The sequence below is a fragment of the Novosphingobium sp. BL-S-32 genome (genome assembly GCF_056857055.1).
In genome coordinates this window covers 555,001-670,022 of record NZ_CM166477.1, presented here as the reverse complement: position 1 = coordinate 670,022, position 115,022 = coordinate 555,001, and the positions used below count along the sequence as shown (strand labels likewise).

Sequence of the window (115,022 nt, the reverse complement as noted above, 5' to 3'; positions counted from 1 at the left end):
CTTCTCCGTGCGGTGGCAGTTCCGCCGAGACGATCGGGCTGTCTGCATGGACTTCAGCACGCGCATGACTGGCGACCAGACGGATGATGCGCTCGACCTGTTCGGCCCCGATCCGGACATCGGTATCCACCCTGCCCTCGCCGAGCACATCGACACGGAGCGTGCCGTCGGGATTGACCATGATTTCTACGACGCGCGGATCGCTGAGCGCCGCCTCGATTGCCGGGCCCATGGCAGTGCGCAGCATCGCGCGGCGACGGGCAGCGGTTTCTTCGCCGCTCATCGCCCGCCCTCGTGATCGAGCGTGCGCTTGCCCCGCCCTACTTCCCGGGCAACCTGGGACAGGAATGCATCAAAGCGCAGCGATGCCGCCGCGCGGCCTGCAGCGTCGTTTTCCGCGAGCGGCGGATTGATCGCCAGCTCATAGCGGATGAAGAGCGCCAGCGTTTCAAGCTCGATGTGACTGTCGCGCAGGAGGCGCTCGAGCAGTTCGGCGATGCGATCAAGCCGCCGAGCGAAGCGATCGTCGAGTTCCTTCGTCACCCGCCTGTCGAGCCAGACCGTCAGTGCGTGGGCCAGGATAGCCGACTTGGTGACACCTGGCCGGTTTGCTTCCTCGACGAGACGGGCACTGAGCGGCTCGGGTAGGAACAGTTGATAGCGGACCTTGGTCGTCATGCTCAGAGCTCCAAATCGAACTGATCGGCCCGCTCGGCGGAGCCCAGGGCATATGTGACGCGAACGAGCCGCTGTTGGGCCGCCTGATCGAGGACACGCTTGTCCAATGCCGGATCGTCGTCATCGACAGTGAGCCCCAGCGGATCGCTGGCGACTTGCGGCACCTGAGGAGGTCCGCCGATTTCCGGGCCGGCTTCAACGGCGGGCGCCTGGTCAATGGTCCCATTGACCGCCTTCTTGCCTTGCGGCTCTTCTTCCGCGAACTCGCTGGCGGGCGGCGCCAATCGCTCATCGATATCGCGAACCTGCCCGGACCAGTCGTCCTTCCGCGCAGGCGGGGTATCGGCATAGCCCTTGGTGCTGAGCTGCGGCGGCGAGATGACCCGCTGCGCAAGAGCGGGCTCCTCGAAATAGCGCAACTTGCTGGCCCGGATCGGCGGCGTGCCGGAGGCTAGCACGAGTTCTTCGCGCGGATCGAGTTGCATGACCTCGCCCGGCGTCAGCAGTGCCCGCGCCGTCTCCTGGAGGCTGACCATAACGTGCGAGAGCCATGGCGCGAGGCGGTGGCCAGCGTAGTTGCGCATGGCGCGCTGCTCGGTCGCGGTCCCGAGGGCATCGGACAAGCGCTTGGCGGTACGTTCGTCATTGGTCGCAAACGCGACGCGCACATGGCAGTTGTCGAGGATCGAGTTGTGCTCGCCGTAAGCCTTCTCGATCTGGTTGAGGCTCTGCGCGATCAGGAATGCGCGGACACCATAGCCAGCGAGGAACGCCAGGCTGGTTTCGAAGAAGTCGAGGCGGCCGAGCGCGGGAAACTCGTCAAGCATCATCAGCAGCCGGTGCCGGCGGCCGCCGTTGCTGTCCGTACCGTGCTCGAAACGCAGTTCCTCGGTGAGCCGCCGACCGATCTGATTGAGGATCAGTCGGATCAGCGGCTTGGTGCGGCTGATGTCGGAAGGCGGAACGACCAGATAGAGCGAGGCCGGGTATTTCCCATCGACGAGGTCGGCGATGCGCCAGTCGGAAGCTGCCGTCACTGCCGAGACCGTAGGGTCGCGATACAAACCCAGGAAGGACATGGCCGTCGAGAGCACGCCCGAGCGTTCGTTTACCGACTTGTTGAGCACTTCACGTGCCGCCGACGCCACGACCGGATGGACCTGCGGTGCCCTCTCGGTACCGAGATGGTTCGTCGACATCATCGTGTGAAGTGTGTTGGCAAAACTGCGTGCAGGATCGGACAGGAAGGTGGCGACGCGTGCGAGCGTCTTCTCATCTTCCGCGTAAAGAACGTGGAGGATCGCGCCGACTAGGAGGGAATGGCTGGTCTTCTCCCAGTGGCCCCGTCGCTCGACTGCTCCTTCGGGATCGACGAGGATATCGGCGATGTTCTGGACATCGCGGACTTCGTGGATGCCGCGGCGCACTTCCAGCAATGGATTGTAGCGCGCTGAACGCGCATCGGTGGGATTGAACAGCAGGCAATGGGAAAAGCGCGCGCGCCAGCCGGCAGTCAGTTGCCAGTTCTCGCCCTTGATGTCGTGGATAACGGCAGAACCCGACCAGCCTAGCAGGGTCGGAATGACAAGGCCGATTCCCTTGCCCGAACGCGTCGGCGCAAAGGCCATCACATGTTCGGGCCCATCGTGGCGCAAATAGTCGGCGCCGACCCGCCCGAGGAACACGCCCTCGTCGGCCAGAAGCCCCGCCTTTTGGATATCCTTGCGGCTCGCCCAGCGCGCCGATCCGTACGTGGTGACATTTCTGCGCTGGCGCGCGCGCCAGACCGAACCGACGATGGCCGCCGCGCAGCCGACGAGCCCGCTCGATGCCGCAATGCCGCCAGCCTCGTCAAACACGACCGGCGCGTAGGCATCGAACTCGAACCACCAGGGGAAGATCGCCCAGGGCGCATAAATCCTACGGTCCAGCAGCACGAACCAAGGGCTGCCCAGTTCGGGCTGGTAGGCAAGCTGCGCCGCTGCCCACTGGGTTGCCAGCCAGACACCGGCAAGGACGATCGCGAACACGACCATCATCTGTCCGATGAGGAGTTTCGTCGGTGTCATGAAAGCCTCCGCGCGCCGCGGATCACATCCGCTGGCGTCAGGCAGAGAGTCCCGCAAATCGGCGACCGGTCACAGTGCCTGTCTGGTGCACCGAACGGCCTTTCCGCTGCATTTCAGATTGCGGAACACGGCTTTTGGTTATGAGAGCCATGCAAAAGACAGATGAGAACGATCAAATTCAAACCACGTCGGACGGTCCGAAAATCCGCTGATTGATTACTCGATTTAAATCATGACAATGCCGACCTCAGAAGGCATGCGGCACGTCATGACGAGTGATACTCAGAAGCTTACGAAGTACTGGCGCAATTCGCTGGCCATCGGCGCCCTCTTCCGAACTGCCGGCTGAACAGAGCCCTTACGCAGCCAAGGTCCGAGAATATTTGAGGCGGCCTTTCCGAATTTTCTTGGGCAAAACATCCGGTGTTTTTTTGGGCTGCCATGTTCGGATGGCTTCTCATCACGGCGGTCATGACACGGGCCTCAATCAGGGGAACTAAGCGCTTCCTTTGGCTCATTCGGCATCGCTGATCGTTTCGTTTTCCGATGGCTGCACTGTCGGCGTGTCCGGAGTGGCCGGTTTCGGATTAACACTCTAAAAATCCGCCATTCCGCTTTGTTGGGGTTTGCGGGCAACTAAGGGCGAAGCTCCAAATATGCGACGGCCCCCGATACCCTTCGACCTTCCTCGAACATTTGAGCCGTCTTCAACAAGGTCGCTTTGAGAGAGACCGGCAGATTGCTGGCGCCATGGACGACAATGCGGAACGGCGGATCCACTTTGTTGATGTCGCCCGCGAAAATGCTGTCCTCCAAGGCGTCAAGGTTATGTCCATGCCAATCGGGCGCCCCCAGAACGGGCAGCAGCGCCTGATAAAAATCATCCGAGGACTTCCAGGCAGCGGCGTGAAGCTCAAACTCGATCATCGCATCAGGTTAACTCGATCTGGCGTGCTGACAATCACTGCAATGTCGGCGGGTCCGGAACATCGGGTTTCCGGTTAAAACTCTGAAAATCCGCAATTCCGCTTTGGGGCAAGCGGGCGTTGATGATCACCCATCCCGGTGGCAGTCTGTATCGATGGATCAAAAGACCTTTGTCGATGGACTGAGTGCGGTTGTGCTCGACGGCCTTTCAGCTGAACTTGCTAGTAGCTGGCACAATCCGCCTGGACGGATGCGCTCCGAAACGCGGTCGCGACGCTCCGATTGGCTCAAGGCCATGAGCGCGAATGACCGCGAATTGCTCGAAGCGTTCGGCTCCGAAGCAGCGCGATCTGCGCTATTTGGATTGCTTGCTGTCCTTGACGGCTCTCGCAAGATTGAAGAACCAAACGAGGGTCATTTGGAGCTACTTCACATCCGCGACGGCAACTCGGAAATACTGGCATGCAGTGCACCGGATTCGAACGCTTTACCGTTGCACGAGCTACTGCCTTAGGCCTCCGCCTTGTCGGCGTGTCGGGAACGGCAGGTACCAGATTAAAATCCTGAAAATCGGCCATTCCGCTTTGCCTGGGCGAGCGGACATCGCTGAACTTGCGTTCGGTAATTCAATTTGGGACGACAACACATGCCAATCGCACAGACCGCATGGAGTATGGGCCTGCTCGCTCTGCCGCTGGCAGTGCTATTTGTCTTCATGCGAAAGCGGAGACGCACAATGGATTTTGCCGAAAGCAGAGCTTTCAAAAGCAATCTCCCTTGGTGGGTAAAAAATATTGAAACTCTAATGATGATGTTGTTTGGGTACTTGTGGACGATAGCAGTTCTGAAGCTTTTCGCTCAGCTCACAGGAGGCAATTCCAAAATAATATCGTCCTCGGTCGGGGCGACAGCAGTTTACACTGTCGTTGGATTTGGAGCTATCGTGCTTCCACTTGCCATGCTGTCGGCAAACGTAACAAGCTGGATTGTTCCCTTTCTCCGAAAGGCCAACAATGACGCGTTTCTGGGAACACAAGCTTCTTTCCGATCGATGAACGCAGGGCTCATTAGATTCGCCTCGATATCAGTGCCTTTCGGCATAATGGTAATCTTGATCGCAGCCTTCGAACCGTGGAGCCGCTGATCCCCGCATTGTCGGCGTGTCCGGAACAGCCGGTTTCCGACTAAAACCCTGAAATCCTGCCATTCTGCTTGGTTGGGGGAAGCGGACAAAGCCAGCGCCCCTACAACTCGAGCTATCCGGTGGCGGGCGCAGTCAGCTATTGTTCGGGTTGTCCGAATTTGAAGCGCGCCGTTGCCATAGGCCGTGCGCAAACCCAGCTAAATTTATCAATCCAAGCAATCCGCCCACTGGGACTACCCATGACGGAAGCTCCACGCTCTTGGCGAGGCCAAACATCCACCATCCGAAGAGGACCCAAAAGCCAGCCTGCATGACGAGAATGACTGAGTTCTTCGCGTCTGCACTCACTGATCACACTCCCCCAACGCCGCGACATTTGCGCCGAGGATGACGGTCTTGGGGAATGTGCGCAATGTCGGCGTAGTCAGACACCGAGTCACCATGCCTTGCGGTAGTTACGAATTCTCCACATTCGGAAGCGTTAAGGAGGATCGTCGGCGTGAACGTCGAAACCTGCCTTCCGGGAAGCCCTTCTGCAGTGCCTCAAATTCCTGGAGGCAGAGGACGCTCGGCTCTTATCCGGCCGCCGCCCCCATTCCACGTTGTTTGCCCTGGTCCTCACCGAACACGCCGCGCCCGGGGCGCGGATGCGTTCAGCCTCCCTCGCCGAGGCGAATCGCCTGGTCGGAAGGTACAAGGCGACTTGCAACATAAGAGCATCAAGGCGACAGTACCCAAGGTGTTGTTGCAAAGGGGGCGGTAATGGAGGGGAGGTGGCTCCGGCGACCTAGCGGTAGCGGTTGCTCGGTAATATTTTTACACGGTATCCTGTCGAGCGGGGCTGCATGCTGGCAGCACGAGAATGGGACGTATTGGCCCGATCTCCTCGTCCAAGATACCCAGTCGGATCCTCCTGGCGTCTATGTTTTTACATACAAGACTGGCCTTTTTTCAGGAACCTACCGGCTTGGCGATGTCGTCGACGCCCTCAAGGAATTGCTGCGGCTTGATGGTGTCGTGGGCGAGAGCCGTCTCGTCTTCGTCTGCCACAGCATGGGTGGAATCGTCGCTCGGAAGTACATCGTGGAGCATGCATCGGAACTTATACAGCGACGGACATCGATTTCCTTGTTCTCAATCGCATCGCCGTCGCTGGGGTCGGACTATGCCAACTGGCTTGCGCCCATCGCTAAGCTCTTTGGCCATACACAGGCTGACGCCTTGCGGTTCTCGCAGACCAACGGCTGGCTCCTGGACCTAGACAAGGAGTTTCGCAACCTGAAGGAAAGTGGCTGCCTGGACTTAAGCGGCAAGGAGTTAGTGGAAGACCAGTTCATCGTGCTGAAGTCCTTCCTTCGCAAGCAGGTCGTGGAGCCATTTTCCGGTGTCAGGTATTTTGGCGAGCCCTTCAAGGTTCCTAACTCTGACCATTTCTCAATCGCGAAAGTCGACAGTAACGGCGCCATCCAGCATCGCCTCCTATTGCAGTTCCTCCGGAATGTATCCTCCAGGAACCGGCCTAGTGAACAGGGAGGACATCCATCGCAGACTACCCAGCCTGCGGAGGAGAAGGTAGTATCGCTCGGGCGCTTCAATGCGAGGATCCGGCTCGAGAAGATGGGGAATTTGCTCAAGTACAGGATACATAGCGACCGTTCTCTGAGTTTCTCCGAAGTGCTGGACCTGTTAGAGAACGACGAGGATTTCATGGATTTCTTCATATTCCTGATGAAGAATAACGGGCTGCAGGGGTATGTCTGGGAGATGCCCCCCGTGACGACCGGCAACGCTAGGCAAGCCTTTGAATTCGTGACGCATGGGTTGCCGCGTGCGTCGGGCCACCCCGACATGCAGACCTATGCGAGCTACTTCGACATGGACCCGGCCACTGACGGGGTGGTTGATTTTCCAAACCTTGGCGGCGACGCGCTCCTGGTCGTGCCATCGCCCCGGGGCGAGGCGCCCAACTACAGCGGGATGGCCGAGTTCCTGCAGAGTTCGCCGCCAAGCCAGCAACGTAGCCTATGGCGGGAGGTTGCGCGACAAACCAAGGCACGCCTTTCCGAGCACCCGACATGGCTGTCAATCGCCGGTGGCGGGATAGCATGGCTCCATGTAAGGCTGGACAGCTATCCAAAGTACTATCGCCACGAGCCCTACAGGCAGTGCCTTGGCTAGCTTGCCGCGTGGAGTGCTTGCCTCGCGAATGAAGTTGCTCCCTGGAATGTCCAACCCTGATATTTCGCCTAGCGCGGCCCCGGCGCGGCGACTGGGCTGCCTGCCAGGCACGAAGGATGTCCGCTATCAGCGATTGCTTTTGATCAGTTTAGCGACCGCTTAGTTGGCGTTTCGGATTGGAAGCGCAGGGCGGAAGCTTTGGCTGCTAGGCGCCCAATCTGGCCGCTCAGCAGTCGTTTGTCGATCCTGAATGCCGACGATCAGCTTTTCGGGCTAAGGTCCAGCAATTGGCTGGATTTGGCAAACTGGCTCACCAACTCGAGCCGCTCGGATTGTGGGAATAGAGACAATCTGATTTCAGGTTGGACGTCGCTGAAATGGACATTCGATTCAGTTGATGTGGCACTTCAGGTGAGTATAATTCCAAATTCAACGCATCCCCTGCTCGCCCAGCCACGATCACTCTTTTCGAACATGCATGAAATGGCGATCGCTTCGAAGAAGCGCCCATGAGTATAGTAAGATTTCATAAAATCCATCCAAGCTACGTTGCCGGTTGGAGAGAGATGAATGGCAGAATCTTTATTAAAGCGTCCTGGAATATTTGAGCATTTACCGAATTCTGTTTTCATTGTTTTTCCAATAAATCTCACCGACAAAAGCGGCCAGTCTTTCATTGCGCCTGCTGACGCGACGACCTCGTTTGGAATGGGTTTTGCGTTATTTTTGCCAGTCGGATCATCGATAACGCCGATAGTCTGTTCTGGGTGTATGGGCCGCAACGCAGCGATTGAGCAGAGATCGCTCATCGTCCACGGCGGGGGCAAAACCCCAAGAGGAGGAATCGCGCCGCCCGCGAGGGCAATCGAGGTGAGCAAGACGAACATGGCGCAAGTATACTCGCGACTGTTCCTAACGTCAGGTTACGGATTGGTCCGCGATCCTGTCGAATGTCGGTAACGGCGGTAGATGTGGCCCGGCAAGTTTCAGATTAAAATTGTGAAATTTCGCCGGTCCGGTTTCGGGAACCGCCTCGGGTACCCTCTATGACCTGGGTCGGGGGAAGCGGACCGGCCATCTTTATAAGGCAATTGTGACATGCAACCTCCTCGTCAAAGATGACGAACAATTGGGCACGGAGATTGTGATGGCAGGATCAAAGCCGCGCTTTATCCTACTATGTGTTGCGCAAGTTGCTATGTTACTGGCGGGATGTCGGCAATCCCCTGAAAAGCAGAATGAAAGGGCCACTGAACACCACCTTCAGCATAGAGCGGCGTCATTGGCCGGTGACATGCGCTGCATGGCTAACTTGCCGCAGGAAAACCCCGAACAAGCAGCGATGGCGGCCGTCCGCCGTGAAGATACCCGCCTGTTTCGGTATGGCCAGAACGGTTATTCCTATCAAGAACTCGTGGCAGGGTATGAAGAGTGTCGTGGCGACGGTTTGGAAGTGCCCGGTCATTCTCCAACTCGGAATCCTGGCGCGCCATGGTCGGATGAAGACTTTAAACAGGACTCGATTTATCTCAGTGATATTCGCGATAAAACTCACCACCTTAATTGCATGGATTGTGACTATCCTCTGAGCAAATGCGGTACGCAAAAAGTTGCTTATGCAAGGCGCTATAATCGTGAATTGTTCCGCCTAATGGCAAGAAGACCTCGTCCATACTGTCCCCTTGAGGATCGAACAATTACACGTTCGTCCAAGAGCACGATGCCGCCGTCCTCGTCGCAATGAGGGGACGTCTGGTTTGTTGGCGTGTCCGGAATGGCAAGTTTCGGATTAAAATCGCGCAACCCTGCCGTTCCGGTTTCGGGGCGCCCGTGCCGACAGCCGCTACTTTACGACCAATTCCACCAGAACGATCAGTGCCGCTGCAATAGAGCCCCACAGCCTTATTCGCTTCCAAGTAATGAATTCTGGGCTGTTCTGCACGCTCACCTCCAAATGGCGCGGTCAAAATGCCCGAGGGCATTGAAGTCCGCAATGTTGGCGTGTCCGGAAAGGCGGCTTTCGGATTAAAATCCTGAAAATGTGCCATTCCGCTTTCGGAAGCGCTGCGCGGTATCGCGGATGACTGGAAGGTCAGGGGAAGCGGACGTTAGGGGCGGCTAGGCGGAAGCACTGCTCGCGGATCCGCCCCTTCCATACAATTTCGTGAATGGGCGCATCCTAGCCGCTGTCGCATCATGCTGCGCACGAGTTCAATGCTACTGCACGGGGCTCTATCATCCCACTCAAATTGGGTCAGGGGGTGGTAACCGGAGTTGCGAACTTGCTTTAATAAATAATCCAGCTCATCAATATTAAGGGGGTAATGGTTCCAGGTAATTTCCCCTGACTTCAGGACATAAATCCGGTTCTTCACCGGATTTTCCACGTCCGCTGGTATGCCGCTCCAGTATTGTTCACCACTCAAAAAATCGGACGGCCGGGCATGGCAGTCAATCGTAGCACTTGGTGCAAGGGCTGCGAGTGATACCGCAACGGCGATAGGCAACAGATACATGGAAACACCTTACACTGTGCGCGGAGTTTGACGAGCATTGACGCCCGCAGAGTATTTGCAATGTCGGCGTGTCCGGAATGGCAGATTTCCGATTAAAACGCTGAAAGCCTGCCATTCGGCTTTGCTGGGGGGAGCGGACATTGCTGACAGGATTGCACCATGGCACAATGTGCCCAAAGGAAAGTCGAATGTCTGGAAAGTTTCTCAAGCGCAATGCGATCATCGATACTATTAAGAGCCAAGAGAAGACCAACAGCGTTCAGTCTCGAAAGGGTGAACGGCGGTATCACGTCGATACTGTTCCGTGTGGTTGCCCCGACGACAACTGCGGCGCTTTCCATGTCGTGCAAACTGATCGCCCGCTACCTTACCCAAGCGAAGCCGATGCAATACTTTTAGCCCGCCGTCGCGGAAAGCGCCGACATAGCCTCTGATTTTAAAGCGAAGCGCTGGCCACTACGCTGGCTTCGTTGATGACTGCTAAGTCGGCGTGTCCGGAACGGCAGGTATCAGATTAAAACTCTGAAAATCCGCCATTCCGCTTTGTCGGGGAAATCCGCCGTTCCGTGGCCGCTACTTAACTTTGCGCTTCGGCTTCGAAAACTGGTGCTCGTCAAATATCTCTACCGTCGCCCAAGCCGGTCCTTCATTCCAGATCGAAACCCAGTTGTTAGGGTGAATGTCGATGGAGTGCGGATGCCCGTCTTCAAGGACCACAACGGCTTCGCCTCCAGCCGGAACCTCATATTGATCGCAAACCGGCTCAATGAAGATAGTCAGCGGAGTTGCGAGATAGTTGCGGATTGGCAGTCGCAATGGTGGGCTCCATCTTTTTGAGGGGGTTAATGCTGGCTGACCAAGCGACTGACGGCAACGTTAGCGCATCCGGAAGGGCAAGTTTCGGATTAAAATCGTGAAATTCGGTCGTTCCGGTTTCGGGAACGCCAGCGCGCCGCCCGAATGACCATAATGTTGGGGATGACGGCCTTTACCACGTGGGCTACGATATCGCCATGGAAGATGAGAACTTGAGAAGCGTCTATATGATCGGCCGCCGCCACATGATCTGGATGGCTGTGGCTATGTTCGCGATCATGTGGGCAGTGCCATTGATGCTCAGCGCATTCGGGGCATCGTCGCAAGTGATGTTTGTGGTAGTGGTTCCACTTGCACTGGCATGGGTCGTGATAGGCGGTGCCCGCTTCTTTCTGATTGCTTGCCCAACCTGCGGGAAATCTCTCTTCATGCGAGGCTTTATCGGCGTGCCATGGCCCGCAAAGCGGTGTAGCGGATGCGGCAATGATCTGACCAAAGCCTCGCGCTAACGGGCCTAGGCGAATGGCCGGTTATGGCGAATTGGCTCGCCTGACCGAGCGGCTCAGATGTCGGGGGAGCAGACGTTGACGGTCGGCCTCAGGGGGCTACGAATGCAGCATGCCGAAAGCTCGTCATTTCGTTTGTGCTTTAACAATAGCCATCACAGGCGCTCTTGCTGGCTGCGCCCAATTCGACGAGCCTGATGCACAAGATCCATTGTCAATTCTCGGTTGCTATGAAGCCCATGATGCCCCCTCACTTTCTATTGGCGCTAAGGGTGTGCGAATTGAGGGAAGTTCGGTCATAATCCCCTTCCGATATGAATTTCGGAGCAGCAGCGCGGTTTTGAACGTCCGGATCGATGCGAAGCAAACGAACGACCGTTTCCATTTGTCGCCATCAGACGACCAACACTTTTACCGAGTCTCGCACACCGACGAGGGGCCAGTGATTACAATAGCATTTGCCCCCGACGGCACCGTTCTCAATTATCACCGTCGGTCTGTCTCAGAATGTGAATTTTAGGGGGCCGTTCTATCGGCGTCAAATGACTCGGCACTTCTTGAAAAAGAAACCTTTGTCGGCCTTTGCTTTTTTCAAGGCTCTGCGAAGCTGGTCGCTGACGAAAAATGCGTCACCAACGTTAGTGTCTACCCAGATGTCGGGACCTTCAAGAGCAACTGAAGAAACTGCGAACTGGTTATCCTTTAGCGACCATCCAGGAAGCCATCCCTTTTCACCCTTGCGGATGTAGCCTTCACTGGCATTCTCCGATTCATCTAACAAGAAAGCGGCCTTCTTGTTACCGAAATTGAGGCAGGCCCATTCTCCTCCGACCGGTGTGCGCTGATCTTTCTTGAGCACTCTAACCGGGTAAAGACCTCCTTCACCCAAATCGAACTGCCGGAAGACATCGGCAGTTGTCTCCCTGACAACCCAAGGTCCGCCTAGCCTGCAAACATCCGGGAGATTATAATTGCCTTCCCGTGCCTTTGCCATGCCCCATATTTCGGTAGGGAAGGAATCCGCCGGTAGTGCCTCGCCATTACGGTTCTGATCGATGTCGTCGACGGCAATACTGCTCACAAAGGGACGCATATTACTAACATGGCCTGGCGCGATGCTAATCCAAACCTTGTCGCTCATCCCTGATCCTTCATCACAAATTGTTTGCGCTGTGATGAGGCGATAGTTGGACTTGGTTAATATCAGTCCCCTTTGGTGATGAGATCGTCCGGAATCCCTTAATTGCGGTCATGTCCGCTTTGTTAGCGTGTCCGGAATGGCCGGTTTCGGATTTAAACTCTGAAAATCCGCCATTCCGCTTTGTCAGGGTTAGCCGCCGTACCGAAGCTCGAATTTTGCAGTGAACTGCCGGCCGCGAAGGGGGCAATCGCGGCTAACAGAAGAGACGACTCTCCAGCGGGTTACGTAAGCAACGAGGGCAGCTCCCCTTTTGTCGGCAAGGTCTGACTTGCAGCCGGCCAAACGGCCGCCCACTGCAATTTTGCAAGTTACCAGTGCGTCAGTGTCGGGAAAAGGATCACGGTCTCGGTCCGGCAGTTCCGGCATGGTTGGCCGTAACAACTTGACGTCAGTCGGGGTCAAGACAGGTGGACAGTCGGTCGCCGCTGCAATGGACGGCAACAGAATGAGTGGCAGAAAAGCAGCTAACCCGCGCATGGAAGAAGGCTAAGCTCAAGAATGAACGACGGCAATGTTGACGTGTCCGGAACGGCGCCTTCCGGGTTAAAATATTGAAAAATTGCCGTTCGCCTGCGGGTGGGCTGGGCAGACGGGAGCCGCCGTTCTTGGCTCCAAGCCAACTGTTGCAAAGCGGCCGTAGGTTCATTGTCGCGATGCCTGCGAAAGACGCCATATGGCGAGTTTTCTTGCCCGCCTGCACGACCTTGATGTCGGAGAAACCGGACAGTCTGCTTTGGGTAAACCGTACGAATTTTGCGCGTATTCAAAAGCCCCAACAAGTACTGCCTATGAAATTCTTCGAGGTGTCATAATCGAGACTATATTGCTCAGCATCACTTATGTTGAATGATCCAAGATTGTTTTCGCAAACCCAGAAGTCACGTTTAGCCTCACGCCCGATCGAGATCGAGCAGAGGCCGCCAGTTGCAGTTGCCCCATCCGCTACTCCGCGAGAAATCTGGCTGACAAACTGGCATGAATGGACGGTGGCCTTGATACCTATATGAGCCAGTCGGCTTTGATAAACTTGCTCTTCTTGTTTAATCTCGGCTTTGCCGAGAACCTTTTGCCAAGAACCAAGATCGCCATACGGCTGCAAATCCCTCGGGTTATCGAAAGCTTGCGCAGCAGAGTCGGTTGACGGGAAAGTGAGGGCGAGAACAAAAGTTGCTAACGTGGCCTTCATAGTGGAATTTCCCTCATTCCGTCTCGAAATCGCGTGCGACTCAATCCTTCAACCCTTAAATAACTTGCAAAAATGAACGGCTTGTTTCCGAGTAGGCAAGGCAAGATCTAGTGGCCGCTACGTCGGCGTGTCCGGACAGGCGACTTTCGGGTTAAAATCGCGCAATCCGGTCGTTCCCGATTGGGGGCACCCATGATGCCATCTCGATGACCGGCTCGGGCGGCTTGGCTACAGTCTGCTATATGCTCATAAGGTCGCGAAGCAGGACACAACCAGAAGAGTTCGATGGATCAACGATTGCACGATTTAGCGGCCCAGCTTCGCAAAATGCCGTCGTCTGAAGCTGTTGATTGGCTCCTAACCCACTATCCACTAGAAGTAGAAAATTGGGGTGAGGCACTTACTCTGATTTGCCACGCGTCCTTTCCGGCCGGGGATGCACGACGCCTTGCCGCTTATTATCTAAGCCGAGCACCGTACGCATCTGACCGGCCCTACAAAGTTTTTGCGAAATTGCTTGGCCTCCGTGGGCTCCTCCGCGTTTTGAGCGAAGTCGTCCCTGCAAGTCATCCGCATCGTGATCTTCTTCTTTATCACTTACTGCCGCTATTTAACGCAGCCGTAAGCGAAAAGGACCGCGCCGCCGCGTCTGGTTTTGCGTCCGCCTCAACGCGGGTAGAATGACCGCAACGTCGGCGTGTCCGGAACGTCAAGTTTCAGATTAAAATGCTGAAAATCCGCCATTCCGCATTGCCGAGGGGTGTGGTCGTTCGCCGCTATCGACCGACGGCGTAAAGTTTCTGCAACATCGAGGCGACGTCGCGATCTCGATCCGGCTGACTGGGAAGCTCAATCCGCTCGCGGACTACCCTCGTCAGATAAGTAGCGATCTCGTCTGTTGGCGCGTCGGCTTCGAGCAATTTCAGCACTTGAGGTGCATACATGTCGTATTCGTCGGCGGCTGCCTCGATACCACGCACGCCGATCGGATCCCAAGCCCAATGCAGCACGATTTGGATCATGTGAAGGTCAGGGTTGCTGCTCATTGGGCAGTTCTGCGCCACGTATCGAACGACCGCAATGTTGGCGGGTCCGGAAAGGCGGCTTTCGGGTTAGAATCCTGAAAATCGGCCATTCCACTATGTCGGAGTAAGCGGACGGTCAGCTCTTACGCTGCTGGCTCATAATGTGATGGGCAACGGGGATATAGGACTGATCGCGGAGTAATCCCGTAGAACTACCGATCACAGTAACTTCTCCGCAACGAGGACACCTTCCGCTCCATCGGCGGACCCGATTCTGAGTTTCCGGTGAATTCCACTCATCTCGCCAAGTGATTACCTCTTTAGCATTAAATACGGAAACACACGACACGCACCCAGCGTATTCGCTCGCCTCAATTTCACGGCGATTGCCCACCGAATGCCGCCGGATTTCAGCGAGTATTTCAGCTTCTGTTTTCTGCATCATGTCGCGAAGATTGTCCAACCGCTCAGTGTTTGCAATGTCGGCGGCTCCGGGATGGCAGCTTTCCGGTTAAAATGCTGAAAATCTGCCATTCCGCTTTGTTGGACTACGAGTCCGTTTGAAAAATGCCCGCAGCGGCATTTTTGAGGCGGCACCGGCCCTCTCCTCCACCCTACCGCCCGCAGGATACTACCGATGGGTGGTAGCCCCCCCCTCAGCGAAAAGGTCCCCCGGACCTTTTCGTGTTCTTCGGAACGGGAGAGGGCCGGTGCCGCAAAATTCGCATTTCGCGAATTTTCAAACGGTCTCTCAGCAGGCCGCCTTCGCCGGCTTGGGCGGCAATGTCAGCCTGGCCGGATGGTCGTAGAACGCGTCCGCCGCAATCCGGTGGCTGGGCGAATAGACTTCCGCCAACACGGCATAGAGCAGCGGATCATAGTCCTGCAGGTCGGCCGACGCGACGATGACCCTGCCGTCGGTGCGATAGGCCTTGTTGGAATTGAACCAGAACTGCGTTCCTTCGGCCCAGTATTCCTGCACCGTGACGGAGGCGTAGTCGTCCTTCCACAAGCCATGGTCCAGCGCATGGCGATAGGCAGCCTCAACCCGCGCATAGAGCGGCGGATCGACGTGCTCGATCGCGGAAAGTATGTTGTGCGAGAACTCGTGAACCAGGATGTTCTCGCCGAAATAGCGCGTTCCCGGCACCGCCAGCAGGTTCTCGGCCGCGCCGGTGGTATAAAGCCCGCCCATTCCGCGTGCCCGGCTATTCCAGTATTCGGCGTCCGTCATGGCGGCGATCCGGGCGTAGTTCTGTCGCTCGCAGGGGGTAAGCCGTTCGTCGTCGATGGCCGGCTTCTTCCAGTCCCGCTGCTCGGGCAGGTCCATCGTGCCTTCGTCGATCGCCATCACGCCGACGCGCGCGCCGCTGCGGACCAGTTCGCGGCGGATGTCCGGACGTTCGTTGGTTTCGGCCAGCACGATGTCGCGCGCGATCAGCAAGGCCTTGTCAGGCACTTTCGCGGAGGAGACGACCGGGATGCCCCCGGCGTCGACAAACTTGCGATAGAACGGATCGAGCCCCAGCGAAGCCGGAACCGGGCCGACCGCTTCGCCGCGAACCGCGTCGCCGGTTTCGGCCGGAGCGGCGGCTGTGCACAGAACCCAGATGGAAAGCGCCAGGGCAAGCTGCCGCACGGGCTTGACGGTCATGAGGGGAACTCTCGATGAAAGCAGAGCCCCGGACCCGACAAGGCGGATCCGGGGCTAGATCGATGCTTCCGACCGCGATCAGCGGTGGAAGCGCAGGCTGAGGAAGAAGGTGCGCCCGATCACGTCGTAAACGCCGGACTGATAGCTCAGCTCGAAGTTCGCGCCGCCGGCTTCCGCGCCCGGAATGCGCGGCGGCTTGCGGTCGAACGCGTTGTTGAGGCCGCCCGACAGTTCCAGGAAGTCGGTCAGCGGGACGGAGGCCGAGAAGTCGTTGTAGAAGACGTTCGGCGTCCAGACCTTGCTGTACTTGTCGGCGGTGATCGAAGTGCTGGCCTTCATCGGCGAGAAGTGGCGCAGCGTCCACGTGAAGTTGAACCCTTCACGCGAATAGTTCGTGCGGACCACGCCCTTCCACTTGGGCGAGCCGAACACGCCGGCATATTCGGTGATCGAGTTCGGATCGGTGGGATCCAGCGTGTAGCGGCGGTTGAGCAGGCGCGTGTAGTTCGCGTCGATGGACAGCGTGCCCGCATTGGCGCCAAGGCCGATGCGTTCCAGCGGCAACGCGTAGCCCAGGCCGAAGTCGATGCCGCGCGTCAGGTATTGCGCCAGGTTCAGCTTCTGCGTGTTCACCGATTCCAGATTGCCATTGGCATCGCGCTGGATCAGCGGGCAGAAGATGTTGTCCAGCGTCGGCTGGTCCACGCACTTCTCGATCAACGTCTGCGCGCCGAAGGCGTCGATCGCGTTGCGCAGGTCGATATTGTAGTAGTCGACCGTGAACGAGAAGCCCGGGATGAAGCGTGGCTGCAGCACCGCGCCCACCGTCAGCGTCTTGGCGGTTTCCGGCTTCAGGTCGAGGTTGCCGCTCGAAATGATGTCGCGATAGAGCCAGTAGCTGGCGGTATCGGCCGGGTTGATCGCCGCGCAGTTGGCGGCCGTGTACTGGGTGCGCGTCGCGCGGTTCGCCAGATTGTAGGCGTTGCACGGGTCGGTGATCCACAGGCCCGAGATGCTGTTGGCGGTATAAAGCTCGCCGATGTTCGGTGCGCGCACCGCCTGGCCATATGTGGCGCGGAAGCGGATGTCGCGAATGGGGGCCCATTCGCCGCCGAACTTCCAGGTCGTGGTCGATCCGGCCGTGCTGTAGTCCGACAGACGCAGCGCGCCGTCGACCGACAGCGTTTCGAAGAACGGCACGGCCTTCAGGATCGGCACGTGGAGTTCGCCGTAGACTTCCTTGACCGAGTACTTGCCCACCAGCGTGCCGGCGGTGGTGCCGATCGAGGGATCGTAGAGCGGGCTGTCGGGATTGTATTCGGGGATCGCGCCGATGTCGTTGCGTTCCTTGCGGTATTCCGCGCCCAGCACCATCTGCACCGCGCCGCCCGGCAGATCGAACAGCCCGCCCGAGACGTAGCCCGAAAGCACCTGCTGGGTCAGCGTCGATTTCGACCAGTGCGAGGTATAGGTCACGTAGTCGATCATTTCCGGGGTCAGCGTGACCAGCGGATTGATCGGCACGCAGCCGTTGCCCGGATCGTCCAGCGTGCTGCGGCAGATCGCATTGCCGTTGGCGTCGGTCGTGCTGTCCAGCCCCATGTACCAGCGGTCGTAGGCGGTGGAATTCACGTCGCGCACGCGCTGCGTGGTCTTGCCATAAGAGTAGTAGGTCGAATAGTTCCACGGCTTGTTGAACAGCGTGAAATCGCCGTCGGCGCCGGCCACGGCCTGGAACAGCGTGCGGTCGTAATCGGTGCGCGGCGCCGGCAGTTCCATGAAACGGCGGGCGAACTGGACGCCGCCGTCGGGCACGGTGCCGCCGCTGGCCGCGCGGATCGCGTCGGTGATGTAGGGGCTGTCCGCCGGCACGACATCGGTGCCGAAGGCGGTCATCTGCAGGAAGCCCGCCTGCGACGTGTTGTGCGCGTACGTCGCGTTGGCATAGAGCTTGAGCGCGTCGCTCACCTCGAAACTGGCCGAGGCGCGGGTGTTGATGCGCTGCGAGGGGACGGAGAGGAACCAGCCGTCGTAGCGGCCATTGTACTCGCCGCCGTCGGTCAGCAAGGTGCCGAGCGGATCGGTGGCGGTATTGAGATTGGTGGGCACGGCGTTGACGAAGCCGCCGGGGCCAAGGATCGGATCGCGCAGCGCGCCGGTGGTGCGATCGACCGAGTAGAGCTTGCCGCCCAGCACCAGCTGCGCCGAGTCCGACGAGTTGATGTTGCGGACGTGGTCCTGAATGAAATAGGGCGTCGAACTGCTGGTGCGCGCATAGATCGGATAGCCGTCCGCCGTCCACGGGCGGTCCGAACCGCTGACGGTGCCGGGCGTGTTCTCGAAGAAGCCGTAGACGGTCACATTGCCGCGATTGTCCGCGAAATTGGCGCCGGCGAGAAGGTCGAAGCCGTACGTATCCATGTCGCCGCGCGTCGATGCGCTGTAGCGGGTATTCGCCTCGATCCCCGAAAAGTCTTTCTTGAGGATGAAGTTGGCGACGCCGGCCACGGCATCCGCGCCGTAAAGCGCCGAAGCGCCGCCGGTGATCACTTCCACCCGCTTGACGAGGCTGGAGGGAATGTTGCTGAGGTCAACCGCCGATGTGCCCGGAATGGCCGCGACCTGGCGGCGACCGTCGACGAGGACCAGCGTCCGCTGCGTGCCCATGCCGCGCAAGTCGAGTGCGTTGACGCCGGCATTGCCGGCCAGGTTGCTGGTCTGGTTGGTCTGGGTGATGGAAAGCGCGGGCAGCTGGTTGACGACGTCCGCGATGTTCTGCGTGCCGGCGGCCTTGATCTGACCGGCATCGACCACGGCGATCGGCGCGGGGCTGTCAGTGGCGGCGCGGCGGATGCGCGAACCGGTGACGACGATGTCGTCGGCCTTCGCTGCAGCGGGGGTTTCGTCCGCATCGGCGGGACGTGTCTGGGCGAATGCTGCCGAACTGATGCCGAAACTGCCCAGCATCAGCAGAGTCCGCAGCCGCGCTGCGGAGGACCTCTGATAAGCCATTGATAATGCTCCCTGTTCCACGCGCCTCTCCGCGTAGTACACGGTATACGATATCTTAAATCACAATGTGTCAAGCATGTTTCGCGCTTGCAGCGATCGTGTCGATGTTGTGCAAAGGATTGCAATCTTGTTGCGCGGGTATGGGGTCGCCTTGGCGGGGGCGTAAGAGTCTGTTTGGAAAATCAGGGGTGAGCGTTTCGGCGTAGGAGATTCCCGCCCATGGCGACGAGGATCATGGCCTGCGAGACGTCGATGCGCTTCTCGTAATCACGGACCAATCGGCGCCATCGGATCATCCAGCCAAAGGTCCGCTCAACGACCCATCGCCGGGGCAGGACCTTGAAGCCCCGCTGCTGATCGCTGCGCCGGATTACCTCGACGACGAAATCCAGATAGCTGGCCTTGTCCATGAGTTTCAGGCGGTCATAGGCGCCATCGGCGAAGAGATGTTTGATCCAGGGCCAGCGTTTGCGGATTCCATCCAGGATAGTCTGGGCACCCGCGCTGTCCGAGATGTCTGCAGTGGTCAGGTTGACCATTAGCAACCGTCCATCGGTATCGACGGCTATGTGTCGTTTGCGTCCGACAACCTTCTTGCCTGCGTCGAACCCACGCTTTTCTGCCGATGGTGCTTTGACCGACTGGCTGTCGATCACTGCTGCGCTCGGGCTGGCCTCCCGCCCCTGGCGCTCGCGATCGAGCATCAGTTCGATGTCGTGGATTGTCTGGAACAGGAACCTGCGAGCCAATTCCCGGAACCAGCCATAGACAGTCTGCCATGCCCCGAAGTGGATCGGCAGCATTCGCCAGCCACAGCCCGAACGAACAAGGTAGCGCACGGCGTTGATCACCGTACGCATCCGATAGCCGCCGCGAGGTTGTCGCGTTGACGCAGGTTCAGGCGACGAGTTCCTCTGCGGCCTGCTGCTGAGCGGCCTTCCAGTGCCACGGGAGGAGTTCATGAAGGCGGTTCTGTGGAATGTCAGCGATCCGGTCGAGGACGTCGGTGAACCAGGCGAGCGGATCGACTTCGTTGAGCCGAGCCGTGCCGAAGAGGCTGAACATCATCGCCGCGCGCTGGCCGCCGCCGTCCGAGCCCACGAACAACCAGGCTTTTCTTCCTCGAGCAACGCTGCGCAGCTGACGCTCCGCGGCGTTGTTTGAGAGACATATCCGGCCATCGTCGAGGAAGGTGGTGAAGCCCGCCCAGTCGTTCTGAAGGTAGGCGATGGCCTTGGCCACGGCATCGTGACGAGAGAGCTTGCTGCGGGTCTCGTGCATCCAGGTTTCCAACTCGGCCACGATCGGAGCGGACCGCTCCTGACGAACGGCGAGGCGCTCGGCAGCAGGCTTGCCGTTGATGTCGCGCTCGATGGCAAAGAGCCGATCGATGATCTCAAGCGCCTCGGTCGCCAGCGGCGAGATGAGTGGCGTGGCGCCCTTCTTCTTACGCTTGAGCTGCTGCCTGAGGTCGACGAGCTTGAAGAATTCCCGGCGCCCATGAGCCCAGCAATTAGCGCGCGTCATGGGCTTATCCGCCCAGCCTTCCTCGAACAGGGCATTGAAGCCGGCATACCTGTCGACCTGGAGAATACCCGTATAGCCGGCCAGGTGGGCGCGAGGATGCTCGCCCCTGCGATCGCTCGAGTAGTAGCACAGCGCCACTGGCGGCGCCGGCCCGCCGAACGGGCGATCGTCGCGCACATAGTCCCAGATCCGCGCCACTTCGGTCTTCCGTTTTGCTAAAAGCGGAACGGTGGTGTCGTCGGCATGCAGGCGGTCAGCGGCGAGCCCATGGGCCTCCAGCAGCAAGAACAGGGGTTTCACCGCCACGCAGATCGCGCCGATCTGATCCGCGAGCGTCGAGAGGCTCAAGGGGATGCCTTCGGCCTCGAGCCGATCGCGCTGGCTGTTAAGGGGCTGGTGCAGACCGTACTTCTGGAAGGCCAGGTTCGCCAGGAAGTGCGGCCCGAACATTCCGCGCGGCGTGACGTGGAAGGGCGCCGGGGGCTGGCTGATCTTCTCGCACTTACGGCAGGAGACTTTCTCCCGGACCGTCTGGATCACCTTATGGCGAGCGGGCACTCTCTCCAGCGTCTCGGTGATCACCGCGGGGAGATGGCTCAGATCGTCCGAGCCGCAGCACGGGCACAGCTCTGGCGCCGGGATAACGATCTTCTCGCGCGGCACGTCGGCCGGGAAGTCGCGGCGAGTGGATCGCTTGCGGGTAAACGCTGCAACCGTAGTGGTCTTGGCGGCCGCAATTTGCCCAAGCAGTTCGGCTTCGCTCGCGTTGGCCGCGAGTTCCTCGAAGGTCAGTTCGAGCTGATTGAGCAGATGCCGGCTGCGCTCGGAGCTCGCGCCGTATTTATCGCGGCGCATCTTCTCGTTCATCAGCTCGAGGTGCGCGTTGCGAGCCAGCAGGTCGGCATTGATAGCCCAAACTTTGGCGACCTGCGCCTCGGCCACGAGTGCTTTGACCTGGGCTTGTTCTGCCTGTTCACGAACGACGGCGAGCTCGGCGCGTAGCTGGAGAAGCTCGTCGGATGCGTCGCTCGAGGCCATGCCCACTTATAGCATCAGAAGCCCACAAACCCCAGACTTTTAGCCACTTTTCCGCAGATTTTGCCCTCGATCCGGTGCTCGACCAGGCGCGAGTTTCGTCTCACCCTGATTGACGCTGGCCATCAGCCAACCTGCGTCGGGCGCCAGGTCTCCTGGGGGTTGCGCCAGTCTATACCCTCGAGCAGACAGGCCATTGCCGAAGCCGAGATCGCGACCGTCCCGTCCTTTGCGGCGGGCCACACAAAACGTCCCTTTTCCAAACGTTTTGCATATAACGACATCCCGAGGCCGTCATGCCACAATATCTTGCACAGCGATCCGCTCCGGCCCCGGAAGACGTACAGGTCGCCGGCGTGGACGTCCTTTTTCAAGGCCTCCTGAACTTGCAAGGCGAGCGACCGCATTCCGCGGCGCATGTCAGTATGACCTAACGCGAGCCAGACCTTGCTTCCGTTCGGGACAGGGATCATCGGATCAGCGCCTTCAGAACCGCCGCGGCCACGCCCGGCGGTGCCGATGCGTAGATGTTCACGCGCCGCCCGCCAGGCAGATCCACCACAACAGCGGGCGGCGACGCTAACTGTTTGCTACATCCGTCATCCAGCACGACGGCTTCGACGAAGCCGACCTCCACCGCCGCTGAAGAGCCTGCCGCGCCAGCCCCAAAGCAAGCCTTGCGGCGCCAAGTGTAAATCAGCCCCGTCGACACGTCATACTGGCGAGCTACACGCGCCACACAGGCACCCGGAGAAAAGGCCTCGGCCAAAATCTTCGCGCGCTCGTCCTCACGCCAACGCCGCCGACGCTCAGGCCCGCCGAAAACCGTGATTTGACCCACAACAACCGCTCCTACGACCGCTCTCAAGAGCGTCCTTAAGAGCGATCCATCACCCTCCCAGCAAGGCGACCTTCAACGGATGCGTACTGATCACCTCGCGAAAATCCACTTCGCGTGGACGTCCCCGGCGGCCCGGCCTGGGCATCAGGGGCGCTAGGCGATCCCATTTCCTCATCGGTCAGATCACTGGGATAATGCTTCGTCTTCTTGGCAATCTGGGCCATTCGCCCTCGGCTATGCTGGGTCCACATGCGCAGCCTGAATCAGACACAGATCCACTCGGCAACCCCTGTCACCGATTTTCCAAACAGCCACTAAGGTCGAAGCTCCAAATATGCGTCAGCCCCCGATACCCTTCGACCTTCCTCGAATATTTGAGCCGTCTTCAACAAGGTCGCTTTGAGAGAGACCGGCAGATTGCTGGCGCCATCGACGACAATGCGGAACGGCGGATCCACTTTGTTGATCTCGCCCGCGAAAATGCTGTCCTCTAAGGCGTCGAGGTTATGTCCATGCCAATCGGGCGCTCCCAGAACGGGCAGCAGCGCCTGATAAAAATCATCCGAGGACTTCCAGGCAGCGGCGTGAAGCTCAAACTCGATCATCGCATCAGGTTAGCTCGATCTGGCGCGCTGACAATGACTGCAATGTTGGCGTGTCCGGTCAGGCAGGTTTCGGGTTAAAACCCTGCAACTTTGCCATTCCGGCTTGTTGGGGGGAAGCGGCGTGACCGCTTTTCGCGAATGGCTTAGTGCGCGCAGTTTGGGCATCGCGATGCGTCAGCCCAAGCTTTTCACTTTTCGCTAAGGTGAATCTGAGATGCCCTTTTTCTGATCGGGAAAGAACGAGGGAATCCATGCTCACCTTGATGCGCCGAGTTATGGGCCTTGTCATGACACTGGTATCGTTAGCGTGCCTGGCATCACTCCCGCCCTTGGGCGTGGTATTGCTGTGCATGGGACCCACAGCCACTCATGTCGATCCGATTTCCCTGATTCCTAAGCTTATAATTTTGGCCATTATGGGATTAATTGTGGTCCTTAGCGCGTGGGCGGCGCTGGCGCTGCTCGGCAGACCAATCCGAAGGGAGGCTTTGGAGCGAACACCTTCACCCGCCCGTCCGGCCAATCCTACTTTCTACACGAAAGAGAACACTCAATCGATAAAGGCCACCGCATCATGGCTTGATGACTGGCGGGTTCGATGGTTGGCCGCACCCCTCGCCATGGGAATATTCACGGCGCTGGCGTTGAACTCGACGCAAAAGCAAGAATTTTACAAAGCGGCACAGGCTGCTCCTACCCAAAGCTTTTCTGGTAGTATGTCTTACGTCGGAATTGGCCGAATTCAGCCATCGATTTTGACTAAAAAAGGCGCCGTCACCATCAGCTGCGATATAGGTAAAGACCGGAGTTGGTGCCTACCTGCCCTCGATGCACAAAAGAGACTCAATGGAACGGTAAATACCTTTTCCTACAAAGGACGATATTACATTAAATCCGTTAAACTAAATGATGGCTCAGAAGTTTTGTCTTGGCAAAATCAAAACCGGAGGCTCTATAAAAAAGCCCAATTTGAACACGATCACGGCTTCTGGACCCACTTTATTCTGGGCGCACTCTTCGCACTTGGACTGGTCGCATTACACAGCCCATTACGCAATTTTATCGAGAGAATTATGAGTGTACCTCCACAGGCCATCTCATAAGTCGCGCCACAAGATACGTTGAAATCGGCAGCGGTGTTGGCGAATCCGGAACGACGCCTTCCAGATTAAAATGTTGAAATGCTGCCGTTCGCTCGCGGTCAAGCTGGGCTGACGGGATACGCTGACATAGCTGCCCGCCGTGGCGCCTTGCCGTCACCCGCCGATCGTAAAATGCAGGCGTACCGGCTCCTCGAGACATTCGCGGAGCCGGTACGCAGCTCAGATTTCGGTACGCTCGGATAAAGTGAGAGCATCGTCGATATCCACGCCGAGATAACGCACGGTGTTCTCGATGTTATTGTGGCCGAGAAGGATCTGCACCGCTCGTAGATTTCCGGTCGCCTTGTAAATGAGCGAGACCTTTGTACGTCGCATCGACGTGCGTGCCATATTCCCGCTTGTCCAGGCCAATCGTAGTAACCCATTCATCGATAAGGCGTGCGTACTGTCGCGTGCTAAGGTGACCCAGATAATCGACACGGCTCGGGAAAACAAAGTTGTCTACGTTCCAACCTCGCCTGTCGAGCCATGCCGTCAAGCTCTTTCGCGCCTCAGTCATGATCTCGAACTGGACGGGCCTTCCGGTCTTTTGCTGGATGACGGTTGAGCGGTTGCGGATGCTCCCGCGACTGACAACATCACCGATCTTAATTTTCACGAGGTCGCATCCGCGCAGCTTGCTGTCGATGGCAAGGTCAAATAGCGCTCGGTCGCGTAGTCGCCTGTGCTCGTCCAGATAAAACCGGATAGCCCAGATATCGCGTAGTTTCAGGGGGCGTTTTGGCCCCACATTCTGGCCTGCATTCCAAGGGCGCCGGTCATGCACGGCGGGGTCTAAGTCTGAATGTCCCATGACGTTTCTCCGTTGGCCTCAAGGGCCAACCGGAGCTTACTCCGCTGAAACGCCGCTCACGGGCAAAAGCATTTATGCGTCATTGACGCATACGTCGTTGACGTATACACGTATCACCATGGCTAACTTGCAGACCGTGGTGGAGCTGCCCGAATTTCTGCGGCGAGCCAAGGCGATCATGTCCAATGAAGATCGCATTGCCCTGGTGAATTATATCGCCGCCACGCCGGAAGCCGGTATCTCGCTGGGGGGTGGCCTTCGCAAGATACGTATCGCCCGCGAGGGCAGCGGCAAAAGCGGCGGTTACCGTACCATCTATGTGTTCGGAGGCGCGCACATCCCGATCTTCCTCGTGACAGTGTTCGCCAAGAACGAAAAGGATAACCTGACCAAGGCCGAGCAGGCGGAACTGATCGCTCTGAGCAAAGCTTTGATCGCACGTTATGGAGACCGAACATGAGCGCCTATGACAGCATCAGGCAAGGTTTGAACGAAGCGCTTGCATTTGCGGAAGGCAACGAAGCCGGAGCGCGCATTCATAAGGTCGACGTGCCCACCGTCGATGTCGCCGCGATCCGGGCCAGCACTGGCCTCTCGCAAGGCGCTTTCGCACGCAGTATAGGCGTTGCCAAGGGCACTCTGCTCAATTGGGAGCATGGCCGCCGCCGTCCCACCGGACCAGCCCAAGTGCTACTTGCGATGATCGCCAAGAAGCCTTCATTGGTGAGTGAATTGCTGCGCTAGCGCCGACATGGACGAACCCGCTTTCGCGGGAGGGGTGCGTGGTGAGAGGCAGGGGTATATCGTGAGGTTTTGGTCGGGGTGAGGTTTCCGTCCCAGAGTGAAGTTCCCTTGAACGAGAGGAACTCACGATGGCTACGATCTCCACTTCTGCCCCGATCAGCCCGCTGCGCCAGCGCATGCAGCACGACATGATGATGCGAGGCCTGCTGCCGCGCACACAAGACCAGTACATTCGGCACGTCCGGCGCTTCGCCGCCTACCTGGGCCGACCACCCGATACGGCAACCGCAGAGGATCTGCGCAATTTCCAGATCCACCAGCACGAGAGCGGAGCCAGCGCGGGCACCATAAACGGCGCGGTGTCGGCGTTGCGCTTCCTCTACACCGTCACGCTCCGGCGTCGGGACTTGGCACGCGCACTGGTCGCGACACGCCGCCCGGACAAGATGCGCGAAGTCCTCAGTGTCGAGGAGGCCACCCGTTTGCTCGAGGCGGCACCCGGCATCAAGTACAAAGCCGCGCTTGGCGTTGCCTATGGTGCAGGCCTGCGCGTTTCTGAGGTCGCGCATCTCAAGGTTGACGATATCGACAGCGAGCGCATGCTGATCCGGGTTGAACAGGGCAAGGGCGCGCGCGACCGCAACGCCATGCTGTCGCCGCATCTGCTTCAACTGCTCCGTCTGTGGTGGCGCGAGGGCAAGCGGCGCGGGGTGATGTTCCCGCATGGCTGGCTGTTCCCCGGGCGCAGCTACACCGATCCAATCTCATCGCGGCAACTCCACCGCGCCGTCCAGGAAGCCGCCGAGGTCGCGGGCATCCGCAAGCGCATCAGCCCGCACACCCTGCGCCACAGCTTCGCCACCCACCTGCTTGAACAGGACGTCGATATCCGCGTCATCCAGGTCCTGCTCGGACACGCCAAGATCGATACCACTGCGGTCTACACCAAGGTCTCGACCCGCACGATCCAGGCTGTCGCCAGTCCGCTCGACAGGGTTGTGGCCCTGATGGAGGGCAAGGCCCCTCCCGGCTGAGACCGTGCGCACCTCACTCGAGGTCGCCGATATCTTCCGCAGCGCCGGGCCCGGTTACAGGGCGGCCCATGCCGGACACCTGAGCCTCGCTCAGCTCAAGGTCATGACCGCGATCGAGAACTGCCGCACCGCAGCCCTCGGCGGCCACATCGAAGCGTGCCAGGACTGCGGGCATTGGCGTCTCGCCTACAACTCGTGCCGCAACCGGCATTGCCCCAAGTGTCAGGGCGCGGCCGCGCGCACCTGGTTGGCCGAGCGTGAGGCCGATCTCTTGCCGGTGGGCTACTTCCACGTGGTCTTTACCGTGCCCGCCGAGATCGCCTCCATCGCGCTACAGAACAAGGCCCTGGTCTACGACCTGCTGTTCAAGACGGCATCGGAGACGATGCTGACCATCGCTGCCGATCCCAAACACCTCGGCGCCCGCATTGGCATCACCGCTGTCCTGCATACGTGGGGATCGGCGATGACCCACCACCCGCACATCCACATGATCGTGCCGGGCGGCGGCATCGCACACGATGGCAAACGCTGGATCACTTCCCGGCCCGCATTCCTTCTACCCGTGCGTGTACTCGGCAAACTGTTCCGGCGCCTGTTCCTCGCCCGCCTGGCCGAACTCCATCGCGCCAGGCGGCTTGGCTTCTTCGGATCTCTGGCCGGTCTCGCCGATCCGCCCGCCTTCCAGCGCCACCTCGCCCCTGTCCGCAAGAAACCCTGGGTCGTCTACGCCAAGCCGCCCTTCGCCGGTCCCGAAGCGGTGCTCGCCTATCTCGCGCGCTATACCCACCGCGTCGCCATCTCGAACCGCCGCCTCATCGCCTTCGACGAGAATGGAGTGACGTTCCGCGTCAAGGATTACCGCCGCGACGGCGCCGATCGTCAGCGCGTCATGACGCTTGAGACCTACGAATTTATCCGCCGGTTCCTGACCCACGTCCTGCCCCGGGGCTTCCATCGCATCCGCCACTACGGCCTGCTTGCCGGCTCCGCGCGCAAGACGTCGCTTGCCTTGGCCCGTCACCTTCTCGATGTTGTCGCGCCGAGCGAGCCGCAGCCCGACCAGGCTGAAGACTATCGCCCACCGTGCCCGTGCTGCGGCGGCCACATGGTCATCATTGAGGCCTTCGTCCGCTGGCGGCAGCCACGTGCGCCGCCGCCGCCCACATTCGCCCGGATGCTTGCGCCATGACCCGGCATGGCTTGCGCCTCTCCAGGTTCGGCAGATCGGCACGCCGGGCAACCGCCCCGCACGCGCCTCATCTTATGACCACCTGGCTCGGCTCCCAACGAACGCCCTGGAAGCCCCTCTCCACACTTCCGAAACATCCCGGCACCGTCGGCGCTAGCCCGCGTCGCACCGTGCGCGGTGGCCCCAACCAGACCACCCCAAAGCACAAATCCCCATAGACCAGCCTATGCGGCCCGCGGGTTCCTCCATGTTAGAATTTCGTACGCAAGCGCCCGAAATCCTTCGACAAAGCGGACGTTCTGCGACCAAAGTAGCCTCCTTAGAACGAGACCTCCGTTAAGCAGACATTTGGGCAGGTGTTGCCCCGACAGCGTTCGGATTGAATCCTTGCTTGGCATTCTCATTCGATCCCAAGGGCATCTGGAAGGTCATAGTCCTTCAGGTAGATGGACTCCGCTTGGGATGCGAATGGTCGTCGTGAACATTCGCAGCTTGGAATCGGGGACGGGGCTGGTGATCGTCATAAGGTTCATCAGGTAGGGATTTCCTTTGCTATCCCGCCTGAAAAATGCACGACGTTCTATAGCGCCACGCGTTGCGGTCATGCTGGGGATCGGCTTCCAGTCGGTCCGCGAAAGCTGCCAAGAGACGGCATCGGTGATGTTCACTGCGGGCTCAGACAGCAAGATCACACGACAACCGGGCTGGCGACCACCAACTGCCAAAACGACGTCGCCTTGATCGAATGACTTTGACCCCATCGTTGCTTGCGAAATGAGTGTAAGGCCGGGTCTACCCAGTCCCTTCATCATGCTGTCGTTCACACCGTAGTTCAGCCCTATATGCTCCATGGCTTTCACCGATTTATCGACTGTATCGGGGGCAACGTCGGTAGGCATCGCGATCGTACCGGCAGCAATACCGTAACAACTCTGCCCGCTTAAATCAGCGATCGAACGAGCCAAGCTCTCATCGGATGACTGTGCAGCCAGAATAGGTCCACTGCCGACCACGGCGATAAGCGAGAGGCAAAACGCGAGGCGCATACGAACTCCTAATTCTTACCTTGCTTGCTTGACTTGCCTACGATCAAATTCTTTCCGAAAACCGAAGGATACGCATGCACCTGTCCGCCAAACAGGTGTTCCGTCCGCTTCGGAAAGCGTCAAAACTCTAGCGAAGCGACCCCTATGGCAGCGTCCGCCCTCTGACTCTGGATTAAACCTTTGAAAGGCGATCGGTCCGCTTACCTCAGCCAAGGCCGCCGACGAAGCGGTCGTTCAAAAGCCAACGCGGCCTCTTAAAACGAGACCTTCGTTCAGCAGACATTCCAGGCGTCACGTCTCCGATGAATCCGGCGCGATTTAATGCAGAAGCACCGCTCGAGGCCCATTTCGACGCAACTTGAGCAACCGTCTCTTAACCTGCTTTTGCTTTAGATCAGCTTGTTGGCGGTTGGGGGCGATATGCAGACGATACATTATGATCGATCCAGATTGGCGATGAGCTCACTCTTCCTTCTGGTGGCGTGCCCGGTAATGGGATTATTTTTGTGTAAAACTGCCGGATTCCGACTGTTTCTTGGGCTTTTTATACTCATTTTCGGTCCGATTGCAGGCATCGGCACGATGCGGATGCTCCTCGGCGGCGCCGTGGCAATTCGCTATGATCAAATGTCCGCAAGAGTATTCACGATGTGGAAGGTTCACAGCCTGTCATGGGCTGAAGTGGTCGATGTCCAGATAGTGACCCAGACCTTCCGGCTCTATGGATTCATCCCCGTAAATCGGAATTACTTTGTAGATTTTCGAGTGAAGGGCGGGATTTGGGGACCAAAGAAGCTCAGGCTGCCTTTCCGCCTCCTTGGCATAAGTAAGGAAGCGGGAGTCTCGCTGGTAGCGGAGTTGAACAGTGTAAGAGTGGCAGCTAAAGCTCGCGAGGGCATCTTCGACGTCAATACTCACGGGCGGGCGCCAAGCGGACCAAGAGGCGCCTCCTTGCCTAGCCGTGCCGGCTGGCTGGAGGATGCGCCACAATCGGATGTTTTTGACCCCGATGCCGTGATCGCCCGCCACATCGCCAATCGATCCCAACTCGAAACGTCCGCCGCAGTCCGCGCACCCGCCACAGACAGCTCATCTACACCCCCCCAATCGCGTGTCGGAGGGTTTGGGCGCAAAGGGCTAACCCCTTCGGTTGTGCCACCTCTGCTGGATGCTGACCGCTAATCGATTCGATTTTGCCTCGGTAGATACGAACTAAGTTTCGCCCTGGTCAGCGATAATCCCATCACCATGCTCTCGGCAATTCAAGAGCATGAACGGCCAAGTTGGCGGCTAAGTGACGGGTCCCCGACCTCAGTCAGCATGCAGCAGGACACGATCAGCAGAGAGGATCTGCTGGCATAGTTTCACCAGGTGTTACAAGGTGCCTCCACAATGACGCTTGCGAACAATGGAAAATACGCCGTCTTCGCCGGGTGCATATCAATTTGCATGGTAAGTGCTGCGTGTAGCTCTGAACGGGCGGACAGGGCATCAGCGATAAGAGAACTTGGTGCCCATTGCCACCTTCAATACACCGATGACGATATTGCGCGAATTGAACGGCTCAGACGAACCTTCCCTGAAGTTCATAAGAAAGTTATCTTTCTGCAAATTTATGGCGGGGGCCCACCTCCATATTCTGCGTGCATCGATTCCTTCATTTCCACATCAGGCTATCGATTTACATACGGTATAAACAAATTTTCTCTATAGACGAACAATTGAAGGCGGAACGCGATGCACGTCTGACTATATTGTTGACACCCATCCTTCTTGACCGTCGAATAAGTCCAAAAAAAGCGGCTTCAAGGATCCAGACGGTCCCGAACGCACACAGCAAGAATGTCACCACCACAGCTCTGCAATTACAGATCTACGCGCTAAAACAGATTCTGGCCGGACGGCAGGTGGCGCAGTGCGAGACAGGGCACAAAGCCTTCAGGATTACGCAACAGAGCGCGGTATTCAGCCAGTTCGACGGCATTGTGCCGGGCGGTGAAGACCGGATCCTTCAGGCGTTCACCCAGCCGTGCCACCATTTGCTGGTGAGGCTCAGTGAGATAGCCTGCCTGCAGCGATCTCAGGCCCGGTAGGCCGTACATGTTGTAGGCGACGGCGGTCAGAAGAAGCATGCGCTGCGATATATAGGCCTCAACAAGATTGTCCTCGCTGATCGACGATCCCTTGATAAACGGTCGATTGGCAGTGCCGGCCGCCTGGACCTCGGCGTCCTCAAGCGATGACATCCCCCCGCCGGTATAGTGCTGACCTATCCGGTATTTGCCTTCGGGCACATCATGCAAAGGCGAAATGCCGCTGAAGCAACCTACATCGTCCGCTTCGGCGATCCGGACGCGGTTTCTGGTAGCATCGTCCCATTGGAAACCGGACCGCTGAAGAATCCGGATGGGCTTCGCGCGGCCGCTGATCCCCCGGGTATCTTGCCATTCGCGATTGGCGTCACCCAGGTTCGCCAGAGTCAGGTCGCCATTGACGAAACCAGCAGCGCGCCGCTTGCGGCTTGCATCGGCAAGCCAGCCGGCCAGCGTGTTCTTCTGGCCTTCGAAATCGCGGTAGGCGCCACCGCCCATGCGTTGGCGGCACGCCTCGCTGCGATCGATTGTGCAGGCCATCGGGCTCCCAAGCATCGCCGCGATCGGACGTACATCGAACTTGGCGAGTATCGCGCGCGGCTGATCGATCTCCGACCAGTGGAGCGTTGCCAGGCCTGCCACGGTCAGTCCCAACATGATCGTGCCGCTGCGTGTCAGGCCGATCATGTTCTCGACCGAACCGGCGCGGACCCGGGGCAGAACGGAGGATTGTGGCAACTGGCGCAGCAGCGCCGCCGCCCGCGCTTCGCTAAGCGACTTTGACGACTCCCAGACTTCATCCGGCAATGCGCCCGGGGCATTGAAGACCATCGATCCGGTCGTGCGAACGAGCGCTGCGATGCGTAGAGCGACGGTGGGGTGCGTGGCGTTCTCGCCTTCCGTATCGCCCGCAATCATCATCGCATCATCACCTCGGCGCGAACCGTCGACCTGCCAGTGATGCTCTACCTTCACGAGCGCCGAAGCCATCGCTGCCGGGTTCTGCGTCAATTGCACGGCCTCTGCGTCGGCAATGAATTCCCGAGCCGAAGCGATCATCAGGCGAGAAACCTGTCCAGCGCGCATGGCGAGATGGCCGATGAAACTTCCGGCCAGCGTCAGCGGCAAAATCGCCGGAACCGCTATAGCCAGCACCACGTGGATCGGCGTGAACTTCAACGGGTTGTTCTTATGCAGCCGGCCAAGCGCATCCATAAAGATGTTGGCCGCTGCCATCAGGCGGATGTCACCGTTCCTGATGTGGCTCAGTTCATGTCCGAGGACGCAGGCGAGCTCTGCATTCGAAAGATCATCAAGCAGTCCTCGGGTTACGACGACGACCGCCTTCTTGCGCGCTATGCCGCAGGCGAAGGCATTGCGGGCATCGGATTCGATAACGCCGACGAAGGGGACCGGCAGCCCCATCGTCAGGATCAGCGGCTCGATGATTTTGCACAGACGTGGTTCGTCCCGGTCATCGACGAACTGGAAGCCCACAGCGCGTTTGACGGCCTCTATGTGCCAGAACATCTGCCAGCCGAACCAGGCAATCGATGCCACGAACACGATTGGGGCATAGCGCGCGAGATATCCAGCCCAACCGAGAAACGGCGCGTGTTCGGCGTCGATCACCGTCAACGGCAGGAACAGGACCATGGCCGCGATCGCCTGTACGGCAACGAGGAAGCCCACGAACAGCGTCGTGGAGCGCCCGTCATTGCTCCTGATCCAGCCATAGAGGCCGGTTGGCGTTTCCGACATTATCGGCCCTCCCACGCGGACTAGATCACAAGGCTATGGCGACCGGCTCGTCGATGAGCACGCGCTCGACGCCCAAGTCGTAGGGCTGGCGGCTGTTGAGGCGCAGCTTTTGCGCGATCATGCTGCCGGGGAACTGGCGCAGGGCCGTATTGTATTCCTCGATCGCCAGATTGTAGAATCGCCGCGCCGCGGTGATCCGATTTTCGCAGTCGGTCAGCTCGCGGCGAAGGTTCCCGAATTCGGGCAGCGCCTTGATGTCAGGGAATTTGTCGATCGACGAGATCAGCGTGCTCAACTGCGCGGTCAGATTGCCTTCGGCTCTGAGCTTGATCTCCACGCCGACGCAGCGCAGCGCCTCGGTGCGCGCCTCCATCACACCCAGCACCATCTCCTTTTCGTGCGCGGTGGTCCCCTTGAGAACACCGACCAGGCCGGGAATCAGGTTGTGCCGATGCTTCAAATGGACATCGATATCTGCGAATGCCGTATCGCAGCGCTGGTCGAGCGCAACAAGCAGGTTGTGGGTCGCCTTGAATCGCAAATAAAGCCAGAGCACCGCCAGCACGACCGCGCCGACGATCCCGACCAGTATCCACAGAACAGTTTCCATTGCAGCCCCTCGCAACCAAATCTAAAATCGCGATAGGCCGCGCGGGATTAATATTTTTCTACTCTTTGCTTGTTCTGGTTGTTTTACGCATCCTTAAACAAGATCGGCGAGATGTCTTCCATCTCAACAAGGGGGTGCTCCCATGGCCGAATCCGTGTTTACTCGCGTCCGCCGTCTGCTTTCCGCCCGCATCGAAGACAGTGTCGATGCGATGGAACGCGCCAATTCCGACGGAACCATGCGCGAGGCGATCCGCGAGGTGGACCGCGCAATCGATGAAGTCCGCATGGATCAGGAAAAAGCCATGACCCGCCGCCTGCAGGCCGCACGGCAGCAGGAAATGATCGGGAAGAAGGTGGAGGAACTGACCGGCAAAGCGCGCTTCGCCCTGCAGGAAGGCCGTGAGGATCTGGCCGAGGGGGCGCTCAAGCGACAGGTCGATCTGGAGGAGCAATCCGCCGGCCTCGAACAAGTGCAGGCCGTCGCCCGGGAAGAAGAGGCCAAACTCGAGGAAAGTCTGACGGCCCTGCGGGCGCGCAAGAAGCAGATGGAAGAAGCGCTGGCCGCCTACGCGATCGCCAGAAGCGACGCTTCGATGGGGGGTGACGGCGGCTTCGCCAACGCCCGCAAGGTCGAACGCAAGGTGGAAAGCGCCGAGGCGGCCTTTGACCGGGCGATGACCGGCGCCGGCGGCGTCGGCTTCTCGCGCGGCGATGCAGAGGCCATCAACCAGGTGGCCGAGCTCGATGCGCTCGCCAAGCGCGCATCTGTCGCCGAACGGCTCGCTGCTCTCAAGCAGGAAACCATCAAGGCTGCCTGACCATGATCCGCAAGCCGACAGAACAGGACTTTCAGGAGAGCGCGGTCGTTACGGTACTGCGCGAATCCAAGCGCGTCGCGGCAGCAAGCCGCGACGGTGCACAGCTTGGCGCGCGCAATGTCAGCCGGTTCTATCTCTACGGGATGTTCTGGTTCGGCATCCTGACCACGGCAATTCCCGCGATGATCTCAGGCCATGTCCTTCCGGCACTGCTGCTCATCGCTGGCGCCTTTGGCGTGCAGCAGCTTTTGCGCAAGTTATTCCGGAATGGCATGCCGGCACTGGCCGTGGGAAAGCAATCTCCACCGCAACCAGCCGATCCGCATGAGGTCGTCTTACAGGCGCATCAAGGCGCACCGCAGCAGGCAGGAGGCGCCCGCGGAACGCTACGCCAGTCCGCCAACCTCGAGCTGAAACCCGCGGTCGCGGTGCGCCAGGCGATGTCCCTGCTGATCCCCGGGGTGCTTTTGTTTCTCTTGAGCACGGGGCTGATTGTGGCGCTTGTTCCCGCCTTCGCGCTTCTGCTGACCGCCTTGCTGATCCTGTTCAAGGCCGCCTTCGATCGCGAGCTGCTTCAGTTTGATCACCGCACGGTCAGGGTGAATGCCCTGCTATCGAAGCGGACGGTCCCCTGGTCGGACGTGGTTGACGTCTCGGCGAGGGTCCTGCCCTGGTACAATGCCAAGGCGCTGCTGACTATCGGCAGCCGGCGGACAATAGTCCTTATCTTTCGCCGCGCGCACGGCGGCGTTGGAGAGGTGAACGTGCCGCTCGACCTGCTCGGCCTGGACAAGGAGGGCCTGACAAGCCTTGTGGCCGACATGATCGGCTGCCGTGCGGCGGCGGGCGTGGCGGTCCCGGCCTGGCAAGGAGCGCCTCCCCCCGAGCACAAACCGACGCCTTCGTCGGATCCCAACGAAAGCTTCGATCCCGACGCGATCATGGCGCGCTATCTGGCCGAACGCTCCCAGGTGATCGATACGATACGGCCGGATCTGACGGACAGTTTGGCCACGTCCCAGCCACTTGAACGCAAGACTTTCGGCCGGAAAAGGGCGTGAGATGATCGAGAAACCATACGGCAACGCTGACCGCGCCCCAGTTACGAAACCCGGCATGGCGCATCAGGCCGGATCTGCGGTGAGCGGCACGGTTCGCGGCGTTGGCCGGCTTTTGCTCTGGATCGTCCTGCTGTGGGTAGGGCTTCTCGCTCTGCTCATGGGGCTGGGTACATTCACCCGTCTGTTCCACCAAAACGGGGTACTCGGTCTGCTGATAAGCGCGGCGTTGGGATTTGGCCTATGGAGATGGCGGTCCTCCAGCCGCAAACGCAATCTGGTGATCGACGAGCTGGCTCGCCAACTCAATTCTCAGGGCAGCCTGCAGCCCGCTCCGCGACCGACCCAGGCCGAATATGGGCGATCGGCCGCCCGCGAGCGCATTGATGACAGCAGGCCCAGCCGTGAAACGGTAGTAGAAAGACCGAAGGACATGGCCCGGTTCGATCAACTTCTGATCGCTGCTATCGCGCTCAACCTTATCCAGCTTTTCATGACCTTCCCGGTCCTCCGCGAAATTGTCGAAAAGGAACCCGTCTTCAGTCAGCTCGGCATTGGATTTGGCGAAATCTTCGCCAGGTTGGTCGGGGGATTCCTGTTCACCCTCGGCCTCTGGTTCTTCACGTCGCGTTTGCGCAGCAATATCGCGCGCTGGTTGCTAACCCTCACTTGCGCCGGCACCTTGTGGTCCAACATCATGCAGTTGGTGGTCACTCCACAGTTACAGGTCGCATTGCCCGTTTACATCCGGGTTATTGCCCTCATTGGCGCGATTCTGGGGGCCGCAGGCGTTGGGTTTGCGCATACGGCAAAATCGCGTGCATGGTTCGAGCGACCTCGAGAAGACCGGAAGCCGTCCGGGAGCCAGTCACGGGACTTGTGAATTTGATAGCTGCCCATCGGCAGCACACACGCCCGTCAAACAGGATATTTCTGATAGTCCGGCCGGACGGGGTGCGCCCTCATTGCCACGGTGCGTCAGATCGCAGGCGAACGCTCTTTCTCTCTGAGGTCTTTCAACCACCGGCCTAACAACTGCATCGCATCTACGACAGTTGCGAGCGGTTTGCCGGCTTCAATAAGTAAACGCATATTCGACCGCAATAGGCACTGCGGCGAAGACAGTACGGTTAACGAGACTGACGCCTTCCAACACCCGAAGATCGAGCGTCAGCATGCGCTGTGAAATGCCGGAAACAACCTACGCCGGATGTATCGGGGGCATGATGCCTGGAAAGTTTGCCGAGCACGGCCATGCCCGCCGACATTGCGGACATAACCCATCACTGGCAACCACGGCTCATGACGATCACAGATAACGCTAGGGCAGCGCATCAGGAGTTGATGCGAATTTGGGGCCAAAAGCCCAAGGTGCTTCGACATTGGGACGAGGTCGAGCAGAATCGGATCGACATTGCGTCATGTCTCGATCAACCAGTTAACGGCTGTATTGCAGCAGGTACCGTTGGGCTTTCGGACCATGACCTTCGTCTTGGGCCGGTTCGTGTGGAGTTGATAGGTGCCTTTCCAGCGGAGTTCGAGGCCGGTCCTAACGTCGTTGCAACCTGCGCTTTCAATGCGTTCAAGGACGGCGTTTTAACCCGACCCGATGCCATTCACACCGATGTGATGCGTCTCTATAACGCAGCGACGCCCTTACCCCATATCATTCTCGTAGATCCATTCCTTTGGGGGGACGGTCCGCGAACGCTCGCACAACCACTTTTCGAGATCGCGTGGTTGATGATTGTTCCTATCTCCGAGACCGAGCGGCAGTTCGCTCATCGGGAAGGCGCCGACGCGCTCACGCAGCTCTTTGCGCAAAGGCAGATCGACATCTTCGATCTAGGTCGCACAAGCGTTATATAAAGGTCCGCCCCCCCCCCCCCGACATTACGGTCATTCGGGCGGCGCGCTGCCGTTCCCAAAACCGGAACGACCGGATTTCACGATTTTAATCCGAAACTTGCCCTTCCGGACCCGCCGACGTTGCGGACATTGATGTGCGTAGTAGGCGGTAGTCATGAGTGAGAGTTACGAAGGCTTGCCGCCCGAAGATCGCGCCGGCTGCATTTCAGCGGCGACCATTGGCGTACCCGTCCTGATACTCGATCTGGCCCGTGCGATGGGCGATGCAGGGCCGAAGCGAAACGAACTCATCGATCGCATCCCGATCTTCTTGCCCACTCTATTCATTGTGATAGCCATCTTTTTCATAAGCCGCGCGGTAGTTCGCTACCTGAAATAGCGTGCCCGCTTCCCCCAATATTGCGATCATTGAGTATTGCGTCAAGCGCTCAGAGCACCAATTTAATTGCAACAAACACCATAGCGGCCCCAATCGGGAGACCCCAATTCAATAACCATCGTCTGAAGGGGTGCTGAGGGTGCTGAGATCGCCACTGCGTTGGCGAGACAAGCTCTCCATTCCTAGCAGCTGAAATAACTGCTGACATTTCTTCGTAGGTTGCCCCAAAGTGGCTCGGAGGCAATCTAAGCTTCCGACCAGTCGCCCTTTCGATGATCTGAAGCAATTCAACTCCCTGACTGCCATAGATTTTTTCCGGGCCATCGAATTCTTGCCAGTTGTAGGCGGTTTCGCGCTCACGCATTGAGCGATTTTCCCAACGGATGCCTCGCAGAGAGATTTCCATTTTTGGAGGCCAACGTAGTTTTGCAAAAATAACGTAATCGATCCAAAGAAAAATTGGAGCAATAAATAGCATTACCCAAGCATTGCTCATCTTTCTGTCACCCAGGATCACGGCATCATATGCCAGAGCAAGAATGCCGAACGTGATAGGGGCCAAAAAAAGCGCAACCAATACGAACCGAAGTCGGTTGGCTTGGTAAGTGATGACGCCGTCGTGAAATTGCATGACAAATGTGTTATCATTGTCAGTGTGATGCGTCGATGCGTTCGACGTCGCTCTATGTCAGCCAAGCCCGGTCATCAGCGACACCGCGCAGCGCTCACGAAAGCGGAATGGCAATTATCTAGGGATTTAATCTGAAACCGGCTGTTCCGGACACGCCAACCGTTCCGACATTGGGATGCTATCTAGCCCAATCGGACTGAGGAATCCGCGTCGATCAATTTGCAGAAATGAGCACACGCATCTTCTTCTTGTGCAAAGACACGGAAGCCAGTTTGAAGCCCCCTCTCGCTATAAAAGACTTCCCACCCAGAGGACGTCGACCTAAGGATGTAAGCCTCATTCGAACACCCACCCGACAGGTCATATGCGTCGGGTCGCACTCGACGGCTTGTAAGCCAAGCGAGAATGTCTTTCGTTTGCACGGAGGCAGAATTTCACAGCTGGATACCTCGAAGAACTGTCTGAAATCGGCATGATTTTGACGTGACGGCGCGGGAGGGCCCGGTGGGCCTCTGTTTCGTCCTCCTGATCTTGTGATTTTCGGGTGATGGACGGCCTTAAGGCCGGTTTTCGGCGTCACGCGGGCGCAGTTCGCCCCTCAAGCCAGGCGAGGCGTTGGAAATTATAGGCGAGGTTCGCCATTCCGATTTTGATGCGGGCGCGGGCGATGCCGATGGTGCGAACGACAAGCCCCATGCGGTGTTTCTGGCCGGCAAACACGTGCTCGACTGCTGAGAGTCCGTTTGAGAATGGATCAGGCGCAGGCATTGCGGTCGTAGACGACGGTCCGGTTTGTAGCGAAGGGTGGGAGAACCACCGCGTCACGCCATTGGCGATCGAAGCCGGGCAGGGTCTCAAAAGCCTCCATGGCGGCGTCGAAGCCGGGCAGTTCTTCGTGGATAGTACGTATCTGCTGGCCGTCGCCGTCGCCCGTCACGATGTCGCAGCAGACCAGATCGGTCGTGAGTTCGTCGAGCTTGTAGGCGACGATCGCGCTCACCTCGTCAAAGGACACGGCATCGGTCGCCTTGGCCGTGACGATCGCGAAGCCGTTATTGGTGGTGATGATCTCTGGCTTTTGCATGGCACGTCCGTTCAGGGGGTGAGCCGCCGGAGCAAATTGCTGGCCATGGCAAGATGGATCATCGCCTCCGACACGTCGAGGCGCTTCTCATAGTCGCGGACGAGCCGCCGCCAGCGCGTCATCCAGCCGAAGGTCCGCTCGACCACCCAGTGCCGAGGGAGCACCTTGAAGCCGGAGACGTCGTCCGACCGCCGGATGATCTCGACAGTAAAGTCGCGCAGCGCGGCCGCATCGAGCAGCTTGGTGCGATCGTAGGCCCCGTCGCCGAACAGGTGCTTGAGCCATGGCCAGTGTCGATGGCAGAGTAAAATGCCCCACAACGAACATTTGAAAATTCCCCACTTCTTCTGATTGGCCCTTGTCCGGGGCGAGCCCCGGACGAGGGCCAAAACAAAATATCGGGCATACTCCTCTTGAGGAGGCGCTGCCGCGATGAAGAAGCTTGGAGATCTGATGATGATCCTGGATTTGCATCGCCAAGGTCTGAAGGTGGCGGTGATCGCCCGCCAGACCGGCATCGACCGCAAGACCGTGCGCAAATACATTGCACGTGGGCTCGAGATACCGACCTACGGCCCCCGGCAGCCACGTGACTGCTTGCTGGATCCGTGGCTCGATTACCTGAAGGCAAGGCTCGAGGCGTATCCCGGCCTGAGTGCGCAGCGGCTTTTGCGTGAGATTAGCGAGCGTGGCTACGCTGGCAGTTACAGCACCGTGCGCGATGCGGTGCGTGCGCTACGGCCGGCCGGTGGTGGCAGCGCCTTCGCCGTGCGCTTCGAGACGCCGCCAGGGCAACAGGCTCAGGTCGACTTCGCACAGTTCCGAGTGCGCTTCACCAGCGCGCCGGACAGCGTCCAGATTGTCTGGTTGTTCTCGATGGTGTTGGGCTTCTCACGGCTGATCTGGGGGCGCTTTGCACAGCGCCAGACGATGCAGACCGTGCTTGCGTGCCACAGAGCTGCGTTCGAGGCGATCGGCGGCGTGCCGCGCGAAATCCTCTACGACCGGATGAAGACGGCCGTTCTCGGTGAGGATGAAGATGGCCGCGTCGTTTACAACCGGACGCTCGGCGAGTTCGCGCGCCACTATGGCTTCTTGCCGAAGGCTTGCCGCGCTTACCGACCAGAGACGAAAGGCAAGGTCGAGCGGCCATTCCGCTATATCCGTGAAGACTTTTTCCTGGGCGGCACGTTCCGCGATCTCGACGATCTCAACCTTCAGTTCGGAAAGTGGCTCAGCGGCGTCGCCAACCCGCGTGTACATGCAACGACCGGACGTATCGTCAATGAGGCGTTTGCGCAGGAAAAACCGACACTCCAGCTCCTGCCGCTGATCCCGTTCGGCGCGGTTCTCAAGCTCGAGCGCAGGATTAGCCACGAAGGTATGGTGAGCGTCGGCGGCAACTATTACTCGGTACCCGATGCGACCCGCAAACGGGTGGTAGAGGTCCACAGCCTGGCGGACGAGATCTGCATCTTCGAAGATGATCGGCTGATTGCTCGTCACCCCCTTCTGGAAGGGCGCCGGCAGCGCTCGCTATTGGAAGGTCACCGGCGTCAATATCGGGCCAAAGACGAAAATCCGATCCCGCACGGCTTCAGCGGTGAAGTGGTGACGCGCCGTTCGCTCGACTTCTACGCCGCGGTCGCTCACCAGATGGCAACGACGGGAGCTGGCGCATGAACTCGCTGCTTCCCGATCCGACGGCATCGCTGCTCGATCGCATCAAGATCAGCATGGTCGGCCTCAAAATGCCGCGCGCCATTGAAGTGGTCGATACCTGCGTGTCTCGTCTCGACCGTGGCGAAATCACCGCACTCGAAATGATCGAACAGCTTCTCCTCGAAGAACTTACGTTCCGCGAGGAACGACGCATCCGGACCGCCTTGCGGATGGGCCGGCTGAATACCGTCAAGACACTCACCGGCTACGACTTCTCGTTCCAGCCTTCGCTCGACAAGGCCCGCATCCTGGCGCTTGCCGAACTGAACTTCGTCGCGCGATGCGAGGTGGTCCATCTGCTTGGCCCCCCGGGCACCGGAAAGAGCCATCTTGCCAGCGCGCTCGGCCTCGAGGCCGTCAAAGCTGGAAAGAGCGTCTCGTTCATCACGCTCGCGGATCTGATCAGCGCGCTTGCAAAGGCTGAACGGGAGGGCTCCCTGCAGGAGCGGATCCGCTTCTACTGCAGGCCTTCCCTGCTGATCGTTGACGAGATTGGCTACCTTCCGGTGGTACCCGGGGGCGGCAATCTGTTCTTCCAGCTCGTCAATGCGCGGTACGAAAAAGGGGCGATGATCCTCACCTCGAACCGGGGCTTCGCGGAATGGGGCGAAATCTTCGGCAGTCCTGTGGTCGCTACAGCGCTGCTCGACCGCTTGCTTCACCACGCCATCGTCATCCAGATCGACGGTTCAAGCTATCGCCTCAGGCGCCACGCAGACCTGCTGCCCGAGCATGTCCGCTCCACTGCACGAATTACCCCGCCAGCACCCACGGAACCTCGGCGTCGAGGCCGTCCTCCCAGAACAGGAGGCGCCTCCATGCCGACGTGAACGTTACGCCGCAAAGTGGGGAATTTTACTTTGCCCGTTCCGGGGAAAATTACAGTGTCGTTGACAGCCAGCGCCTTCGGATCGCGGACACGATCTCCTGCGCGCCTGCGCTGTCGGAGATGTCTGCCGTCGTCAGGTTGACCATGAGGAGCCGCCCGTCGGTGTCGACCGCGATGTGGCGCTTGCGCCCCTTGATCCGCTTGCCCGCGTCGTAGCCGCCGCCGGACAAAGCCGAGGGCGCCTTCACCGACTGGCTATCGACCACGGCTGCGGACGGGCTCTGCTCGCGCGACTCGCGCTCACGGTCGAGCATCAGCGCCACGTCGTGGATCGTGCGGAACAGCAGCCGGCGCACGAAGCGCCGGAACCACCAGTAAACCGTCTGCCACGGCGGAAAATCCTTGGGCAGCATCCGCCAACCGCCGCCCGAACGCGCCAGATACCGCAAGGCGTTCAGCACCTCGCGCAGGTCCGTCGTAGGCTTGCGCCCGCGCTTCGGCGGCGCGGGCAAGAACGGGCGGACGATCTCCCACTCCGCATCCGTCAGATCGCTCGGGTAGCGCTTTGCTCGCTTCTCACGTTCAGCCATCCGGCCACGGCTCGCTCGGGTCCACATCCCGAGCTTGAATCACGCAAACCGCCGCCGCTCAAGCTTTTCTCAAACGGGCTCTGAGCGCACGGCGGAGCGCTTCGCATTGGCCCTGGCGATGCGCTCGGGCATCGGCCGGCGTGGCGGCTTCTTCTGATGGATGTGGCTGGTGAACATGCCCTTGGCGAGGAAGGCCTCGTTCTTCTTGGACCGGTAGGCGGTGTCGGCCCACACGCCCGAGCCGGTGTTGTCCTTGCTGACCACCTCGGGCAGTCGCGCGCCGTCGTGGGCATTGGCGGCGCTCGCGTCCCAGGTGCGGATGAGACCATGAGCGCGGTCGATGCCGATGTGATTCTTGTAACCGAACATCGGGATAGCGAGGTCGACTGGCTTCGCTGCCTTGGGATCAGCGCCCTCCTTCACCTTGGCCTTGGTATACTTGACGCTCCAGCGCGCATCGCGATCCTTCTGCCTGATCTTGGCCGGCTTCCAGTCTTCGGGCACTCGGCCATCCTTGATCGCCATCTTCTCGGCCTCGGTGTTCCTCTGCTTGGGTGCGGGCACGACCGTGGCGTCGATGATCTGCCCACCCATGGCGAGATAGCCCCGCTCGGTGAGCGCGGCATCGAAGCGAGCGAACAGCCTGTCGATCGCCTTGGCCTTGACCAGCCTCTCGCGGAACAGCCACACCGTCGTTGCGTCCGGCACCGTGCCGTCGAGCCCGAGCCCTAGGAAGCGCTGGAACGACAAGCGATCCTTAATCTGGAACTCGGTGGCCTCGTCGGACAGCGAGTAGAGCGCCTGCAGCACCAGGATCTTGAACATGAGGACCGGATCGAACGGCGGCCTGCCGCCCTTGCCGCGGACACTCCGCCGCAGTGCTGCTACCAACGGACCGCGGAAAACCTCGAAGTCGACGACAGTCGCAAGCCGTTCAAGTGGATCGCCTGCCGCGCTCAACGCCTCGTATCGGTCCGAAAGATCGAAGAAACTCGACTGCCCCGCCACCATCGCCTCCACCGTCGTGCAAAGGCAGTGAATCAGCTCAAGCCGCTAGGCGCCAGCGGTTTTTCGAGGTGTCCAACTGGGATAGCTGCCGCTCACGCTCGGGCGCTTGCCGACCAACTCAATCCGTTCCTCTCAGGCTGTCGGAATAGCGGCTCCTGACAAAACCTGACAGATGGCGGCTTTTCATTATTTTAACCAGGAACCGGTCATTCCGGAGCCGCCAACGAAGCGGTCGTTAACGATCCGTCTTATTATGCTCGAAACCCGCTGCGAATTAGAATTGGCGCTATGAGAAAAAGATCTCCCATCCTCTCTCCGCTCCTCATCTCATTTATGATGGCAGCGCTCGGGGCATGTCATAGCCGCGATTTTCAAACCCTACCGGATGGTGTGAACTCTGTAAGGGTCGAGATGGGTCTCTTTTCTAGCGAATGGACAGTAACTGTCAGGAACAAGGGTGGTAGCGCATCGGATACGATGTTCGCCGCGAACGATCATCAACTTACCAACATATATCTCACGCCAACAAATCAACTGGTAGCCATTGAGCAAGGTGGCAGTGATGCGTTCTTCGCTCTGCCGCAGGACGGCCCTCCTGAACCACTTAATGGAAGCCGATACAAGGAACGTGACACGCGATCTGATACTTGGCGGTATATTGGTGTAATCCGAAGCGGAGATTTCATTTCCGCAAATGAAGCGCCAGAATGCATAGGTTTATTGGGTGCAGGGAATTCACCGTACCGAAAAAAATACCAAACACCCGATTTTTGTTGAGAAGACTAATGCATCTGGACCCAAAGCGACGGTAATTCTCACAGCAGCTCGGAAAACCGCCAAGCGGCTTTCGCCAATAATGCAGAATGGCGGATTTTCAGAGTTTTAACCGGCAACCTGCCGTTCCGGAAACGCCAACTTAGCGGACGTTGCGGCTCCAAGCAGGTCGGATATAGAAAGGCCACATGATGACCTTACTTCTTTGGACGCTCGCTTCACTCGCAGGTGCCCTATACTGCGCTGTGAAAGCCGTGATTGATTTCCGCACACGCAGATACGTTTGGGGAGTATTCGGGCTGATCAGCGCTGCGCTTTTCCTTTTCACTCCCATCCAGACCCACTCAGTGACAGTGGATTTGCCGGCAGCAGAGAAATGACTGCATCCGCCGACATTGCTGCCGTTCCCTCAGCTAGCGATTTGCGTCTCGCAAATGATCGCTTAGGGATTGCCCAAAACTCATCGGAAGTCTGAATATGATGAAACGCATCGCTATCATCAGCTTTGCCATAGCGCTTTCCGGCTGCGGCAGTGATGAATCTGCTGAGCAGGCGGCAATTTTGGATGATGTTGAAAGGCAAGTTATTTTGCCAGCAAATGCAATGCCCTTCCCAGCTTATGCTCGATATTACTCCACAAGAGAAGGAAAGTTGATCGGCCGGTACATCACGGCGTACGATAAAGAAAATCGATTTTACGATCTTAAGATCGGTAAAAGGCGTTGGGTTAATACTTTTCTGGATCTGCCCGGTATTGCTGATGGGGGATGTTCTGTCGTCAATGTGATCTATGATCTCGAAAAAAAGCGATTCGAGAATGCCGCCTGTAACGGTCCTGCCTAAAGAGCGGCCATGCGCGCATCGGCACGATCCTAGGCAATCTGCGTATGCCCTCGTCCCGGAGACCGACGCGACCGCTATCCCCAACAAAGGGGGATGGCGGATTTTCAGAGTTTTAATCTGAAACCGGCCATTCCGGAGACGCCGACGTTGCGGACGTTAAGCGCGGCGAGGAATTAAATCGAAACACGTCAGCGATGAACCTTCGGTAACAAAGGTGCAGCGAGGTTGGAGAGCATCCGGACCGGCATCGCCGAGAGCGATGGTAAAGCTGTCTTTGTAGCCTTGAGAATTGATGCCGATCCACGCCCATCCTATGGTCTTGGCAATCGCAAACTCAAATGAAGGGACGTGCTTCCAACCCAGGCCAGAAGGCGAATTTTCGCGAGTGATAATTACCTGATCTGTGTCTGGCTCTACTGTCACAACGATAGCTGTGGATCCCGTACATATTGCAACCGCGTCCCAGCGTGCAGACCCTTCGTTCATGACTGATACCAGCCTGCGCTGAACCTGACTCACGTTTGGGATTCCCAAATCGCTAAAAGTCTGAATCAATGAGGTCCTGCATTGAAAGGACAGGCAGATGGGTCAGGCAATTGCGTTACGGAATGATTTCGACGGGGCGGCGCTTCGGCGTCTGGCGCGGTTGTCGAAGAGCGCGCCGCAGGCCCGGCGCTTGCTGGCGCTTGCACAGATATACGATGGAGGCAGCCGTAGCGATGCAGCGCGTATCGGCGGCGTCACTCTGCAGATCGTGCGCGATTGGGTGATCCGGTTCAATGCCCAGGGGCCGGACGGACTGCTGGACGGCAAGGCCCCGGGCAAGCGCTCGATCCTTGATGACGAACAGCGTCGGGCGCTTGTCGAAGTGGTCGAGCGCGGGCCGATACCGGCGATCCATGGCGTAGTGCGGTGGCGGTTGATCGACTTGGTTCAATGGCTTCACGAAGAGTTCGCGGTGTCGCTCGATGAGACGACGGTGAGCCGCGAGTTGAAGAAACTGGGCTATGTGAAGCTGACAGCGCGACCACGCCATCACGCGCAGAACGAACTCGCCATGGAAGCGTTCAAAAAAGGGGCTTTGCTGCCGCAGTGGCAGAGGTCCGGACAAGCCTCCCGAAGGGCACCGCTATAGAGATTTGGTTCCAAGACGAGGCCCGCGTCGGCCAGAAGAACACCATCACCCGGCGCTGGGCCAGGCGGGGAACGCGACCGTCAGCGCCCAAGGATCAGCGCACTAAATCGGCCTATATCTTCGGAGCCATCTGCCCTGAACACGGCAAAGGAGCTGGGCTGATCCTGCCTTTCTGCAACACCCAGACAATGTCCCTTCATCTGGCAGAGATCGCGCTCGCCGTCGCGCCGGGCAGCCACGCTGTGGTGCTGATGGACCAAGCCGGATGGCACATGACCGACAAGCTGGAGATTCCCGCCAACATCAGCATCGTCGCGCTACCGGCCAAGTGTCCTGAGCTAAATCCAGTCGAGAACGTTTGGCAATTCATGCGCGATAATTGGCTCTCCAATCGCGTGTTCACATCCCACGACAACATCGTCGATCACTGCTGCGAGGCTTGGAACAAATTGGTCGACCAGCCTTGGCGCATCATGACCATCGGCCGCCGCAAATGGGCCCGTCAGTTCTAATCAATGCAGATTGGTATGAGGCGTTCAGGCCGAGTACGTCAGTCACTATTTCACCTGAGGCCGCATCCCAATCGAAGCGCAACGAAAAATGCTCTGTCATACGAAATATTAGCTCGTGGTGCGCCCACATTCCACCCATGCCGGTCATAGAAATGGCATCAAGGATGTCCCGAACCGGAACGGCAGGGCTGCGCGATTTTATTCCGAAATACGCCGTTCCGGTCACGCCGACTTAGCGGTCGTTCGCTACCTCGCCTTCTTCCGCAAAGCGATTGCCCACATTGTTGAGATGCTCTTCGTTGGCAAAGCCACGCCCTTCATCGTAGAGAAAGAGGGTAACAGGACAGCGCTGACCACTTGCTCAGGCGACAGCTTCCTGAACTGAGACCGCTTCAAGCGCCGCGTAATCCACGGTAAGCATCGGGTCGCCTTCGGGAGCTTGATCGGCATCGGCGCAGCTATTGTCATGCTCCACGGCTTCCACAATAGCGTTGACTCTCTGCCAGCGGAAAGGTCGTTCTCGCTTATCGATGATGTTCCAGATCATGGCTTTTCATATGAGTTGCTCACGGCTTTGCAACGTTGCTCACCCGACATCTGGGTCATCTGAGACGCCGCGCAGCGCTACTGAAAGCGGAATGGCAGATTTTCAGGATTTTAATCTGAAAATTGCCGTTCCGGACACGCCGACGTTGCGGACATCGAGACGCTTGGGCAAAGATCAAGTCTTCTCCGTCGGCGAGAGCATATGTCAACCAGCAGTCACTTCGTTATTTTTCCCTATTTATGGCTAGGCTTCGTGGCGACGTTTTCCGTCGTCAATCTCGTGTGGGGAATTTACGAGTTTCGCCGCAAAGTGGCGCGCTGGGGCCGGGCCGGCGCACGCTACGAACGATCTAACGAGCCGTTCTATTACTGGCTCGCAGTGGGTGGGCGCTTTTTCGCGTTCTTTTTCGGTTGCGGTATGTTCTGGATAGGCTTGGACATGTTGCGCTGGTAAGCATCAACGATGCTCGCGCTAAGGTGCCCAAGCGGATATGTTCGTCCCAAAACGTGACAGCGCGCATCAGCTTCGGATTGGTCGACTACCCCACAAAACGGCTTGGCAGAGTTGCAGGGTTTTAATCCGCAACCTGCCTGACCGGACACGCCGACATCGCAGACATTGAGTCAGCCATCGTTGGCCTGTACATCATCAGCGCTATGAAAGTTCTAATCGATGTACTTGCAGTTGTCCTATTCGCGGTTATCGCCGTTGTTGGTGCTCATTGGCCTGTGTCGACTGACCAACAATCAAACATCATAATCGTTGCAACGGCAGGCGGGGCGATTTGCGGTGGCATAAGATATCTGCTCCGTGAGCGTTTCTCAGACGTTTGAGCGAAGCCGCTTCCCCCAACGGAGCGGAATGGCGGATTTTCAGAGTTTTAATCCAAAACCGGCCATTCCGGACACGCCGACAAAGCCGGCATATTCGACATTGCCGAACATCCCGATAGCGGCCATTCTCGCGGGAAATTTTTGCGGACTACGAGAGGCGGCGGTGCTTTCCAATTCGACGAATAGGCTCAAATTGGCGGGTCTAAGTTTCCTATATGCCGGCAGTGTGTTCGTTCTCGACAAGCTGAGTGTTCATGACCTTGCCAGTCCATGGCTTTGGGTTTCCCTCGTCCCTCTTATTGTAATCTACGTAGGCGAGCGCGTCGGCTGGATTTCGATGTTTCGGGGAATATCACTCCCCGCGCTGTTACTGTGGGCCTCCGCGGACGCTGTGGTCTGGCTTGTGAACACCCAATCCACGGTGCCCGTGTGGATCGGATATTTCATAATGGGCTTGTTTTTCGGCGCTGCCGCCTTCGCTTTGATACGTACATGGACCTATCAGGATAATCCGCGCCACGTCCGCTAAGGGCGATAGGGCTGCTAAAAGCCGCCATTCCGCTTCCCCAGGCAAAGCGGAATGGCAGATTTTCAGGATTTTAATCCGAAAGCCGGCTATCCGGATCCGCCGACGTTGCGGTCATCGACGCCCAATGTATTGTCGCGGGATGATCCGCACGCTCCTTCCTATTTTCGCCTTCGTGTTGATAGAAGGCCCCGCCTTGGCCGAAGGCAAAGACTGGACCCCAGAGCTTGAGGCAATTGCAAATAAGTGCGGCCTGTCTCACGATAGTCTCAAGTGGATCGACGGATCTGTAAGGTGGTTCAGGCCCGAGGCAGCCACGTACGGACAATCAATGTGCGTGATCGGCGAGCTTAGGGCGAAGGGTATTCCGATAAAGCAAGGCTTCGTATCAGGCGGCAGCTAAAACCGGAAATCTGTCATTCCGGAGCCGCTAACAAAGACGACGTTAAGCGATGTTGCGGTTGGCCCTGAAGCTGTCATAGGTTTCGCAGCAAATCTCCACCAAAGGGTAATAGATGTTTCGAAACGCTTGTGCGTCGCTAGCTCTGTTTTCATGCGCATGCACAGCCGGAGCGGCCCCTTGGCCGCCGTCGTCGGAACATCCTCAAATGCCGTTGTGGACTGGAACGCCACCTGATCCGTTCGAGCCCACACTCTATCCGCAAGAGACGGTCACTGTTGCCCCCAAGAAACTGATAGGCGGAAAAACGTTCATTGGAATTGACTCAGTTTTGATCCCGACACTCGCGCTTTATCGGCCGAGAGCTGCAAGCAGTGGCACTGCTGTGCTTGTATTCCCCGGTGGCGGTTATTGGGACCTTGCCATTGATCTTGAAGGTACTGAGGTGTGCGATTGGCTCACAAACAAGGGTGTTACTTGCCTCATAGTAAAGTACCGCACGCCTGGATTCGACAATGTCGAGACATCACGCACAGGGCCCTATCCGAAAAGCATCATTGCTTTGGAAGATTCGCAGCGCGCTATTGCACTGACCCGTTATCACGCCAAGGAATGGGGCATTGATCCGCACAAAATTGGCGTCATCGGGTTTTCGGCAGGTGGGCATCTGGTCGCGGCGACAAGCACGAATGATCGAGTGTACAAGCCGACCGACGCTATTGATCAGACCAGCGTGCGGCCCGATTTCGGGATCGCGCTATACCCGGGCCACATCTCGGATGATGACAACACTCTTGCTTTGAAGTCGGGCCTTCCAGTCGACCCGCGCACACCGCCCCAATTTATCTTGCAAAGCGGTGACGACCCGGTCGACAACGTGAACAATTCGCTCGCTTGGTACATCGCGCTCAGAAAGGCCAATGTGAAAGCGGAACTGCATATCTACCCTGAAGGGGGCCACGCCTTTGGCCTGCGCCATACCGACCAGGCCATCACTGACTGGCCAAAGCTTGCAATGCGCTGGCTTCAAACCATCGGAATGATTGATCATTCCCCTGATGGCAAGGGAGTTGAATGAGTCTCGGTCGGCCATCTCCGCTTCCCCCAACAAAGCGGAATGGCAGAATTGCAGGGTTTTAACCCGAAACCTGCCTGACCGGACACGCCGACATTGTGGACGTTCAAATCGTGTGAGATCCCTCGCGAATGCGAATGCTTTTTCTCACCGGCCTACTATTCCTGACCACGGCATGCCACGATCAGGAGAAGGCCAATCCGTCGCCTAGCCTGGATCAGATTCAACGAATTGAAGCGAAACTTACAATGCAGGCTTGCGTCGGCGATCTCTCTCGGTGGGAGAGGCGCTACCAATTATGGACCGATGTGAAGCGAGGGTCGCCCAATAATGGGAAAGTGTACGCCAAGATCATCACATTCCGCTTGCGACGAGGAGACGACGCCTTCGCCATTCAGCCGGGGCGACTCATATTGCCGGCAGAACCCAGCCTTTCGTATGAGATCGACGATAGGCCCGGTTACGCGGCAATAGGTCACTTCAACACGGCCTCGGGCGAAGTTACGCTTGAATACTGTGGCTATAGCGAAGGTGGCTAATGTCCGCCTCCCCAACATCTGAGCCATTCGGGCCTGAAAGCGTGCTCCCGATTTCCTGCCGTTCAGTCAGGCGCCGTCTAAGCAAAGCTAAAGGTCGGCTTCAGGGATCATCAGAATGGCCGTTGAGCGTCTTGAATGGGCGCTTGCCGACCATCGGCGCGGTCGATGACTCTTGATTGGTCCATCAGCTCCTGGCCGCGACGAGACACCCACCCATCCGACCTCTCACCAAAGAACCGGCGGTGGCAGATCACAGCGTCGAAATGCCGCGACCAGCGTATTGTGCATCAAGGTCATGATCGTCATCGGACCGACGCCTCCTGGGACAGGGGTGATCGCCCCCGCGACCGTCACCGCAGATGAAAAATGGACATCGCCCAGCAACCTTTTCTTGCCGTCGCGGACGACCCGCGTCGTACCCACGTCGATTACCGTAGCGCCCGGTTTGATCCAGCTTCCCGTGATCATCTCAGCCTGGCCCGACGCCGCTACGATAATGTCCGCCTGCCGCACCTTGTTCTCAAGATCGCGCGTTCGAGAATGGGCGACAGTGACTGTGCAGCTCTCATTCAGCAGAAGTTGAGCCATTGGTTTGCCGACAAGGATCGACCGGCCGATCACGATAGCATCCAAGCCGGCTAGGCTGCCCAATTCCGACTTGAGGAGCATCAGGCAACCGAATGGTGTACAGGAAACGGGTCCAGATATTCCCGCAACCAGCTTTCCAGAACTTTGAGGGTGTAATCCGTCCACATCCTTGGCGGGGTCGATCGCGCTGATGATCGCTGCCTCGTCGATATGGTCAGGAAGAGGGAGCTGGACCAAAATGCCGTCTACGGCATCGTCCTTGTTGAGTTGGCCAACAAGGCACAACAACTCGTCCTGCCGGATGTTGGCCGAAAGCAGGTGTTCGACACTGGTCATGCCAAGCTCGATCGTCTTCCGTACCTTGCTGCGGACATAAATCTCGCTAGCCGGATCGCAGCCAACCATGACGACCGCCAAGCCGGGTGTGCGCCCCACCTGTGCTGTGAAGTCCGGCACTGCTGCCGCAACTTTACTGGCCAGCCTCTCGGCAAATGATTTTCCATCTATGATCTTTGCGCTCACGTCGGGCTCCTTCGGCAGAAGGTTGTTCGGATTTCTCCGATTGCCCAGGCGAGCGGCTTTTTGTGCGCGGTCCCCGATGGTCGCCCATCTTGATCGCCAGTAACGCGCAAGTGAGCACCTAGCCCTGAGCTACTATGTGGTCAAGCTGAAGCTCTGGCCGTGAAGAGACTGGCGGCTTTCGGATGGTGGTGGGGAAATAGCTGTCGTTCCGGAGCCGCCGACTTCGCGGACGTTGAGCGCGCTGTCAGCCAATCCAAAAACCGGCCATTCGATTTGGCTACAGGTCCAGAGTTGCGTGTGCCCGGTTTCGTACTTCGGGCATAGGCAGAGCCTATGCTTATGCAAAAAATACCTATTTTACATGATGTTTTGAATGGGTGACAAAACGCGAGAAAATAAACAGGAGAGGTAGATTGCCCCATAAAATGGGTCGCCGAAGCTTTGTCGGGTCGACGATGGCGCTCATGGGTGCTTTGATGGCGCCCTTAAATGCATTCGGCAAACAGCCAGCGTTGGCACGGGTGATCCTCGACAACGACTTCGCCGGCGACCCGGATGGGTTGTTCCAACTTGCCCATCACGTACTGTGCTCGTCGGTAAAGATTCCGCTGATCGTCGGATCGCACCTTCCCGCCAAGTTCGGCGGCGGGCACGATGCCCAGGATGCCGCTGGCCGGGTCGGCGAAGTTCTCGACCTCATGAACCTTGCCGGCAAGTACAAGATCATGGCCGGATCAGAAACACCAATCCAGTCACGCACTTCCTGGAAACCCAGTGCGGCATCAGCTGCCATCGTCCGCGAGGCCCTGCGCGAAGACGCTACCGAGCCCCTGATCTATGCAGCCGGCGCAGGGCTGACCGATCTCGCACTCGCGTGGCTGTCTGAGCCGCGCATTGGTCGCCGCCTAAAATTGATCTGGATCGGCGGGAACACTCACCCCGGTTTTGGAAATCCCGCAGCCAAGCAGGGCGAGCCGGAATTCAATTTCTCGATCGATCCGGTAGCGGCGCAAGTGCTGTTCAACGAGTCCGATATCGAGATCTGGCAAGTGCCCTCTGATGCTTACTGCCAGATGCTGTTCAGCACGGCCGAGCTTGAAGAACTCGGCGCGCAGAGCCGTCTGGGCGCCTATCTGAAAGCCAGGGTCGATGCGATACCGGAGATGTTCGCCAAGATACCGGGCGTCCCCCCAGTGGCCATGACCGACGCCTACGTCCTGGGCGACAGTCCGCTGGTGACATTGACCGCGCTGGTTCCGCCAATGCAGCCAGACCCTACTTCGAGCCGGTACAAGCTGTTGCCAACGCCAAGGCTGCTCGACAACGGAAGCTATGAAGAACGTCCGGGTGGACGTCCCATGCGGGTTTACACCTACCTCGATGCGGGGCTGACATTCAGGGACATGCTGGCGCGTTTCAGGCTTCATTCTGCCGCATAAGCTCCGGAACAAATGCCTGTCTGATTTCATGGCTGGGCATGCCCGCCCGCCTTTTCACCAAGGACTCCCTATGATCGACCGCCGTTCACTCATCGCCGGTGCTGCTGCGTTCGCCGCGGCGCCCACGCTTGCCGGGAAGGCCGCCGCCGCTCCTGCACAAAAGCGACCCTCGCCAGGATCGGCCAGCTTCCCTTCCGGCTTCCTGTGGGGCGCAGCAACCGCTGGCCACCAGATCGAGGGTAACAACACGAATTCCGACCAGTGGCTTCTCGAGAATGTGCAACCTACTATCACTGGCGCGCCGTCGGGGGATGCCGTCAATAGCCTCGAGCTATGGCGAGATGACCTCGACCTTGTAAAAAGCATGGGGCTCAATGCCTTTCGCTTCAGCCTTGAGTGGCCCCGCATCGAGCCGGAACCGGGAATGTTCTCGCGCGCCATGCTCGATCACTACAAGGCCATCATCGATGGCTGCCGCGAACGTGGTATTGCCCCGGTGGTCTCCTTCAACCACTACACAACGCCGCGCTGGTTTGCCGCCCAAGGAGGATGGTTGCATCCCGATGCGAGCGACCTGTTCACTCGTTTCTGCGAGCGGGCGGCCAAACATCTGGCAAGCGGAATAGCAATCGCGACGACCTTGAACGAGCCGAACCTGCCCCGGCTTCTGCCGTTCGTTCTGCCCCCTCAGTTCATGGGAGGCTTGCGCGCCAATCTGGCCGCAGCCGCAAAGGCTGCGGGCGTACCGCGCTATCTCGTGGCTAATACTGTCTTGCCGGAGGACGTCCCCGCCCTGACCGCCGCGATGATCAAGGGCCACAAAAGTGCGCGTGCCGCGATCAAGGCAGTGCGCCCCGACCTTCCCGTCGGCTTCACACTGTCGATCGCCGACGACCAGGCCGTCGGCCCGAATTCCATCCGAGACCGGATGCGGGCCGAACTCTACGGAGACTGGCTGGCAGTGGCGCGCGGCGACGATTTCGTCGCCATCCAGAACTACGAGCGGATCCTGTGGGGCAAGGATGGCCGTCTCCCTGCGCCCGCCGGCACGCCGCGCAATTTCCGCGGCGCCGAGGTATATGCTCCGTCCCTCGCCGGTGCGGCGCGATACGCCTATCAAGCGACCGGCAAGCCGGTCTTGGTAACCGAGCACGGTGTTGGAACCGACGACGATACAATCCGCGCCAACCTTATCCGCGACGGGTTACGCGAGCTTCACAAGGCAATGGCCGAAGGCGTTCCCGTGCAGGGCTATATCCATTGGACCCTGATGGACAATTACGAATGGGGCGCTGGCATAGGCCACGGCACCTTTGGGCTTGCCAGCGTCGATCCGGTTACGTTCAAGCGGTCTCCCAAGCCGAGCGCTCTGGTTTTGAAGGTGATCGCTCAGTCGAATTCAATATCAGCGGCTTGAGGTGGCAGCAGCCGGACTCGATCACATCCACACGGAAAGGTGCGAAACTCGTTCTCGCCTTTCCGACCGTATCTGCCCAAAGCAGACAGGCGTATTCGATCACCTTGGCAGGACGGCAATCGCCAACTTAGCTGCCGTTCGCTGGCCCAATACTGGTCTTGCAAACCTGCCCTACCTTCAACTGCCAATGAACCGGCTCCAACGACCGGGCATGGGACTAAGGCGACAGTCGGCTTAGCGGCGACCGCCCAGGGAAAGCCGACGCTCCCTTCAAGGTGGCGCGAGCCCAGATCAGCGGCCTGCCTTGGGACTTTTCGGTCATTCCCACGCAAGGTGATCAGCGACAGGTTCTATGCCAAACCCGACAACCAGCGGTCGCCCGATTGGCTCGCATAGTGTCCGCAATGACGTTTTACAGACTGGGCATCATGGCGATCGTCAGATCATCAACAGGCCGTTATCGTAGCTGAAACTTTGATCGTGCAAACGCACGATCACTGGGGGGAAATCACAATGGGCACCATCATTGACCTGACCATCGATGGCCTCGAACTTTGTTGGTCAAAGAATTCCATGGGGATCAATTTTGGCCCTCTGTTCCAGAAAGGTGATCAAGCCTGCCGACGGAGCGACCAAGTCGATTACGAATCCGCCGAGGCCGATGACGAGGAGGAGAAGCTATTTGATGCAGCATTTGTGCGCTCCCTTGGACGGACGCTTCCGCGGCTAAATCTACTCGGCGCCGACATCGAGTCGGCTCGAGTCGCATACGAAGCGGCCGTGGCGCAGGCGATCGAGGCTGCCCGAGAGTTCACATCCATCTCCCTGCCGACCGAGTACATGTCCTTCGAGGAATTCTGCACCTTCTGCACACGATACCCGCTATCGAGCCTCGACACGCGCAGCATACCGCCAGGCCCCGAAGGGGAGGAATCGATACCGCCAGGCCGTTTCGCCACACATGCTGACGAGGTACGCCGCATACCCGCCGAACCCGACTATTATCCGTGGATGCGTGAGGAGGGTCAGTCGGAGAAGGATTTCTTCGCCTCGACGGCCATGATCCTAGATCCATATCCGATGATGCAGGTGCTCGGGTATAACGGCGCCAACACCGACGCCGAAATCATCTGGCTGTATGGTCCGCTGGTCGAGAATGGCTGGGAGAAGGTATCATCCTTCGTGCCGGGTATCGATCGTTACAGCACGATCCTTGTCGCGACCGAGGGGACGTCGGATGCCCGTATCATTAACCGCGCCCTCGACGTCCTACGACCAGATGTCGCCGACTTCTTTCGCTTCATCGACGTGAACGAGAATCATCCATTCTGGGGCACCGGCAGCCTGGTAAAATTTGCCGAAGGACTGGTGAGAATAGATGTGCAGAACAACATACTGTTCGTGCTGGACAACGACGCAGAGGGCCAAGATGCGAGGCGTCGCTTGCAGGGCCTCGACATGCCTTCCAACATGCGAGCGATGGTGCTGCCAGACCACGAAGCGTTCCGGGAATTCCCGGCTTATGGACCGCAAGGCGTATCAACCGCCGACATCAACGGGCGTGCTGCCGCGATCGAGTGCTATCTCGATCTCGAACTGCCGTCATATGGTCCAGCGCAGGTCGTGTGGAGCAATTACAAGAAGGATGTCGATGCCTGGCACGGGGCGCTCGAACACAAGGAGAGCTACGCGAAGCACTTCTTCAAGCGAACAGATGCCGAAATCGCTGGAGAAGACTACCACACGGAGAAGCTGGAATGCGTGCTGGATGCGCTCATAGCCGAAGCGACTATCCTGGCCTCGGGCAAGAAATGAGTCCGACTAAACTGACTTTCCGATGGTGAAACATTGGGGATTCTCGCGTGTACCCGATTTCCTGTGATGGGGTCCTGCTGTAATCATTCGGTTCAAACTAGGGGGACTTGAATGACAAGCCGGTGGCTGGGGCTGAGCGCCTCGAAGGATTCGGTGATCGTCGTCGATGCCGAGATCCCGGACGATGATGGCCCGATCGTCATCAGGATGGACGATACGTGGAAGGTCCAGAAGGGCGACCGCTCGGCGGCATATAACGTCATGCATCAGCAGTGCGCCGACTATATCAAGGAGAACGGGATTGACGCGGTCGTCGTGAAGGCGAGCGCCGTAACCGGCAAAGGGTCGGCCACGCTCGGCTTGCTTCTCAGCGCCGAGGTGCGGGGCGTCGTGATCGCGGCTGCCGCATCGCAGTGCCCCGTGAAGGCCCTATCGAAGGCGGTGATCAGCAGAACTTACGGCGATCGCAACGTCGACGACTATGTCGGTGACGACGCGTTCTGGGCCGACAAGACTACCGGAGGTACGCTTCGCAAGCTGAGCCGGGAAACGACGATGCTCATCGTCGCGGCGCGGAACGACTGATGGCGGGCTTCATCTCCGACTTAAAGCTGGGCGTTCGGCTCGGCAATGGCCACTTCGGCGAGGTCTTTCAGGGTGACGACCCGGCGCATGGCCAGGTGGCGGTGAAGGTACTGAAGCGCGAGGCGTTCCACGACGACGCGACATGGCCAGATTACAAGGCGAGCTATCTGGCCGAGGCGCGGAGCTTGGCCAAGGCAAGCCACCGCAATGTCGTTCAGGTCCATCACGTCGTGGAGGCGCCGGATGGCGACAGCGTCATGATCTGCATGGCCTTCTGTTCTGGCGGCTCTCTACAGTCGGCATTCGACCGCGGCCCGATGACACTCTCCGCCGTACGCAAGATCGGCACCGAGATCCTTATGGGCTTAAGTGTCATGCATTCGCGAGGCATGATCCATCGCGACATTAAGCCCGCGAACATCTTGCTCAACGGCAAAACAGAGGCGCAGATCAGCGACTTCGGGCTCGTTACCGACGACCTTGTCCTAGGATACGCTTCGCAGGCCGGGTACAGCGATCACATCGCCTACGAGGTCTGGAACGGCAAGGGTACCAGTGCGAAGTCGGACATTTGGGCGGTGGGGATGACTCTCTATCGCTTGCTTCACGGCAAGGTCTGGTACGATGATGCGCCCGATCCGCGCGAAATCGTAAGACACGGTGGCTTCGCCGGGACGCTAGACTGGCTACCACACATCACGAAGCCGTGGCGTACCGCCATCCGCAAGATGCTGAATGACGACGATGCGGTTCGATGCCAGAGCGCGTCGCAAGCGCTCAAGGCTTTGGGGAATCTGCCGACCACGCCGATATGGGAATGCAGCGTCACGCCCGAGCTGGTGCGCTGGGAACAGATTAAGGGCGCTCGTCGTCAAGTTGTAGAATGGAAGCGCCATTCGCCGCGGCGCCATGAATGGGAAGCCCGAAGTGAGCCGGTCGGCAAGGGACAGAACAAGCGCCTGGCGGGATCGCCCGGCATCGTCAGTCGCAGCGTCGCGCTGAGGGGGCTGGAAGCCTTCTTCGCCTAGCGCGGCCTCAACCGCCTTGGGAGGAGATAGCTGCCGATAAGATCGGAACCCGTGATCTTCTCGAGGCCTAGCTTGGCGCTGGCCGTCGCCGCACGCACGGTCGAGCACTTCGAGCAGAAGGCCGCAGTAGCCACGACGCCCTGCGCCGGACGCCAATGCCGACCGCAATGGCGACATCTCGGCAGACTCAAGGTCAGTTTGGGCGATTTCCGGCTCATGGTATCCCTACCACCTTATTGCCAAGCGCTGAACAAAACGTGAATCATTGAACCTTCGATGTCAAGCCGCGCTTGAGACAGGGAATTCTAAGGTCTGTATACCCAATTTTCGGCTCATGAACGATCCACAATTTGCGGCAGTCCTTTCATCCCTTGTTGCGGCATCCATGAGAAGGTCTCAGATACAGATACTGAAGCCCATGGGTAAGCGTCCGCCCTCCGGCGTGTTGCGGCATTTAACCTGGCCGCTGATGGACCTTTGGTATGGAGTCTCTTTCTGGACTCCAGAAGGAGGCCAAGTGAAGGATCGAGTAGAGATCATCGCGCGCACCGAACGGCGCAGGAAGTTTTCGGATGCCGAGAAGGCGGCGATCCTCGCCGAGGCGGATGCAGACGGCGTATCGGTCCGCCAGGTTGCTGAGCGCCATGAGATTGCCGAGAGCCTGATCTATAATTGGCGATCGGCGCGCCGCCAGGCAGCGGCAATCGCCAGTGAGGCGCTCGAGTTCATTCCTTACGGCGCGATCATAACGACGGAGCCTGCGGCTGCGCCGGCGGTGCCCGAGCCCCAGAAGGCGCCGCGACCTGTTTCGTCGCCGATACCGTCAGCGTCGGAAGAACTGATCCGCCCACATCCCGGCGCCCGCCCCGGCGCAATAGACATAGACTTGCCCAGCGGCGTTCGCCTGTCAGTGGACAGCTATGTCAACGAGAAGGCGCTGGCCCGCGTGCTGCGCGCATTCCGGGATGTATCGTGATTTCGCTGGCTCCAGGAACGAAGGTCTACTTGGCAAGCAAGCCGGTCAGCATGAGGCTCGGTTTCGATGGGCTGGCGGCGCTGGTCCGCCCGCTATTCGCGGTCGAGCCCTACGGCGGGCATGTCTTCCTGTTCCGCAGCAAGAGCGGCAACTACCTGAAGGCGCTGCATTGGGATGGGACCGGGCTTTGCCTGTTCGCCAAGCGCCTGGAACGCAGCCGTTTCGTCTGGCCACCGCTCATCGAAGGCGGTGTCGTGCTGACCCCAGCGCAGTTTGCACTGCTGATCGAAGCAATGGATTGGCGGCGCACAGTGGCCCCTGATCCGCCCCGCCTGCCGGTGCAGATTTAACGCGATAATCGCCGCATTTCCGGGCTTTCTGCTTGGGTGGAAGGCCGGATTCTGCTAACGGGAAGCGTGTCTCCCGCCGATCTCGAGCTCCCTACCGATCCCGCAGAACTGCGCGCTTTTGCTGAGGCGATGCGCGCACGTCTGGCCGTTTCGGAGCAGGCGCTGGAAGCCGAACGGGCAGCCCATGACGTGACCCGCGAGAAGCTTCAGACTGCTCAAAACTCGATCAAGCTGACGGCGCTGCAGATCGAGAAGTTCAAGGTCCAGTTGGCTCGTCTCCGGCGCATGAAGTTCGGTCAGTCATCGGAACGCCTTGCCCTTCAGGCCGACCAGCTCGAGCTGACGCTGGAGGATCTCGAGGCCGAGCATGCCCATGCCGAGTGTGTGATCGAAGGTCACGTGCCCGAAGATACCCCGGCCAGGGCTGCCCCTCGCAAGCCTCGCCGTGCTCCGCTGCCCGATCATCTTCCTCGAGACGAGGTCATGCACGCAGCACCGGATGCCGACGGCTGCTCCGCCTGTGGGGGCACGATGGGCAAGCTCGGCGAGGACGTGACCGAAGTGCTGGAATATGTCCCCGGTCGCTTCCGCGTCGTCCGTCATGTCCGGCCCAAGATTTCCTGCAACCGCTGCGATGCAATCAGCCAGGCACCCGCCCCGGCGCTTCCCGTGCCGCGTGGCCGTGCAGGCCCCGGCCTGCTGGCCCACGTCATCGTCTCCAAGTTCGCCGATCACCTGCCGTTATACCGTCAGTCGCAGATCTACGCCCGCGAGGGCGTGGAGATCAGTCGCTCGACAATGGCGGACTGGCTCGGACAGGCAAGCTGGCTACTGCAGCCGCTGGTCGATCGGATCGCCGATCACGTCATGGCCAGCGTGAAGCTCCACGCTGACGATACACCCGTTCCCGTCCTGGCACCGGGGACCGGGAAGACGGTAACCGGGCGGCTATGGGTGTATCTGCGCGACAACCGACGATGGAGCCATCTGGACAAGCCGGCAACTCTGTTCCGCTACAGCCCCGATCGCAAGGGTGAGCGACCTCGAGAGCATCTCAAGACCTTCGCGGGCTTCCTGCAAGCCGATGCCTATGCTGGCTTCGAGCGCCTATACGCAAGTGACCGCCAGCCTGCGCCGATCACGCCCGTTGCGTGCTGGGCGCATGCCCGGCGCAAGCTGAACGATGTCTACAAGGCAGACCCGAACTCGGTTGCGCTCGATGGGCTGCAGATGATCGGTGAGCTTTACGACGTCGAACGGCAGATCGTGCGCGAACCCGCGGATTTTCGTCGCAAGGCTCGTAAACTCTCAAAGCTCAAGGCGCTGGATTTCTTCGCCTGGGCTGACGATGTGCTGTCCAGGGCCTCGGCCCGTTCACCGCTGGCCGAGGCCCTGCGTTATGCCGTGAAGCTCAAGCCGCAGCTACTCGCTTACACCGACGACGGCAGGCTGGAGATCGACAACAATCCAGCGGAGAATGCCCTCAGGGGCATCGCCGTGGGCCGCAAGAACTGGCTTTTTGCCGGCGCCGATTGTGGTGGTGAGCGCGCGGCTTCCATGCTTTCGCTGCTGGAGACGGCCAAGCTTAACGACATCAATCCACAGGAATGGCTGGCTGACGTCCTAGACCGTATCGGCAAGGGGCATCCGATCAATCGGATCGACGAGTTGCTGCCTTGGAACTGGGCCACTCCGCAGGCGTGAACGCGCATTTTGGGTGAGAAGCGGTCATTCAACCCGCGCCCAGTCGTTCACTAAGCCACGCCAGTGATCCACACGCATCTTTCATTGCCGACTCGGCATCCTCGAAAAGCCCAGACGCGTGAGAACGCGTCCAATATCCATCCACACCCCCACCATGATCGTAGAGGTCAATGTATGTCTCTTCGTAGTGAGCGAAGAAGCCATCGGCACGTCGCATGAAGCTCCAGCGCCTGTCCCCCTCTCGGGGTTTGTCGCCCTTCTGGTTGGTTGCCGTTTGCACTACTTCTGATTGCGTCTCCATTCGACGAGGCTGACACCTGGAAACAATGACCGCAAGGGGGCGTTTTCAGCCACCAACGGCCCCGGGCGGACGCTTACGCCCATGGTAACGACAGGTTCCTGTGTGAGCGGATATTCAAGTGCTTTATGCTGAGCGACATATGTTGGTCGTTTGCGCCCCGTCAGCTCATCCATTCGAGCGAATAGCCAACAGGGTAGCCGAGTTCGGCGGGTGGTATGGAGAGATCAGGGAAATTCAACACCTGCCGCGAAGTGGGCAGCGCAGCTTCGGCGGCGAGCCGATTCGCGAGGTCCTGCGGTCGGAACGCGAAGTATCGCGGTATCCCGTGCTCGTCGACATAGTCGGGGCTGTCAAGCGAGAGAATGTCGCGACCACCTACTACAATCCCTGTGATCGACGGATTGGCTTTACCCGGGAGCATAGTTGTCGTGATGTCGACCGACACGTCGTCGTCGATGTTGGGGAAAGCGAGAAACCGCCGCCCGGTGTTGACCAGCACTTCGCCGAGAAATTCCAGGCTCGGCCGCAATACTTTCGCGCTCGCCGCGCCGTAGAGCTCGTCGAAGTGCTTCGCCTTCGGCTTGCTGCGCAGGATGCCGTCGCGATCGAAGAATACTTCGAAGAGCATCCCGTCGAGCAGCGCCTTGCGCTTGTCCAGGTCGACGCCGCCCGTCTTCGCGATGAAGTTGGTCACCCATAGTTCGGCACCGTTGGATCCGTCGTCGGCGGCGGAATAGAGTGCGCGACCGATCATGAAACAAGCGTTCTCGCTGAAGCCATTCAGGTCCGAAGGCTTGATGCCCCGCGCGGCGGGGTTCTGCCTGTACCAATCCTGCGACTTCAGTTCATGGAGGACCACGTGCGCCGGCTTCTTTGGATCCGCGATGAACCCGCCGTCGCTGACTGCCTGCTCGCTGTACTGGGTCACGGGCACGTTGCGACTGCGGTTGAAGTAGAACTCCGCGATCAGCGAAGTGTGCTCCCATGGCGTTTGCTTTTTGCCGGTCGAGGTCGCCATCGTCGCCCGCACGCGCTTGAACATTGTTTCGACCGGACAGACCGCATCGAAATGCTGGAGCAGAGCCTCGGTGTAGCGGCCATGCTTGCCGATGCCGTTCATCGCCTTCTCACCGGGCGACGTCGCGAACGCGATCAGCGTACCCCGTGGCGCGGTCACCGGCCCCAGTCCCCCCGTACCCAGCGACCGGTCCCAGTTCCTGCCGAACGGGTTCTCGCGGCAGGCGTCAAGGATAACGATGTTTGTTTCCGATCCGGCGTGGTCCATTAGGTCCACCACGTAGTCGAGTTTGAGGGAGTTGTGCTTCGCGTCGACCGCGCTCGTCGGGTCGGCGTCAATCCCGATCAGGTAGTTGACGCCATCGATCTCGACGCCGTGCCCCGCGAAGTAGAAAGTGGCGGCGCCGTCCCGATTGAGCGACTTGCCGAACGCGAGCGCGGCGTCCCGCATGGCCGTATGGTCGAGGTCCGTAAACTCGTTTACCTCGAATCCACTGCGGCGCAGCGCCCCGGCTACGGCCATGGCGTCGTTCACAGCGTTTTCGAGGTCAAACCCGGGCGCGTAGGCGCCGTTGCCAATCACCAGGGCCTTACGCTTCATCTACTTGTATGCCTTCCGAAATCGAGTTTGACGGGATGTAGTGTTGCGAAGGGCCCACGCCCAGGTCGCTCACGTTGGCTCGTTCAACCGGACCGCCAGCAGGTCGGCAGGCACACCAACAACCGTCCGCCCCAATTCTGCGCCCCATTAATAGGTCCAACCCTCGTTGTCTTGACTGCAGTTACGAGTTCCGGTGCTCGTTAGACGAACGGCCGCTTTCGAGATCGTCGTCTCGCGGCGCGAACGACAACAATTTTGGGGTTTTGCCAATGGTCCACCTCACTTAGCCCCATCGGCAGTTTCTGTCAGGAGCCGACGTTCACGGCAGCTGATCCGAACGACCGGCTCTGGTCGCGACCTGCCACATAGCGGACCTTCCGCACCGCGGAAGCTGGAATCCGGCGCTGAGGGTCCGAAATGGGTCGTGGCGAGAAGACAGCGACGCGCTGCTAATCATGCGATTGGCCATCCGAAACGGCGATCATGGGTGGATTTTGCGTGGGCAGGTTTGGGGAATGTCCGCTCGCGAAGCCGCCATTCTGCAACGGCCTTTTGCATCAGACAAGCTGTTGATCTGGCAGAGAGGGTGGGCAGTGCAAAAGGGAACCCTTTTGCAACGAGCAAGCGGGCTAGCTCTTTATTATCATAGCCGTAAACTGCCTTGGCACAGGAGCAGCGAATGAAAAATAAAACAGCGACATCTGGCCTTATGATTGCAGCGGTCGTCGTGGCCGTGGCGGCCATCAGCGCGCATGCGCAGGCCGTTCCGCCTTCGGGATATAGTGGCAAAGGCTCGAAGCCGGGGGTCGCGGCGCCATCAGACCCCGCCGCGCCAAGGCTGACCCGTATTCCTGATGCAACCGTGATGAATCTGATCCACGTCGATCCAGCTTATAAGCGGGGTTCGGCTGTGGGCCATGCCAAGGTCGTTGGCGCGTTCGCGATAGCGGAAACCAGCAAATCCTCTCTCGTCGCGGCATGGGCTCCCGGATTTCTGCCAGTCACTCTCAAATTCAGCGATGACCGATGCTACTCGCTGCAAGCTGATTACGAGGGAGGCACACTCTCTAATGGGCGGTTGACCAAAATCGAATGCGAGGAACAGCGTAAGTTTCCTGAACGTGCCCTCCCCTCGCCGCCTCCCGGCCGATCGCTACGGCTGATCGGAGCAGCTTGGGGGTATGGCGCTTGGGCCGATGATCGCGGGAAAACCACTATCATTACCGCACCAGGTCAAACAACGTTTCAACCGCTTTTCTTGGCTCGCATGACAACCAGCGCGATCATGGCCATGAACAGTCCAGACTCGCCGGGCGGCAACGTAACGCTGGTCGGCAAGATCAAAGGCCGATTAACTGCCGTAACGCTGGAAGTCGGTTATTGATCTGGTGTTGCGAAAGAGCCCCTTCGCAACGTCGACTATGTCCGCTTCCGGGGGGCGCTGGAAATATCTGCGAACGAATTGATCCGGGGCACGAACGGAACGACAGCGAACTTCGGTTTCCGCCGACGCCCAAGACCAGAAGGCGACAGGCAGCTGTCTGCCCCTCTTAACCAGTTAGCCGCCATTCCGAAATCGGCCAGAGTTGGGCGTCCAGGATGGGAAAGACCGTATGTTCGATTGGTGAAGGTGGCCCGCCCCCACGGTAAGCTAGGATCGGGGGTTGCGCCGGAAGGGCCAGCGCCGTGCCCCAAGCTTAAGCGAGGGCGGACCATGGAAGAGCATAGCGAACTTTTCGTCGGACTCGACACGTCAAAGTTGAAGATCTCGGTCGCAATTGCGGAAGGTGATCGGACTGGCGAAGTGCGGTTTTTTGGTGACATTTCGTCGGAGCCTGCATCCGTAGCCGCGATGGTGGCGAAGCTGGCAAAGCGCGGGGGCAGGCTTCACTTTTGCTACGAGGCTGGACCGACCGGATACGATCTCTATCGCCAGATCCTGGGGCTGGGTCATGACTGCGAGGTTGTGGCACCGTCACTTATCCCCAAGCGTCCCGGTGACAGGGTGAAGACAAACCGGCGTGATGCCTTAAGCTTGGCGCGGCTCCACCGTGCTGGCGAGTTGACCCGAGTATGGGTGCCCGACGAAGCGCATGAAGCAGTACGCGATCTTGTACGGGCGCGCGAAGCCGCCAACGACGCGCTGAGAAGAGCACGCCAGCAGCTTCAGGCATTCCTGCTACGACACGGTCGGATCTACAAAGGCAAGGCGACATGGACAAAGATCCATCGTCGATGGCTGGCCAAGCAAAGCTTCACGCACCCAGCCCACCACATTGTGCTCGAGGAATATATGCGAGCGATCGAGGATGCTGAAGTCCGCTTGGAAAGGATCACCAAACAGGTTTCCGAGACGGCAGCCTCCTGGTCGATGGCCCCCGTCGTCAACGCCTATCAGGCGATGCGCGGCGTTGCATTCCTCACCGCTGTCACTTTTGTTGTCGAGATCGGGGACATACGTCGCTTTGACAGCGCCCCGCAGTTGATGGCGTATCTGGGGCTCGTGCCCTCAGAAAGTTCGACTGGGGAACGGGTGAGGCGCGGCGGCATCACGAAGGCAGGCAACATGCGGGCGCGCCGGGTGCTGGTCGAGGGCGCGTGGACATATCGCTTCCCGGCTAGAGTGAGCCACACGCTTCAAGCTCGCCTGGAAGATCTGCCAATCCCTGTGCGGGAAATCGCCTGGAAGGCGCAAGTCAGGTTATGCGCTCGCTATCGAAAACTTATGGCGGCCGGGAAGCGAAAGGCCGTCGCCGTAACCGCGATTGCGCGCGAGATGGCGGCGTTTCTTTGGGCCATTGGGCAAGAGGTCTCACCCGCCGCACAGGACTGAGGCGGACGCCTGCAATCATAGTAAGGAGAAAATCGAAGCCGATATCATCTGTTTGATGTACGAAGTTGGGGACAGGGCCCCGGTGGGGAACCCTCGCGTCCGCTTTGTGGCGGACTATTAAAGTCTATGCCCGAACAAAAGACCGAGGCAGCCCCAGACGAACATACGGAAATGCGGTATCCAACCCGCGAATAAGAGTGTGCCAACCGTCGTCTAAAGCCCTGCCTCCTACTTCGTGCACCAAACTTTACTTCCAAATTTCGTCGTCAGCGACGAAAGGAGACTGTCATGCCAAACGCTCTTGAAAACGAACATAAGAGCGGTCCGTCCGCACCTGGGAACGAAAAACTGGCTGCTGAGCGACCACAAAGGGTCGGCTACGGAAGCGTCCCCTCCCCGATCGAATGGCGGCTATCCCGTTTCCGTATGAGCGAAGCTGCCGTGCCGGCGTCTCCCACGGGGCTGCAGTCAGGCGACTTGAACGAAGGGCAGCTCAGAAGCCAACTGGGATCCGAAGGAGACATTCCGGAGTGTCCGACCGAGCGGACAGCACTGCAGCTGAGGTCGCTAGGCCATGACGTGAAGCTGACCGCACCACAATTATCCAAGTCCTACGCTAAACGGGGAAAGAACGATGCAGCAGCGCTGAGGCACTCTGCGAGGGCATGAGCCGCCCAGCAATGCGCTTCGTGCCGGCAAAAACGCTGAGCGGCAAACGTCGTTCATGTTGATCAGGGTGCGCGAAAGGCTGGTTCAGAACAAGGCCCAACTTGCCAGCGCGGATAGAGGTTACGCGGCCGTATTCGGCCTTCCCGCGACCAATGGGATTTGCAAGATCCAGCCACGGCTCGACCGCCCCGCCGTCGATTTAACCGTCCCGACGCTCGCACAGAACTCTTCGCTACCTAAGCCGCGGAATACCGGAAACTGAATGAGCGCCTCACCGACATCGATGAGAAGTTGATGATGTCGCACCGCGGCAACGAGTGCAGCCGTCGGCGGGCTAGAAAGCTGCATGCGCGAAACACGCGCCGACCTCCCGCGCTACGACGGTGTGACCAAGGCGATCAATTACTTCCTGAACGACTGGGAGTGCTGCACCATCTTCCTCGCCCAACGCCCGGATCTGCTTGATCAAAAACTCCACCGAGCGCAAGCTTCGCGCCGTGGCGTAGGCGGGAAGGCGCTGCCCCCCCGTCGAGCGCGAGGCGGTGAGCGCCCGCCAATGATCTTCTGCTTCTTCCTACCGCACGCCTCAACGAACTCCTCACGTGCAAATGGAAAGCTAGCGGGCAGCAAACCTCAACACAGGACTCGCGGCCTGAACATCATGATACAGGATCCTTGAAGGGCGTACAAAACAGCTGACGGAACAACTGCTCGCAGCGCTCCTGTCCGGCAGGCGAAAGCACTACTGACTTCGCCTTACCCACGGGATTGTGGATCCATCCCTGGTCATGCAGCCGCCCGAGCGCGGCCCAATCGAACGACTTCCAAGCTCGGATTGTGCCCGAAATCCTGTCCGCGTCGTGCAGCGTCAGGAACATCAATCCTAGGATTGCCGCATCAATGCGGCCCGTGTCGATATTCTGCTCTTCCATAAAGCGGCTCCTCGCAGCGCCGCCTACGGTCTCATCTTAAGGCCCTGACAGCCACCGCGGCGCTATATCGGATGCGAACCCATTTTGGGCCCAAAACATCAAATGGAGCAGGTTCAGTGTATCATCAAGTGATCCAAGTTGTAATGGCTTCAAAGCGCCACCCGCCATCGTCAAGCCAGAACAATATTGTCCGCCGGCCCAATCGCTCGACCAGATCGCGTAACCGCGCGACCTCTCGCGTTTCATGACCACTGCAGGCAGTTCGATTAGACTGAAATCGGGCGAGCGGCACTGAAGCCGCCTCTTCGCCTTTTGCGTCGTAGACCATTCAGTTTCTTAGTCTTGCTTCCAACCAGTGGCAGGCCAGTAGGCCGGCGTCAGAATTTTCACGGCCGCCTAACGAGTTGTACTCACCGCCATTATCGCCCTCAAATACGCAGCCCCTGATGAGGCGAAGGACTGCACCGCACAATGTCGATCTCGCCTGATTCAACATGGCCTTGGCGTAAGGATTCCCGTCTGTTATCCTGCCAGGGCGCTGCGCAAAGGGCAGCGCCGGGACTGGTAATCCCGCACACGAAGCAAGCTCGGAAAACACGGTTTTCCGGGGTGCCGTCGCGCATGTCCAAGCCTTCGGGTGAAAGGCGGCGGCGCATGACGTGTGCATGTTACCAGCTCCGGCGGCTCCCGCGCGTTAGCGTGCGGGAGTTCGGGACTGGTCCGCAGGTTGTCTCGAAGCCTTCCGCCAACCCGCCTAGATGCGGACCCGGAGGTGCTAATGGACGCTCTTGTTCGTGCTGCTTCACCCGATGAAATCGCCGCTGTCTCTGCGGCGCTGAACTCCTTGCCCAATGACCATTCCGCGCTCGCGGCGCTCTGGAAAATCTATCGCGCGGAGCCGGTGCGATTGCTGCGCACTCAGCAGGGTCGTAGTCTCAGCCGCGCACGCGCCAGACGAGCCGAAGAGTTCATGGGCTCGCTTTCGCCCGATGTGCCGTTCGATTGGCACTATTTCCTCTACACGTCCGGGATCGTTGCCCAGCTGGCACTATCGGCCCACCTGCTCGATGTCGGCTTTCCCGACAGCTGGTGTGCGCGGCATGTCGGCCTCCAGGTCGACAGGTCGCTCGCCTACGCCAACGTCACCGGTTTCGGCTACGATTGCCCGGAGACCGCGCGGCTGCTGCAGGTGCTGTCGCCCTACTGGAAATGGAACCGGTCCCATCTGTTCGACGACAAGGTTCTCGACGACGGCGGCTTCACGCCGGACCAGATCAGAGTGATAGTTTGCGCACTGGTCGATCACGTCTGCCAGGTGACCGGCCATGCGCGGTTGCGCCAGCGGGCAATGCGCCCGTGATCAGACGGCCGAGGTGCCGATATTCCGGATCGCGAAGCGGTGCGAGCGCCGCCGAGCTCTGGCGCAATTCGGAGTTCCGCGATTGTGGGAATTCGCGTGCGTTGCGTGCGCAAAGACGGCGTGAGACCGAACCGGTCATCGTGACGGGGCGGCGAAAATTTTATGGGGCCGTTCCGGTATCATGCGATGTCTTCCGGGATGTTTGCGGTTTTCTCGCCCATTGATCGTGTCCCGGGAGGTGGTGTCGCTGAGCGTTGAGGTGGTCACCGTGATTTTCGGATAGGTTTGGGTTGCGACACTCGAACCTGCCGGAAGTAATCAGTAAGCGGTAAAAATCCCCCACATTTTCAGATGCTCCGAGGTTGGTAGTTTCGCCGCAGTGAATGGCGAGGTTACCAGTGAGTGATGAAACTGATTTCGAAACATGTTTCGAAACGAACGCCCCGGGTCAGGTGCAGCGGCTTGACGTGATCGAAAGCCCGCGGGGCAAGCGTCACTGGACGCCTGAGGCGCGCGCGCAGATCATCGCGGAAAGTCTTGAGCCGGGTGCCAATGTGTCAGCGGTGGCGCGCCGCCATGGGATGTTTCCGCAACAGTTGTACACATGGCGGCGCGGATTGCGGGAGCGCGCAGAGGCGATGGCCTTTGTGCCTGCGATGGTCGAGCGCGGGAAGGACGACGAGTTGTCCAGCCCGGCAGTGCCACTAGTGAACGGCCAGATAATCGTCGAGGTAAGCGGGCTGCTGATCCGTATCCCGCCCGACGTGAGCGCGGATCACATCGAGCGGGTATTGTTGGCCGCGCGGGTAAGCGCGTGATCATCCCGCCCGGCCCCCTGAAGGTATTGGTAGCAACGCAGCCCGTGGACTTCAGGAAAGGAATGGTGGGCCTTGCCTCGCTGGTCGAGCGCGAGCTCAGGCTCGATCCCTTCTCAGGCATGCTGTTTATCTTCCGGGCACGCAGGGCGGACCGGATCAAACTCCTGGTCTGGGACGGCACTGGGCTGGTGCTGGTGACGAAGCGATTGCACGATGGGAAGTTCCGTTGGCCACTGTCAACGACACTGTAATTTTCCCCGGAACGGGCAAAGTAAAATTCCCCACTTTGCGGCGTAACGTTCACGTCGGCATGGAGGCGCCTCCTGTTCTGGGAGGACGGCCTCGACGCCGAGGTTCCGTGGGTGCTGGCGGGGTAATTCGTGCAGTGGAGCGGACATGCTCGGGCAGCAGGTCTGCGTGGCGCCTGAGGCGATAGCTTGAACCGTCGATCTGGATGACGATGGCGTGGTGAAGCAAGCGGTCGAGCAGCGCTGTAGCGACCACAGGACTGCCGAAGATTTCGCCCCATTCCGCGAAGCCCCGGTTCGAGGTGAGGATCATCGCCCCTTTTTCGTACCGCGCATTGACGAGCTGGAAGAACAGATTGCCGCCCCCGGGTACCACCGGAAGGTAGCCAATCTCGTCAACGATCAGCAGGGAAGGCCTGCAGTAGAAGCGGATCCGCTCCTGCAGGGAGCCCTCCCGTTCAGCCTTTGCAAGCGCGCTGATCAGATCCGCGAGCGTGATGAACGAGACGCTCTTTCCAGCTTTGACGGCCTCGAGGCCGAGCGCGCTGGCAAGATGGCTCTTTCCGGTGCCCGGGGGGCCAAGCAGATGGACCACCTCGCATCGCGCGACGAAGTTCAGTTCGGCAAGCGCCAGGATGCGGGCCTTGTCGAGCGAAGGCTGGAACGAGAAGTCGTAGCCGGTGAGTGTCTTGACGGTATTCAGCCGGCCCATCCGCAAGGCGGTCCGGATGCGTCGTTCCTCGCGGAACGTAAGTTCTTCGAGGAGAAGCTGTTCGATCATTTCGAGTGCGGTGATTTCGCCACGGTCGAGACGAGACACGCAGGTATCGACCACTTCAATGGCGCGCGGCATTTTGAGGCCGACCATGCTGATCTTGATGCGATCGAGCAGCGATGCCGTCGGATCGGGAAGCAGCGAGTTCATGCGCCAGCTCCCGTCGTTGCCATCTGGTGAGCGACCGCGGCGTAGAAGTCGAGCGAACGGCGCGTCACCACTTCACCGCTGAAGCCGTGCGGGATCGGATTTTCGTCTTTGGCCCGATATTGACGCCGGTGACCTTCCAATAGCGAGCGCTGCCGGCGCCCTTCCAGAAGGGGGTGACGAGCAATCAGCCGATCATCTTCGAAGATGCAGATCTCGTCCGCCAGGCTGTGGACCTCTACCACCCGTTTGCGGGTCGCATCGGGTACCGAGTAATAGTTGCCGCCGACGCTCACCATACCTTCGTGGCTAATCCTGCGCTCGAGCTTGAGAACCGCGCCGAACGGGATCAGCGGCAGGAGCTGGAGTGTCGGTTTTTCCTGCGCAAACGCCTCATTGACGATACGTCCGGTCGTTGCATGTACACGCGGGTTGGCGACGCCGCTGAGCCACTTTCCGAACTGAAGGTTGAGATCGTCGAGATCGCGGAACGTGCCGCCCAGGAAAAAGTCTTCACGGATATAGCGGAATGGCCGCTCGACCTTGCCTTTCGTCTCTGGTCGGTAAGCGCGGCAAGCCTTCGGCAAGAAGCCATAGTGGCGCGCGAACTCGCCGAGCGTCCGGTTGTAAACGACGCGGCCATCTTCATCCTCACCGAGAACGGCCGTCTTCATCCGGTCGTAGAGGATTTCGCGCGGCACGCCGCCGATCGCCTCGAACGCAGCTCTGTGGCACGCAAGCACGGTCTGCATCGTCTGGCGCTGTGCAAAGCGCCCCCAGATCAGCCGTGAGAAGCCCAACACCATCGAGAACAACCAGACAATCTGGACGCTGTCCGGCGCGCTGGTGAAGCGCACTCGGAACTGTGCGAAGTCGACCTGAGCCTGTTGCCCTGGCGGCGTCTCGAAGCGCACGGCGAAGGCGCTGCCACCACCGGCCGGCCGTAGCGCACGCACCGCATCGCGCACGGTGCTGTAACTGCCAGCGTAGCCACGCTCGCTAATCTCACGCAAAAGCCGCTGCGCACTCAGGCCGGGATACGCCTCGAGCCTTGCCTTCAGGTAATCGAGCCACGGATCCAGCAAGCAGTCACGTGGCTGCCGGGGGCCGTAGGTCGGTATCTCGAGCCCACGTGCAATGTATTTGCGCACGGTCTTGCGGTCGATGCCGGTCTGGCGGGCGATCACCGCCACCTTCAGACCTTGGCGATGCAAATCCAGGATCATCATCAGATCTCCAAGCTTCTTCATCGCGGCAGCGCCTCCTCAAGAGGAGTATGCCCGATATTTTGTTTTGGCCCTCGTCCGGGGCTCGCCCCGGACAAGGGCCAATCAGAAGAAGTGGGGAATTTTCAAATGTTCGTTGTGGGGCATTTTACTCTGCCATCGACAGCCACGTCCGGGAGACGGGGTGATGAAGCTGTCAGCGGCGCAAGCCTCGGCGTTGATCGAGGGGTTGGACTGGTCGCGCGTGCACGTGCCGCGCGTGCCCAAACCGATCCATGCGCAGTAGGCCGCATGCCTGATTCTGCTTGGCGCAAGGCTGTTCCTCGCGAGGCAAAATCCGCTAGAATGCAGGCGTGGCGGCGCACCCAGAACTCCCCGCAGCGACCGGCGCAGAAGCCGGATACGACGAGCTTCCCGACGACGTCGAGCAGCTCAAGGCGATGCTACTGGCCGAGCGCGCCCGCGCAGCGCGGCTCGAGCATATCCTCAAACTGATCAACCGCACGACCTTCGGCAAGCGGTCGGAGAAGCTTTCTGCCGATCAGCTCGCACTGGCGCTGGAAGACCAGGCCGTGGCCCTTGGTGAGGCCCAGGGCCTGCAGGATAAGACGGACGAAGAAACCGAGCGTCATGGCCTCGTGCCTCGCAAACGCCGGCCCGCCGACACACAACGTGCATCGCTGCCGGCGTATCTGCCGCGCTTCGAGGTGGTGATCGAACCCGACAGCCTGGAATGCGCCTGTGGCGGCGCGCTGCACAAGATCGGTGAGGACCGTGCGGAACGGCTCGACATCATCCCGGCGCAGCACCGCGTCATGGTCACGATCCGGCCGCGCTATGCATGCCGGTGCTGTACCGATGGCGTACACCAGGCCCCGGCACCGGCGCGCGTGGTGCCGGGCGGCTTGCCGACCGAAGCGCTGATCGCCGATGTTCTCATCAACAAGTACTGCGACCACCTTCCGCTTTATCGCCAGTCGAAGATCTTCGCGCGGCAGGGCATCGAGATCAGCCGCGCCACGCTGGCCAACTGGGTCGGCCGGGGCATTGCGGCGCTGCAGCCGATCGTCGACCGGATGCGCGTGGATGCACTTGCACGATCACGGCTGTTCGTCGACGAAACCACCGTCAAGGTGCTGGCACCGGGGACCGGCAAGACCAAAACCGGCTACATGTGGGTCATCGTCTGTGACGACCGGGCCCATGGCGGTGCCGATCCGCCGCTGGCGCTCTACACCTATATGCCCGGCCGCGGGGCCATGTGGGCGAGACAGCTGCTGGGAGCCTACCACGGCATCCTGCAGGTCGATGCCTGGCAAGCCTACGACCAGTTCGGCAAGGATGACCGCGCCAATGCTGGCGTCTGGAAATCCTACTGCTGGGCGCACCTGCGACGTAAGTTTGTCGATGCGGGCAGTGATGCTCCGATCGCGCAGGATGCGTTGCAGCGCATCGCCAGGATCTACGGCATCGAAAAGGACATCCGTGGTCGCCCGCCCGAGGAGCGCCTTGCTGTACGGCAGGAGCGAAGCCGTCCGCTGATCGATAGCCTCCATGCTTGGTTCACTGCCATCAGCCCCCGCATCATGGCTGGCTCGGCGACAAGCGACGCGATGAAATATGCGCTGAAACGTTGGGCGGGCTTCAGCCGGTTCCTCGACGACGGGCGGATCGAGCTCGACAACAACGCCGCCGAACGGGCCATCAGGCCAGTGACTCTCCAGAGAAAAAATGCGTTGTTCGCCGGCCACCAACTCGGCGCCGAAAATTGGGCGGCGATCGCCTCGCTGGTCGAAACCTGCAAGATGCTGGACCTCGAGCCCTATGCCTACCTCTCCGATGTACTCGCCCGAATTATCAGCCGCTCCGACACCGATCCGATCGACGACCTGCTTCCATACAACTGGGTCAATACAAACGCCGGGCAAACCATGTTCGAAATGAGCAACATCGTCACCGCTGCTTGATCACCGAAATTACATCGCCAAACCCGCCAAGGCCGCTCCACCTCCACATGGGGGATTTTTACCGCTTATACCAAATCCCGTTGGGGCTGACTCATTGGGATTCCCAAGAGCAGATTTTTCTGATTCACCATCGCGAGCAGATGGAGGCTTGCGATGGCGGCGTCGTTGGTTGTGCGAAGCGATTATTCAGGGTCAGACTTGCGAGCTTTTGCCCGGCGCAGCGATGATGCGCAGCAGGTGCGGCGGCTTTTGGCGATGGCCTCGATCCTGGATGGCGGCACGCGGAGTGATGCGGCGAAGATTGGCGGTGTGACGCTCCAGATCGTGCGTGACTGGGTAATCCGCTTCAACGCCGAGGGCCCTGACGGGCTCAAATCGCGCAAGGCCCCCGGCAAGCCTTCAATCCTGGGCGATGAGCAGCGCCGGGCCCTGGCCGCGCAGGTGGAGGCAGGGCCGATCCCGTCCGCGCATGGTGTGGTTCGCTGGCGGCTGGTCGATCTGGCGCAATGGGTGTGGGACGAGTTTGGCCTGTCGATTTCCCCGCAATCGCTGAGCCGGGAGATGCGCGCGCTAGGCTACCGCAAGCTCTCGGCCCGCCCGCGTCACAACGGCCAAAAGACTGACGATATTGCCCATTTTAAAAAAGCTTCGCCACCCGCCTGGCAAGCATCACCGCAAGCCTGCCCCAAGGAACGCCCGTAGAATTGTGGTGGCAGGACGAGGCGCGGATCGGCCAGCAGACCAAATTGACCCGGCGCTGGGCCAAGCGCGGCACCCGGCCTTGCGCCCCAAGGGATCAGCGCCGATCCTCGGCCTGGATCTTCGGAGCGATCTGCCCGTTGGAGGGCAAGGCGGCAGGCATCGTCATGCCGGCCTGCAACAGCGAGGCGATGACGATGCACCTCGAGGAAATCGCCTTTCACGTCGCGCCGGGCGCACATGCCGTGGTCATTCTCGATCAGGCCGGATGGCATGGATCGGCCGAACTGGTCATTCCGCCAAACATCACCCTGATGCCGCTGCCGCCACGATGTCCTGAACTCAACCCGGTCGAAAACATCTGGCAGTTCATGCGCGACAACTGGCTCTCGAACCGCATCTTCAAATCTTACGACGATATCGTCGATCATTGCTGCTTCGCCTGGACCAAGCTCGTCGATCAACCATGGCGCATCATGTCCATCGGCATCCGCCAATGGGCCCATGGGTTCTGATTAATGGGATTTGGTATTACCCACTCGGGGCACGCCACGCGGTTTGTTGGGCAGCAACGGCTCGATGATGAGCCATTCCGGGTCCGTCAGTTCATACCGCCGCCGTGCCATACACCCTCCATTCCGAGGACGCCTGAATCACGGCAAGGCTGACCATTCAACCCAATTTATGAGTTTACGCCCTAGCTCACCGCCCACTATTCACATCAGCCGTCTTGCCGCGGCCAATCCCCAGCGTTCTGGCGCCGATCCGGCAGAGGCAGAGCTGGAACAACTGAACGCGATTCAGAGTCCAGGCCGGCGTCGGCTGTGGCCGGGGTGAAGCGGATCGGCAACGTCTCCGTCCAAGGGCGCTTTGGTTCGAGATGGAAGCCATTTGGGCGTCCCTTTGGGATTTGATCAAAATGGTCCATCTCTGCATCAGGAGATGCTGGAAATATCGATATATTCCTTCGTCTTCCTTTCTGGCGCTGAACCATTTTGCCTCAAACATCGATGGCGCCGTTTTTGAGTTTACGCCCTTAGCAGAGTGTAGATCTCACCGTTCAGCAGTTCGTCGCGCGTCAACCCGTTGAAGTAATCGCAGTAGCCGCTCTCCCACGACTCTAAAAGCGCGTCAGCGCCAAACCTAAAGGGTCTTTATCGAACGCATGCTCGTCTTCTCATTCTCTCACTTCCACAGCGCAATGTTGCGTTCCGGACCGTACTACGTTGTCGGATGTGGATGTAGGGGGCAACGTCATCGGCTCACACTATCCAAACATGCTCCATTCAAACGGCTTGTCCTTCCGGCATCGACTGTAATCTCATTTTTACATTGTGGAAATCATTTTTCACAAAGCTTGTCATTCGGATTCACAATTTCGAACCGGCGGATAAGCTGCGAGAAGGGAAATGACGAAAGCTCTACAGCTCTCCGAAAGGTATTGGCCGGCAGAGTTACAGGAACAACTGGACTGTAGGCCCCTGCGATGAGTTTAAAATTATATACTCTATCCGTTGCTGGATCGCCACTCCGAGCAACCACTCGCACGTCCGTAACGTGTCCGTCTGAGGTGAATTTATATGTCGATGTGGTGGACCATTCGCCATCCGCATCCATGCGGAACTCGGTGAGGCGAACAGGCCGAGAATCTGCAAGCCAGACTTGAGCCTGGTCGGCTTCAAGTTGCGATGCTTCGTTTGAATTCACTTCGCCAATAAAGGCCTGTCGGTCCTTGAGAGCACACCAGCCACGTCGCTCAGTTAAATAAACGTAAAGCGTTTTTTCTTTAATCGGCACAGGCTTGGAATGTGCTACTGAACTAACACCGATAATTGAAGCAAATATCATGCATCGCATCAATAAATTATGCACCGTTATTTCCTTGCGTAAGCAGCGGCACAACTGGCCGCCTTTACCTGATTTTGACTTTGACGAGCGCCAGGTTCGACATAGTGGACGGGGTCAGATGGCTTGAAGTTCGCACCATTTTTGAGCCCGGCAGACACCATAGCATCTAAAATCGCAGAATTATTGCCGTTGTTTGAGCGAACCCCAAAATCTGCCGCCAGTCCGACCTGGTGGGCCGATATGCCCCGCGCTGCGCCGAATGGGGAAGCTCCGGAGCTAGCTGCTCGCCTACGAGCATTTTGCATTGCCTGTGTGCGATAGCCATCTGTGAACATCGGGGTAATTCCTTGGTCATTTAGCGCGTCGATTCCTGTACTCAATTTCGCCGCAAAATCAGGTTGGAACAGTGCGATTGTGCCTGCGCCTACTCGATAACGACCGGCTGGTGCAACTAGCTGGCATCCACCATTTTTCGGCTTTGACTTGTCCGGAGCCGGACCGATCTTCACCTGAGCGCCGGATTGTGGCTCCCGATTGCCATGCGCTTCGATATCACCCAGACCGTCATCAGAACAATTTACGGCGTTGCCATCTTTATCTGTCCCACAACCTATTCCAAGACCGGTGGGATCACCAAAGTTGGCAGGATTATTATTGACGTACGCATAGAGGTTGACCTGATCCTTGTACCCAATCGGATCGGTCTGCAAAAAGCGGCCAAGGGTCGGTGAGTACATGCGAGCCTTGTAATAATACATGCCGACTTCCGCTAGCCACGCCTGTCCCGTGTACTGGAAACGCCCTCGATTGGCGCCACCCGGGATGCCGTACTCGTCATAACTGTTGATCGCAATGGCGCTTCCTGCCGCATCGCCGGACAATACGACAGAACCGCGAGAATCGGCGTAGAGATGCCTCGCCGACGAGGAGCTGATCGAGGACCCAGAAAATTCGATCAGCGGATTATCGGATTCCTCGTCGGCACCATGCAGGTAACGCCGGAGCAGATTGCCCGTCGCGTCATATTCACCAACGAGCGCGCTGCCGTCGTAAAGGAAGCGCGTAGTGCTCGAAGAGGAACTGCCCTGGATCTCATAAAGGCGCCCCTGCGGATCGTAGCGCAACGAGGCCTGAAGTGCGCCTGTGTAGCCTGACAACGCGCTTGGGCACGCCGTCGAGGTCGCTGCCCGAACTTCCACCAGGCGGTTCTCGACATCGTATAGGTAAACGGTTGGCTCCTGCGTCCCCAGCGCTGCCGTCAGGTTGCCGTTTGCGTCATAGCAAAAATTCGCAGGCCCTGCCGTAACATACTGATTGAGTCCGTTTGCTAAGTAGTTGCGGTTAAGATTGCCTACGCCAATCCACGCAAAGGCGTCATTATCACGCGTTTCGCTCGTGACTAGCCCTGCTGCATTCCAGGTCAACCGCCAAGCGGCCCGCGAGCCAGCAGTTCCGTTGGTAATCGCAATATCAGACAGTCTCGCCGCAGCATCGTAGCGGAAGCTCTGGTCGTAAGCCTGCCCAGGTCGGTCAATCGACTGCAGCAGACCTTGATCGCTGTATGCCGGTGAAGCAAGAAGCTCGCCGCTATCGTTCCGGATATTCAGTTCGCGGTCGAGGCCATCATATTGCCTGGTCACGTATCGACCGTCAGGCCACGTTATCTTTGTTCGATTGCCGTCCGAATCATATTCGAAGGCGAGAAGCCGACTCTGGCCATCCATGTTGACCGAGGTCGAAACGAGGTTTCCAAAGCCGTCGAAGCCATTCACTATGCCCTCCCCATTCTGGCTGTCGAACCGCGCATAAGTCTGTACGCCGCGCAGGTCGTAACCATAGAAGATGTCGCGCGTCGCAGCCGGTGAAAGTCCCACGCGTTCGGGCACGTATTTTTTCGTGACCCGATTCAGTGCGTCAAGCTCAACCGTCAGCAGCGAACCATCACGCTTCATCTGCTGAGTGCGATTGTTGTTTCTGTCATAGTAATACTTCTCGCAATTATCGCTAGCGGAATAGGCAGCGCTAGGTCCGCTGACACCATTCACCTCTGTGACGTAGCCAATTGAGCAGCTTGATACTGCCCCTGAGGTGGCGAGCGCACTATCGGGCGTGCTTCCATCAAAACCTATGACGGGCGCGCTTGACGGAAAAGCCCACGCAATTTGCCTGTCAAGCCCATCATAAATCATCTCCGCACGGTTGCCATCGGCATCGATGACGACACTTTGCTTACCGTTCGGTGTAAATTTGTACGTGACGTACGGCTGCTCGATCGCCGTTCCCACGGCTTCCCGAATTTGGACAACCCGTCCTGTCGCGTCGTAGACATTCCTGCTGATGCGGTCAGGACCATCACCGCCCACTTCGTTCAAAGTGCACGCGCTCGATTGAAGATTGGCATAGGTCGATGGATTCATGCGAGACGCGGCGCATTCCAACCGACCGACCGCGTCATAGCTGTATTGCGTCAGACTGACCGGTACCAGGTCGGTCCCCTTGACCAGCTCGGTCACCTTGCGGTTCATGTCGTCGTAAGTCGTCTCGGTCACGGTGAACACCGAGAACGTCGACCAATAACGCGGTTCCACCGCTTCGCTTTGCCATGAGGTGAGTTGGCCCGACTCGACTTTGGTCACGTTTCCGCGACTATCGTACGTCATGCGCGTCGCCACATATTTGAACGGAGCGACCCCGTCCGCATCGGGCGCAATCTTACCTGTTACCTGGCCGCTCGCGTCATAGCGCGTTGCCAGCGTATAGGGCGACGGATTTACCTGAGCAAAAGCATAATGCGGAGCCGCGACCCAGCAGATGCCGCAAGCCAGACCGACAACATACGAACGAATCTTCATTTTGTCGCCCGACATCACGAGCACACCGCAAGATTTGCGTTGGGCGGTGTCTCGCTGATGATCCGCCCCCATTTGTCGTAAGACATGCATGTCCTTAAGGTCTTGCCATCGGCAACGACGCTCTTGCCAAGCAAGCGTAGGTTGCTACCTTTGGATGAGCTGCCCGCCTCGTACTGATAATTGGTCCGGACCTCGTCTGCCGCGCCGGCACTACAATTGCCATTTGCATCAGCTGCGCTGGTCTTGCAGAATTGTTCAGATTGCAGAACCCAAACTGGTGCCGATGCGCTAAAAGCACCGGCATTGACTGTCCAAGCGCTAATTTGACCGTAAGTATAGCGAGTCTCGGGATGGATACCGTTCACGTCGGCAGGAAGCGTCTTCTTCAAGAGGCCGCCATGCACATTGGAATAGACTGCGGTAGTCGTATTTCCCCTGCCATCGGTTGCGCTGGTCGGCTTATCGCAATTAGCGAGAAATGAACAATCATAGGTATATTTGCGCACAACATCTGCCATCGCGGAACCTGGCTTAGCCTTCTCCGTAATGGATTCAACAGCGCCCCAACCAGTATAGGTATAATCAGACTCATTTCCTTCAGGATATTTCCAATATCGTGCGGAGACTACATAACACCCTCCACCGCTGGTCGCGGGTATGCAATAGTTTGACGTCATCGTCTGCCCAAGCTCATTGGTAATCGCGGAAGGGCCGGTTGAAATGATATAAAAGTCTTCGACTCCACTTCCAGGCCTCTTCATTGCTTGAAAATTGACTGAAACGCTCGTTCCATCGCTGCGGCTGGCTGTCCCGCCAGCGATTTCATCGTCATCTTCTCCCTGCATCACGTGCCGCCATGAGTAGGCATAGTCAGCGCCGGAAGCGAAGTCCTGACTTTCAACGTAAGCATACTTCGCAGCCCTGACCATCCTGTTGGTCAGATAAGGCGTGCTTGCCCCGGGACGATAATATGCCTCGTTCCAACTATACAGCTGAGTGGCCGAAGCCATCGCCGCTGTATAATCAGTCTCGCTGTAAGTTGAATTATACTGCGAAACGTTGCCCAAAGCGTCTGTCGACGATGACATGAAGCCGTTGGCCGAATAGGTATAACTGGTCTTGTAGGTCGAGGCGTCGCAGGTGTTGGTCACAGGAACCGTTTCGACCGCTGCGTTGAACAGGCAAGCCTTGCTAATCATTTGCCCATACGGGTTCGAAACCAGTTCAAAAATGAGAACGTAACCGGTGTTGCTGGTTACGCGCCGCAGATAAGCCCCATGCGCCGAGGTCGGCTCATCGTATGAAAGAGCAAACGTGACGCCGTCGGGCTGCTCGATCTTTGAGGCAAGGAAGGCATAGCCGCTGGTAATGCCGCTGGGGTTGGATCGCGATCTCTTGGGTGCATCGGCATAAGCCCCCGGCGGCCTGAAAGTGATCCGCATACCATCCTGCGCAGTGTAGACGAGGTAGCGATCGGTCGCGCCCGATCCCGTCGGTACCGCCTGCAGTGTGTCCATCCCCATTAATGACGTGGTGGAGAAGTTATTGGTGTTAACTGCGGTAAACTGCTGCCCCCGAGCACCCTCTACCGTGAAGACCGCCGAGGCCGTTCCGTTGGGCTTATAAGTCGCATAAACATACCAGTTGTTGGTAAATTGCCCCATGATATTCCAGGCATTGGAATCATAAGTGCCATTCGTGCGTTCGAGACGAATGGCACCTCCGCCAGTCGCAGCCAGATCGACGTTCGAATAGGCATATTGCCCTGTGCGCATGTCGACCCCCCCGGCAATGACTGCATATTCCTCGGGAGGTGCGGGCGGAATGGTCAGTGGATCAGTTTGAGCCCACGCCAAGCTCGGAAATGAGATCGATGCCAGGGCGAGGGCAGCCCCACGCCAACGAACAGCCTTTGCATTCATTTAAAAGCCCTTAAATTCTTATGTCAGATCAGCGCCAAAACACAGCGCCACTAAGACTCGTGTACAAAACATCACTAAATGAAGATGTTTTGTGCGGCTCGCCACGTCAACATGATCGACAATTAGTAACATCAAGGATTGCGCCCTGCCCTTGGGCATCAAGGAGTGTTGCCCCCGCAGTCGCACCGGAGAGATTAACGTACATGTATTCCGTACCCTCATCGGTGAGCGGATCTGTTTTCGTCGTTACTACAATGGTGGCTGTTGTTTGCCCCGCAGAAAACGTTAACGTTCCCGACGCAGCAGTAAAATCAAGCGATCCCGCGGTTCCCGGCGCCGTGGCATAATTCACACTAATCGGTACCGTGTAAGCTCGGGACAAGCTGACAATAAATGCCAAACCTCCCCCCTCTTTCACGCTGGCATCACTAATTGAAATCGTTGGCGGCCCTACGTCATTGTCGTTGATTGTGCCGGTTCCCGTAGTGCCCGAAATCGATGTATAGGGGCCAGGATTCGATAGCGTTACGGTCATGGTTTCAGACGATTCAACGAGTGCGTCGTCGATTGTGGGCACACTGATCGTTGCAGTCGTTTGTCCAGCGGCAAAACTGACTGTGCCCGATGCAGCGGTAAAATCGCTACCGGACGTCGCCGTGCCGCCTGACGTCGTATACGTGGCGGTCGTTGCAACCGCCGTATTCCCTGTGCGTGTAACCGTAAACACCAGGTTTCCACCTTCGGTCACAGTCGCATTGCCCACGGAAAGATAGACTGGCGCCACATCGTTGTCGTTGATCGTGCCGGTGGCCGTAGCGGTGGCGATGGTCGTGTAATTGGCAGGATTTGACAGTGTAACCGTCATTGTCTCCGGCGGTTCAACTTCGGAATCATCGGCAGTTGTGACGCTAATTAATGCGGTGACTTGATTACCAAGGAAATTTACGGTCCCTGAAGCCGGCGCGAAGTCGATCCCCGAAGTTGCGGATCCGCCGGCTGTCGCGTAGGTGGCACTCGCAGGGATCGCGTAGTTTCCGGATCGCCTAACTGTGAATGTTAGGGTGCCGCCCTCAGTGGTTGAAGTATTTTCAATCGCCAGGATTGCTGGTGCCACATCATTGTCATTGATGGTGCCGGTGGCCGTGCCGATTGTAATTGAAGTGTTTGCGGAAGGGTTGGACAAGGTCACGGTCATCGCTTCAGCGGGTTCAACCGCACTATCATCGATGGTTGCGATGCTGATCGTGGCCGTCGTTTGCCCTGCTGCAAAGCTCACCGTTCCAGAGGCGGCCGCAAAATCGCTTCCCGCTAACGCTGTGCCATTCGCAGTCGTATAGCTCGCACTTGCCGCAATCGCTGTGTTGCCCGACCGGGTGACCGTGAAAACGAGGGGCCCGCCTTCGTTTGCCAGCGCGTCGCTGATGGCAAGATTTGCCGGCGCAATGTCATTGTCATTGATTGTGCCCGTCGCGGTGGGAGTAGTGATCGTCGTGTTGGCGGACGGGTTCGACAGGGTCACGGTCAAGGTCTCAACAGATTCGACTTCGGTATCGTCGATCGTCGCCACACTGATGGTTGCTGTAGTCTGGCCCGCAGCGAAGCTCACCGTCCCCGAGGTGCCGGTAAAGTCGGAGCCCGAGTTCGCCGTTGCGCCGAAAGTTGCGTAGCTTGCGCTCGCGGCAATCGCGGTATTACCTGTGCGCGTGACCGTAAACACCAAAGCGCCACCCTCGGTCACAGACGCGTTCCCAATTGCCAGGTTCGCCGGAGCCACGTCATTATCGTTGATGGTTCCGGTCGCGGTAGCTGCGGCAATCGTCGTGCTCGCGGATGGATTGGACAGCGTGACCGTCAATGTCTCGGCCGATTCAACCTCGGTGTCGTCGATCGTGGCCACACTGACGGTTGCCGTGCTCTGGCCAGCAGCAAAGCTCACAATTCCCGATGCAGGCGTAAAATCGCTGCTCGGTGCCGCCGTTCCTCCGGCTGTCGAATAGCTCGCACTTGCAGGTATCGCGGTATTGCCCGAACGCGTGACTGTAAACACAAGCGTTCCGCCTTCGGTGACCGAAGTGCCGCTGATCGCGAGATTAGCCGAAACAACGCCGGTCACGGCATAGTTGCTGCGATTGCCTGCTGCGTCATAGCCGATCGTATGCGCTTCGCCGTCGTTGGGCCCACCCGACTTTGACGCGGTAACCAACCGATTTAAGGCATCATAAGTGTAAGTCGTGGTTTCCTGCGCACTTGCAGCTGCCGGCGGAAAAAAAGCAAGCGCCGCCAATAGGCCGCCACACGCCCGAAAATCAATCACTGAAGCCCCCGTCTAATGCACACTCAATACGCCAAGCGGCGGCCTTAAAGAGATTTATCGGCCACATGGAATGGCATTTTAGAAAGTTAATTGAATTATCCCCATCAAACTTCGTACCTCAAACCTATCTCTCCTGCCCGACAATTGCGGCAGCCTGCACGGTGCGCGCGAGCCGTTTGATCTCGCCGCGATCCTCGGCGCTGGCCGGCGTGTCATGAAGCGCGAGCAGATGGCTCAGCGTATCGACCGCCATGTGGAGTTTCGATCCCTTATTGCGCTTGCCGCCATCATAGCTCGCACGTTCGCCCCTCTCGGGGGTGGAGCACAGCGTTCGGCTGTCGATGATCGTCGCGCTGGGTTCTGCAGATCGCCCCGCAGCTAAGATCAGGACTCATTGATTGATCCAGAAGATGACGGTTGCGGCGATGCAGATGGCGGACATGAATGTGTGGGCGCATCAATCGCGGCGGGTATGAATGCGGCGCCAGTCCTTGAGCCTGCCGAACATGTTTTCGATCCTGTGGCGCTGTCGATATAGCATCGCGTCGCGCGGGATCGGGACCTTCCGGTTCCTCTTTGACGGGATGCAGGGCGCGATGTTGCGTTCGGAGCGCGCCTTGCGGAACCAGTCGGCGTCATAGCCTCGATCGCCGAGTAGGGCTTTAGCGCGGGGCAAAGCGTCGAGCATTGTCAACCGAACCGAGGATTTGACCCCTTCGTCGAACTGAGGAACTGACCCCCCGTGTTGCCTCACCGAAGATTGTTACCGAGCTTAGCGACTGCGAGATGCGCCATATCACCACCCGCCGCGGCGGGTGGTGATATGGCGAGGCTCTTCATCCAGTCCCCGCCAAGGATGATCTGTCCGGTTATTTCTGCACGCCATACCTTCACGGCCTTTTGCACCGTCCTCGCGCTTTTCTGCGTGAAGCGCGATGGATCGGCGTTCATGAGCCGCAACAACACCGTCGCAGCTGAGATCGCCGGATCAGCCTCGAGCCAAGAGCGGATTTGCGCCTCGAACGGATCGAGCATGTGCGGTCTTTTCGGGTAGGGCTTGGTCCGCCGGTAGGGGCGTCGATGTGTCGCGCGCTTCTCGCCTGCCTGCCAGGCGGTTTCCAGATTTGCGGCGAAGCGCTGCAGGTCGATCACGGCCGGCTCCTCAAGCTTGGCATTCAGCCCTCTGCGATCGACGCGCTTCCCCAGATCGTCCTGGGCCGCCCGGATTGCGGCGAACAACATCACGGGATCCTCTGCATCGAGCACTCGACCCAGTCGCTCCTTGTCGGCCATGGCGACATTAGGATGCGCCAGCACGCGCGCGGCCGGCGGAACCGGCGGATGATAGCGCTTGATGACGCGCGCGCCGATCCGGGTCTTCTCCCGCAGCTTGAACGAGGGCTGGAACAGATTGCCGTGTAACCGCACCACATCGTAAAGGCGCGCCAACGACGCCGTTGCCTCCGGGCCCACGAACCTGCCATAGCCCACCAGGCGCCGCACGATGGCGCCGTTCTTCTGCTCGACCCATGCCTGGTCGTTCTTGCGGTATGCCCGGGACCGCGTCACTTCCAGGCCCTGACTGCGGCACCAGCATACCACCAGCTCGTTCATGAACGCGCTGTCGTTGTCGAAGTCGACACCCAGGAGCGGGAACGGAAAGAGCTGCTGCGCTTGCCGGATCGCCCCAACCACGAGGCTGCTGTCGCGACTGCGGACCGGCACGCATTCGGTCCAGCCCGTCGCGATGTCGGTCAACACCATCGTTTGCACGAAGCTGCCGGATGACGAGGTGCCGGAATGGGCCACAAAGTCGACCTCGACAAAACCCGGCAGAGGATCGTCCCAGTCCCCAAAGGTGCGGATCGGGACCGAACGGCGCACCGCGGAACTCATACCGGCTCGGCGGCGCTGTCCGCCGCGCGCTACCACACGCACCTCCGACAGTAGCCGGTCCATCGTCGCGGCGCTGACCGTGAGCAACTTGTCGCGTAGCTCGGCGCCGACGTCGAGCCGGCCATGCCGCTCGAGCGCTGGTAGCAGGACCGGGATTAGCGGCTTCAGGCGCTTCGAGCAGAGGCGATCGGACGCCTCCCACAGCACCACCAGCGCCTGCCGGACGTCGGCACCGTAGCGGATCGCCTGTCGGCGATCGCGAGGCGGCTTCGTCTCCCGGCGACCCAGCACTCGGATCGCGTGCTTGCGATGATAACCGGTAACCGCGACGAACTCGTCCAGGATCTGCCGTTTGTTCGACCGGGAACATGACCGATACCGTTCGATGATCGCTCCAACCAACTCCGATCGTGTCGCCATGCTGATCCGCCCGACCATCCGACTTCCCCGAATCCGGACGATAGAACAGTCTCCATCTCCGTCGGGACGACGATCCTACCGGTAACATTCTGCTCAAGGCAATGCGGGGGTCAGTTCTCAGATTCGGCAGGGGGTCAGTCTCTCATTTCGTCTGACAAGCATCAGGGCGGCTCCCTTATAGTCGCTCATCTGGCCCTCGCTCAGCGGCATGACCAGCGGCCTCCCCTTGCCGTCGCACACGGCATGGAGCTTCGAGTTCAGGCCACCTTTGGTGCGTCCGATACGTCTGGGAACAACCCCTTTTTGAGTAGACTGGCGGCTGTCCGGTGTGACTTCAGATGGGTCGCATCGATCATCAACTGGTCGGGCTTGCCGCCTTGCGCGGAAAGGGCGGAGAAAATCTTGTTGACCACCCCGAGCCGGCTCCACCGGATGAAACGATTATAGATAGTCTTGGGCGGACTATAATCGGCGAGCGTATCGCGCCATCTCAAGCCGTTCCTGATGACGAAGATGATACCGCTGATGATCCGGCGGTCATCCACCCGCGGCACGCCGTGAGACAGTGGGAAATATGGCTCGATCCGGCGCATCTGTGCCTCCGACAACCAGATCAGATCTCTCATGGCGACGCCTCCTCACGCCGCCATTGAATCAACCAATCACCTGCCCGGCAAGTGATTTAATAGGTCCTGATCCTGGGCGCAGCATGGCACGCAAATCATCCACCAGCGCCTCGAAGCAACCCACTGTCAGCCAGCGCTGCGTCCGCTGATACGTCGCCCCCCAAGGTGGTGTGTCGTTCGGCATCCAGCGCCAAGGCGCTCCCGTCTTTACGATATAACGCAGGCCATTGAACACCTTGCGAAGGCCATGCTTCCATTGCCCTGCATCCTCACGCTGAAGTGTCAGGTAAAGTACGATCACCGACAATTCTTCATAAGATGTGTCAGACGGATGAGGTTTGCGGAAAAACTCCATACAAATCTTTGAATCCATTCGGATTCACAAGTCCACAACGGCCTCTAGAATGGCACCGTTGGCACTAACGGTCGCCAAATTCTAGAAACTCGTCGCCGTCCGTTCTCGCGCGTAAGTTGAACGATCAAATCGACCGAGCGGTTGACGTAGCGCACGACATCCTCCCACTTCATGTTGGCACCGGACTGCAAGATCAGCAGCGCCAACTGATCGATCGCCCGATCGGGGGTATCGGCATGGATGGTACTCATCGAACCGGGATGTCCGGTGTTCACGGCTCGCAAGAAGGTCATGGCCTCTTTGCCCCGCATTTCGCCCAGAATAATGCGATCGGGCCGCATCCGCAGCGAGGCGATCAGCAGGTCTTCGGCCGAGACGTCAGCCTCTCCCAGCGCACCTCGCGCTGCCAGCAAACCCACGGCGTTCTCATGAGAAAGCTGAAGCTCTGCCGTATCCTCGATCAGGATCAGCCGCTCATGCTGCGGCACTTCCTGCAGCAGCGCATTCAAGAAAGTGGTCTTGCCGGTCGAGGTGCCACCTGAGATCAGGATGTTGCGCCGTTCGCGAACCGCCTGGCGCAGCACCACGAGAAGATCGTCATTGTCAGTTGTTTCGACAGCAAGCGGCAAGGCTGTTGTCGCGTCCATCCGGGTCTGCGCAAAGGCGCCTGTGTCATGGTAGTCCTGCAGGCTCAGCCCCGCCGAGACATGACGCCGGATCGCAAGCGCAATCTCGCCCCGCGTGGCGGGCGGCAAGACCACCTGCACGCGCGAGCCATCGGGCAATGCGCCCGACAGCAGTGGATGTTCGCGGCTGATCCCTTGCGCATTCATCGCTGCGATCTGCCGCGCCAGACGTGCAAGAACACGGCCCGTCAGTTCCGGCACCTCGAACCGCTCGGGCACCTTGCCCAGCGCCTCGACCCAGACCTCGCCAGGCCGATTGACGTAGATGTCCGTCACCTCGGATTGTGACAGGAACGGCGCCAGGGGAGCGAGATAGCTCTCGAGATAGACCTCGCGCGCGAACCCGGCTTCTGGCACGGCTCAGTGCTCCACCGACGTGAAATCCAGATCACGCGCCACGAAGACGGAAACGCTCGCGCCTTGCGGGATCTTGAGCGTCGGCTTGATGTCGGCAGGATTCTGGATGGTAGTTGCCTGGGTGTTGGAACCCGAGAGCCCCACGATCACGGTGTTCCCCGCCACCTTTTTGCTTGCGGCGTTCACGCCAATATCGAGCGCGGATTGCAGGATCGCCCCGCTGAAGCGCTGCAGGAAGTGCGTATTGACGTTGCCCTTCACCCCGGCGCGGCCCAGCGGATCGGCAGACGGCGAATCCAGGTCGATCGTCATGCCGTCGGGCCGGATGAGCCGGTTCCATTGGATCAGCGCGCGCTTCTGTCCGAGACTGATGTCGGCCTGATAGCTGCCGAACAGATGGCTACCTCTGGTAATAAGGACACGGGTACCATCAAAGCTCATGACGTCGCGCGAGACGATCGCGCGAGAAAAACCTGCGCGCGTTGAATCGAGCGCGGTTTCCATCACTGCCTGGATCACACTGCCCTGCGGAACCGTGGTGCCGGGATTAGCGAACGGGTGGGCCTGCGCGCGCCCGTCAAATGCCTTGGAAGCGGGCCCGTCAGGCGCAGCGGTTCCACCAGATTGCGGAGCCTGATAGGCAAAACCGGGTGCTGCCGGCATCGATTGCGGCAAGTACGATGCCGGCGTGGGCTGCGGCATGGCCGGTACGGGAGGCGAAGGCGCGTACATTCGAACCGGCTGCGGCTGATAGGCAGGCTGCCCGATTGCGGCATAGCCGACCGGCTGCTGCGGATATCCCATTGGCGCAGCCTGCATGCTCTGCAGCGGCTGCTGGTACTCCGGCGCAGGCGGGATCGCCAGTTCGGGCGGCGAACTGATCATCGTGCTGGCACTGCCCGCCTGCGCCTGGACCAGTGACGGATTCTGCAAGGCCACGCGCCGCGTCTGCAGGCCGTAGAAGATACCGCCGCCCGCAACTGCGAGGATCGCCGCGAAAATCCAGACGCCGGTGCTGCCCGGTGCTCTGGCGACGAGCGGACGGATGCCTTGCGGATCGGCGGCGGGTTCGATGGATGTCTCAGCCACGTGCCTTGCTCTCGCTAACCCGCGTTGCCCGGGCATGCTCCTTGTCGATGCGGAAGATCAGCGTCTCGTAGACGCGGTCGATGGTGTAAACGCCGCCGCGCACGTAGCCATCGACCATCTGCTCGTTGCCGGTCGGTCCCAGCGCAAACGTCGCCGGCATCGCGCGGTCGCCTTTCCATTCGATGTAAGTCTTCGCTCCGTCATCGCGGATCGAAGTCGGCAGCAAAGATTTGTTGCCCGAGAGGCGATAGGTCGATTGCTGGCCTCCGCCGCCCGCTTGCGCAACCGGCGGTACAGGGAAGCTCGGAGGCGGCGGGTTCACCAGGCGCACGACGGCCGGCACCGACTGCGGCGTGCCGGCCGTGAGCTCGAACTCGTAGCTGCGCATGTTGGTGCGCACGCTCATGACGCCGAAAGCCGAGGGACGCATGGCGCGCAGCGCCAGACTGTCACCCGCCCCCGAAACCATGACATTGAAGCCGGTTGGATCGCTCAAGATGACCGAGGCAATTTGCTCGCCCTGGCGGAACATCAGCGTCTGCGTCACATCGGACGCCGTGCGCAAGCTCAGCAGGCCTGTGCCGCTCACCGGCAAGGCGACGATACGCGGATCGATGGCGGGAAGCTCCTGCGCGCTCGCGGCGCCAGCAGCAAGAACGAGAAGCAGCGCAAGCGACCTCATTGCTGCGCCCCCGGCCTGACGAGACGGCTCACCGTGGGCTGCGCCGGTGCGCGGATTGCACCGGGTGCCTGAGGCTGCATCGTCCCCTGGATCGAACTGGGAGGCAGCGCCGACGGGCCTTGTGGAGACGTCGATGAGGAGGCCGGCGCAGCGGCATCCTGCGTGGCGACCGCCTGCGGCAGGATCTCGGCATCGCGGCGATAGCGCAGGACCTGGAAGCCGAGCGGATTGAGCAGTCGATCGGCCGCGCTCATCGATGCGGTGGAGAAGCGGTACTTCATGACCACCGCCCAGTTCTGCACGTCCTGCTTCTGTCCGCCGGGATCGGAGCGTTTGGTCACGAAGCGCACAAGCGCAGTGTCAGGCCCAAGCGAGGAGATGCTGCGGACCTCGGTCTCGACCAGAGCCTGCCGCGGCAGCGTCGCGAGTGGGCTCTCTGGGTTGCTCGCGGCCATCGAGGCAAGATACCGATCGCGTGCCTCGTCGGCCGACCACAGCGCGACCTTGCGGTAGTCGTCCTTCAGCGAATTGATCTCGAAGCTCTCGCGCGCGGTCACGTATTGCGCGAGGAACGAGCGCACCAAGGCATCGTCAGGCGTGATCGACTGCTGCTCGAGCGGCTTCAGCGCCTGGACATTGCCGGTCTGGCGATCGACCAGCAGGGTGTACGGAACGACCGTCTTGAGCGGTAGCAAGCTTGCAAGCGCAATGGCTTCGAGCACGGCAACACCGGTTGCGGCACCGGCAATGATCCAGGCCACGCGCCGCGATGCGGCAAGTGCCTTGCTCCGATCGACAGACCAGGATTCGGCCTGGCTGTAGTAACGGTTGAGGTCGTCATCGCTCATCTTGTTCATCAATTTTGATCCCTGCGCCGTGCGGCCCCGGAATGGCGCCGGGAGGGCCTGCGCCAGGTATTGCCCAATGCATTCTCACCACCGGCCTGGCGGGCCTGTGCTGCAAGAGCTGATGGTGCGGTGCCGCTACCGCTGCGATCCGCCCAACGGCCTCCGGTGCGTGCGATATTTGCGATGCGCTCCTCGCGGCGCACATTGTCCGTCATGGACTGGGCGACGGTGACCGCGCGCGACGGTTCCTCTCCGCCGGCCGTCGTCACGGAAATCCGCTGCGCGGCGGGTGCCTCCGCCCGCTCGCTTGCCTCGGGGAAGATCGCCGTGAAATGGAAGCCGCTGTGGAAGGAGAGCCGTGCCATCAGGAACACGCCTGCCAGCGAAGCGACCGCAAAGCTCAGCGCAGCAACCAGGATCTCCACGGGCGCATCGAGCGTCTGCACATCGGCGGCGCGCCGCTGCAAGGCGTCCTGCAGCCACGGTTCGAGTAGGGCAAGCTCCACCCCGTAGATGACGCTGAGCAGCATAGAGGCGAGGAAGGTCGTAACCAGCGCGCGCGCCCAGCCTTCGAAGATGCCGCGGGTGATCCCGAACAACAGGAGCCCGGCCATCAAGGGGGCAACCGCGAGCAAGAAGCCTGCCGTCAGCCGCACCAGTGCCAACGGTCCCAGCGTTCCGACCAGATAAGCGCTGCGCGCAAAGCCAAGCTGGAACCAGTCGCCCTGGGCAACGCCCAGGCGGCCGCTGCCGTAGGTGTTGAACGCGGCCAGCCCCTTGTCGATATTCTGGAGCCGCGCGGCGAGATCGCCGGCGCTGCCGGGAAGCCCGGCGCTTCCACCGATCACTTGCGCGATCTGGTTTGGGCCATGAATGACGAGGTCATAGCCGACCACCCGCCAGGCCGGCCAACTGGTCGCCAGCGTCAGCATGATGCCCACCCTGAGCACATCGCCCACGACATCGCGTGTTGCCATCGGGTAGCCCAAAAGCAGGCGGATCCCGAACAGGGCAATGAAGATCGTCAGCAGGCTGGTGAGCGCGATCGTGACCGGCGAGCCGGGACTGGCGAGCGCGCCGTAGCCATAGCTGCCGATCGCCTGCGCCTGGCAGTCGATATGCGCGAGCGCATTGGCGAGGAAGTCTTCCCCGGTATGGACGACGGGACAGGCCATCAGGCGCGCGCCAGCAGCGGAGCCATCCAGCCCTCGGGATCGGCGCCAGTCTCCTCGACCAGTTCATCGAAGAGCCGCACGGTCGCCTCGCGGCCGGAGAGGATGGTGAGGATATCCTTCTCGCCCGAGAGATTGAGCCGGGCGACGACGCTGTCCTTGCCGTGCTTGATCAGGAAGCAGTGCGAGTTGTCGGGCAGGCTGCGCACCAGTTCGTACTCGTGCGGTGTCAGACCGAAGCCGTCGATGTAGTCCTCGGGGCGCGCCTTGGGATTGATCATGAAGATCTGCGTGGCCGCCTGCTCGATGATGGCGCTGGCAATCTTGCTTTCGAGGGCATCCTGCGCGCTTTGGGTCGCAAAACCAACGATCCCATTGCGCTTGCGGATCGTCTTCTCCCAATCCTTGATGCGCCGCACGAAGACTTCGTCGTCGAGCGCCTTCCAGCCTTCATCGACCACAACGATGGCCGGCGTGCCGTCGAGGCGCTCCTCGACGCGGTGGAAGAAGTAGAGGAGTGCTGGGGTGCGGACAGCCGGATCGTCGAGGATCGCCGTCATGTCGAAGCCGACAGTTGCCGCCGTCAGGTCGGTGAGGTCCTCTTCGTTGTCGAAGAGCCAGGCGCGTTCGCCTTCGCCCCACCAGGGACGCATGCGCGAATAGAGGTCGCCGGCCTTGGGACGAGCATGGCCGCGCAGTAGCTCGACGAGATGGCGTAAGCGCCGGCGCGGCCGGATCTGGTCGAAATTGGCATCGAGTGCATCGGCGACGATCTCGGCCTCTTCGGGATCGAAGCCGCCGGCGAGCAGACCCAGCCATTCCATCAGGAACTGGCGGTTCGCCGGCGTATCCTCAAGCTGCAGAGGATTGAGGCCTGAAGCACTGCCTACGCGCAGGCGGTCGTACTGGCCGCCGATCGCCCGGATGAAGAGCTCGGCGCCGCGATCCTTGTCGAAGAAGACAATGCGCGGCGCAAACTTACGCGCCTGGGCAAGCAGGAAATTCAGCACCACGGTCTTGCCCGAGCCCGAGGGGCCGATCACGGTGAAGTTGCCGAGATCGTGATGATGGAAGTTGAAGAAATAGGGGCCTGCCGCTGTCGTCTCGAGCAGCGAGACCGCCTCGCCCCAGTGATTGCCGCGCACGCGGCCGACCGGGAAATTATGGAGGCTGGCAAGGCCTGCGAAGTTGCGGCTCGAGACCAGCGCCCGGCGGCCAATATATTTGAAGTTGGCCGGAAACTGCGCCCAGAACGCGGGCTCGAGCGCAATATCCTCACGCACGCCGACAATCCCGAGATCAGCGAGCACGGCAGTAATCTCGGCCACTTCGGCATTGAGCACTTCGAGGCTCTCGGCGTGGACGGCGATCGTCATGTGATGCTCGCCGAACGAAGCGCGGCCTGCGGCCACGTCATCCTTGGCGCGCGTAAGCTCGTCGCGCAGCGACAGGGCCTCGTCCTCTGCCGAGCGCATCCGGCGCAGCGCGAGGTTCATGCGGCCAAGCGCAGCACCGCGTTCGACAAAGGCGAACGACTGGCTCACCGTCATCTCGAAGGGCATCCGGTAGAGTTCGTCGAACATGCCGGGCAGCGTCTGGCCGGGGTAGTCCTTGATCGAGATGAGTGCACCGAACTTGCGGCCGAGATGCCCGGCGGGTGCCAGTTCGAAGGCTTCCTGGCCGAAGCTCACCCGGCGAAAAGGCAAGTGCTGGCCGAGATCGCCGTGCGGCAGGCCGACGGGGCGCATATCGGCGTTGTAGAGGTAGGAGAGGAACTCGAGCGGCTCGGAGCGATGGCCTTGCTCACTCGCGTAGGCCGAGAGCACGCGCGGGTCGTAGCTGCCGAGCGAAGCCACCAGCGCTTCTGTGGCGGCGTCAAGTGCGCGCTTCTCCGTGCCGAACCCCGCCTGCCGGTCAACCGAGGAACGGGTCGCCCAGCCCCGCAGCCGGTCCGCCCAGCCCAGGCGTCCCTGCATCGGGCGGCGCACGATGGTGAGGAACAGTTCGTTCACGTACATCTGGCGCGAGGCGAGACGCGCACGCCAGCGTTCGTCGAGATCGCGCGAGAAGGCATCGGGGAAGCGTGCCTCCAGGCTCGCTTCTGCCTTGCGGCGCACCACGTGATGGTAGATCGCGAACTGCGAGTTCCCGATGGTGCGCAGCACTGCATCGCGCAGGTCCGCGCGGTAGTTGAGTTCGTCGGTATCCGCTGTCTCGAACAGCAGCCCGCCGAGGCGCACGGTCTGCATCAGCAGACCGTCGCGCGTCTCGAGCGTCACGTCGTCGACATGGCGGGCATAGGGCAGGTGATCGCCTGCCCCCTTTTCCCGTGCGATGGTCTTGGGGTCACTTGTCAGGGACGGTAGGAATTGCATTGCCACAGGGCATGGTTCTTCACGCGGGGACAGCGGCTGACGCGCACGATCCAAAGGTCAAGGAAGCGCGGTTCGCGCAGGGACAGCACCGCACCCACCAAGTGGCCCAACAGCGCGATACCGATCACCCAAAAGGACTTGGAGATCAGAAACGCCTCGGCCGCAACGATGCCGTTGGCGACGAACCAGGTGTAGGTGACGCCAGCGAACATCTGCGGGCGCGTGAGTGCCGTGAATACGGTGCTGCGCTGGAGGGGGGCGGTCATGAGGCTGGACTACATGCCCGTCGCGGCGGCGCGGATACCGGCCACGATGCTGGCGGCGCCGAACAGCACGAAGCAGCCGACGATGACCACCGCGCCGTGGCGCCAGTTGATCCGGCCGGTCAGCATCATGAAGCCGACTACCGCGATGGCGATGACGGCTGCGGTAGTAGCGACGGTGCCGAGGAGCGTACCTTGAAGCCAGTTAACCGCTCCGACGAGCACGCCAGAACCAGCGGGGTCAGCCAAAGCCTGCGCGTCAGCCGGCATGGCGGCGCTTAGAGCAAGTAACGGGCTGATAAATTTTAACTTTCGCAACTCTTCCCCCATCATCCATCGAATATCTTGGCACCAATGGCTGCAAGAACACAGGTCTGTCAGGCCAATAAGCTCGGTCTACGTTGCCTCTTGCAAATGCTGAAGCCTCACGCAACACGCTTGGCATGATCGAACCGACGCTATCAACGATTCCGAGTTCAAATGCAGGCAGTCTGTCAACATCCGCGCACTGGGTGGAGAACCTGCTTGCGGGATCTGTCGGCACCTCGATTGCTCTCATCGCAATCGCAGCCGCCGGCGTCAGTATGTTTTCCGGGCGCATCGCAATCCGCAACGGTGCACGGATCATCATGGGTTGCTTCATCTTGTTCGGCGCCCCTCACGTGGCAACGGCCATTATGAATGGCATTCAAACAGTTCCGACGGTCATTAGCCCCGCTGTTACACCAACTACGATTACTCAACCTGCGCCGCCGATTCGAACACCTGACAATGACCCTTACGCAGGTGCATCCGTTCCGCTTCACTGATCAGAGCCATCGTCGGCGCAACGAGAATCCACGCTGCCGCCTACCGGCGCCTAAAGATCGAAGAGTTTGGTCGCCCAGCTATCACCAGCTGTCGCGCTAGCGAAATGCTTCACTTCAGACTTTCTGGCGCTATCAAGTTTCCAAATGCATCCAGCTTGAACTTATGCTTACATCCGGAACGGCGCTGCAAGGCCACCTTAAAACAGTGGCGCGCCTTGCAACCTTAACCGGCCCTCACCAAATGCTCATCCTGCTTCGGCTCCGGAAGCGTGTGCATGCCATTAGCCCCTGAAGGAACTCCACGTTTTGTTGAGGCAGTGAAAATTCCAGCAACATGGCACAATGAACGAAAATATTCCCAGCGCAATCGCTGTAGATTGTTGAAATCTAAACAATAACTGCATGACTATGCATAGAATTGAAATCACAGAACAAACAGACGCCATTTTTTTTGCGGAATTAATTTCGCGATGCCTCTTTACAAAATCGCCAAACAGATCTTGACTTCGTTGAGAATTCAACTTCAAGCCGATAGATCTCATGGAAAAGTATTGGTCCGGAAAGAACCAAACCACCATATTGAACAACGATGACACGGCGACAGCGAGGGCCAAGGATGTGATGTTGTCATCCATAATGATTACCTAGCTGCGCAACCCATTGCAGGAACACCTCCTCCAATGGCCGCTAATGTTGAAGCCGAAAGATTTGCTTTTTCTGCGTTTACTGCAACATCCAATGCTTTCCCGATACTCATCACCGCGCGCCCTCCGCTCGCAGACAATGCCGCGGTACCATAAGTGAGCGCCGCACCGGAGTAATCTTTATTGAACAACTTAACAGTTCCACTAGCGCCCGAAGCCATTGTGGAGAAAGTAGAAGCCCCCGCAGAAAGCGCACCCAAAAACAGAGCTCCTGGCTCATCCCCGGTTCCAGCAGATCCAAGAGCACCCAAACCGCTCAACAACTGGGTCCCTGTTCCTGCCGCTGAAGCGAAATCTAATCCATACGCGAGAGAATCTAGTTTGTTACATCCTGTATCAACCGAGCCAACAAGGCGCTCGTTATTCGCCGTCGATATATCCGTAATCGGCCCCCAAAACATTGCAAGGGGTACCCACTTCAGTTCAGCCATAATCGGGCTGCCCTCAGTGAAAGGGGTGTCAACGGCTATCCAGACTCCAACCTGGCCGCCGTGCGAGCTCCCGATAGGTGAAGTATTGCTTGGCCCGAAAGTCGTGTGAACGATCGAACCCGCACCGGTATCACCATCCTTCTGACATATTAGTGTGCCCGTGCACATTCTAGGTTTATCAATAGTTCCGGACGTCATGCCTGATGGATCAGATCTATTCACAGGATCCGCGCCAGCGAAGCTGTACCAATTCAAGCCATCCCCATATCCACTCGGATCAGTCTGCATGAACCGCCCAAGGGTAGGCGAATACATCCGAGACTTGTAATAGAATAATCCGATCTCCCCGAGCCATACTTGTCCGGTGTATTGGAAACGACCGAGATTGCCCGATTGCGGAATGCCATACTCGTCATACGCATTAATTTTGATTGCCGCTCCCGAGGCATCACTCACCGCGACAATGGATCCACGCTCGTCAGACTGCAGCCAACGCCGATCGGAGAAGCCTGCCCCCTCGTACCACACGACGGGCTCGTCCTGTTCAGGGCCCGGTATATAGCGCCGCAGCAACAAATTGGATCCATCATACTCGCCAATCATGTTGATTCCATCGTAGAGGAAGCGGGTGGTCACGCCGCCCGAATCCAATTGATAAAGGCGATCTGCGGGATCATAGGTCAGCGTTGCAGCCAGATCACCGCCGACCGATGTCATCTGGTTCAATCCATTGTACGAATATGTCGTGCTGCCAGAGTTTGTGAGGTTGCCGCGCGGATCATATCCGAGTGGGGTAGTGCCGGATTCCGTGTATTGATTCAGCCCATTCGCGACATAGTTTCGATTGGCATTGTAACGCTCCGTCCACGCGTAGGCACTATTATTGCGCGGAATTCCAGTGATCTGTGAAGCGGGGTTATAGCTAATCGCCGCGCCAACGCCGGCGACAGCACCAATCACCAGATCGTTTGCGGTACCCGCTTGATCAATCTGCAAGCCGGTCAAGCGGCTCATCGAATCATATGCGTACGCATGCGTAGTGCCATTACCATTGGTCACCCCAGTACGCCGACCGAGGTTATCATAGCTATAGCGCGCCAACACCCCTATCCCGGACGTCGCCCCATTCTCGCGAATCGACGTGATATTCCCAGCTACGTCATAGTCGTAGTTCACATAAAGCTGTCCGTCTGGCCAGTTAATCTGCGTTCGGCGAGACGCCAGGTCATAGAGATAGCCCACCGTACCCTGCGCGGACGTTTGAGACTTTAGATTGCCCAGTGCATCATATGTGTTCGTAACACTCTGGCCATTATCAGAGAAAATTACCACGAGCGGCATGCCTGCCAAATTATAAGTCGACGTACGCGATCTGATGGAGCTTCCGGACAGGCTCGTTACACGTCCGAGATTATCATAGCCCGACGTAATAGTCCCGCCATCACGAAGTCGCGTTTGGGTTACATGAACATTGTCGCCATAGGAAAATTGTTCGTAATCCGTGTCCGAACTCTGGTTGCTGCCTTTGGATGCCACAGGGTAGCGCGTTTTCACCAATCGATCGAAGCCGTCGTATTCGTACGTCGTACGATTGAGATTGGCATCAACGACGTAATCCACTTTGCCGTCAACGGAATAGTGGGTTTGTGCGTAATTTGCGGACGTCGTGCCATAAGCACTGTCTACCCGAGCGGCGCGGCCGAGTTCGTCGTAAGCATATTTCGATACGCGGTCCGGCCCATAAATTCCCGTCGTTTGCGGAGAGCACGCACTTTGGCTCGTCCACTGCGATAGGTCCGCTGGAACGACCTGACCTGGCCACTGAGACGGGTCCATGCGCACGACCGAACAGTTTACGCGACCCATCCCGTCATAGCTTTGCTGGCTCAGCGAATAAGCCGTACCGCCGGCTGTCACCTGCGACTGCACCAAGCGAGCGTTTAGATCGTAGACTGATACGACCTGTTGCTGAGAATTGAAGTTTGCCCATCCCGTGTCGGACTGATCCGCGACAGTCCCTACTTCAGAAACCGTCACTTGGCCATCGGCGTTGTAGGCAAGCCTTTTGGCGACGGGCGTACGGCTACCCGTCCCGTCCGGATCGGGTCCAACAATCCCTATCAATTGCCGACCAGCATCGTAACGATAGACAGTCTTGTCGTCGCTGCCAGCTAGAGGGCCATCTACTGAGGTGACGTTACCTACGCCGTCGTAAGTCACAGCCGTAGTCGCACTAATCGAGTTATCGCCTGCAGATTCAGTTGTGGTAACAGGTAGAAGGTTGTTGGCTACACCCGCAGCCTGGGGGCCATAGGTGGTAGCCGTTCTCAATTCAGAAGCTGTCCCCGAGCAACTGGACGGATTTGTGGACGTGGCTGTGAGACACATGTACGTACCGGTTTGGAGATATTGCGTTACTCCGGATGGCACAATTGAACCCGAGCCATCCTTATAACGCGCCTGCATTGCGGTATAGCCGTAGCTGATTTGCTTTCTGACGCCCGACGCATCGGCCGGCGAGGTTATTGAAGTGAGCCCCCCATGCGTTGCGTCCCAAGCATAATCGGTCTGATTACCAAGGGCGTCTTTGGTCCATGTTGGCTCATTGCAAGTCACATGGTTGGAGCATGTCGCAGCATATCCGGCAGTTGTTACGATGTTGGGAAGACTCGATCCTGCCTTAGGGACGACGGTCGTGGTCGTCCTGTTACCACGAGAATCATAATCATAACGAGTGTAACCAGCTGTCGGTGTAGTACCGACTAACGTGCCTTCAGCAGCAACGAAATAGGTCATTCGCCCGCTACTGTCGTAGATGTAATGGGTGACGCTACCCTTTTCATCCGTCATGGAGACGGGAAGGCCGACATTGGTATCCGACACGACCGTTCGCGTGGTCCCATCGGGATTCGTTCGAACCGAAGTCATCGTGGTTCCCGAGAGCGAAAATGCATATCGCCAGGTGAGATCTTCACGGGTGATCGACGTCACACGGAAAGCTGAGTCAACATGCACGATTTCCCTCGCGCTGGCCGCCCCCGGACGCTTGTATTGAATATACAGGCCATTGGCGTCGCTGCCGGACGAATAGGTTTTGGTACGCCCAAGCGCGTCCGTATACTGCCCCGTTGCGGTCGAGATGGTCTCTGTAGGCCACGCCTGCGAAAAGCTGCATGTGCCAGCCGTTGGAGCGCAGTAATCGACTGCTAGATTGATAGCCGTAACGCCATACAGACGCTGCCAGCTTGTACCTTGGGTTGGTGTCAGAGGTGTATCGTCTCGTCCGTAATTATAATGAAGCTGATATCCATACGATGATGTCACCGATTGAAGTCGGATAGCATTGATCGTGGAGCCGCCTGTGCAGCTATCCTGAAGATTGGAGCACCAAGAGTCGGTAACATAGGCCATGTCGATCCGGCTTCCGTCAGGATGCACAATGCTACTGATACGCGCAGTTCGGTAATCGTTAGTGAAGGAACCACCAGTGTAAGTGTAAGCAGACCCGTCGGATAGCGTCAGGACGTAGTTCAATCCACTTTGCACGAGTGTGGATCCGTCCGCTTGAAGAGACGTGAAAGTCGCCCCCGATTTGGAAAACGTCTTCGAGATTATCCCGTGTTCACCAAACACAGTTGCCGAATACGTAGTGCTTCCCTGTACGCCACCAAAGACGCCAAGATCGAAGGAGGTGCCACTGGCACCGTAACCGTGCGCCATATAGAGCGCCAATTCACCTTGGCCGCTTCCGATCGAAATATCTTTATCAAGAAACCATTGCTTGCCGGTAGTGAGATCGACGTTGTTTTCGTCTACGGCATATCGAGCGGGCGGCGCGGAGGCGCTGTCAGCCTGGGCAAACGCGGGAAGTGCCCAAGTCGTGGCAAGTACGGTCGAGACCAAGAGCACGGCTCTTTTACCAGAGATCTGCCCAATACGATTTGTCGACGCACGAAAAGACTGCACGAACTTCCCCCAATACAAGCTGGCACATCACCGCCTCACGATGGAGGCGGAACGCGGGCAATTGCTCGATCGAAGGCATCGAGCCAACAGACTTGTTGGTGGCGGGCTGCCATTATTTGTGGATAAACTTCACATCCAAAACAACAAAAGAGGTAAAAGTTGACATAATTTCGGCATTTTTCAGAGTGTTATCGATATATATCGCAATCAGGATGGATCGAAATCGGCATATCTAAGAAAAATTATTGATATGACGCAATATTTTTGCAAACAAAGTGTCATATTTTCCGATTTCAAAATTTTAATTCCGTTCTTTTGGTAACACGACTAGCGCGAAAACTTGTACTCACGATGCGATTGGGAAGGTTTGGGCTTGCAGTCGTCTCTCCGCAAATTGGGAGCTGCACATCAAACCGTGCATCGGCGAGACAGGGTGGCCTAAGCGCGTTGTGCCATCGTGAACGGTTATCTGCTTGTATTAATTAACAAATATCAGACTTTATCCATATTAAAGAGGGGGCAGTTCGTGGTTTCAAGGAGCGCCGTCGGCATCGCGCTGGCTATGTCCGCATTTTATATCAATCCCGCCGAAGCCCAGGATACGACAGGGTATAGTTACGACGCGATGGGGCGCTTAATTGCGACCACTAAATCGGGAGGCCCGACCAGCGGTGAGACGAAGTCCATCTCGTACGATGCGGCCGGAAATCGCACCAACTATACCGTCACGCAGCCTTCCCCGGCGGTCGTCGTTTCCATAGGCAACGCCAGCGCCACCGAAGGCGGTGTTCTGTCCTTCCCTGTCACACTCAATGCTACGTCTTCCGGCCCGGTCTCGGTCAGCTATGCGACCGCAAACGGCACGGCGACGGCGGGCAGCGATTTTGCGGCAGCATCTGGAACGTTCATGATCGCTCCCGGTCAGACCATCGGCGCGATTAGCATTGCGACAAATGACGATACGGCGGTCGAACCCACGGAGACGATGACGCTGACGATCTCGTCTCCAGTGGGCTATGCAACAATTGGAAATGCGACCGCGACAGGCACGATCCTTGATAATGATGCCGGCCTCACAATCGGTAATGCCTCCACCACCGAAGGCGGCGTATTGACCTTTACCGTAACGCGCTCCGGCGACACGTCAAAGGCCGTATCCGCCAGCTATTCAACAGTAGATGGATCTGCGAGCACCGGAAGCGACTACACTGCGGCATCCGGAACTGTCAGCTTTGCTGCAAATCAGACCTCTGCCACGATCAGCGTTAGCACTATTGACGACGGCACTCCCGAGTCTACGGAATCGATGTCCGTGGTGCTATCCAATCCGTCAGCAGGGGCAACTATTCTCAGCGGCACGGGTACAGGCACGATTAATGACAACGACGCGGCACCTGCGTACCTCGCTATCGCCAGCGCGTCGGTGACCGAGGGCGGAACTCTCGCATTCACTGTCAATCGCACGGGCAACACCGCTACTGCGGTCAGTGCAAGCTTTGCAACATCCGATGGCACCGCAGTGGCCGGCAGCGACTATTACGCAGCCTCAGGAACGGTCAGCTTTGCAGCAAACCAAACCAGCGCTACGATCAATGTGGGGACGATCGACGATACTGCGATCGAGGCCGCGGAAACGATGGCAGTAACGCTTTCGAACCCGTCTCGGAACGAAAGCAACGCTGTTATTTCGACGGCGACGGCAACCGGCACCATCAACGATAATGACGTACCGATAGGACCATCCATTTCAATCAGCGATGCGGCCGCGTACGAAGGGAGTAACCTCGTCTTTACCGTTACCCTTTCAGCTGTGTCCTCGTCCCCTACCAGCGTAAATTACACCACGGCGCCTGGCACCGCCCAGACGACAGCCGATTTTACTCCGGTTTCAGGCACGCTCACATTTACACCGGGCCAGACATCCCAAACTATTTCTGTACCAGCTAAGACCGATATACATGTAGAGTCTGATGAATATATGTACGTAATTCTTTCAGCTTCTACAAATTACTCAACCATATCTCGCAACCAAGGCACAGGAACTATTCACGATAATACTACCACCAATCCATGCAAACTTTGTTAACTATCTACAAATTTTCGTAACAAAAGGGGGTGCCGAAACAATTCGGCGCCCTCTATTCCGCCCCACCGAACGCCTATATGATTGTCAAAATCGGCGCGATCATGCCTGCGAAAGACGGTGGTTGCAAATTGACGGTAATTGCCCCTTTGGAAATGCTGGCACGAACGCCTTCGTTCGGTCGCACGTTGCGTTCGCCTTACGGGATACGGACCTTCAGCTGTGCGCAGCTTCAGTTGATCTCGTTGAGACAGGCGGCGCGCTGACCCAGCATACGGACGATCCACTTGCCGGTCCGATCGCGGCTTTTGGGCGACCTCATCCCGAGGAGTTCCGTACGCCTCCGCTGACGGCCGCCTTGCAGGCTGAACGCAGACCCTGGAGGTAAGCACTGGTGCAGGCTGTAGTGCCTCCACTGATGCGAGGGTGATGCGTTGGGTTAGGTGACGATATTTTCGGGAGCGGCATGAGTAGCCCCTAGTTTTCTAGACGCCTTCTGCTTTCAGAATCTGCTGCCGTTCGAACTGGTTGGGTGACAGCATCCCGTTCCTGACCTGCTTGCGCACCGGGTTGTAGAACATCTCGATGTAATCGAACACATCCTGCCGGGCTTCATCGCGTGTTTTGTAGGTGCGGCTCCGAATGCGCTCACGCTTGAGCGAGGAGAAGAAGCTCTCGGCGACGGCGTTGTCATGGCAGTTGCCGCGCCGGCTCATCGAATGCTCAAGATTGTGAGCCCGGATGAATGCCGCCCAGTCCATGCTGGTGAACTGCGAGCCCTGATCCGAGTGGATCAGCACCCGTTGCTTCGGCTTGCGCCGCCATACCGCCATGTGCAGCGCCTGCAGCACCGCATCGGTGGTCTGCCTGCTCTGCATCGACCAACCCACCACGCGGCGGGAATAGAGATCAATCACTGTCAAGCGAACCGCAGATTTGACCCCCGCATTGCCTTGAGCAGAATGTTACCGGTAGGATCGTCGTCCCGACGGAGATGGAGACTGTTCTATCGTCCGGATTCGGGGAAGTCGGATGGTCGGGCGGATCAGCATGGCGACACGATCGGAGTTGGTTGGAGCGATCATCGAACGGTATCGGTCATGTTCCCGGTCGAACAAACGGCAGATCCTGGACGAGTTCGTCGCGGTTACCGGTTATCATCGCAAGCACGCGATCCGAGTGCTGGGTCGCCGGGAGACGAAGCCGCCTCGCGATCGCCGACAGGCGATCCGCTACGGTGCCGACGTCCGGCAGGCGCTGGTGGTGCTGTGGGAGGCGTCCGATCGCCTCTGCTCGAAGCGCCTGAAGCCGCTAATCCCGGTCCTGCTACCAGCGCTCGAGCGGCATGGCCGGCTCGACGTCGGCGCCGAGCTACGCGACAAGTTGCTCACGGTCAGCGCCGCGACGATGGACCGGCTACTGTCGGAGGTGCGTGTGGTAGCGCGCGGCGGACAGCGCCGCCGAGCCGGTATGAGTTCCGCGGTGCGCCGTTCGGTCCCGATCCGCACCTTTGGGGACTGGGACGATCCTCTGCCGGGTTTTGTCGAGGTCGACTTTGTGGCCCATTCCGGCACCTCGTCATCCGGCAGCTTCGTGCAAACGATGGTGTTGACCGACATCGCGACGGGCTGGACCGAATGCGTGCCGGTCCGCAGTCGCGACAGCAGCCTCGTGGTTGGGGCGATCCGGCAAGCGCAGCAGCTCTTTCCGTTCCCGCTCCTGGGTGTCGACTTCGACAACGACAGCGCGTTCATGAACGAGCTGGTGGTATGCTGGTGCCGCAGTCAGGGCCTGGAAGTGACGCGGTCCCGGGCATACCGCAAGAACGACCAGGCATGGGTCGAGCAGAAGAACGGCGCCATCGTGCGGCGCCTGGTGGGCTATGGCAGGTTCGTGGGCCCGGAGGCAACGGCGTCGTTGGCGCGCCTTTACGATGTGGTGCGGTTACACGGCAATCTGTTCCAGCCCTCGTTCAAGCTGCGGGAGAAGACCCGGATCGGCGCGCGCGTCATCAAGCGCTATCATCCGCCGGTTCCGCCGGCCGCGCGCGTGCTGGCGCATCCTAATGTCGCCATGGCCGACAAGGAGCGACTGGGTCGAGTGCTCGATGCAGAGGATCCCGTGATGTTGTTCGCCGCAATCCGGGCGGCCCAGGACGATCTGGGGAAGCGCGTCGATCGCAGAGGGCTGAATGCCAAGCTTGAGGAGCCGGCCGTGATCGACCTGCAGCGCTTCGCCGCAAATCTGGAAATCGCCTGGCAGGCAGGCGAGAAGCGCGCGACACATCGACGCCCCTACCGGCGGACCAAGCCCTACCCGAAAAGACCGCACATGCTCGATCCGTTCGAGGCGCAAATCCGCTCTTGGCTCGAGGCTGATCCGGCGATCTCAGCTGCGACGGTGTTGTTGCGGCTCATGAACGCCGATCCATCGCGCTTCACGCAGAAAAGCGCGAGGACGGTGCAAAAGGCCGTGAAGGTATGGCGTGCAGAAATAACCGGACAGATCATCCTTGGCGGGGACTGGATGAAGAGCCTCGCCATATCACCACCCGCCGCGGCGGGTGGTGATATGGCGCATCTCGCAGTCGCTAAGCTCGGTAACAATCTTCGGTGAGGCAACACGGGGGGTCAGTTTCTCAGTTCGCCTGACAATCACGACGGCCAGATATGCAAAGCCCTCCAGGGTTCGGATGTAGGTGATGTCTGTCACCCAGGCCTTGTCGGGTGCGGCCACGTCGAACTTGCGATCCAGAGTGTTGTCGACCGCCAGGGACGGCTTGCCGCCATAGCTCCCCGGTCGGCGCTTGTAGCCGACCTGCGCCTTGATACCCGCCAGCCTGGTCAACCGGGCAACGCGGTTCGGGCAGCAGGTCTCGCCCTGATCCAGCAGGTCGTCGTGCAGCTTGCGGTAGCCATAGACCTTACCGCTGTCGTTCCAGGCTTGCCGGATCAACTCTGTCTGCCGAGCATCTTCCTGGGCCCGCGTGCTCAGTGGGCTCTTCTGCCAAGCATAGAAACCGCTGGGCTGGATGCGCAGGTACCGACACATCGACCGAACCCGGAACTGATCACGATGCTCAGCGACAAATGCGTATCTCACTTTGCATCCCTGGCGAAATACGCGGTGGCTTTTTTTAGGATGTCGCGCTCCTCGGTCACCCGGGCCAGCTCGCGCTTCAGCTGGCGGATCTCGGCATCCTTACTGGCATCGCCAGGCACCCCCTTAGCCAGTTGCCGCTTCCAGGCATACAGCGAATGCTGACTGACGCCGAGCCGCTCGGATACCTCCGCTACCGGATACCCACGCTCGGTGATCTGGGCCATCGCATCGCGCTTGAACTCATCGCTGAAATTAGGCTTCCCCATCATCGTCTCCTGTCCTCAAAATCCCGATACAAGGCGTCCAGAAATCTAGGGGCCAGTCAGTCGTCGGCAAGCTGAATCCCGTAGCGGACACCGCAACCGCGGCCGCTTGGCGAGGAGAGAAAGCCATACATCTTGTCATCCAATCCAGAGTCCGCGCGCGCCTTCCCGCGATTGGCGCGCAGATTGCGGACGATCTCGTTAAAGTACCTGCCCTCGACAGAACTGCTGCCACTCTCGATCCCATTGAAGGCAGTCGAGACCGTTTCCAGAAGCCAGAGTATTAATTGAACCGCTTGGCGCGGGCGTTGTTCGAGCAACAGACGGTCGGCCTGCTCGAGAGGCGTACGGATGAGGACCAAGGCCCGCTCGCCGATCGATTTCTCGGGTGCCTGCGTCGCATACACCGAAAATCGAGGATATTTGCGGGTTACCCGTCGATTTTGGCCGCCAAGCCGCTTTGACGATCCATTTCCCGCTGCACCTGAGTCTTATGCTTTCCAAAGGTGGTGGACGCGGCTGTGAAAGAGTGCTTGAAAGCCATCAGCGCGCTCTCCGCGCCTTTGCAGTCACCATTCAGTACCTCTGGCCGATTGCTTCCGCAAATGCGAGCAAGGGCCAATGCTGCCTGCGTCGCCTTATCAACGATGGCATTCAAACCGATGGCATACTGAGATCGGGCGACCTCAATTTGGTTGGTGTCCACTTCGATCTGATTGGCAGCAACGGCTATCTGGTTGCGCGCGAGATCAGACTGACCATTCGCCTTGGTAACCAATTGCTTCACTCGCGCGGTGTTCGCACTGGCGCTTTCGCCGAAATTCGGACTGCGCGCCACCGCCTCTGTGAGCTGTGTGGCATATTGATGCAGCTCTGTGGACAGAGATCGGACCGAACCGTGTTTTTCGGCGATGTCACTTGCCGCATTCGCTTTTGCAACTTTCTGCTGCTGGTCGTGGGCTGACGTTTCCAACTTGCTGACCGCTAGCTGGTAGGCATCAAGCGATGATTTTCCAGCGGTCAAAGTCTTACCATTAGTGGCAAGCGTAAGCTCACTGGCAGAGAATGAGCCGCTGGCCCGAATGCCTCCAAACCAAACGCTGGCTGGCTTGAGCATCAATTCGTGACCAGATGCAGCGCCCTCTAGCATCGCCTCTTTCCGAGAGATTGTGCCGTTACTGCCAATGGTCGACACCTCCACCCGTCCAGTAAGTTTGCCATCGTCAGCTTGAACAAGCTGGACCAATGCCACTTCATTATCTAACTTCGCGACGTAGATGCCAGAGGCATTTGGCTTGCCGCACGCTATCAAAAGCAAGGTGCTGGCAATTACTATGCTACGCTTCATGGAATTCCCCCCAACAGTCAACGCATCCGCAGCGGAGGGGAGTTCCAGAGCCTAATAGGGCCATATTGTTGCTCAATAATCCTCTTTGCCTGTGTCTGATCGTTGGCAGGGACGCTGACCTCAATGGGCTGGCCGCCAGACTTCAGCGTGATCTTTGCTTTGTAAAACGATTGCATCTGCTAATCCCCCCAATCCGTTAGCTAGCAGATCAATCACCCTCTCAACCGCCGTGTCAACTGCTTCCAGACATCGTCAGTTTTTGGGAAGAAACGCATGTGGTTCGGAAACTCACGGCTGGGACGCAAGCGCGTTGGCCTGCGGCGGCACTTCACACAGTACATACGCGTGGCAACGACTTCGATTGCTTCGTTCCAACAATGTGATCTGACCCACCACTGAAGCCGGATCGCATCCAGAACCACCTTGCGGCGGCAGTAAATGCACTCAGCAATGACGTTGGCACCTTTATCCGTGAAGTCACCTATCGTCCGCCATCGCTGGTTGTGGCCCACGTCACGGGAACAGCTTCAGCTGGTCAGGGTCTGGAATGGCTGGATAGTCAGAGAGGCGTTCAACGATGGAGTTTGCAAGCTCTTTGGCGGCTTTCTCTTTCATCCGCTCATCACGCATCGTGATGCCAACCCGTGCCTACGCAGGGGCATTGAGGATTGCCTCCGAAAGCTGCTGGGGGTCGATTCGTTCCATGTAAAAAGTGACGGAACGAATCAAGAACGAAGGCTGGGGCGATAAGCTAGAGCATAATCCGACCTGACTGAATCGCTGGGGATTCCCATGTTACGGGAAATCTGATTCAACATGTCAGCTGGACCAGGAGGCCAGCCTGGCATGACGAAGTCCATCTCAGAGGATCTACGCTCGCGGGTAATTGCGGCGGTTGATAATGGCTTATCCCGGCGCGCGGCCGCTGAGCGTTTTGGAGTTGGGACAGCGAGCGCGGTCCGCTGGGTTCGCGAATGGCGGGAAACTGGATCGACCCGCGCGAAGCGTCAGGGCGGCGACATGCGGTCGCGGCGGATTGAAGCCCATCGCGAGGTTATTCTCGGTGCGATCGCGGAGCAGGCGGACATCACGCTGGTCGAACTGGCTGAGATGCTGCGATCAGAGCATGGAGCCGCATTTGCTCCGAGCACCATCTGGCGCTTTCTCGACCGTCACTCGATGACGATCAAAAAAAACGGCGCACGCCAGCGAGCAGGAGCGGCCCGACGTTCTCGCGCGGCGGCGTGCGTGGTTCAGGGCCCAGCCTGATCTCGATCCCGAACGGTTGGTGTTCATCGATGAAACCGGTGCCTCAACGAAGATGGCGCGCCTGCGCGGTCGGGCAAAGCGCGGTATGCGGTGTCGCTCGCCAATCCCGCACGGCCATTGGAAAACCACCACATTCACAGGCGCGTTACGCTTGACGGGCATGACAGCGCCTATGGTCCTGGACGGCCCCATGACCGGGGAATGGTTCGCTGCCTATGCCCAGCAGGTGCTGGCGCCAACGCTGCGTCCCGGCGACATCGTCATCCTCGACAATCTACCGGCCCATAAGACGATGGCAGCGCGTGAAGCCATTGAAGCGGCCGGGGCGCGTATGCTGTTCCTGCCGCCATACAGCCCCGACTTCAATCCAATCGAAAACGCCTTCTCGAAGCTCAAAGCCATCCTCCGAAAAGCCGCTGCTCGAACCGTTCCGGAGCTATGGGATGCAATTCGAGAGGCATTACCGCGCTTCACCCCAGAAGAATGCGCAAACTATTTCACTGCCGCCGGATATGAGCCAGAGTGATCGGATTATGCTTTAACGCTTTGAGATGGCGCAAATCCAAACTGTCGGACTTGCGGCATACACGCGAAGTTCCCTACCGCCCTCCTTCGCATAGACGCGGCTCTTGTCCTTGCCGACATCTGGCACGAGCGAGAATGGGTCAGTCCCTCTCCCTAGCTGCTCATCGAACATTTTGATAACCGCATCATTGTTATCGATGGTCATCATTGTGACGAGGGTGCCCGCTTTGTTGTCGCACCAAATCTCGCGGCTCTCTTCTGTAACCGATCTAATTTCTGACACTCGCCAGCTTTTGGGAAACTTCAAGCCCCAAACTGACAACGCATCTGATGCCCTCTTCATTTCAGCAATATTGTGGGCTTTCTCCGCCCTGTCGCTCTCTTGCGCTTTCTTTACCACCAAAGGAGTGCCAACTGCAAATACCACAAATAGCACAACTAAGCATATCTTAATCAATTTCTTTTCTTGGATATGTGCTTCTTCGTACAATGCCGCTTGCTTTTCAGCTTCCCTACGCCTCTGCTCCTGTCGCTCGGCAAGTTCGCGCAATTGGCGCTCTTGGTCTTCATGCGCGACCGCAAGAGCAGAATCCAAGGTCTCGAACGTCTGATCGCCCATTACAAACCGATCAAAGACGTCGTTCCGAGCGATCTCATATTTTGACGCGAGCCAAAGGCGATAGCCATCAAGGCTCAAATCGCGTTCACATGGCGGACTTTCTGCCACTCCGACTGGCTGCGCGACCTCTCGCACGCTAGCCTTAGGGCCGCCAAAAATTGCCATCAGCGCGCCAATGAGTACGACGAGTCCTGAAATCAGAATGTAATTCTGCCTGTCTGCCAGCAGCCCGATATTCTGAACACTGCCAACGCCAGTCGCAACGCTGGTATCCATGTTAAGTGCGATAACGAGTGCAATGCACCCCCCACAAATCAACGCAATCCCCCAAGCCCGCACGATATAGCCTCCCATTTGATCGGCCAGATATGCGTTTAATTGCTCGGCGAGCAATAGCCCAAATGCGCCTTCAGCTAACGGTGCCGCTCAAGCAATCAAAGATAATGCTCGTGAGAGGGATTTCCGATCGCATTCTTCCCAAAGGCCATATTGATGGTCTGTTGAGGTTCTGGGATATCACCACCCTGACGATATTTGAGACTACAGCAGACCTACTGGCCGCCATCCCGATCCTGTAACGGAATTCATCACCACCATTACCGCACCGTAGCCTTTCCGCCCAACTGATTAGCGCATATGAGTAATCCAGAGAGGTGGATTATGGACGAGAATACGAGGCGTACTTTGGCTCAGAGCTTGGAAAATGCAGGTCGGCTAGCCCGTACTGTCGAAATCGGCGAAACAGTACGTAAAGCAGAAGAAGCTCGTAAGCTGGCGCGGACAGTGGAAATCGGAGAGGCGATGAGCAAGCTACGCTCCGCAACTGTCAACAACGAATTGATGGAGAAGATCGCAGCCGCCAGACGCACGATCAGTTTCATCGAACCTCAGGCACTGAAAGCGATACAAGCGGCTCCGCGCTTGTTCCTGCCACCGTCACCAGTTAGCGCTCATCTCAAGCAGTTGACAGAGAACACCGCGAACATCACGCGAGCGTTGAAATCGGTTGTAATACCGCTCCAGCCACTTTTTGCCCGACTATCCGAACAAACTGCTAAAGCAAAAATGGTCGAAGCCAGCGGATGGCTTCCCCACTCAAGTACTCCTTTCCATCTTATAGACGAAGGACAGTCGCCTGAAGTAGTGGACGGTATTATTACAAACTTCTATCAAGAAAATTGGTCGATCGTTGAAACAGATTTTCTCGAATCTGTCGCAGGACATGATATCGACGCCGAGGCGAAAGCGTGTTTTAAAGAGGCTATAGATGCCCATAAGCAAGGCCTATACCGCACTGTGCCGCGAACTCTGTTTCCAGAGATTGAGCGAGTAGCCGCCGTCGAATTTTATGACGGGAAGCGCAAGGTTAGAAATAGCGAAGGCAAGATGGTTGGTATTACAAGCCTTCCTACGATCCGCAAAGATATTGGCAGTCTACCCGCAGGGGAAGTGGCCCACTATGATTATGGCTACCATCTCTTCAAGAAGATGGAATCGCATCTATATGAGAAGGTCGGAGAAGACCCCGCCGATATTGCTGACTTCGAGGCCGATCCAGTCCCTAATCGCCATGCCAGCCTGCACGGTATCATCACCTATAGCACCGCAAAGAGTAGTTTGAACGCTATCATTATGACCGAATTCCTTTTCCATATGATGTCGCGTGTCAAAACGTACCTCGTTGAAGATGGCGAAATGGATGATGAGTGATAGGTGATGCCAACGCTTAGGCGCTTTGGCTGACGAAAAGGTGCCGATCTCTCGCGATTAAACGCGAGATATGACCGCAGGCATTCAGAAATTCACCTTTCTTTGATGGCTGGAGAGGTAGACCGCCCTTAGAGTCATCCAACCTGTATCGCATCGAGTGGAATACACGCCAATGAACCTGCCAAAATCCATCGTATTGATGATCGCTGCACTCCTGCCTCAGGCAGCTCAGGCTCAGCAATCAGGCGACAGATGGGTCTATTATGGAAGCACGGGTCAAACAGGCGATACAATCGATTTTTATTACGATTCTCAGTCTGTCAGGGCGATTTCGTTCGCGGATGTAAATGTCTGGGAGAAGTGGATTTACGAAAATCCGCCATTAAAAGGCGAAGTCTATCGTATCCTCAAATGGAAATATGATTGCCTCAATAGCCGGGTGACGCAAATGTCGTGGGCAATCTATCGTGCAGATGGATCATCCATGGATAGTGATAACATTCCAATCTATCAGCAGAAACCAATGGATATCATCCCTGACAGCATTGCCGAAGATGCAGCAAATGTAGTTTGTCAGATTGCAAGAAAGCAATTGTCGGCGCGTTGAAGTCACACGAGCTGAAAGTGCTCCGTATGAATAAGCGGGGGAACATGGTCCACGCCCGGTGCGACAATCAGGGCCTCCATCTCGGCTTCCACCTGACTGCGGATTCCGACCATCGCGCGCAGGCATTCCGATTTGATGCCGCGCAGCGTTCCGATCTGATCGCGCGCAGTTGAAGCGCCTGATCGTTGGTTGTGGATGTCACCTATGTTGGCGGCTTGGTCAAGCCGGGGCGGCGGCTGCAGGTCGACGCATGGATTCCCCCTCGAGTTCGAGCCGGTGTGCGTTGTGGACGAGGCGGTCCAGGATGGCATCGGCGTAGGTCGGATCGTTTATGGTCTGATGCCAGCGGGCCACGGGAAGCTGGCTGGTGACCAGCGTGGAGCGCTGACCGTAGCGGTCTTCGAGGATTTCGAGCAGATGGTGCCGGGCGTTGCCGTCGAGCGGCTGAAGACCCCAGTCATCCAGGATCAGTAGCTCCACCCTGGCAAGGCTTTTCATGCGAGCAGCGATACGGCCGTCACCCTTGGCCAGGGTGAGTTCGTCGATCAGCCGCGGCAACCGGGTGTAGAGAACCGAACGGTTATCGCGGCAAGCCTTGTGGCCGATCGCACAGGCCAACCAACTTTTCCCGATGCCGGTCGGGCCGATAATGGCCAAGTTCTCGTGCCTGGAGATCCATTCTCCGGCGAGCAGCGTTTCGAAGAGCCGGCGGTCAAGGCTGCGCCGCGTTCGATAATCAACATCCTCGGGCACGGCGCGGTGCCGCAGCTTGGCATGTCGCAGGCGCAGAGCGAGGCGTCTGTCATTTCGGTAGGTGGCCTCATGGTCGAGCAGCAGCGCCAGCCATTCTGCGTGGCTGAGACTGGCTGCGTCATCGTTGCTTTCCATCTCGGCGAAGGCCTTGGCCATGCCGGCGAGGCCGAGTTGGCCCAGAAGGTCCAGAGTGGGATGCTTCAGCATTCTTGCTCCTTCAGTTGTAGTAGCTTGAGCCGCGGATGTTGGAGTGGATGATCGGCTCTTGCTCGGGGGATTGGGGAACGGGCACCTGATCGAGCCCCTTCTCGAGGATCGATTTGACCGACGGGTAATTGCGCGCCTGGATCTCCAGCGCGCGCAGCGCCGCGGCCTCAAGCCGCTGGGCACCGAAGCGCCTCTCGAGCCCGATAATGCCCAGGCAGGACCGGTAGCCCTGTTCCGGATGGGGCTTTGCCTCGATGACCTTCTCCACCAGCAAGGACAGCATTGGCCCGATCCGGCTTGCCTCTTCGCGGATCTTCGCCGGCGTCCATTCGCCGTAGCGGCGATGGCTGGAGGGCATGTGCTCGGGGACGGTGGTGTGCCGGCCATTCCCGCTGCCGCGCATGTGCACGGCGATACGCTCTCCGCCTGCGAAGATTTCGACCGTGCTGGCAGTGAAGCGGGCTTCGACCTCGCGGCGCGCGAAGCGGTGCGGGACGGAGTAATGATGCCGCTCGATCGCGATATGATAATCGAGCCCGACGCGGCAGCGTCGCCATTCGGCGTGAACCCACGGCTCTGCCGGCAGCGGCTTGAGATTTGGAACATCGACTTCGTCGAACAGCTGGCGGCGCGTCTTGCCGAACTGGCGCAGCACGCGCCGATCATTGAGATCGGCAAGGCATTCGGCGATCGCTGCGTTGACCTCGGCGAGGCTGTAGAAGATCCGGTTGCGCAAGCGGCCAAGCAACCAGCGCTCGACGATACCGACGCAGGCTTCGACCTTGGCCTTGTCCCGCGGCTTGCGCGGCCGCGTCGGCAGGATCGCCGTACCGTAATGCCGGGCCATGTCGGTGTAACTGCGGTTCACCTGAGGATCGAAGTGACAGGCCTTGATCACCGCCACCTTGGCATTGTCGGGCACCAGCAATTGGGGAACGCCGCGGAAGAAGGCGAAGGCGGCATTGTTGCCCGCGATCCAGTCGGGAAACTGCTCGGTCCATGTCGCCAGCGCAAACGACAGGCTCGAGCCGCCCATCACGGCGACGAAGATGTGGGCACCGCGGACTTCCCCGCTCCTGCGGTCCACCACGACCGGCACCGTGTCGCCAGCGTAGTCGAGGAACAGCTTCTCGCCGCCGGCATGGTTCTGGCGCATGACCAGCGGCAGGCGGCCTTCCCAGCGTCTGAACAGATCGCAAAATCTCGAGTATCGATAGCCGTCCGGATGCTCGGCCTGGTACTCCTCCCAAAGCACTTGCAGTGTCACGTGCTTGCGCTTCAGTTCGCGCGCTACCACCGGCCAGTCCGGCTCCGGGAGCTTACGCCGCCCGGGTTTGACGCCGGGTACGCCGTAGAGCCGTTGCTCCAGATCCGCATCGCCAATCTCGGGTGGCAATGGCCAGGATAACCCGGATTGATCAAACCGCCTGAGCGTGTCGCGTACCGTGGTCGCCCCCGTCCGGACATGCTCTGCTACAGCTCGCGTCGATAGCCTGGCATCCAGGCTCAGCCTCAGTATCTCGCGCACATGGCGCATCATTACCCTCCTCGTCGGCATCCAATCCTCCTGGCTGCTCAGCCAGTGAATTGGTCCCAACGATCAGGCTTCACGTCATCCCAAACTGCGCGCGATCATCTCGGAATGCTGCGCGGATAATTCTCGGAACGCTGCGCGCGATCACCTCGGAATCCTGCGCGCCATCAATTCGGAATAGTGCGCGCGATAACCCCGGAATCCGCAACCTGACCGGTGGCGAAGCGTCCGATCACGGCAGCGGCGGTGAACTGATGGCAATGCCGGTGCCAAAGCCCAAGGCCTTGCTCGCGGACAAGGGATACAATGGCGACCGTTTCCGCGAAGACTTGCTGCTGAACAGCATCCTGCCCGTCATCCCGCCGCGCCCGAACCGCAAGGCTCCAGAGCATCCCGACTATCGCCGCTACAGCGATCGCAACCGAATCGAGCGCATGTTCGGTTTCCTCAAGCATCAGCGCCGCATCGCCACTCGTTTCGAGAAAACCGCACTTTCCTACCTCAGCTTCCTCAACCTCGCTGCCGCAAGGTTATGGCTGAACCATTTTGTCAACGCGACCAGACAGCTAGGAGATTAAACGTGAAGCCGCTCAGCTGGGGCATGTTTGATATTGCTGCACTCGCGCTGCCCTTTGGCCATGCTTTCGGAAACGATAAACCCGTTGACCTCTGGCAAAGCGACGACCAGCAGAACATCGCGATCGTGCGGCGTCACGCGCTAACCGGCGTAACCCGTCTGCTCGTCATGCGCCGCCGGGTTGATGGCGTGTGGGCAATCACCTTCGACGGTCCGGTGCCCAGTCTTGAGGAAGGCCGCGTGATCGCTGCGTGCGAATTGCG

At 58.8% G+C, this 115,022-nt stretch carries 97 protein-coding genes, 12 pseudogenes and 1 riboswitch (2 of these 110 only partly in view); of the genes and pseudogenes, 47 read left to right on the top strand and 62 right to left on the bottom strand.

Annotated features, from left to right (window positions below):
- The 4 genes from trbB to AC1VVK_RS19730 all read right to left on the bottom strand — a co-directional run.
- On the bottom strand, positions 1 to 283 hold the beginning of the coding sequence (trbB, locus tag AC1VVK_RS19745; protein ID WP_482906453.1) for a P-type conjugative transfer ATPase TrbB. Its footprint begins 719 nt before the window's first position; only the first 283 of its 1,002 coding nucleotides appear in the window; the start codon lies at positions 281 to 283; its stop codon lies beyond the left edge, outside the window.
- Positions 280 to 678 carry a CopG family transcriptional regulator gene (locus AC1VVK_RS19740; RefSeq protein WP_482906452.1) on the bottom strand — a complete coding sequence of 133 codons (399 nt, stop codon included), beginning with the start codon at positions 676 to 678 and terminating at the stop codon, positions 280 to 282. Before AC1VVK_RS19740 ends, trbB begins: the two co-directional genes overlap by 4 nt.
- Positions 679 to 680: 2 nt before the next feature.
- The gene (locus AC1VVK_RS19735; protein WP_482906451.1) at positions 681 to 2,747 is read right to left on the bottom strand and encodes a conjugal transfer protein TraG; all 2,067 of its coding nucleotides are present in this window, start codon (positions 2,745 to 2,747) and stop codon (positions 681 to 683) included.
- A 636-nt stretch (positions 2,748 to 3,383) separates the two neighbouring features.
- Positions 3,384 to 3,674, bottom strand: a complete 291-nt coding sequence (locus AC1VVK_RS19730) for a barstar family protein (protein ID WP_482906450.1) — start codon at positions 3,672 to 3,674, stop codon at positions 3,384 to 3,386.
- A gap of 154 nt (positions 3,675 to 3,828) precedes the next feature.
- Here AC1VVK_RS19730 and AC1VVK_RS19725 point away from each other — a divergent pair, with 154 nt between their 5' ends.
- From AC1VVK_RS19725 to AC1VVK_RS19715, 3 genes are all read left to right on the top strand, one after another.
- Positions 3,829 to 4,188, top strand: a complete 360-nt coding sequence (locus AC1VVK_RS19725; RefSeq protein ID WP_482906449.1) for a hypothetical protein — start codon at positions 3,829 to 3,831, stop codon at positions 4,186 to 4,188.
- Positions 4,189 to 4,410: 222 nt separating this feature from the next.
- Entirely contained in the window at positions 4,411 to 4,818 is a 408-nt protein-coding gene (locus AC1VVK_RS19720; RefSeq protein ID WP_482906448.1) for a hypothetical protein, read from the top strand.
- Positions 4,819 to 5,580: 762 nt separating this feature from the next.
- The gene (locus AC1VVK_RS19715) at positions 5,581 to 6,996 is read left to right on the top strand and encodes an esterase/lipase family protein (RefSeq protein WP_482906447.1); all 1,416 of its coding nucleotides are present in this window, start codon (positions 5,581 to 5,583) and stop codon (positions 6,994 to 6,996) included.
- Positions 6,997 to 7,403: 407 nt separating this feature from the next.
- Here AC1VVK_RS19715 and AC1VVK_RS19710 read toward each other — a convergent pair whose 3' ends face one another.
- The gene (locus AC1VVK_RS19710) at positions 7,404 to 7,883 is read right to left on the bottom strand and encodes a hypothetical protein (protein ID WP_482906446.1); all 480 of its coding nucleotides are present in this window, start codon (positions 7,881 to 7,883) and stop codon (positions 7,404 to 7,406) included.
- Between the two features lie 260 nt (positions 7,884 to 8,143).
- Between AC1VVK_RS19710 and AC1VVK_RS19705 the strand changes: the two genes are divergently transcribed.
- Complete coding sequence (locus tag AC1VVK_RS19705) at positions 8,144 to 8,740, top strand: hypothetical protein (protein ID WP_482906445.1); 597 nt, start codon at positions 8,144 to 8,146, stop codon at positions 8,738 to 8,740.
- Positions 8,741 to 10,085: 1,345 nt separating this feature from the next.
- Here the strand turns inward: AC1VVK_RS19705 and AC1VVK_RS19700 are convergent.
- The gene (locus AC1VVK_RS19700; RefSeq protein ID WP_482906444.1) at positions 10,086 to 10,328 is read right to left on the bottom strand and encodes a hypothetical protein; all 243 of its coding nucleotides are present in this window, start codon (positions 10,326 to 10,328) and stop codon (positions 10,086 to 10,088) included.
- 197 nt (positions 10,329 to 10,525) lie between these two features.
- On the opposite strand from AC1VVK_RS19700, the gene AC1VVK_RS19695 reads away from it, so the two are divergent.
- Positions 10,526 to 10,837 carry a hypothetical protein gene (locus AC1VVK_RS19695; protein WP_482906443.1) on the top strand — a complete coding sequence of 104 codons (312 nt, stop codon included), beginning with the start codon at positions 10,526 to 10,528 and terminating at the stop codon, positions 10,835 to 10,837.
- Positions 10,838 to 11,372: 535 nt separating this feature from the next.
- Here AC1VVK_RS19695 and AC1VVK_RS19690 read toward each other — a convergent pair.
- The 11 genes and pseudogenes from AC1VVK_RS19690 to AC1VVK_RS19640 form a co-directional block, all read right to left on the bottom strand.
- Positions 11,373 to 11,975 carry a hypothetical protein gene (locus tag AC1VVK_RS19690; protein ID WP_482906442.1) on the bottom strand — a complete coding sequence of 201 codons (603 nt, stop codon included), beginning with the start codon at positions 11,973 to 11,975 and terminating at the stop codon, positions 11,373 to 11,375.
- A gap of 823 nt (positions 11,976 to 12,798) precedes the next feature.
- Entirely contained in the window at positions 12,799 to 13,221 is a 423-nt protein-coding gene (locus AC1VVK_RS19685; RefSeq protein ID WP_482906441.1) for a hypothetical protein, read from the bottom strand.
- A 776-nt stretch (positions 13,222 to 13,997) separates the two neighbouring features.
- Entirely contained in the window at positions 13,998 to 14,267 is a 270-nt protein-coding gene (locus tag AC1VVK_RS19680; RefSeq protein ID WP_482906440.1) for a hypothetical protein, read from the bottom strand.
- A gap of 730 nt (positions 14,268 to 14,997) precedes the next feature.
- The gene (locus AC1VVK_RS19675; protein WP_482906439.1) at positions 14,998 to 15,900 is read right to left on the bottom strand and encodes a glycoside hydrolase; all 903 of its coding nucleotides are present in this window, start codon (positions 15,898 to 15,900) and stop codon (positions 14,998 to 15,000) included.
- Between the two features lie 78 nt (positions 15,901 to 15,978).
- Positions 15,979 to 18,912 carry a TonB-dependent receptor plug domain-containing protein gene (locus AC1VVK_RS19670; protein ID WP_482906438.1) on the bottom strand — a complete coding sequence of 978 codons (2,934 nt, stop codon included), beginning with the start codon at positions 18,910 to 18,912 and terminating at the stop codon, positions 15,979 to 15,981.
- Between the two features lie 182 nt (positions 18,913 to 19,094).
- Positions 19,095 to 19,814 (bottom strand): annotated as a pseudogene (locus AC1VVK_RS19665) (IS5 family transposase); the annotation flags it as partial.
- Positions 19,810 to 21,477 carry an IS66 family transposase gene (gene tnpC / locus AC1VVK_RS19660; protein WP_482906437.1) on the bottom strand — a complete coding sequence of 556 codons (1,668 nt, stop codon included), beginning with the start codon at positions 21,475 to 21,477 and terminating at the stop codon, positions 19,810 to 19,812. The gene tnpC (AC1VVK_RS19660) and the pseudogene AC1VVK_RS19665, both read right to left, overlap by 5 nt.
- Positions 21,478 to 21,599: 122 nt before the next feature.
- Positions 21,600 to 21,947 (bottom strand): IS66 family insertion sequence element accessory protein TnpB, encoded by a 348-nt coding sequence (tnpB, locus tag AC1VVK_RS19655; protein WP_482902652.1) that lies wholly within the window; start codon positions 21,945 to 21,947, stop codon positions 21,600 to 21,602.
- Positions 21,944 to 22,315, bottom strand: coding sequence for an IS66-like element accessory protein TnpA (gene tnpA, locus AC1VVK_RS19650; protein WP_482902651.1), 372 nt, complete (start codon positions 22,313 to 22,315; stop codon positions 21,944 to 21,946). The genes tnpB (AC1VVK_RS19655) and tnpA (AC1VVK_RS19650) overlap by 4 nt, the downstream gene beginning before the upstream one ends.
- 85 nt (positions 22,316 to 22,400) lie before the next feature.
- Positions 22,401 to 22,566 (bottom strand): annotated as a pseudogene (locus tag AC1VVK_RS19645) (IS5/IS1182 family transposase); the annotation flags it as partial.
- Positions 22,567 to 22,629: 63 nt separating this feature from the next.
- Positions 22,630 to 22,920 (bottom strand): barstar family protein, encoded by a 291-nt coding sequence (locus tag AC1VVK_RS19640; RefSeq protein ID WP_482906436.1) that lies wholly within the window; start codon positions 22,918 to 22,920, stop codon positions 22,630 to 22,632.
- Between the two features lie 251 nt (positions 22,921 to 23,171).
- Here AC1VVK_RS19640 and AC1VVK_RS19635 point away from each other — a divergent pair, with 251 nt between their 5' ends.
- Positions 23,172 to 24,023, top strand: coding sequence for a hypothetical protein (locus AC1VVK_RS19635; protein ID WP_482906435.1), 852 nt, complete (start codon positions 23,172 to 23,174; stop codon positions 24,021 to 24,023).
- A gap of 219 nt (positions 24,024 to 24,242) precedes the next feature.
- Here AC1VVK_RS19635 and AC1VVK_RS19630 read toward each other — a convergent pair.
- Positions 24,243 to 24,876: pseudogene (locus AC1VVK_RS19630) on the bottom strand (tyrosine-type recombinase/integrase).
- On the opposite strand from AC1VVK_RS19630, the gene AC1VVK_RS19625 reads away from it, so the two are divergent.
- The 4 genes from AC1VVK_RS19625 to AC1VVK_RS19610 all read left to right on the top strand — a co-directional run bounded on the left by AC1VVK_RS19625 (position 24,875) and on the right by AC1VVK_RS19610 (position 27,846).
- Entirely contained in the window at positions 24,875 to 25,336 is a 462-nt protein-coding gene (locus tag AC1VVK_RS19625; RefSeq protein ID WP_482906434.1) for a type II toxin-antitoxin system RelE/ParE family toxin, read from the top strand. The pseudogene AC1VVK_RS19630 and the gene AC1VVK_RS19625 overlap by 2 nt on opposite strands.
- Entirely contained in the window at positions 25,333 to 25,620 is a 288-nt protein-coding gene (locus AC1VVK_RS19620) for a helix-turn-helix domain-containing protein (protein ID WP_482906433.1), read from the top strand. The genes AC1VVK_RS19625 and AC1VVK_RS19620 overlap by 4 nt, the downstream gene beginning before the upstream one ends.
- A 128-nt stretch (positions 25,621 to 25,748) precedes the next feature.
- Complete coding sequence (locus AC1VVK_RS19615) at positions 25,749 to 26,654, top strand: tyrosine-type recombinase/integrase (RefSeq protein ID WP_482906432.1); 906 nt, start codon at positions 25,749 to 25,751, stop codon at positions 26,652 to 26,654.
- A 4-nt stretch (positions 26,655 to 26,658) separates the two neighbouring features.
- The gene (locus AC1VVK_RS19610) at positions 26,659 to 27,846 is read left to right on the top strand and encodes an IS91 family transposase (protein ID WP_482906431.1); all 1,188 of its coding nucleotides are present in this window, start codon (positions 26,659 to 26,661) and stop codon (positions 27,844 to 27,846) included.
- Between the two features lie 428 nt (positions 27,847 to 28,274).
- Here the strand turns inward: AC1VVK_RS19610 and AC1VVK_RS19605 are convergent, their stop codons facing one another.
- Positions 28,275 to 28,892 (bottom strand): hypothetical protein, encoded by a 618-nt coding sequence (locus AC1VVK_RS19605; RefSeq protein ID WP_482906430.1) that lies wholly within the window; start codon positions 28,890 to 28,892, stop codon positions 28,275 to 28,277.
- 456 nt (positions 28,893 to 29,348) lie between these two features.
- Between AC1VVK_RS19605 and AC1VVK_RS19600 the strand changes: the two genes are divergently transcribed.
- Positions 29,349 to 30,074, top strand: a complete 726-nt coding sequence (locus tag AC1VVK_RS19600) for a hypothetical protein (protein WP_482906429.1) — start codon at positions 29,349 to 29,351, stop codon at positions 30,072 to 30,074.
- Between the two features lie 698 nt (positions 30,075 to 30,772).
- Here AC1VVK_RS19600 and AC1VVK_RS19595 read toward each other — a convergent pair.
- Entirely contained in the window at positions 30,773 to 32,746 is a 1,974-nt protein-coding gene (locus AC1VVK_RS19595) for a M48 family metalloprotease (protein WP_482906428.1), read from the bottom strand.
- A gap of 25 nt (positions 32,747 to 32,771) precedes the next feature.
- Positions 32,772 to 33,311 carry a LemA family protein gene (locus AC1VVK_RS19590; protein ID WP_482906427.1) on the bottom strand — a complete coding sequence of 180 codons (540 nt, stop codon included), beginning with the start codon at positions 33,309 to 33,311 and terminating at the stop codon, positions 32,772 to 32,774.
- A gap of 187 nt (positions 33,312 to 33,498) precedes the next feature.
- Here AC1VVK_RS19590 and AC1VVK_RS19585 point away from each other — a divergent pair, with 187 nt between their 5' ends.
- The 3 genes from AC1VVK_RS19585 to AC1VVK_RS19575 are packed head-to-tail and all read left to right on the top strand — an operon-like array spanning position 33,499 to position 36,117.
- Positions 33,499 to 34,176: a PspA/IM30 family protein gene (locus AC1VVK_RS19585; RefSeq protein WP_482906426.1), complete on the top strand. Its 678-nt coding sequence runs from the start codon at positions 33,499 to 33,501 to the stop codon at positions 34,174 to 34,176.
- A gap of 2 nt (positions 34,177 to 34,178) precedes the next feature.
- On the top strand, positions 34,179 to 35,237 hold the full coding sequence (locus AC1VVK_RS19580) for a hypothetical protein (protein ID WP_482906425.1): 1,059 nt from the start codon (positions 34,179 to 34,181) through the stop codon (positions 35,235 to 35,237).
- 1 nt (position 35,238) lies between these two features.
- Positions 35,239 to 36,117, top strand: coding sequence for a hypothetical protein (locus AC1VVK_RS19575; protein ID WP_482906424.1), 879 nt, complete (start codon positions 35,239 to 35,241; stop codon positions 36,115 to 36,117).
- Positions 36,118 to 36,309: 192 nt separating this feature from the next.
- Here AC1VVK_RS19575 and AC1VVK_RS19570 read toward each other — a convergent pair whose 3' ends face one another.
- Positions 36,310 to 36,411: a winged helix-turn-helix transcriptional regulator gene (locus tag AC1VVK_RS19570; RefSeq protein ID WP_482906423.1), complete on the bottom strand. Its 102-nt coding sequence runs from the start codon at positions 36,409 to 36,411 to the stop codon at positions 36,310 to 36,312.
- Positions 36,412 to 36,488: 77 nt separating this feature from the next.
- Between AC1VVK_RS19570 and AC1VVK_RS19565 the strand changes: the two genes are divergently transcribed.
- Positions 36,489 to 37,103 (top strand): suppressor of fused domain protein, encoded by a 615-nt coding sequence (locus AC1VVK_RS19565; RefSeq protein WP_482906422.1) that lies wholly within the window; start codon positions 36,489 to 36,491, stop codon positions 37,101 to 37,103.
- A gap of 154 nt (positions 37,104 to 37,257) precedes the next feature.
- Entirely contained in the window at positions 37,258 to 37,482 is a 225-nt protein-coding gene (locus AC1VVK_RS19560) for a hypothetical protein (RefSeq protein WP_482906421.1), read from the top strand.
- A gap of 49 nt (positions 37,483 to 37,531) precedes the next feature.
- On the opposite strand, the gene AC1VVK_RS19555 is transcribed toward AC1VVK_RS19560, so the two are convergent.
- From AC1VVK_RS19555 to AC1VVK_RS19540, 4 genes and pseudogenes are all read right to left on the bottom strand, one after another.
- Complete coding sequence (locus AC1VVK_RS19555) at positions 37,532 to 38,113, bottom strand: hypothetical protein (RefSeq protein ID WP_482906420.1); 582 nt, start codon at positions 38,111 to 38,113, stop codon at positions 37,532 to 37,534.
- Positions 38,114 to 38,689: 576 nt separating this feature from the next.
- Positions 38,690 to 38,848, bottom strand: a pseudogene (locus tag AC1VVK_RS19550) (IS5/IS1182 family transposase); the annotation flags it as partial.
- A 19-nt stretch (positions 38,849 to 38,867) separates the two neighbouring features.
- The gene (locus AC1VVK_RS19545) at positions 38,868 to 39,197 is read right to left on the bottom strand and encodes a hypothetical protein (protein WP_482906419.1); all 330 of its coding nucleotides are present in this window, start codon (positions 39,195 to 39,197) and stop codon (positions 38,868 to 38,870) included.
- Positions 39,198 to 39,208: 11 nt separating this feature from the next.
- Positions 39,209 to 39,493: pseudogene (locus AC1VVK_RS19540) on the bottom strand (transposase); the annotation flags it as partial.
- A 136-nt stretch (positions 39,494 to 39,629) separates the two neighbouring features.
- Here AC1VVK_RS19540 and istA (AC1VVK_RS19535) point away from each other — a divergent pair.
- Both istA (AC1VVK_RS19535) and istB (AC1VVK_RS19530) read left to right on the top strand, forming a co-directional pair.
- Positions 39,630 to 40,880, top strand: a complete 1,251-nt coding sequence (istA, locus tag AC1VVK_RS19535; protein ID WP_482903749.1) for an IS21 family transposase — start codon at positions 39,630 to 39,632, stop codon at positions 40,878 to 40,880.
- Positions 40,877 to 41,749 (top strand): IS21-like element helper ATPase IstB, encoded by an 873-nt coding sequence (istB, locus tag AC1VVK_RS19530; protein WP_482903750.1) that lies wholly within the window; start codon positions 40,877 to 40,879, stop codon positions 41,747 to 41,749. Before istA (AC1VVK_RS19535) ends, istB (AC1VVK_RS19530) begins: the two co-directional genes overlap by 4 nt.
- A 67-nt stretch (positions 41,750 to 41,816) precedes the next feature.
- Here istB (AC1VVK_RS19530) and AC1VVK_RS19525 read toward each other — a convergent pair.
- Both AC1VVK_RS19525 and AC1VVK_RS19520 read right to left on the bottom strand, forming a co-directional pair.
- Positions 41,817 to 42,365 (bottom strand): annotated as a pseudogene (locus tag AC1VVK_RS19525) (IS5 family transposase); the annotation flags it as partial.
- A gap of 54 nt (positions 42,366 to 42,419) precedes the next feature.
- Positions 42,420 to 43,346 (bottom strand): annotated as a pseudogene (locus AC1VVK_RS19520) (IS5 family transposase); the annotation flags it as partial.
- A gap of 1,251 nt (positions 43,347 to 44,597) precedes the next feature.
- Between AC1VVK_RS19520 and AC1VVK_RS19515 the strand changes: the two are divergent.
- Positions 44,598 to 44,963: a hypothetical protein gene (locus AC1VVK_RS19515; RefSeq protein WP_482906418.1), complete on the top strand. Its 366-nt coding sequence runs from the start codon at positions 44,598 to 44,600 to the stop codon at positions 44,961 to 44,963.
- A 156-nt stretch (positions 44,964 to 45,119) separates the two neighbouring features.
- Here AC1VVK_RS19515 and AC1VVK_RS19510 read toward each other — a convergent pair whose 3' ends face one another.
- Positions 45,120 to 45,449 (bottom strand): DUF6334 family protein, encoded by a 330-nt coding sequence (locus AC1VVK_RS19510; protein WP_482906417.1) that lies wholly within the window; start codon positions 45,447 to 45,449, stop codon positions 45,120 to 45,122.
- 97 nt (positions 45,450 to 45,546) lie between these two features.
- Here AC1VVK_RS19510 and AC1VVK_RS19505 point away from each other — a divergent pair.
- Positions 45,547 to 46,610 (top strand): IS630 family transposase gene (locus AC1VVK_RS19505; RefSeq protein ID WP_482906416.1). Its coding sequence is split into 2 segments (ribosomal slippage): positions 45,547 to 46,038 and positions 46,041 to 46,610, totalling 1,062 coding nucleotides; the frame shifts between segments, so codons are not numbered across the junction.
- A 361-nt stretch (positions 46,611 to 46,971) separates the two neighbouring features.
- On the opposite strand, the gene AC1VVK_RS19500 is transcribed toward AC1VVK_RS19505, so the two are convergent.
- Entirely contained in the window at positions 46,972 to 47,157 is a 186-nt protein-coding gene (locus AC1VVK_RS19500; RefSeq protein WP_482906415.1) for a hypothetical protein, read from the bottom strand.
- A 201-nt stretch (positions 47,158 to 47,358) separates the two neighbouring features.
- On the opposite strand from AC1VVK_RS19500, the gene AC1VVK_RS19495 reads away from it, so the two are divergent.
- The 3 genes from AC1VVK_RS19495 (at position 47,359) to AC1VVK_RS19485 (ending at position 49,994) form a co-directional block, all read left to right on the top strand.
- The gene (locus tag AC1VVK_RS19495; RefSeq protein WP_482906414.1) at positions 47,359 to 47,610 is read left to right on the top strand and encodes a hypothetical protein; all 252 of its coding nucleotides are present in this window, start codon (positions 47,359 to 47,361) and stop codon (positions 47,608 to 47,610) included.
- 357 nt (positions 47,611 to 47,967) lie between these two features.
- On the top strand, positions 47,968 to 48,519 hold the full coding sequence (locus AC1VVK_RS19490; RefSeq protein ID WP_482906413.1) for a hypothetical protein: 552 nt from the start codon (positions 47,968 to 47,970) through the stop codon (positions 48,517 to 48,519).
- A 605-nt stretch (positions 48,520 to 49,124) separates the two neighbouring features.
- Entirely contained in the window at positions 49,125 to 49,994 is an 870-nt protein-coding gene (locus AC1VVK_RS19485; RefSeq protein ID WP_482906412.1) for an alpha/beta hydrolase, read from the top strand.
- A gap of 761 nt (positions 49,995 to 50,755) precedes the next feature.
- Here the strand turns inward: AC1VVK_RS19485 and folD are convergent.
- A complete protein-coding gene (gene folD / locus AC1VVK_RS19480) occupies positions 50,756 to 51,640 on the bottom strand; it encodes a bifunctional methylenetetrahydrofolate dehydrogenase/methenyltetrahydrofolate cyclohydrolase FolD (protein WP_482906411.1) in 885 nt (294 codons plus the stop codon).
- 35 nt (positions 51,641 to 51,675) lie between these two features.
- Positions 51,676 to 51,754: riboswitch (ZMP/ZTP riboswitch) on the bottom strand.
- A 299-nt stretch (positions 51,755 to 52,053) separates the two neighbouring features.
- Between folD and AC1VVK_RS19475 the strand changes: the two genes are divergently transcribed.
- The 8 genes from AC1VVK_RS19475 to tnpC (AC1VVK_RS19440) all read left to right on the top strand — a co-directional run bounded on the left by AC1VVK_RS19475 (position 52,054) and on the right by tnpC (AC1VVK_RS19440) (position 60,954).
- Entirely contained in the window at positions 52,054 to 53,079 is a 1,026-nt protein-coding gene (locus AC1VVK_RS19475; RefSeq protein WP_482906410.1) for a nucleoside hydrolase, read from the top strand.
- Between the two features lie 70 nt (positions 53,080 to 53,149).
- Positions 53,150 to 54,496, top strand: a complete 1,347-nt coding sequence (locus AC1VVK_RS19470; protein ID WP_482906409.1) for a family 1 glycosylhydrolase — start codon at positions 53,150 to 53,152, stop codon at positions 54,494 to 54,496.
- Between the two features lie 513 nt (positions 54,497 to 55,009).
- Entirely contained in the window at positions 55,010 to 56,311 is a 1,302-nt protein-coding gene (locus AC1VVK_RS19465) for a HEPN/Toprim-associated domain-containing protein (protein ID WP_482906408.1), read from the top strand.
- A gap of 111 nt (positions 56,312 to 56,422) precedes the next feature.
- Positions 56,423 to 56,896 (top strand): hypothetical protein, encoded by a 474-nt coding sequence (locus tag AC1VVK_RS19460; protein ID WP_482906407.1) that lies wholly within the window; start codon positions 56,423 to 56,425, stop codon positions 56,894 to 56,896.
- On the top strand, positions 56,896 to 57,924 hold the full coding sequence (locus AC1VVK_RS19455) for a serine/threonine-protein kinase (protein ID WP_482906406.1): 1,029 nt from the start codon (positions 56,896 to 56,898) through the stop codon (positions 57,922 to 57,924). The genes AC1VVK_RS19460 and AC1VVK_RS19455 overlap by 1 nt, the downstream gene beginning before the upstream one ends.
- Before the next feature lie 418 nt (positions 57,925 to 58,342).
- Complete coding sequence (gene tnpA / locus AC1VVK_RS19450) at positions 58,343 to 58,900, top strand: IS66-like element accessory protein TnpA (protein WP_482906405.1); 558 nt, start codon at positions 58,343 to 58,345, stop codon at positions 58,898 to 58,900.
- Complete coding sequence (tnpB, locus tag AC1VVK_RS19445; RefSeq protein WP_009822160.1) at positions 58,897 to 59,250, top strand: IS66 family insertion sequence element accessory protein TnpB; 354 nt, start codon at positions 58,897 to 58,899, stop codon at positions 59,248 to 59,250. The genes tnpA (AC1VVK_RS19450) and tnpB (AC1VVK_RS19445) overlap by 4 nt, the downstream gene beginning before the upstream one ends.
- A gap of 129 nt (positions 59,251 to 59,379) precedes the next feature.
- On the top strand, positions 59,380 to 60,954 hold the full coding sequence (gene tnpC / locus AC1VVK_RS19440; protein WP_482906404.1) for an IS66 family transposase: 1,575 nt from the start codon (positions 59,380 to 59,382) through the stop codon (positions 60,952 to 60,954).
- 461 nt (positions 60,955 to 61,415) lie between these two features.
- On the opposite strand, the gene AC1VVK_RS19435 is transcribed toward tnpC (AC1VVK_RS19440), so the two are convergent.
- Positions 61,416 to 62,873, bottom strand: coding sequence for a caspase family protein (locus tag AC1VVK_RS19435; RefSeq protein WP_482906403.1), 1,458 nt, complete (start codon positions 62,871 to 62,873; stop codon positions 61,416 to 61,418).
- A gap of 679 nt (positions 62,874 to 63,552) precedes the next feature.
- Here AC1VVK_RS19435 and AC1VVK_RS19430 point away from each other — a divergent pair.
- Positions 63,553 to 64,257 carry a hypothetical protein gene (locus AC1VVK_RS19430; RefSeq protein WP_482906402.1) on the top strand — a complete coding sequence of 235 codons (705 nt, stop codon included), beginning with the start codon at positions 63,553 to 63,555 and terminating at the stop codon, positions 64,255 to 64,257.
- A gap of 330 nt (positions 64,258 to 64,587) precedes the next feature.
- Positions 64,588 to 65,706, top strand: a complete 1,119-nt coding sequence (locus AC1VVK_RS19425; protein WP_482906401.1) for an IS110 family RNA-guided transposase — start codon at positions 64,588 to 64,590, stop codon at positions 65,704 to 65,706.
- A 1,328-nt stretch (positions 65,707 to 67,034) separates the two neighbouring features.
- Here AC1VVK_RS19425 and AC1VVK_RS19420 read toward each other — a convergent pair.
- Positions 67,035 to 67,307: a DUF6429 family protein gene (locus AC1VVK_RS19420; protein WP_482906400.1), complete on the bottom strand. Its 273-nt coding sequence runs from the start codon at positions 67,305 to 67,307 to the stop codon at positions 67,035 to 67,037.
- A 778-nt stretch (positions 67,308 to 68,085) separates the two neighbouring features.
- Between AC1VVK_RS19420 and AC1VVK_RS19415 the strand changes: the two genes are divergently transcribed.
- The 3 genes from AC1VVK_RS19415 (at position 68,086) to tnpB (AC1VVK_RS19405) (ending at position 69,736) form a co-directional block, all read left to right on the top strand.
- Positions 68,086 to 68,667: a hypothetical protein gene (locus AC1VVK_RS19415; protein ID WP_482906399.1), complete on the top strand. Its 582-nt coding sequence runs from the start codon at positions 68,086 to 68,088 to the stop codon at positions 68,665 to 68,667.
- A 398-nt stretch (positions 68,668 to 69,065) separates the two neighbouring features.
- Positions 69,066 to 69,485, top strand: coding sequence for an IS66-like element accessory protein TnpA (gene tnpA / locus AC1VVK_RS19410; protein ID WP_482906398.1), 420 nt, complete (start codon positions 69,066 to 69,068; stop codon positions 69,483 to 69,485).
- Positions 69,482 to 69,736, top strand: coding sequence for an IS66 family insertion sequence element accessory protein TnpB (gene tnpB / locus AC1VVK_RS19405; protein WP_482906397.1), 255 nt, complete (start codon positions 69,482 to 69,484; stop codon positions 69,734 to 69,736). Before tnpA (AC1VVK_RS19410) ends, tnpB (AC1VVK_RS19405) begins: the two co-directional genes overlap by 4 nt.
- A gap of 49 nt (positions 69,737 to 69,785) precedes the next feature.
- Here the strand turns inward: tnpB (AC1VVK_RS19405) and istB (AC1VVK_RS19400) are convergent, their stop codons facing one another.
- Both istB (AC1VVK_RS19400) and istA (AC1VVK_RS19395) read right to left on the bottom strand, forming a co-directional pair.
- The gene (gene istB / locus AC1VVK_RS19400; protein ID WP_482903750.1) at positions 69,786 to 70,658 is read right to left on the bottom strand and encodes an IS21-like element helper ATPase IstB; all 873 of its coding nucleotides are present in this window, start codon (positions 70,656 to 70,658) and stop codon (positions 69,786 to 69,788) included.
- A complete protein-coding gene (istA, locus tag AC1VVK_RS19395; RefSeq protein ID WP_482903749.1) occupies positions 70,655 to 71,905 on the bottom strand; it encodes an IS21 family transposase in 1,251 nt (416 codons plus the stop codon). Before istA (AC1VVK_RS19395) ends, istB (AC1VVK_RS19400) begins: the two co-directional genes overlap by 4 nt.
- Before the next feature lie 416 nt (positions 71,906 to 72,321).
- Here istA (AC1VVK_RS19395) and tnpC (AC1VVK_RS19390) point away from each other — a divergent pair, with 416 nt between their 5' ends.
- A complete protein-coding gene (gene tnpC, locus AC1VVK_RS19390; protein ID WP_482906746.1) occupies positions 72,322 to 73,848 on the top strand; it encodes an IS66 family transposase in 1,527 nt (508 codons plus the stop codon).
- Between the two features lie 153 nt (positions 73,849 to 74,001).
- A protein-coding gene (locus AC1VVK_RS19385) for an IS630 family transposase (RefSeq protein WP_482906396.1) occupies positions 74,002 to 75,062 on the top strand; the annotation gives its coding sequence in 2 pieces (ribosomal slippage) (positions 74,002 to 74,506 and positions 74,506 to 75,062; 1,062 coding nt in all).
- A gap of 9 nt (positions 75,063 to 75,071) precedes the next feature.
- Here the strand turns inward: AC1VVK_RS19385 and AC1VVK_RS19380 are convergent.
- The 18 genes and pseudogenes from AC1VVK_RS19380 to AC1VVK_RS19295 form a co-directional block, all read right to left on the bottom strand.
- Positions 75,072 to 75,173 (bottom strand): annotated as a pseudogene (locus AC1VVK_RS19380) (IS5/IS1182 family transposase); the annotation flags it as partial.
- Between the two features lie 715 nt (positions 75,174 to 75,888).
- The gene (locus AC1VVK_RS19375; protein WP_482906395.1) at positions 75,889 to 76,419 is read right to left on the bottom strand and encodes a hypothetical protein; all 531 of its coding nucleotides are present in this window, start codon (positions 76,417 to 76,419) and stop codon (positions 75,889 to 75,891) included.
- 2 nt (positions 76,420 to 76,421) lie between these two features.
- Positions 76,422 to 79,247, bottom strand: coding sequence for an RHS repeat-associated core domain-containing protein (locus AC1VVK_RS19370; RefSeq protein ID WP_482906394.1), 2,826 nt, complete (start codon positions 79,245 to 79,247; stop codon positions 76,422 to 76,424).
- Positions 79,248 to 79,261: 14 nt separating this feature from the next.
- Positions 79,262 to 81,169, bottom strand: coding sequence for a hypothetical protein (locus AC1VVK_RS19365; protein WP_482906393.1), 1,908 nt, complete (start codon positions 81,167 to 81,169; stop codon positions 79,262 to 79,264).
- Between the two features lie 106 nt (positions 81,170 to 81,275).
- Positions 81,276 to 83,483 (bottom strand): Calx-beta domain-containing protein, encoded by a 2,208-nt coding sequence (locus AC1VVK_RS19360; RefSeq protein WP_482906392.1) that lies wholly within the window; start codon positions 83,481 to 83,483, stop codon positions 81,276 to 81,278.
- A 124-nt stretch (positions 83,484 to 83,607) separates the two neighbouring features.
- Positions 83,608 to 83,811, bottom strand: coding sequence for a transposase (locus AC1VVK_RS19355; protein ID WP_482906745.1), 204 nt, complete (start codon positions 83,809 to 83,811; stop codon positions 83,608 to 83,610).
- 129 nt (positions 83,812 to 83,940) lie between these two features.
- Positions 83,941 to 84,171, bottom strand: coding sequence for a transposase (locus AC1VVK_RS19350; RefSeq protein ID WP_482906391.1), 231 nt, complete (start codon positions 84,169 to 84,171; stop codon positions 83,941 to 83,943).
- Positions 84,172 to 84,233: 62 nt separating this feature from the next.
- A complete protein-coding gene (locus AC1VVK_RS19345) occupies positions 84,234 to 85,817 on the bottom strand; it encodes an integrase catalytic domain-containing protein (protein ID WP_482906390.1) in 1,584 nt (527 codons plus the stop codon).
- Between the two features lie 138 nt (positions 85,818 to 85,955).
- Positions 85,956 to 86,425 (bottom strand): annotated as a pseudogene (locus AC1VVK_RS19340) (IS5 family transposase); the annotation flags it as partial.
- 64 nt (positions 86,426 to 86,489) lie between these two features.
- Positions 86,490 to 86,780 (bottom strand): annotated as a pseudogene (locus AC1VVK_RS19335) (transposase); the annotation flags it as partial.
- Positions 86,781 to 86,824: 44 nt separating this feature from the next.
- Positions 86,825 to 87,823: a P-type DNA transfer ATPase VirB11 gene (gene virB11 / locus AC1VVK_RS19330; RefSeq protein WP_482906389.1), complete on the bottom strand. Its 999-nt coding sequence runs from the start codon at positions 87,821 to 87,823 to the stop codon at positions 86,825 to 86,827.
- A 3-nt stretch (positions 87,824 to 87,826) separates the two neighbouring features.
- Positions 87,827 to 88,912 (bottom strand): TrbI/VirB10 family protein, encoded by a 1,086-nt coding sequence (locus AC1VVK_RS19325; protein WP_482906388.1) that lies wholly within the window; start codon positions 88,910 to 88,912, stop codon positions 87,827 to 87,829.
- The gene (locus AC1VVK_RS19320) at positions 88,905 to 89,594 is read right to left on the bottom strand and encodes a TrbG/VirB9 family P-type conjugative transfer protein (protein ID WP_482906387.1); all 690 of its coding nucleotides are present in this window, start codon (positions 89,592 to 89,594) and stop codon (positions 88,905 to 88,907) included. Before AC1VVK_RS19320 ends, AC1VVK_RS19325 begins: the two co-directional genes overlap by 8 nt.
- Complete coding sequence (locus tag AC1VVK_RS19315; RefSeq protein ID WP_482906386.1) at positions 89,591 to 90,451, bottom strand: VirB8 family type IV secretion system protein; 861 nt, start codon at positions 90,449 to 90,451, stop codon at positions 89,591 to 89,593. Before AC1VVK_RS19315 ends, AC1VVK_RS19320 begins: the two co-directional genes overlap by 4 nt.
- Positions 90,451 to 91,617 (bottom strand): TrbL/VirB6 family protein, encoded by a 1,167-nt coding sequence (locus tag AC1VVK_RS19310; protein WP_482906385.1) that lies wholly within the window; start codon positions 91,615 to 91,617, stop codon positions 90,451 to 90,453. The genes AC1VVK_RS19315 and AC1VVK_RS19310 overlap by 1 nt, the downstream gene beginning before the upstream one ends.
- Positions 91,617 to 93,989, bottom strand: a complete 2,373-nt coding sequence (locus AC1VVK_RS19305) for a VirB4 family type IV secretion/conjugal transfer ATPase (protein WP_482906744.1) — start codon at positions 93,987 to 93,989, stop codon at positions 91,617 to 91,619. Before AC1VVK_RS19305 ends, AC1VVK_RS19310 begins: the two co-directional genes overlap by 1 nt.
- Positions 93,968 to 94,255, bottom strand: a complete 288-nt coding sequence (locus AC1VVK_RS19300) for a VirB3 family type IV secretion system protein (RefSeq protein ID WP_482906384.1) — start codon at positions 94,253 to 94,255, stop codon at positions 93,968 to 93,970. The genes AC1VVK_RS19305 and AC1VVK_RS19300 overlap by 22 nt, the downstream gene beginning before the upstream one ends.
- Before the next feature lie 9 nt (positions 94,256 to 94,264).
- Complete coding sequence (locus tag AC1VVK_RS19295; protein WP_482906743.1) at positions 94,265 to 94,522, bottom strand: TrbC/VirB2 family protein; 258 nt, start codon at positions 94,520 to 94,522, stop codon at positions 94,265 to 94,267.
- A gap of 173 nt (positions 94,523 to 94,695) precedes the next feature.
- Here AC1VVK_RS19295 and AC1VVK_RS19290 point away from each other — a divergent pair, with 173 nt between their 5' ends.
- Entirely contained in the window at positions 94,696 to 95,061 is a 366-nt protein-coding gene (locus AC1VVK_RS19290) for a TrbC/VirB2 family protein (RefSeq protein WP_482906383.1), read from the top strand.
- Positions 95,062 to 95,701: 640 nt separating this feature from the next.
- On the opposite strand, the gene AC1VVK_RS19285 is transcribed toward AC1VVK_RS19290, so the two are convergent.
- Positions 95,702 to 100,099 carry an RHS repeat domain-containing protein gene (locus AC1VVK_RS19285; RefSeq protein ID WP_482906382.1) on the bottom strand — a complete coding sequence of 1,466 codons (4,398 nt, stop codon included), beginning with the start codon at positions 100,097 to 100,099 and terminating at the stop codon, positions 95,702 to 95,704.
- Between the two features lie 520 nt (positions 100,100 to 100,619).
- Between AC1VVK_RS19285 and AC1VVK_RS19280 the strand changes: the two genes are divergently transcribed.
- Positions 100,620 to 102,248 carry a Calx-beta domain-containing protein gene (locus AC1VVK_RS19280; protein WP_482906381.1) on the top strand — a complete coding sequence of 543 codons (1,629 nt, stop codon included), beginning with the start codon at positions 100,620 to 100,622 and terminating at the stop codon, positions 102,246 to 102,248.
- Positions 102,249 to 102,730: 482 nt separating this feature from the next.
- Here the strand turns inward: AC1VVK_RS19280 and AC1VVK_RS19275 are convergent.
- Positions 102,731 to 103,162 (bottom strand): annotated as a pseudogene (locus AC1VVK_RS19275) (IS3 family transposase); the annotation flags it as partial.
- Between the two features lie 115 nt (positions 103,163 to 103,277).
- On the opposite strand from AC1VVK_RS19275, the gene AC1VVK_RS19270 reads away from it, so the two are divergent.
- Positions 103,278 to 104,861: an integrase catalytic domain-containing protein gene (locus AC1VVK_RS19270; RefSeq protein WP_482906380.1), complete on the top strand. Its 1,584-nt coding sequence runs from the start codon at positions 103,278 to 103,280 to the stop codon at positions 104,859 to 104,861.
- A 36-nt stretch (positions 104,862 to 104,897) separates the two neighbouring features.
- Here the strand turns inward: AC1VVK_RS19270 and AC1VVK_RS19265 are convergent.
- The 4 genes and pseudogenes from AC1VVK_RS19265 to AC1VVK_RS19250 form a co-directional block, all read right to left on the bottom strand.
- Positions 104,898 to 105,613 (bottom strand): annotated as a pseudogene (locus tag AC1VVK_RS19265) (IS3 family transposase); the annotation flags it as partial.
- Positions 105,614 to 105,669: 56 nt separating this feature from the next.
- On the bottom strand, positions 105,670 to 106,017 hold the full coding sequence (locus tag AC1VVK_RS19260) for a hypothetical protein (RefSeq protein WP_482906379.1): 348 nt from the start codon (positions 106,015 to 106,017) through the stop codon (positions 105,670 to 105,672).
- Positions 106,018 to 106,040: 23 nt separating this feature from the next.
- Positions 106,041 to 106,958 (bottom strand): hypothetical protein, encoded by a 918-nt coding sequence (locus AC1VVK_RS19255; protein ID WP_482906378.1) that lies wholly within the window; start codon positions 106,956 to 106,958, stop codon positions 106,041 to 106,043.
- Positions 106,959 to 107,471: 513 nt separating this feature from the next.
- Positions 107,472 to 107,588: a DUF6771 family protein gene (locus AC1VVK_RS19250; RefSeq protein ID WP_482906377.1), complete on the bottom strand. Its 117-nt coding sequence runs from the start codon at positions 107,586 to 107,588 to the stop codon at positions 107,472 to 107,474.
- A gap of 216 nt (positions 107,589 to 107,804) precedes the next feature.
- Here AC1VVK_RS19250 and AC1VVK_RS19245 point away from each other — a divergent pair.
- Positions 107,805 to 108,753 (top strand): IS630 family transposase gene (locus AC1VVK_RS19245; protein WP_482906376.1). Its coding sequence is split into 2 segments (ribosomal slippage): positions 107,805 to 108,145 and positions 108,144 to 108,753, totalling 951 coding nucleotides; the frame shifts between segments, so codons are not numbered across the junction.
- Positions 108,754 to 108,765: 12 nt separating this feature from the next.
- Here AC1VVK_RS19245 and AC1VVK_RS19240 read toward each other — a convergent pair.
- Positions 108,766 to 109,764 carry a hypothetical protein gene (locus AC1VVK_RS19240; RefSeq protein ID WP_482906375.1) on the bottom strand — a complete coding sequence of 333 codons (999 nt, stop codon included), beginning with the start codon at positions 109,762 to 109,764 and terminating at the stop codon, positions 108,766 to 108,768.
- A 267-nt stretch (positions 109,765 to 110,031) separates the two neighbouring features.
- On the opposite strand from AC1VVK_RS19240, the gene AC1VVK_RS19235 reads away from it, so the two are divergent.
- From AC1VVK_RS19235 to AC1VVK_RS19225, 3 genes are all read left to right on the top strand, one after another.
- On the top strand, positions 110,032 to 111,081 hold the full coding sequence (locus AC1VVK_RS19235; RefSeq protein ID WP_482906374.1) for a hypothetical protein: 1,050 nt from the start codon (positions 110,032 to 110,034) through the stop codon (positions 111,079 to 111,081).
- Between the two features lie 172 nt (positions 111,082 to 111,253).
- The gene (locus AC1VVK_RS19230) at positions 111,254 to 111,688 is read left to right on the top strand and encodes a surface-adhesin E family protein (protein WP_482906373.1); all 435 of its coding nucleotides are present in this window, start codon (positions 111,254 to 111,256) and stop codon (positions 111,686 to 111,688) included.
- A gap of 44 nt (positions 111,689 to 111,732) precedes the next feature.
- Positions 111,733 to 111,861: a hypothetical protein gene (locus AC1VVK_RS19225; protein WP_482906372.1), complete on the top strand. Its 129-nt coding sequence runs from the start codon at positions 111,733 to 111,735 to the stop codon at positions 111,859 to 111,861.
- A gap of 46 nt (positions 111,862 to 111,907) precedes the next feature.
- Here AC1VVK_RS19225 and istB (AC1VVK_RS19220) read toward each other — a convergent pair whose 3' ends face one another.
- Both istB (AC1VVK_RS19220) and istA (AC1VVK_RS19215) read right to left on the bottom strand, forming a co-directional pair.
- Positions 111,908 to 112,648, bottom strand: coding sequence for an IS21-like element helper ATPase IstB (istB, locus tag AC1VVK_RS19220; protein ID WP_482906371.1), 741 nt, complete (start codon positions 112,646 to 112,648; stop codon positions 111,908 to 111,910).
- Positions 112,649 to 112,658: 10 nt separating this feature from the next.
- Positions 112,659 to 114,185: an IS21 family transposase gene (istA, locus tag AC1VVK_RS19215; RefSeq protein ID WP_482906742.1), complete on the bottom strand. Its 1,527-nt coding sequence runs from the start codon at positions 114,183 to 114,185 to the stop codon at positions 112,659 to 112,661.
- 50 nt (positions 114,186 to 114,235) lie between these two features.
- On the opposite strand from istA (AC1VVK_RS19215), the gene AC1VVK_RS19210 reads away from it, so the two are divergent.
- Both AC1VVK_RS19210 and AC1VVK_RS19205 read left to right on the top strand, forming a co-directional pair.
- Complete coding sequence (locus AC1VVK_RS19210; protein WP_482906370.1) at positions 114,236 to 114,760, top strand: transposase; 525 nt, start codon at positions 114,236 to 114,238, stop codon at positions 114,758 to 114,760.
- 2 nt (positions 114,761 to 114,762) lie between these two features.
- Positions 114,763 to 115,022, top strand: partial view of a hypothetical protein gene (locus tag AC1VVK_RS19205; protein WP_482906369.1) — the start only. It continues 475 nt past the right edge of the window; the window shows 260 of its 735 coding nt (coding positions 1-260); its start codon is at positions 114,763 to 114,765; its stop codon lies off the right edge, out of view.

What these genes read in the sequence shown, in the direction of transcription:
- AC1VVK_RS19740 (WP_482906452.1), bottom strand. Translation starts at nt 678, where the DNA reads ATGACGACCAAGGTCCGCTATCAACTGTTCCTACCCGAGCCGCTCAGT.
- AC1VVK_RS19735 (WP_482906451.1), bottom strand. Translation starts at nt 2,747, where the DNA reads ATGACACCGACGAAACTCCTCATCGGACAGATGATGGTCGTGTTCGCG.
- AC1VVK_RS19730 (WP_482906450.1), bottom strand. Translation starts at nt 3,674, where the DNA reads ATGATCGAGTTTGAGCTTCACGCCGCTGCCTGGAAGTCCTCGGATGAT.
- AC1VVK_RS19725 (WP_482906449.1), top strand. Translation starts at nt 3,829, where the DNA reads ATGGATCAAAAGACCTTTGTCGATGGACTGAGTGCGGTTGTGCTCGAC.
- AC1VVK_RS19720 (WP_482906448.1), top strand. Translation starts at nt 4,411, where the DNA reads ATGGATTTTGCCGAAAGCAGAGCTTTCAAAAGCAATCTCCCTTGGTGG.
- AC1VVK_RS19715 (WP_482906447.1), top strand. Translation starts at nt 5,581, where the DNA reads ATGGAGGGGAGGTGGCTCCGGCGACCTAGCGGTAGCGGTTGCTCGGTA.
- AC1VVK_RS19710 (WP_482906446.1), bottom strand. Translation starts at nt 7,883, where the DNA reads ATGTTCGTCTTGCTCACCTCGATTGCCCTCGCGGGCGGCGCGATTCCT.
- AC1VVK_RS19705 (WP_482906445.1), top strand. Translation starts at nt 8,144, where the DNA reads ATGGCAGGATCAAAGCCGCGCTTTATCCTACTATGTGTTGCGCAAGTT.
- AC1VVK_RS19695 (WP_482906443.1), top strand. Translation starts at nt 10,526, where the DNA reads ATGGAAGATGAGAACTTGAGAAGCGTCTATATGATCGGCCGCCGCCAC.
- AC1VVK_RS19690 (WP_482906442.1), bottom strand. Translation starts at nt 11,975, where the DNA reads ATGAGCGACAAGGTTTGGATTAGCATCGCGCCAGGCCATGTTAGTAAT.
- AC1VVK_RS19685 (WP_482906441.1), bottom strand. Translation starts at nt 13,221, where the DNA reads ATGAAGGCCACGTTAGCAACTTTTGTTCTCGCCCTCACTTTCCCGTCA.
- AC1VVK_RS19680 (WP_482906440.1), bottom strand. Translation starts at nt 14,267, where the DNA reads ATGAGCAGCAACCCTGACCTTCACATGATCCAAATCGTGCTGCATTGG.
- AC1VVK_RS19675 (WP_482906439.1), bottom strand. Translation starts at nt 15,900, where the DNA reads ATGACCGTCAAGCCCGTGCGGCAGCTTGCCCTGGCGCTTTCCATCTGG.
- AC1VVK_RS19670 (WP_482906438.1), bottom strand. Translation starts at nt 18,912, where the DNA reads ATGGCTTATCAGAGGTCCTCCGCAGCGCGGCTGCGGACTCTGCTGATG.
- tnpC (WP_482906437.1), bottom strand. Translation starts at nt 21,477, where the DNA reads ATGGCCTCGAGCGACGCATCCGACGAGCTTCTCCAGCTACGCGCCGAG.
- tnpB (WP_482902652.1), bottom strand. Translation starts at nt 21,947, where the DNA reads ATGATCCCTGTCCCGAACGGAAGCAAGGTCTGGCTCGCGTTAGGTCAT.
- AC1VVK_RS19640 (WP_482906436.1), bottom strand. Translation starts at nt 22,920, where the DNA reads ATGATCGAGTTTGAGCTTCACGCCGCTGCCTGGAAGTCCTCGGATGAT.
- AC1VVK_RS19635 (WP_482906435.1), top strand. Translation starts at nt 23,172, where the DNA reads ATGCTCACCTTGATGCGCCGAGTTATGGGCCTTGTCATGACACTGGTA.
- AC1VVK_RS19625 (WP_482906434.1), top strand. Translation starts at nt 24,875, where the DNA reads ATGACGTTTCTCCGTTGGCCTCAAGGGCCAACCGGAGCTTACTCCGCT.
- AC1VVK_RS19620 (WP_482906433.1), top strand. Translation starts at nt 25,333, where the DNA reads ATGAGCGCCTATGACAGCATCAGGCAAGGTTTGAACGAAGCGCTTGCA.
- AC1VVK_RS19615 (WP_482906432.1), top strand. Translation starts at nt 25,749, where the DNA reads ATGGCTACGATCTCCACTTCTGCCCCGATCAGCCCGCTGCGCCAGCGC.
- AC1VVK_RS19605 (WP_482906430.1), bottom strand. Translation starts at nt 28,892, where the DNA reads ATGCGCCTCGCGTTTTGCCTCTCGCTTATCGCCGTGGTCGGCAGTGGA.
- AC1VVK_RS19600 (WP_482906429.1), top strand. Translation starts at nt 29,349, where the DNA reads ATGAGCTCACTCTTCCTTCTGGTGGCGTGCCCGGTAATGGGATTATTT.
- AC1VVK_RS19595 (WP_482906428.1), bottom strand. Translation starts at nt 32,746, where the DNA reads ATGTCGGAAACGCCAACCGGCCTCTATGGCTGGATCAGGAGCAATGAC.
- AC1VVK_RS19585 (WP_482906426.1), top strand. Translation starts at nt 33,499, where the DNA reads ATGGCCGAATCCGTGTTTACTCGCGTCCGCCGTCTGCTTTCCGCCCGC.
- AC1VVK_RS19580 (WP_482906425.1), top strand. Translation starts at nt 34,179, where the DNA reads ATGATCCGCAAGCCGACAGAACAGGACTTTCAGGAGAGCGCGGTCGTT.
- AC1VVK_RS19575 (WP_482906424.1), top strand. Translation starts at nt 35,239, where the DNA reads ATGATCGAGAAACCATACGGCAACGCTGACCGCGCCCCAGTTACGAAA.
- AC1VVK_RS19570 (WP_482906423.1), bottom strand. Translation starts at nt 36,411, where the DNA reads ATGCTGACGCTCGATCTTCGGGTGTTGGAAGGCGTCAGTCTCGTTAAC.
- AC1VVK_RS19565 (WP_482906422.1), top strand. Translation starts at nt 36,489, where the DNA reads ATGCCCGCCGACATTGCGGACATAACCCATCACTGGCAACCACGGCTC.
- AC1VVK_RS19560 (WP_482906421.1), top strand. Translation starts at nt 37,258, where the DNA reads ATGAGTGAGAGTTACGAAGGCTTGCCGCCCGAAGATCGCGCCGGCTGC.
- AC1VVK_RS19555 (WP_482906420.1), bottom strand. Translation starts at nt 38,113, where the DNA reads ATGCAATTTCACGACGGCGTCATCACTTACCAAGCCAACCGACTTCGG.
- AC1VVK_RS19545 (WP_482906419.1), bottom strand. Translation starts at nt 39,197, where the DNA reads ATGCAAAAGCCAGAGATCATCACCACCAATAACGGCTTCGCGATCGTC.
- istA (WP_482903749.1), top strand. Translation starts at nt 39,630, where the DNA reads ATGAAGAAGCTTGGAGATCTGATGATGATCCTGGATTTGCATCGCCAA.
- istB (WP_482903750.1), top strand. Translation starts at nt 40,877, where the DNA reads ATGAACTCGCTGCTTCCCGATCCGACGGCATCGCTGCTCGATCGCATC.
- AC1VVK_RS19515 (WP_482906418.1), top strand. Translation starts at nt 44,598, where the DNA reads ATGATGAAACGCATCGCTATCATCAGCTTTGCCATAGCGCTTTCCGGC.
- AC1VVK_RS19510 (WP_482906417.1), bottom strand. Translation starts at nt 45,449, where the DNA reads ATGAACGAAGGGTCTGCACGCTGGGACGCGGTTGCAATATGTACGGGA.
- AC1VVK_RS19500 (WP_482906415.1), bottom strand. Translation starts at nt 47,157, where the DNA reads ATGATCTGGAACATCATCGATAAGCGAGAACGACCTTTCCGCTGGCAG.
- AC1VVK_RS19495 (WP_482906414.1), top strand. Translation starts at nt 47,359, where the DNA reads ATGTCAACCAGCAGTCACTTCGTTATTTTTCCCTATTTATGGCTAGGC.
- AC1VVK_RS19485 (WP_482906412.1), top strand. Translation starts at nt 49,125, where the DNA reads ATGCCGTTGTGGACTGGAACGCCACCTGATCCGTTCGAGCCCACACTC.
- AC1VVK_RS19470 (WP_482906409.1), top strand. Translation starts at nt 53,150, where the DNA reads ATGATCGACCGCCGTTCACTCATCGCCGGTGCTGCTGCGTTCGCCGCG.
- AC1VVK_RS19465 (WP_482906408.1), top strand. Translation starts at nt 55,010, where the DNA reads ATGGGCACCATCATTGACCTGACCATCGATGGCCTCGAACTTTGTTGG.
- AC1VVK_RS19460 (WP_482906407.1), top strand. Translation starts at nt 56,423, where the DNA reads ATGACAAGCCGGTGGCTGGGGCTGAGCGCCTCGAAGGATTCGGTGATC.
- AC1VVK_RS19455 (WP_482906406.1), top strand. Translation starts at nt 56,896, where the DNA reads ATGGCGGGCTTCATCTCCGACTTAAAGCTGGGCGTTCGGCTCGGCAAT.
- tnpA (WP_482906405.1), top strand. Translation starts at nt 58,343, where the DNA reads ATGGGTAAGCGTCCGCCCTCCGGCGTGTTGCGGCATTTAACCTGGCCG.
- tnpC (WP_482906404.1), top strand. Translation starts at nt 59,380, where the DNA reads ATGCGCGCACGTCTGGCCGTTTCGGAGCAGGCGCTGGAAGCCGAACGG.
- AC1VVK_RS19435 (WP_482906403.1), bottom strand. Translation starts at nt 62,873, where the DNA reads ATGAAGCGTAAGGCCCTGGTGATTGGCAACGGCGCCTACGCGCCCGGG.
- AC1VVK_RS19430 (WP_482906402.1), top strand. Translation starts at nt 63,553, where the DNA reads ATGAAAAATAAAACAGCGACATCTGGCCTTATGATTGCAGCGGTCGTC.
- AC1VVK_RS19425 (WP_482906401.1), top strand. Translation starts at nt 64,588, where the DNA reads ATGGAAGAGCATAGCGAACTTTTCGTCGGACTCGACACGTCAAAGTTG.
- AC1VVK_RS19420 (WP_482906400.1), bottom strand. Translation starts at nt 67,307, where the DNA reads ATGGAAGAGCAGAATATCGACACGGGCCGCATTGATGCGGCAATCCTA.
- AC1VVK_RS19415 (WP_482906399.1), top strand. Translation starts at nt 68,086, where the DNA reads ATGGACGCTCTTGTTCGTGCTGCTTCACCCGATGAAATCGCCGCTGTC.
- istB (WP_482903750.1), bottom strand. Translation starts at nt 70,658, where the DNA reads ATGAACTCGCTGCTTCCCGATCCGACGGCATCGCTGCTCGATCGCATC.
- istA (WP_482903749.1), bottom strand. Translation starts at nt 71,905, where the DNA reads ATGAAGAAGCTTGGAGATCTGATGATGATCCTGGATTTGCATCGCCAA.
- tnpC (WP_482906746.1), top strand. Translation starts at nt 72,322, where the DNA reads ATGCTACTGGCCGAGCGCGCCCGCGCAGCGCGGCTCGAGCATATCCTC.
- AC1VVK_RS19370 (WP_482906394.1), bottom strand. Translation starts at nt 79,247, where the DNA reads ATGAAGATTCGTTCGTATGTTGTCGGTCTGGCTTGCGGCATCTGCTGG.
- AC1VVK_RS19365 (WP_482906393.1), bottom strand. Translation starts at nt 81,169, where the DNA reads ATGAATGCAAAGGCTGTTCGTTGGCGTGGGGCTGCCCTCGCCCTGGCA.
- AC1VVK_RS19350 (WP_482906391.1), bottom strand. Translation starts at nt 84,171, where the DNA reads ATGCTCGACGCTTTGCCCCGCGCTAAAGCCCTACTCGGCGATCGAGGC.
- AC1VVK_RS19345 (WP_482906390.1), bottom strand. Translation starts at nt 85,817, where the DNA reads ATGGTCGGGCGGATCAGCATGGCGACACGATCGGAGTTGGTTGGAGCG.
- AC1VVK_RS19320 (WP_482906387.1), bottom strand. Translation starts at nt 89,594, where the DNA reads ATGAGGTCGCTTGCGCTGCTTCTCGTTCTTGCTGCTGGCGCCGCGAGC.
- AC1VVK_RS19315 (WP_482906386.1), bottom strand. Translation starts at nt 90,451, where the DNA reads ATGAACAAGATGAGCGATGACGACCTCAACCGTTACTACAGCCAGGCC.
- AC1VVK_RS19310 (WP_482906385.1), bottom strand. Translation starts at nt 91,617, where the DNA reads ATGGCCTGTCCCGTCGTCCATACCGGGGAAGACTTCCTCGCCAATGCG.
- AC1VVK_RS19305 (WP_482906744.1), bottom strand. Translation starts at nt 93,989, where the DNA reads ATGCAATTCCTACCGTCCCTGACAAGTGACCCCAAGACCATCGCACGG.
- AC1VVK_RS19300 (WP_482906384.1), bottom strand. Translation starts at nt 94,255, where the DNA reads ATGACCGCCCCCCTCCAGCGCAGCACCGTATTCACGGCACTCACGCGC.
- AC1VVK_RS19295 (WP_482906743.1), bottom strand. Translation starts at nt 94,522, where the DNA reads ATGCCGGCTGACGCGCAGGCTTTGGCTGACCCCGCTGGTTCTGGCGTG.
- AC1VVK_RS19290 (WP_482906383.1), top strand. Translation starts at nt 94,696, where the DNA reads ATGATCGAACCGACGCTATCAACGATTCCGAGTTCAAATGCAGGCAGT.
- AC1VVK_RS19270 (WP_482906380.1), top strand. Translation starts at nt 103,278, where the DNA reads ATGGTCGGGCGGATCAGCATGGCGACACGATCGGAGTTGGTTGGAGCG.
- AC1VVK_RS19255 (WP_482906378.1), bottom strand. Translation starts at nt 106,958, where the DNA reads ATGAAGCGTAGCATAGTAATTGCCAGCACCTTGCTTTTGATAGCGTGC.
- AC1VVK_RS19250 (WP_482906377.1), bottom strand. Translation starts at nt 107,588, where the DNA reads ATGCGTGATGAGCGGATGAAAGAGAAAGCCGCCAAAGAGCTTGCAAAC.
- AC1VVK_RS19235 (WP_482906374.1), top strand. Translation starts at nt 110,032, where the DNA reads ATGGACGAGAATACGAGGCGTACTTTGGCTCAGAGCTTGGAAAATGCA.
- AC1VVK_RS19230 (WP_482906373.1), top strand. Translation starts at nt 111,254, where the DNA reads ATGAACCTGCCAAAATCCATCGTATTGATGATCGCTGCACTCCTGCCT.
- AC1VVK_RS19225 (WP_482906372.1), top strand. Translation starts at nt 111,733, where the DNA reads ATGGTCCACGCCCGGTGCGACAATCAGGGCCTCCATCTCGGCTTCCAC.
- istB (WP_482906371.1), bottom strand. Translation starts at nt 112,648, where the DNA reads ATGCTGAAGCATCCCACTCTGGACCTTCTGGGCCAACTCGGCCTCGCC.
- istA (WP_482906742.1), bottom strand. Translation starts at nt 114,185, where the DNA reads ATGCGCCATGTGCGCGAGATACTGAGGCTGAGCCTGGATGCCAGGCTA.